At 62.9% G+C, this 108,699-nt stretch carries 118 protein-coding genes, 1 tRNA gene and 2 riboswitches (2 of these 121 only partly in view); of the genes, 42 read left to right on the top strand and 77 right to left on the bottom strand.

What is annotated here, in order from left to right:
• Positions 1-618, top strand: partial view of a transposase gene (locus tag ASD07_RS29665; protein WP_082507640.1) — the 3' portion only. The gene continues 156 nt to the left of window position 1, outside the view; 618 of the gene's 774 nt are visible here — the last part of the coding sequence; its start codon lies beyond the left edge, outside the window; it ends in the stop codon at positions 616-618.
• A gap of 56 nt (positions 619-674) precedes the next feature.
• Here the strand turns inward: ASD07_RS29665 and ASD07_RS29660 are convergent, their stop codons facing one another.
• A complete protein-coding gene (locus tag ASD07_RS29660; RefSeq protein WP_055939445.1) occupies positions 675-1,643 on the bottom strand; it encodes a LysR family transcriptional regulator in 969 nt (322 codons plus the stop codon).
• A gap of 102 nt (positions 1,644-1,745) precedes the next feature.
• Between ASD07_RS29660 and ASD07_RS29655 the strand changes: the two genes are divergently transcribed.
• Complete coding sequence (locus ASD07_RS29655; protein ID WP_229207329.1) at positions 1,746-2,009, top strand: hypothetical protein; 264 nt, start codon at positions 1,746-1,748, stop codon at positions 2,007-2,009.
• A gap of 19 nt (positions 2,010-2,028) precedes the next feature.
• On the opposite strand, the gene ASD07_RS29650 is transcribed toward ASD07_RS29655, so the two are convergent.
• Genes ASD07_RS29650 through ASD07_RS29630 form a run of 5 tightly spaced genes read right to left on the bottom strand, consistent with a single transcriptional unit; the run spans position 2,029 to position 4,993 of the window.
• A complete protein-coding gene (locus ASD07_RS29650) occupies positions 2,029-2,652 on the bottom strand; it encodes a chalcone isomerase family protein (RefSeq protein WP_229207328.1) in 624 nt (207 codons plus the stop codon).
• 58 nt (positions 2,653-2,710) lie between these two features.
• A complete protein-coding gene (locus ASD07_RS29645) occupies positions 2,711-2,965 on the bottom strand; it encodes a YfhL family 4Fe-4S dicluster ferredoxin (protein ID WP_055939436.1) in 255 nt (84 codons plus the stop codon).
• 12 nt (positions 2,966-2,977) lie between these two features.
• Positions 2,978-3,469: a pantetheine-phosphate adenylyltransferase gene (gene coaD / locus ASD07_RS29640; protein WP_028103399.1), complete on the bottom strand. Its 492-nt coding sequence runs from the start codon at positions 3,467-3,469 to the stop codon at positions 2,978-2,980.
• 36 nt (positions 3,470-3,505) lie between these two features.
• Positions 3,506-4,099: a 16S rRNA (guanine(966)-N(2))-methyltransferase RsmD gene (gene rsmD, locus ASD07_RS29635; RefSeq protein ID WP_156398226.1), complete on the bottom strand. Its 594-nt coding sequence runs from the start codon at positions 4,097-4,099 to the stop codon at positions 3,506-3,508.
• Positions 4,100-4,126: 27 nt separating this feature from the next.
• Positions 4,127-4,993 carry a DUF6279 family lipoprotein gene (locus ASD07_RS29630; RefSeq protein WP_055939433.1) on the bottom strand — a complete coding sequence of 289 codons (867 nt, stop codon included), beginning with the start codon at positions 4,991-4,993 and terminating at the stop codon, positions 4,127-4,129.
• Positions 4,994-5,024: 31 nt separating this feature from the next.
• On the opposite strand from ASD07_RS29630, the gene glmU reads away from it, so the two are divergent.
• On the top strand, positions 5,025-6,422 hold the full coding sequence (gene glmU, locus ASD07_RS29625; RefSeq protein ID WP_055939430.1) for a bifunctional UDP-N-acetylglucosamine diphosphorylase/glucosamine-1-phosphate N-acetyltransferase GlmU: 1,398 nt from the start codon (positions 5,025-5,027) through the stop codon (positions 6,420-6,422).
• On the opposite strand, the gene ASD07_RS29620 is transcribed toward glmU, so the two are convergent.
• Positions 6,385-6,981, bottom strand: coding sequence for an ACP phosphodiesterase (locus tag ASD07_RS29620; protein WP_055939428.1), 597 nt, complete (start codon positions 6,979-6,981; stop codon positions 6,385-6,387). The two genes, glmU and ASD07_RS29620, sit on opposite strands and share 38 nt — an antisense overlap.
• A 327-nt stretch (positions 6,982-7,308) precedes the next feature.
• Positions 7,309-7,767 (bottom strand): Lrp/AsnC family transcriptional regulator, encoded by a 459-nt coding sequence (locus tag ASD07_RS29615; protein ID WP_055939425.1) that lies wholly within the window; start codon positions 7,765-7,767, stop codon positions 7,309-7,311.
• Between the two features lie 129 nt (positions 7,768-7,896).
• Between ASD07_RS29615 and glmS the strand changes: the two genes are divergently transcribed.
• Positions 7,897-9,726, top strand: a complete 1,830-nt coding sequence (gene glmS, locus ASD07_RS29610) for a glutamine--fructose-6-phosphate transaminase (isomerizing) (protein WP_055939421.1) — start codon at positions 7,897-7,899, stop codon at positions 9,724-9,726.
• A gap of 517 nt (positions 9,727-10,243) precedes the next feature.
• On the opposite strand, the gene ASD07_RS32440 is transcribed toward glmS, so the two are convergent.
• Together ASD07_RS32440 and ASD07_RS29605 are read right to left on the bottom strand one after the other, a co-directional pair.
• Positions 10,244-10,387 carry an MbcA/ParS/Xre antitoxin family protein gene (locus tag ASD07_RS32440; RefSeq protein WP_373922110.1) on the bottom strand — a complete coding sequence of 48 codons (144 nt, stop codon included), beginning with the start codon at positions 10,385-10,387 and terminating at the stop codon, positions 10,244-10,246.
• A 138-nt stretch (positions 10,388-10,525) separates the two neighbouring features.
• Positions 10,526-11,191 (bottom strand): O-methyltransferase, encoded by a 666-nt coding sequence (locus ASD07_RS29605; protein ID WP_055939418.1) that lies wholly within the window; start codon positions 11,189-11,191, stop codon positions 10,526-10,528.
• A gap of 36 nt (positions 11,192-11,227) precedes the next feature.
• Here ASD07_RS29605 and ASD07_RS29600 point away from each other — a divergent pair, with 36 nt between their 5' ends.
• Positions 11,228-11,950 carry a TetR family transcriptional regulator gene (locus ASD07_RS29600; protein WP_307145654.1) on the top strand — a complete coding sequence of 241 codons (723 nt, stop codon included), beginning with the start codon at positions 11,228-11,230 and terminating at the stop codon, positions 11,948-11,950.
• Here the strand turns inward: ASD07_RS29600 and ASD07_RS29595 are convergent.
• The 16 genes from ASD07_RS29595 to ASD07_RS29520 form a co-directional block, all read right to left on the bottom strand.
• Positions 11,899-13,944 (bottom strand): TonB-dependent receptor, encoded by a 2,046-nt coding sequence (locus tag ASD07_RS29595; protein WP_156398224.1) that lies wholly within the window; start codon positions 13,942-13,944, stop codon positions 11,899-11,901. The two genes, ASD07_RS29600 and ASD07_RS29595, sit on opposite strands and share 52 nt — an antisense overlap.
• A 73-nt stretch (positions 13,945-14,017) precedes the next feature.
• Positions 14,018-14,246: riboswitch (cobalamin riboswitch) on the bottom strand.
• Between the two features lies 1 nt (position 14,247).
• Positions 14,248-14,901 (bottom strand): 5,6-dimethylbenzimidazole synthase, encoded by a 654-nt coding sequence (bluB, locus tag ASD07_RS29590; protein ID WP_055939409.1) that lies wholly within the window; start codon positions 14,899-14,901, stop codon positions 14,248-14,250.
• 8 nt (positions 14,902-14,909) lie between these two features.
• Positions 14,910-15,242 (bottom strand): ferredoxin, encoded by a 333-nt coding sequence (locus ASD07_RS29585; protein ID WP_055939406.1) that lies wholly within the window; start codon positions 15,240-15,242, stop codon positions 14,910-14,912.
• Entirely contained in the window at positions 15,239-16,240 is a 1,002-nt protein-coding gene (gene cobJ, locus ASD07_RS29580) for a precorrin-3B C(17)-methyltransferase (protein WP_082507638.1), read from the bottom strand. Before cobJ ends, ASD07_RS29585 begins: the two co-directional genes overlap by 4 nt.
• Complete coding sequence (locus ASD07_RS29575) at positions 16,237-16,635, bottom strand: cobalamin biosynthesis protein (protein WP_055939403.1); 399 nt, start codon at positions 16,633-16,635, stop codon at positions 16,237-16,239. Before ASD07_RS29575 ends, cobJ begins: the two co-directional genes overlap by 4 nt.
• A gap of 2 nt (positions 16,636-16,637) precedes the next feature.
• A complete protein-coding gene (locus ASD07_RS29570) occupies positions 16,638-17,402 on the bottom strand; it encodes a cobalamin biosynthesis central domain-containing protein (RefSeq protein ID WP_200953877.1) in 765 nt (254 codons plus the stop codon).
• Positions 17,399-18,190 carry a precorrin-2 C(20)-methyltransferase gene (cobI, locus tag ASD07_RS29565; RefSeq protein WP_055939400.1) on the bottom strand — a complete coding sequence of 264 codons (792 nt, stop codon included), beginning with the start codon at positions 18,188-18,190 and terminating at the stop codon, positions 17,399-17,401. The genes ASD07_RS29570 and cobI overlap by 4 nt, the downstream gene beginning before the upstream one ends.
• Positions 18,187-19,503: a bifunctional cobalt-precorrin-7 (C(5))-methyltransferase/cobalt-precorrin-6B (C(15))-methyltransferase gene (locus tag ASD07_RS29560; RefSeq protein WP_055939397.1), complete on the bottom strand. Its 1,317-nt coding sequence runs from the start codon at positions 19,501-19,503 to the stop codon at positions 18,187-18,189. The genes cobI and ASD07_RS29560 overlap by 4 nt, the downstream gene beginning before the upstream one ends.
• A 4-nt stretch (positions 19,504-19,507) precedes the next feature.
• Entirely contained in the window at positions 19,508-20,719 is a 1,212-nt protein-coding gene (locus ASD07_RS29555) for a cobalt-precorrin-5B (C(1))-methyltransferase (RefSeq protein ID WP_055939394.1), read from the bottom strand.
• Complete coding sequence (locus ASD07_RS29550; protein WP_055939391.1) at positions 20,716-21,396, bottom strand: precorrin-8X methylmutase; 681 nt, start codon at positions 21,394-21,396, stop codon at positions 20,716-20,718. The genes ASD07_RS29555 and ASD07_RS29550 overlap by 4 nt, the downstream gene beginning before the upstream one ends.
• Positions 21,393-22,295 (bottom strand): sirohydrochlorin chelatase, encoded by a 903-nt coding sequence (locus ASD07_RS29545; RefSeq protein ID WP_229207327.1) that lies wholly within the window; start codon positions 22,293-22,295, stop codon positions 21,393-21,395. The genes ASD07_RS29550 and ASD07_RS29545 overlap by 4 nt, the downstream gene beginning before the upstream one ends.
• Positions 22,292-23,083: a precorrin-4 C(11)-methyltransferase gene (gene cobM, locus ASD07_RS29540; protein ID WP_055939388.1), complete on the bottom strand. Its 792-nt coding sequence runs from the start codon at positions 23,081-23,083 to the stop codon at positions 22,292-22,294. The genes ASD07_RS29545 and cobM overlap by 4 nt, the downstream gene beginning before the upstream one ends.
• Positions 23,080-23,943: an energy-coupling factor ABC transporter ATP-binding protein gene (locus tag ASD07_RS29535; protein ID WP_055939386.1), complete on the bottom strand. Its 864-nt coding sequence runs from the start codon at positions 23,941-23,943 to the stop codon at positions 23,080-23,082. Before ASD07_RS29535 ends, cobM begins: the two co-directional genes overlap by 4 nt.
• On the bottom strand, positions 23,940-24,674 hold the full coding sequence (cbiQ, locus tag ASD07_RS29530) for a cobalt ECF transporter T component CbiQ (RefSeq protein WP_055939382.1): 735 nt from the start codon (positions 24,672-24,674) through the stop codon (positions 23,940-23,942). The genes ASD07_RS29535 and cbiQ overlap by 4 nt, the downstream gene beginning before the upstream one ends.
• Positions 24,664-25,017: an energy-coupling factor ABC transporter substrate-binding protein gene (locus ASD07_RS29525; protein ID WP_055939380.1), complete on the bottom strand. Its 354-nt coding sequence runs from the start codon at positions 25,015-25,017 to the stop codon at positions 24,664-24,666. The genes cbiQ and ASD07_RS29525 overlap by 11 nt, the downstream gene beginning before the upstream one ends.
• Positions 25,014-25,694: an energy-coupling factor ABC transporter permease gene (locus ASD07_RS29520; RefSeq protein WP_055939377.1), complete on the bottom strand. Its 681-nt coding sequence runs from the start codon at positions 25,692-25,694 to the stop codon at positions 25,014-25,016. The genes ASD07_RS29525 and ASD07_RS29520 overlap by 4 nt, the downstream gene beginning before the upstream one ends.
• A gap of 124 nt (positions 25,695-25,818) precedes the next feature.
• Positions 25,819-26,026, bottom strand: a riboswitch (cobalamin riboswitch).
• Positions 26,027-26,196: 170 nt separating this feature from the next.
• Here ASD07_RS29520 and ASD07_RS29515 point away from each other — a divergent pair.
• The 3 genes from ASD07_RS29515 to ASD07_RS29505 all read left to right on the top strand — a co-directional run bounded on the left by ASD07_RS29515 (position 26,197) and on the right by ASD07_RS29505 (position 29,769).
• Positions 26,197-27,849, top strand: coding sequence for a DUF1800 family protein (locus ASD07_RS29515; RefSeq protein WP_082507637.1), 1,653 nt, complete (start codon positions 26,197-26,199; stop codon positions 27,847-27,849).
• 10 nt (positions 27,850-27,859) lie between these two features.
• Positions 27,860-29,242 (top strand): DUF1501 domain-containing protein, encoded by a 1,383-nt coding sequence (locus ASD07_RS29510; RefSeq protein WP_055939374.1) that lies wholly within the window; start codon positions 27,860-27,862, stop codon positions 29,240-29,242.
• Between the two features lie 68 nt (positions 29,243-29,310).
• A complete protein-coding gene (locus ASD07_RS29505; RefSeq protein WP_055939371.1) occupies positions 29,311-29,769 on the top strand; it encodes a MarR family winged helix-turn-helix transcriptional regulator in 459 nt (152 codons plus the stop codon).
• Between the two features lie 6 nt (positions 29,770-29,775).
• Here ASD07_RS29505 and ASD07_RS29500 read toward each other — a convergent pair whose 3' ends face one another.
• Complete coding sequence (locus ASD07_RS29500; protein WP_055939368.1) at positions 29,776-30,141, bottom strand: agmatine deiminase family protein; 366 nt, start codon at positions 30,139-30,141, stop codon at positions 29,776-29,778.
• 128 nt (positions 30,142-30,269) lie between these two features.
• Between ASD07_RS29500 and ASD07_RS29495 the strand changes: the two genes are divergently transcribed.
• Both ASD07_RS29495 and ASD07_RS29490 read left to right on the top strand, forming a co-directional pair.
• The gene (locus tag ASD07_RS29495) at positions 30,270-30,725 is read left to right on the top strand and encodes an Ohr family peroxiredoxin (protein WP_055939364.1); all 456 of its coding nucleotides are present in this window, start codon (positions 30,270-30,272) and stop codon (positions 30,723-30,725) included.
• An 82-nt stretch (positions 30,726-30,807) separates the two neighbouring features.
• Positions 30,808-32,505 carry a von Willebrand factor type A domain-containing protein gene (locus tag ASD07_RS29490; protein WP_082507647.1) on the top strand — a complete coding sequence of 566 codons (1,698 nt, stop codon included), beginning with the start codon at positions 30,808-30,810 and terminating at the stop codon, positions 32,503-32,505.
• A 6-nt stretch (positions 32,506-32,511) separates the two neighbouring features.
• On the opposite strand, the gene ASD07_RS29485 is transcribed toward ASD07_RS29490, so the two are convergent.
• From ASD07_RS29485 to ASD07_RS29445, 9 genes are all read right to left on the bottom strand, one after another.
• Positions 32,512-33,921: a glycoside hydrolase family 19 protein gene (locus tag ASD07_RS29485; protein WP_055939359.1), complete on the bottom strand. Its 1,410-nt coding sequence runs from the start codon at positions 33,919-33,921 to the stop codon at positions 32,512-32,514.
• Positions 33,922-33,936: 15 nt separating this feature from the next.
• Positions 33,937-36,504, bottom strand: a complete 2,568-nt coding sequence (locus ASD07_RS29480; RefSeq protein WP_082507635.1) for a chitinase C-terminal domain-containing protein — start codon at positions 36,502-36,504, stop codon at positions 33,937-33,939.
• 14 nt (positions 36,505-36,518) lie between these two features.
• Positions 36,519-37,535: a cupin-like domain-containing protein gene (locus tag ASD07_RS29475; protein ID WP_055939356.1), complete on the bottom strand. Its 1,017-nt coding sequence runs from the start codon at positions 37,533-37,535 to the stop codon at positions 36,519-36,521.
• 61 nt (positions 37,536-37,596) lie between these two features.
• Positions 37,597-39,339 carry a glycosyl hydrolase family 18 protein gene (locus ASD07_RS29470; RefSeq protein WP_229207326.1) on the bottom strand — a complete coding sequence of 581 codons (1,743 nt, stop codon included), beginning with the start codon at positions 39,337-39,339 and terminating at the stop codon, positions 37,597-37,599.
• 354 nt (positions 39,340-39,693) lie between these two features.
• A complete protein-coding gene (locus ASD07_RS29465) occupies positions 39,694-40,401 on the bottom strand; it encodes an ABC transporter substrate-binding protein (protein WP_055939350.1) in 708 nt (235 codons plus the stop codon).
• 40 nt (positions 40,402-40,441) lie between these two features.
• The gene (locus ASD07_RS29460) at positions 40,442-40,795 is read right to left on the bottom strand and encodes a carboxymuconolactone decarboxylase family protein (RefSeq protein ID WP_055939347.1); all 354 of its coding nucleotides are present in this window, start codon (positions 40,793-40,795) and stop codon (positions 40,442-40,444) included.
• An 82-nt stretch (positions 40,796-40,877) separates the two neighbouring features.
• Positions 40,878-41,456 carry a hypothetical protein gene (locus tag ASD07_RS29455; RefSeq protein ID WP_156398223.1) on the bottom strand — a complete coding sequence of 193 codons (579 nt, stop codon included), beginning with the start codon at positions 41,454-41,456 and terminating at the stop codon, positions 40,878-40,880.
• Between the two features lie 18 nt (positions 41,457-41,474).
• The gene (locus ASD07_RS29450; RefSeq protein WP_055939341.1) at positions 41,475-42,080 is read right to left on the bottom strand and encodes a hypothetical protein; all 606 of its coding nucleotides are present in this window, start codon (positions 42,078-42,080) and stop codon (positions 41,475-41,477) included.
• 80 nt (positions 42,081-42,160) lie between these two features.
• Positions 42,161-42,694, bottom strand: coding sequence for a PadR family transcriptional regulator (locus ASD07_RS29445; RefSeq protein WP_055939337.1), 534 nt, complete (start codon positions 42,692-42,694; stop codon positions 42,161-42,163).
• Positions 42,695-42,832: 138 nt separating this feature from the next.
• Here ASD07_RS29445 and ASD07_RS29440 point away from each other — a divergent pair, with 138 nt between their 5' ends.
• On the top strand, positions 42,833-44,854 hold the full coding sequence (locus tag ASD07_RS29440; RefSeq protein ID WP_055939333.1) for an NADPH-dependent 2,4-dienoyl-CoA reductase: 2,022 nt from the start codon (positions 42,833-42,835) through the stop codon (positions 44,852-44,854).
• An 11-nt stretch (positions 44,855-44,865) separates the two neighbouring features.
• Positions 44,866-45,291: a nuclear transport factor 2 family protein gene (locus ASD07_RS29435; RefSeq protein ID WP_055939330.1), complete on the top strand. Its 426-nt coding sequence runs from the start codon at positions 44,866-44,868 to the stop codon at positions 45,289-45,291.
• Here the strand turns inward: ASD07_RS29435 and ASD07_RS29430 are convergent.
• The gene (locus tag ASD07_RS29430) at positions 45,275-45,730 is read right to left on the bottom strand and encodes a MarR family winged helix-turn-helix transcriptional regulator (protein WP_082507646.1); all 456 of its coding nucleotides are present in this window, start codon (positions 45,728-45,730) and stop codon (positions 45,275-45,277) included. The genes ASD07_RS29435 and ASD07_RS29430 overlap by 17 nt on opposite strands.
• Before the next feature lie 147 nt (positions 45,731-45,877).
• Between ASD07_RS29430 and ASD07_RS29425 the strand changes: the two genes are divergently transcribed.
• A complete protein-coding gene (locus ASD07_RS29425; RefSeq protein ID WP_055939324.1) occupies positions 45,878-46,741 on the top strand; it encodes an EamA family transporter in 864 nt (287 codons plus the stop codon).
• Positions 46,741-47,358, top strand: coding sequence for a nitroreductase family protein (locus ASD07_RS29420; protein WP_055939321.1), 618 nt, complete (start codon positions 46,741-46,743; stop codon positions 47,356-47,358). Before ASD07_RS29425 ends, ASD07_RS29420 begins: the two co-directional genes overlap by 1 nt.
• Here ASD07_RS29420 and ASD07_RS29415 read toward each other — a convergent pair whose 3' ends face one another.
• Positions 47,359-48,231 (bottom strand): DMT family transporter, encoded by an 873-nt coding sequence (locus ASD07_RS29415; protein WP_055939317.1) that lies wholly within the window; start codon positions 48,229-48,231, stop codon positions 47,359-47,361.
• A gap of 79 nt (positions 48,232-48,310) precedes the next feature.
• On the opposite strand from ASD07_RS29415, the gene ASD07_RS29410 reads away from it, so the two are divergent.
• Together ASD07_RS29410 and ASD07_RS29405 are read left to right on the top strand one after the other, a co-directional pair.
• Positions 48,311-49,189, top strand: coding sequence for a LysR family transcriptional regulator (locus ASD07_RS29410; RefSeq protein ID WP_055939314.1), 879 nt, complete (start codon positions 48,311-48,313; stop codon positions 49,187-49,189).
• The gene (locus ASD07_RS29405; protein WP_055939312.1) at positions 49,186-49,791 is read left to right on the top strand and encodes a YdeI family protein; all 606 of its coding nucleotides are present in this window, start codon (positions 49,186-49,188) and stop codon (positions 49,789-49,791) included. Before ASD07_RS29410 ends, ASD07_RS29405 begins: the two co-directional genes overlap by 4 nt.
• Here ASD07_RS29405 and ASD07_RS29400 read toward each other — a convergent pair.
• A complete protein-coding gene (locus ASD07_RS29400) occupies positions 49,758-50,228 on the bottom strand; it encodes a DUF2269 domain-containing protein (protein WP_055939309.1) in 471 nt (156 codons plus the stop codon). The two genes, ASD07_RS29405 and ASD07_RS29400, sit on opposite strands and share 34 nt — an antisense overlap.
• Complete coding sequence (locus ASD07_RS29395) at positions 50,216-51,535, bottom strand: SDR family oxidoreductase (RefSeq protein WP_055939306.1); 1,320 nt, start codon at positions 51,533-51,535, stop codon at positions 50,216-50,218. Before ASD07_RS29395 ends, ASD07_RS29400 begins: the two co-directional genes overlap by 13 nt.
• A gap of 48 nt (positions 51,536-51,583) precedes the next feature.
• On the opposite strand from ASD07_RS29395, the gene ASD07_RS29390 reads away from it, so the two are divergent.
• Positions 51,584-52,054, top strand: a complete 471-nt coding sequence (locus ASD07_RS29390) for a hypothetical protein (protein WP_055939303.1) — start codon at positions 51,584-51,586, stop codon at positions 52,052-52,054.
• On the opposite strand, the gene ASD07_RS29385 is transcribed toward ASD07_RS29390, so the two are convergent.
• A complete protein-coding gene (locus ASD07_RS29385; protein WP_055939300.1) occupies positions 52,051-55,167 on the bottom strand; it encodes a response regulator in 3,117 nt (1,038 codons plus the stop codon). The genes ASD07_RS29390 and ASD07_RS29385 overlap by 4 nt on opposite strands.
• 125 nt (positions 55,168-55,292) lie before the next feature.
• Between ASD07_RS29385 and ASD07_RS29380 the strand changes: the two genes are divergently transcribed.
• Together ASD07_RS29380 and ASD07_RS29375 are read left to right on the top strand one after the other, a co-directional pair.
• On the top strand, positions 55,293-55,502 hold the full coding sequence (locus ASD07_RS29380) for a DUF2892 domain-containing protein (protein WP_055939297.1): 210 nt from the start codon (positions 55,293-55,295) through the stop codon (positions 55,500-55,502).
• Complete coding sequence (locus tag ASD07_RS29375) at positions 55,503-56,021, top strand: RNA polymerase sigma factor (protein ID WP_055939293.1); 519 nt, start codon at positions 55,503-55,505, stop codon at positions 56,019-56,021. It begins immediately after the preceding gene.
• Here the strand turns inward: ASD07_RS29375 and ASD07_RS29370 are convergent.
• From ASD07_RS29370 to ASD07_RS29310, 13 genes are all read right to left on the bottom strand, one after another.
• Positions 56,018-56,545 (bottom strand): FixH family protein, encoded by a 528-nt coding sequence (locus ASD07_RS29370; protein ID WP_055939290.1) that lies wholly within the window; start codon positions 56,543-56,545, stop codon positions 56,018-56,020. The genes ASD07_RS29375 and ASD07_RS29370 overlap by 4 nt on opposite strands.
• Before the next feature lie 10 nt (positions 56,546-56,555).
• A complete protein-coding gene (gene ccoG, locus ASD07_RS29365; RefSeq protein ID WP_055939287.1) occupies positions 56,556-57,923 on the bottom strand; it encodes a cytochrome c oxidase accessory protein CcoG in 1,368 nt (455 codons plus the stop codon).
• A 7-nt stretch (positions 57,924-57,930) separates the two neighbouring features.
• Positions 57,931-58,863 (bottom strand): cytochrome-c oxidase, cbb3-type subunit III, encoded by a 933-nt coding sequence (gene ccoP / locus ASD07_RS29360; protein ID WP_055939284.1) that lies wholly within the window; start codon positions 58,861-58,863, stop codon positions 57,931-57,933.
• Positions 58,856-59,002 carry a cytochrome C oxidase Cbb3 gene (locus ASD07_RS29355; protein WP_055939281.1) on the bottom strand — a complete coding sequence of 49 codons (147 nt, stop codon included), beginning with the start codon at positions 59,000-59,002 and terminating at the stop codon, positions 58,856-58,858. Before ASD07_RS29355 ends, ccoP begins: the two co-directional genes overlap by 8 nt.
• A 1-nt stretch (position 59,003) precedes the next feature.
• Positions 59,004-59,618, bottom strand: a complete 615-nt coding sequence (ccoO, locus tag ASD07_RS29350; protein ID WP_055939604.1) for a cytochrome-c oxidase, cbb3-type subunit II — start codon at positions 59,616-59,618, stop codon at positions 59,004-59,006.
• Positions 59,619-59,639: 21 nt separating this feature from the next.
• A complete protein-coding gene (gene ccoN, locus ASD07_RS29345; protein WP_055939278.1) occupies positions 59,640-61,064 on the bottom strand; it encodes a cytochrome-c oxidase, cbb3-type subunit I in 1,425 nt (474 codons plus the stop codon).
• Positions 61,065-61,142: 78 nt separating this feature from the next.
• Positions 61,143-61,289, bottom strand: a complete 147-nt coding sequence (gene ccoS / locus ASD07_RS29340) for a cbb3-type cytochrome oxidase assembly protein CcoS (RefSeq protein WP_055939276.1) — start codon at positions 61,287-61,289, stop codon at positions 61,143-61,145.
• A 4-nt stretch (positions 61,290-61,293) separates the two neighbouring features.
• Positions 61,294-63,741 carry a heavy metal translocating P-type ATPase gene (locus ASD07_RS29335; RefSeq protein WP_055939273.1) on the bottom strand — a complete coding sequence of 816 codons (2,448 nt, stop codon included), beginning with the start codon at positions 63,739-63,741 and terminating at the stop codon, positions 61,294-61,296.
• Positions 63,738-64,523 carry a sulfite exporter TauE/SafE family protein gene (locus ASD07_RS29330; protein WP_055939268.1) on the bottom strand — a complete coding sequence of 262 codons (786 nt, stop codon included), beginning with the start codon at positions 64,521-64,523 and terminating at the stop codon, positions 63,738-63,740. The genes ASD07_RS29335 and ASD07_RS29330 overlap by 4 nt, the downstream gene beginning before the upstream one ends.
• 8 nt (positions 64,524-64,531) lie before the next feature.
• Positions 64,532-65,962, bottom strand: coding sequence for an oxygen-independent coproporphyrinogen III oxidase (hemN, locus tag ASD07_RS29325; protein ID WP_055939264.1), 1,431 nt, complete (start codon positions 65,960-65,962; stop codon positions 64,532-64,534).
• 17 nt (positions 65,963-65,979) lie between these two features.
• Positions 65,980-67,632, bottom strand: a complete 1,653-nt coding sequence (locus ASD07_RS29320; RefSeq protein ID WP_055939261.1) for a PAS domain-containing methyl-accepting chemotaxis protein — start codon at positions 67,630-67,632, stop codon at positions 65,980-65,982.
• A 110-nt stretch (positions 67,633-67,742) separates the two neighbouring features.
• Positions 67,743-68,150, bottom strand: a complete 408-nt coding sequence (gene yiaA / locus ASD07_RS29315; RefSeq protein ID WP_055939258.1) for an inner membrane protein YiaA — start codon at positions 68,148-68,150, stop codon at positions 67,743-67,745.
• 45 nt (positions 68,151-68,195) lie between these two features.
• The gene (locus tag ASD07_RS29310; protein WP_055939255.1) at positions 68,196-69,125 is read right to left on the bottom strand and encodes a DUF808 domain-containing protein; all 930 of its coding nucleotides are present in this window, start codon (positions 69,123-69,125) and stop codon (positions 68,196-68,198) included.
• Positions 69,126-69,233: 108 nt separating this feature from the next.
• Here ASD07_RS29310 and ASD07_RS29305 point away from each other — a divergent pair, with 108 nt between their 5' ends.
• The 3 genes from ASD07_RS29305 to ASD07_RS29295 all read left to right on the top strand — a co-directional run bounded on the left by ASD07_RS29305 (position 69,234) and on the right by ASD07_RS29295 (position 72,065).
• Positions 69,234-69,875 (top strand): LysE family transporter, encoded by a 642-nt coding sequence (locus ASD07_RS29305; RefSeq protein WP_055939251.1) that lies wholly within the window; start codon positions 69,234-69,236, stop codon positions 69,873-69,875.
• A complete protein-coding gene (locus ASD07_RS29300; RefSeq protein ID WP_055939249.1) occupies positions 69,872-70,063 on the top strand; it encodes a DUF1653 domain-containing protein in 192 nt (63 codons plus the stop codon). The genes ASD07_RS29305 and ASD07_RS29300 overlap by 4 nt, the downstream gene beginning before the upstream one ends.
• Positions 70,064-70,154: 91 nt before the next feature.
• The gene (locus ASD07_RS29295) at positions 70,155-72,065 is read left to right on the top strand and encodes a DUF6600 domain-containing protein (RefSeq protein WP_055939246.1); all 1,911 of its coding nucleotides are present in this window, start codon (positions 70,155-70,157) and stop codon (positions 72,063-72,065) included.
• A 44-nt stretch (positions 72,066-72,109) separates the two neighbouring features.
• On the opposite strand, the gene ASD07_RS29290 is transcribed toward ASD07_RS29295, so the two are convergent.
• Positions 72,110-72,598 carry a phage regulatory CII family protein gene (locus tag ASD07_RS29290; protein WP_055939243.1) on the bottom strand — a complete coding sequence of 163 codons (489 nt, stop codon included), beginning with the start codon at positions 72,596-72,598 and terminating at the stop codon, positions 72,110-72,112.
• Positions 72,599-72,693: 95 nt separating this feature from the next.
• Here ASD07_RS29290 and ASD07_RS29285 point away from each other — a divergent pair, with 95 nt between their 5' ends.
• The 4 genes from ASD07_RS29285 to ASD07_RS29270 all read left to right on the top strand — a co-directional run bounded on the left by ASD07_RS29285 (position 72,694) and on the right by ASD07_RS29270 (position 75,605).
• On the top strand, positions 72,694-73,596 hold the full coding sequence (locus ASD07_RS29285) for a hypothetical protein (protein WP_055939240.1): 903 nt from the start codon (positions 72,694-72,696) through the stop codon (positions 73,594-73,596).
• A gap of 3 nt (positions 73,597-73,599) precedes the next feature.
• The gene (locus tag ASD07_RS29280; RefSeq protein ID WP_055939237.1) at positions 73,600-74,391 is read left to right on the top strand and encodes a DUF2491 family protein; all 792 of its coding nucleotides are present in this window, start codon (positions 73,600-73,602) and stop codon (positions 74,389-74,391) included.
• A 46-nt stretch (positions 74,392-74,437) separates the two neighbouring features.
• Entirely contained in the window at positions 74,438-75,211 is a 774-nt protein-coding gene (locus ASD07_RS29275; protein WP_055939233.1) for a hypothetical protein, read from the top strand.
• Positions 75,212-75,329: 118 nt separating this feature from the next.
• Positions 75,330-75,605: a DUF493 family protein gene (locus tag ASD07_RS29270; RefSeq protein WP_028103457.1), complete on the top strand. Its 276-nt coding sequence runs from the start codon at positions 75,330-75,332 to the stop codon at positions 75,603-75,605.
• Here ASD07_RS29270 and ASD07_RS29265 read toward each other — a convergent pair.
• Entirely contained in the window at positions 75,589-76,482 is an 894-nt protein-coding gene (locus tag ASD07_RS29265; protein WP_055939230.1) for a transcriptional regulator GcvA, read from the bottom strand. The genes ASD07_RS29270 and ASD07_RS29265 overlap by 17 nt on opposite strands.
• A gap of 104 nt (positions 76,483-76,586) precedes the next feature.
• Here ASD07_RS29265 and yfcF point away from each other — a divergent pair, with 104 nt between their 5' ends.
• The 4 genes from yfcF to ASD07_RS29245 all read left to right on the top strand — a co-directional run bounded on the left by yfcF (position 76,587) and on the right by ASD07_RS29245 (position 79,548).
• The gene (yfcF, locus tag ASD07_RS29260; protein ID WP_055939227.1) at positions 76,587-77,216 is read left to right on the top strand and encodes a glutathione transferase; all 630 of its coding nucleotides are present in this window, start codon (positions 76,587-76,589) and stop codon (positions 77,214-77,216) included.
• 86 nt (positions 77,217-77,302) lie between these two features.
• Positions 77,303-77,971, top strand: coding sequence for a lipoyl(octanoyl) transferase LipB (gene lipB / locus ASD07_RS29255; RefSeq protein WP_055939224.1), 669 nt, complete (start codon positions 77,303-77,305; stop codon positions 77,969-77,971).
• Between the two features lie 10 nt (positions 77,972-77,981).
• Entirely contained in the window at positions 77,982-78,938 is a 957-nt protein-coding gene (gene lipA / locus ASD07_RS29250) for a lipoyl synthase (protein WP_055939221.1), read from the top strand.
• Positions 78,939-78,996: 58 nt separating this feature from the next.
• Positions 78,997-79,548, top strand: coding sequence for a YdeI family protein (locus ASD07_RS29245; protein WP_055939219.1), 552 nt, complete (start codon positions 78,997-78,999; stop codon positions 79,546-79,548).
• Here ASD07_RS29245 and ASD07_RS29240 read toward each other — a convergent pair.
• A complete protein-coding gene (locus ASD07_RS29240; RefSeq protein WP_055939216.1) occupies positions 79,545-80,357 on the bottom strand; it encodes a CHAD domain-containing protein in 813 nt (270 codons plus the stop codon). The genes ASD07_RS29245 and ASD07_RS29240 overlap by 4 nt on opposite strands.
• A 41-nt stretch (positions 80,358-80,398) precedes the next feature.
• Here ASD07_RS29240 and ASD07_RS29235 point away from each other — a divergent pair, with 41 nt between their 5' ends.
• On the top strand, positions 80,399-81,061 hold the full coding sequence (locus ASD07_RS29235; protein ID WP_055939213.1) for a uracil-DNA glycosylase: 663 nt from the start codon (positions 80,399-80,401) through the stop codon (positions 81,059-81,061).
• Here ASD07_RS29235 and ASD07_RS30550 read toward each other — a convergent pair.
• Both ASD07_RS30550 and ASD07_RS31315 read right to left on the bottom strand, forming a co-directional pair.
• On the bottom strand, positions 81,048-81,419 hold the full coding sequence (locus ASD07_RS30550; RefSeq protein ID WP_162246610.1) for an alpha/beta hydrolase: 372 nt from the start codon (positions 81,417-81,419) through the stop codon (positions 81,048-81,050). The two genes, ASD07_RS29235 and ASD07_RS30550, sit on opposite strands and share 14 nt — an antisense overlap.
• Positions 81,416-81,673 (bottom strand): hypothetical protein, encoded by a 258-nt coding sequence (locus ASD07_RS31315; RefSeq protein WP_055939209.1) that lies wholly within the window; start codon positions 81,671-81,673, stop codon positions 81,416-81,418. The genes ASD07_RS30550 and ASD07_RS31315 overlap by 4 nt, the downstream gene beginning before the upstream one ends.
• A gap of 152 nt (positions 81,674-81,825) precedes the next feature.
• Here ASD07_RS31315 and ASD07_RS29220 point away from each other — a divergent pair, with 152 nt between their 5' ends.
• Both ASD07_RS29220 and ASD07_RS29215 read left to right on the top strand, forming a co-directional pair.
• Complete coding sequence (locus ASD07_RS29220; RefSeq protein WP_055939206.1) at positions 81,826-82,242, top strand: PaaI family thioesterase; 417 nt, start codon at positions 81,826-81,828, stop codon at positions 82,240-82,242.
• A 1-nt stretch (position 82,243) separates the two neighbouring features.
• Positions 82,244-83,506, top strand: coding sequence for a DUF3034 family protein (locus ASD07_RS29215; protein WP_307145625.1), 1,263 nt, complete (start codon positions 82,244-82,246; stop codon positions 83,504-83,506).
• A gap of 4 nt (positions 83,507-83,510) precedes the next feature.
• Here ASD07_RS29215 and ASD07_RS29210 read toward each other — a convergent pair whose 3' ends face one another.
• Genes ASD07_RS29210 through ASD07_RS29190 form a run of 5 tightly spaced genes read right to left on the bottom strand, consistent with a single transcriptional unit; the run spans position 83,511 to position 86,865 of the window.
• The gene (locus ASD07_RS29210; RefSeq protein ID WP_055939202.1) at positions 83,511-84,023 is read right to left on the bottom strand and encodes a TlpA disulfide reductase family protein; all 513 of its coding nucleotides are present in this window, start codon (positions 84,021-84,023) and stop codon (positions 83,511-83,513) included.
• A 2-nt stretch (positions 84,024-84,025) separates the two neighbouring features.
• On the bottom strand, positions 84,026-84,658 hold the full coding sequence (locus tag ASD07_RS29205; RefSeq protein WP_055939199.1) for a BON domain-containing protein: 633 nt from the start codon (positions 84,656-84,658) through the stop codon (positions 84,026-84,028).
• Positions 84,651-85,247: a phosphoheptose isomerase gene (locus tag ASD07_RS29200; RefSeq protein WP_055939195.1), complete on the bottom strand. Its 597-nt coding sequence runs from the start codon at positions 85,245-85,247 to the stop codon at positions 84,651-84,653. Before ASD07_RS29200 ends, ASD07_RS29205 begins: the two co-directional genes overlap by 8 nt.
• Before the next feature lie 58 nt (positions 85,248-85,305).
• Complete coding sequence (locus tag ASD07_RS29195; RefSeq protein WP_055939190.1) at positions 85,306-85,662, bottom strand: YraN family protein; 357 nt, start codon at positions 85,660-85,662, stop codon at positions 85,306-85,308.
• Between the two features lie 9 nt (positions 85,663-85,671).
• On the bottom strand, positions 85,672-86,865 hold the full coding sequence (locus tag ASD07_RS29190) for a penicillin-binding protein activator (RefSeq protein WP_229207325.1): 1,194 nt from the start codon (positions 86,863-86,865) through the stop codon (positions 85,672-85,674).
• 124 nt (positions 86,866-86,989) lie between these two features.
• On the opposite strand from ASD07_RS29190, the gene rsmI reads away from it, so the two are divergent.
• Positions 86,990-87,892, top strand: a complete 903-nt coding sequence (gene rsmI, locus ASD07_RS29185) for a 16S rRNA (cytidine(1402)-2'-O)-methyltransferase (protein ID WP_055939187.1) — start codon at positions 86,990-86,992, stop codon at positions 87,890-87,892.
• Positions 87,893-87,927: 35 nt separating this feature from the next.
• On the opposite strand, the gene ASD07_RS29180 is transcribed toward rsmI, so the two are convergent.
• Positions 87,928-88,407: a hypothetical protein gene (locus ASD07_RS29180; protein ID WP_229207324.1), complete on the bottom strand. Its 480-nt coding sequence runs from the start codon at positions 88,405-88,407 to the stop codon at positions 87,928-87,930.
• Positions 88,408-88,555: 148 nt separating this feature from the next.
• On the opposite strand from ASD07_RS29180, the gene ASD07_RS29175 reads away from it, so the two are divergent.
• Together ASD07_RS29175 and ASD07_RS29170 are read left to right on the top strand one after the other, a co-directional pair.
• Positions 88,556-88,632: transfer RNA gene (locus tag ASD07_RS29175), tRNA-Pro, on the top strand.
• A gap of 62 nt (positions 88,633-88,694) precedes the next feature.
• Entirely contained in the window at positions 88,695-89,396 is a 702-nt protein-coding gene (locus ASD07_RS29170) for a CPCC family cysteine-rich protein (RefSeq protein WP_055939181.1), read from the top strand.
• On the opposite strand, the gene ASD07_RS29165 is transcribed toward ASD07_RS29170, so the two are convergent.
• From ASD07_RS29165 to ASD07_RS29120, 10 genes are read right to left on the bottom strand one after another with little or no spacing between them, the layout of a single operon-like run.
• On the bottom strand, positions 89,397-90,305 hold the full coding sequence (locus ASD07_RS29165; RefSeq protein WP_055939178.1) for a hydroxymethylglutaryl-CoA lyase: 909 nt from the start codon (positions 90,303-90,305) through the stop codon (positions 89,397-89,399).
• A gap of 1 nt (position 90,306) precedes the next feature.
• Positions 90,307-91,239, bottom strand: coding sequence for a glyoxylate/hydroxypyruvate reductase A (locus ASD07_RS29160; protein WP_055939176.1), 933 nt, complete (start codon positions 91,237-91,239; stop codon positions 90,307-90,309).
• Between the two features lie 11 nt (positions 91,240-91,250).
• Positions 91,251-93,293 carry an acetyl/propionyl/methylcrotonyl-CoA carboxylase subunit alpha gene (locus ASD07_RS29155; RefSeq protein ID WP_055939174.1) on the bottom strand — a complete coding sequence of 681 codons (2,043 nt, stop codon included), beginning with the start codon at positions 93,291-93,293 and terminating at the stop codon, positions 91,251-91,253.
• Between the two features lie 31 nt (positions 93,294-93,324).
• Complete coding sequence (gene bioB, locus ASD07_RS29150) at positions 93,325-94,365, bottom strand: biotin synthase BioB (RefSeq protein ID WP_055939170.1); 1,041 nt, start codon at positions 94,363-94,365, stop codon at positions 93,325-93,327.
• Positions 94,366-94,377: 12 nt separating this feature from the next.
• A complete protein-coding gene (gene bioD, locus ASD07_RS29145; RefSeq protein ID WP_055939165.1) occupies positions 94,378-95,145 on the bottom strand; it encodes a dethiobiotin synthase in 768 nt (255 codons plus the stop codon).
• A 1-nt stretch (position 95,146) separates the two neighbouring features.
• On the bottom strand, positions 95,147-96,331 hold the full coding sequence (gene bioF / locus ASD07_RS29140) for an 8-amino-7-oxononanoate synthase (RefSeq protein WP_055939162.1): 1,185 nt from the start codon (positions 96,329-96,331) through the stop codon (positions 95,147-95,149).
• Between the two features lie 2 nt (positions 96,332-96,333).
• On the bottom strand, positions 96,334-97,662 hold the full coding sequence (gene bioA / locus ASD07_RS29135) for an adenosylmethionine--8-amino-7-oxononanoate transaminase (protein ID WP_055939159.1): 1,329 nt from the start codon (positions 97,660-97,662) through the stop codon (positions 96,334-96,336).
• A 12-nt stretch (positions 97,663-97,674) separates the two neighbouring features.
• Positions 97,675-98,460: an enoyl-CoA hydratase/isomerase family protein gene (locus ASD07_RS29130; RefSeq protein ID WP_055939157.1), complete on the bottom strand. Its 786-nt coding sequence runs from the start codon at positions 98,458-98,460 to the stop codon at positions 97,675-97,677.
• 10 nt (positions 98,461-98,470) lie between these two features.
• Positions 98,471-100,078, bottom strand: a complete 1,608-nt coding sequence (locus ASD07_RS29125) for a carboxyl transferase domain-containing protein (RefSeq protein WP_055939154.1) — start codon at positions 100,076-100,078, stop codon at positions 98,471-98,473.
• A 17-nt stretch (positions 100,079-100,095) separates the two neighbouring features.
• Complete coding sequence (locus ASD07_RS29120) at positions 100,096-100,524, bottom strand: YchJ family protein (RefSeq protein ID WP_055939152.1); 429 nt, start codon at positions 100,522-100,524, stop codon at positions 100,096-100,098.
• A gap of 193 nt (positions 100,525-100,717) precedes the next feature.
• On the opposite strand from ASD07_RS29120, the gene ASD07_RS29115 reads away from it, so the two are divergent.
• Positions 100,718-101,131 carry a PEP-CTERM sorting domain-containing protein gene (locus ASD07_RS29115; RefSeq protein WP_055939149.1) on the top strand — a complete coding sequence of 138 codons (414 nt, stop codon included), beginning with the start codon at positions 100,718-100,720 and terminating at the stop codon, positions 101,129-101,131.
• Between the two features lie 9 nt (positions 101,132-101,140).
• Positions 101,141-101,680 (top strand): RNA 2'-phosphotransferase, encoded by a 540-nt coding sequence (locus ASD07_RS29110; protein ID WP_055939146.1) that lies wholly within the window; start codon positions 101,141-101,143, stop codon positions 101,678-101,680.
• Here the strand turns inward: ASD07_RS29110 and ASD07_RS29105 are convergent.
• Together ASD07_RS29105 and ASD07_RS29100 are read right to left on the bottom strand one after the other, a co-directional pair.
• Positions 101,668-102,921: a D-amino acid dehydrogenase gene (locus tag ASD07_RS29105; RefSeq protein ID WP_055939143.1), complete on the bottom strand. Its 1,254-nt coding sequence runs from the start codon at positions 102,919-102,921 to the stop codon at positions 101,668-101,670. The two genes, ASD07_RS29110 and ASD07_RS29105, sit on opposite strands and share 13 nt — an antisense overlap.
• 48 nt (positions 102,922-102,969) lie before the next feature.
• Entirely contained in the window at positions 102,970-104,265 is a 1,296-nt protein-coding gene (locus ASD07_RS29100) for a serine hydrolase (RefSeq protein ID WP_055939141.1), read from the bottom strand.
• 161 nt (positions 104,266-104,426) lie between these two features.
• On the opposite strand from ASD07_RS29100, the gene ASD07_RS29095 reads away from it, so the two are divergent.
• From ASD07_RS29095 to ASD07_RS29080, 4 genes are all read left to right on the top strand, one after another.
• Positions 104,427-105,167 (top strand): GntR family transcriptional regulator, encoded by a 741-nt coding sequence (locus ASD07_RS29095; protein WP_055939138.1) that lies wholly within the window; start codon positions 104,427-104,429, stop codon positions 105,165-105,167.
• An 81-nt stretch (positions 105,168-105,248) separates the two neighbouring features.
• Complete coding sequence (gene murQ / locus ASD07_RS29090) at positions 105,249-106,130, top strand: N-acetylmuramic acid 6-phosphate etherase (protein WP_055939136.1); 882 nt, start codon at positions 105,249-105,251, stop codon at positions 106,128-106,130.
• A 40-nt stretch (positions 106,131-106,170) separates the two neighbouring features.
• Positions 106,171-107,436 carry an MFS transporter gene (locus ASD07_RS29085; protein WP_055939133.1) on the top strand — a complete coding sequence of 422 codons (1,266 nt, stop codon included), beginning with the start codon at positions 106,171-106,173 and terminating at the stop codon, positions 107,434-107,436.
• Between the two features lie 36 nt (positions 107,437-107,472).
• A protein-coding gene (locus ASD07_RS29080) for a glycoside hydrolase family 10 protein (RefSeq protein ID WP_055939130.1) crosses the window boundary here: on the top strand, positions 107,473-108,699 show its 5' portion. It continues 456 nt past the right edge of the window; 1,227 of the gene's 1,683 nt are visible here — the first part of the coding sequence; its start codon is at positions 107,473-107,475; the stop codon falls past the right edge of the window.

Raw genomic sequence — 108,699 nt, 5'->3', positions numbered from 1 at the left:
GCTTTTTGCCTGATGCCGAACCACTACCATCTTTTGATGGAAACGGTTCGTGCTAACTTGTCGGAGGCGATGCATCAGCTAAATGCATCGTACTGCCAGCATTTCAACAATCGGCACCGTCTAACGGGTCACGTTATTCAAGGACGCTTCCACGCAGTGACTGTGGCAAGGAGCGAGCAGCTGCTCGCGGTAGCGCGCTATATCAGTCTCAATCCAGTACGGGCAAAGCTTGTAAATGACGCTGCGGATTGGCTCTGGGGCAGTCATCGGTACTATCTTTCTCCCGACGATGCGCCCGATTGGCTAGAGACGAAATGGATCCTTTCGCAATTCGGGCCAGGCGACCAGAGCCGAAGGATTGTCGCGTACAAAGAATTCGTTGCGAGTGGGGTCGACTTACCGAATCCCTTGAAATTTCACACTGAACGACCTAATCCGCGATCCGCAGCGGCGCATCCTTTGGCGACCTATGCCGCAAGTTACCTGAATCGCGACGAAGCGATGGCGCGCGCATTCCAAACTAGCGCCTATACTCGCCTGGAAATCGCACTTCACTTCGGCGTCTCCATCCGGACAGTAGCGCGTGCCATTAAGAGTTACGCACAGGACGACAGCTGAGGGCGTGTCACACTTGGGGTGTGGCCCCATGGTGTGACACGGGCCCAACAGTAAAATTAATAGGTATCGTTTTTAGGATTGGTACCCGGGGCGGTCTTCTGGGCGATGGCGTTCATGCTCTCGAGGTGGCCGCGCAGCCATTTGTGGGCTGGGCTGCGGGCGTCGCGTTCGTGCCAGAGCATGTCGAGGTGCACGGCTGGCAGCTGGAACGGCAGCTCTTTGTAGATCAGCGCGTCGGTCATGCCGGTCGAGGCGATCAGGTGCTTCGGCAGTACCGTGATCAGGTCGCTATTGGCTACTACGCGGCCGGCAGTGAAGAACTGGTTCACCGTCAGCAAAATCCGGCGTTCGCGCTGAATCTGCGCCAGCGCTTCGTCCACCAGGCCGTGCGCGCGGCCGGAGAAGCTGACCAGCAGGTGGTTGGCTCCGCAATAGTTGTCCAGCGTTAGGTCTTGCTTGGCCAGCGGATGTCCGCGCCGCATCACGGCCACGTAGATCCCCGAATACAGGCGTTCATGGCGGATAGGTGAGCTTGGTTCACTCATCAACTGCGCCGCCACGCCCGGGAAGAAGCCCACTGCCAGGTCAATATCGCCGCGCAGCAGCATCGGACGCGGTTCGCGTGTTGTCAAAGGAACCATGCGGATGTTGACGCCCGGTGCTTCGCGTTCGATCGAGCGCATCAGTGCGGGCAGCCAGAACGCCGCCGTTGCGTCGGCCATCGCCATGCGGAAGGTGGCATGGGTCTTGGAGACGTCAAACGTCCCCGGCGTTACCGCGGCTTCCAGGGAAGCCAGCGCGCTGCGCACCTGCGGCCACAGCGCTTCGGCCCGCGGCGTTGGTTTGACGCCGTAAGCCGTACGGATCAGCAAGTCGTCGCCCAGGCTTTCACGCAGGCGCTTGATGGCGTTCGACACCGCCGGCTGCGTCATGGCCAGGTGGCCGGCAGCGCGCGTCAGGTTCTGCTCAGTCATTACCGCGTCGAAAACGCGCAGCAGATTCAGGTCGAGGGTCAGAAAGCTCATCGGTCATTCACACCAATAATAATTGATATCGGGAAACGGAATTGGCGTTATATGTTGCGGCGCACTATAGTACCAGTAGATTCTAAAGGTACAGAAACGGCCATGTCTACTTACATTAACATCATCGAATTCGCGCAGTACCTGCCGCTGGTGATCCTGGCGCTGGCGCTGGCTGTCGTGTTCAAGCCGCTGCTGCGTGGTATCGCCCGCGCAGCCGTGCTTGTCGTTAAGCCAAAGTTGAGCAAAGAGGAACGCCTGCAGCGTCGCCTGATGCGCGACACCATGATGTTCAAGCGTATGCTGAATTCGATGGAAGGCTCGCCTAGCCACGTCGCAGAACTGCGAGCGATGGCCTGCCGCGCGTAAGCCTTCCGCAGCGCAGCAATCAGTTAGTTTCTGGCGCCGGGGCTGGTTTCTCAACGCCCGACAGCAGTTTCGGTTTCAGCGAAGAATCAACCGGCTTGTTACCGATCCAGATGCGCATGATGGCGTTGAAGAACGCCTGGTCCGGCAGCACTTCCCCTACTTTCTTACCGTTCAGGAACGGCTGGGAGCCCACGGCCGGGTTCCAGTCGACGATCAGCTCGTCACCCTTCTTCAGTCCAGGGAACTGGGCAAAAATCTCCCCGAAAGCCTTGGTCTGCGGCAGCAGCTTGGTGCGTTCCTCCGGGCTGACGTTGTCGTTCAGGCCCTTCATGAAGGCCATGCCGAAGTCGTCCGAGCTCAGGTCACGCATCGCGACGATGCGGATCCGGCGCGGGCCGCCTACGGCCAGCACATCCTGCACGGTGGTCTTCTTTTCCTGCAGGTAGAAGCCCACTGCGTAGACTTTGAACACCAGCTTGGTGCGCACCCCGGCGCCGTTCAGCTTGAGGTCATGGCCGGCTACAGAAACAGTTTCCGGGAATTTGACGCCTGCCACGTCAGCGGCAAAGGCGGGTATGCTGCTCGCGGCCAGGAAAGCGACGGCGGCTGCAGTTTGTAAAAGTTTACGGCGAGTAATACTCATTTTGTCTCCGTTTGTATCAGATAGCAATATACCGCAGAGCTACCCTTTTTGGGAGGCATCAGGTCTTATCTGCCTGCAATTTCACGAATTTTGCCAACAGTTGCTCCTTGCTTTCCCGCCAATCTGGATTAAAAGGAATGCAAGAGACCGGGCAGACTTGCTGGCACTGCGGTTCGTCGAAGTGACCGACGCACTCGGTACACTTGTTGGTGTCAATTTCGTAGATCTCCGGACCCATGTAGATTGCGTCGTTCGGGCACTCCGGCTCGCACACGTCGCAATTGATGCAGTCGTCGGTAATCATTAAGGCCATGGCAATACTCTCTTAATCGCCCTTGCGCGCTGCGATTTTTTTACGCAGCCAGCGGTCGACGGACGGGAAAACAAACTTGGATACATCACCGCCAAGCTCGGCAATCTCGCGCACGATGGTGCCCGAGATGAACTGGTACTGGTCGGACGGGGTCAGGAACAGCGTTTCCACATCCGGCAGCATGTAGCGGTTCATGCCCGCCATCTGGAATTCGAACTCGAAGTCCGACACGGCGCGCAGGCCGCGCACGATCACGCGTGCATCGTGCTCGCGCACGAAGTCCTTCAACAGCCCGGAAAAACTCTCAACTTTGACGTTGGGATAATGTCCCAGCACTTCGTTGGCAATTTCCAGCCGTTCTTCGAGGGTGAAGAACGGATGCTTGTTCTGGCTATCGGCCACGCCCACGATCAGCGTGTCAAACAGGCCCGATGCGCGGCGCACCAGGTCTTCGTGACCCCGGGTCAGCGGGTCGAAAGTACCCGGATAAACTGCTACAACCATTGCAACTCCATGCGATTGGCTTAGGACAAAGAAGGATTATGCCTCATTTTCAGGCAATGCCTGAAGCAGGTGGTAGAACACCATGCCCGCCTTATCGGCGCGAACCACCTGCCAGCCGTCGAAGGCCAGCGGTGCTTCCGCCTCGGCATATACCAGGCCGCCGTCCTTGAGCAGGGCACGGCACAGTGGCATCGAGCGCTCCAGCAAGCCTTGCTCATACGGCGGGTCGAGGAAAATCAGGTCGAATTTGGCGCCGCGGCCGGCCAGCGATTGCGCCGTTGCCAGTGCGTCGCCGCGCTGGATGGCGATATTCGTGGCCTTCAGCTTCTCGCGGTTGGATTCAAGCTGGCGCACAACGGCGCTGTTGGCGTCGATCATGGTGACCTTGGCCGCGCCGCGGCTGGCAGCCTCAAAACCGAGCGCGCCGCTGCCGGCGAACAGGTCCAGTACCTGGGTGTCGCTCCAGGCGGCATCGTGCAGGTGGTTGATCCAGTTGAAGACGGTTTCGCGCACACGGTCGGGCGTTGGGCGCAAGCCCAGTGCTTCCAGTACCGGCAATGGCGTGCGCTTCCAGTCGCCGCCGATAATGCGGACCTGGTTGGGGACTTTCTTCTTTTGCATGGGCGGCATTATCTCATGCCGCCCCTATGCCAAGGCCTAATGCACTTGCGCCGAAAGGGTATTCAAGTCCTTGATCCAGCCGTCCATGCGCTTTTGCGCGTGGGCTTTTTGCTCCGGCGTGGAGATGCGCACAACGGTGTGGACAAGGTCCAGCGTCGCCTGGGTGTAGTTGTCGAAGAAGGCCCTGCGCTCCGAGACGCCGAAGCGGTCAAAGCCCGAGCGTATCAACTCCTCTATCCATTGCGTGGCCACCTGCTTGCTCGGTTGCTCGGTCATGATCCTGCGCGCCAGGTTGATGATCTTGAGCTGGCGCCGCATGCGTTCATCCAGCCATAACCCGTTATCCAGCGGACGCGCATCGGATGCCTTGCGGATAATGGCCTCCTGCTCGTCGCTGAAGTCGCCGAACCACAGCTCGAACTGTTCCATCGATTTCTTGTAGCGGAACCTGTTCTGGTCCTGCGCGTCGCCCTTCATATTCTCTTTACGGAATTTGGCGTTGTTCTTGGCGAACTTCTTCTCCATGCTCTCCAGCTGGTCGGGCTTGAGCGACAGCGCCAGCTCCGCGATATCGGGTGCCGAGCGCAGCATCAACGCCTCGGTGCGGTCGCGGATATCCACATAATCGGCCATCAGGTCGGCCGGGGTCGGGTTGCCATGCAACTGGTGCTGGGCCTTCTGCAGGAACTGCACATAGTCCTGGAGCTGGGTCTTGCGGTGCCAGCGGAAGAACTCACCAATGTCCTGCTTGACCTCCCCTTTCTGCTCGTTGTCGAAATCGACATAGGCATCGAGCCACCAGTACAGCAAGGTGTCGCCGTTGTTATAAGCCAGGCGCAGGGAACTGCACGCTGCGAGCAGAATGGCAAAAGCCAGCACGATGCACGTGTTAAACTTTTTCATCTTTTTAACTCACACAAGAAAACTACGGTCTATGAACGTCGTCATCCTCGCCGCCGGCATGGGTAAGCGCATGCAGTCGGCGCTGCCAAAAGTTTTGCATCCCGTAGCTGGCAAGTCCCTGTTGTCTCACGTTATCGACACCGCGCGCAGCCTGTCTCCGGCTAAATTGTGCGTCATTTACGGTCACGGCGGCGCAGCGGTGCTGGCTTCGCTGGACAAGCACAAGGCCGTTCCCGGCACCGAAATCTCGGCCGCATTGCAGGAACCGCAACTGGGCACCGGCCACGCTGTCCAGCAGGGCCTGGAACACCTCGACGACGACCAGCCAACCCTGGTGCTGTACGGCGACGTTCCGCTGACTTCCTCCGCTTCCCTGAAACGCCTGGCCGACGCCGCAGGCAAGGACAAGCTGGGCATCCTGACCGTGGTGCAGGACAACCCCTTCGGCCTTGGCCGCATCGTCCGCGTGGGTGGCGCCATCCAGCGCATCGTTGAAGAGAAGGATGCCACAGAAGCCGAACGCATGATCAAGGAAATCAATTCCGGCATCATGGTGATCCCGACCGCCAAGCTGAAACAGTGGCTGGGCAAGCTGAAAAACGAAAACGCGCAAGGCGAGTACTACCTGACCGATATCGTCGCCATGGCGGTGGAAGAAGGCGTGCAAGTCGTTTCGGCCCACCCTGCCGCACCCTGGGAAGTGCTGGGCGTGAACAGCAAAGCGCAATTGGCCGAACTGGAACGCATCTACCAGCGCAATGTCGCCAACTGTCTGCTGGACAAAGGCGTGACCCTGGCCGACCCGGCACGCATCGACGTGCGCGGCGAGCTGACTTGCGGCCGCGACGTGACCATCGACGTTGGCTGCGTTTTCGAAGGCAAGGTGGAAATCGGCGAAGGCGCGACTATCGGCCCGAACTGCGTGCTGATTAACGCCCGCATCGGCGCTGGCGCCAATATCAAGGCCTTCACCCATATCGAAGAAGCGGTGGTGGGCGACAAGAGCCAGATTGGCCCATACGCCCGCCTGCGCCCGGGCACCGAATTGGGTGAGGACGTCCATGTGGGTAACTTCGTCGAGATCAAGAACAGCCAGGTTGCTGCGCATTCGAAGGCCAATCACCTGGCCTATGTAGGCGATGCCACCGTCGGATCACGCGTAAATATCGGCGCCGGCACCATCACCTGCAACTACGATGGTGCGAACAAGTTCCGCACCGTGATTGAAGACGACGCCTTTATCGGCAGCGACAGCCAGCTGGTGGCCCCGGTGATCGTGGGAGCAGGCGCGACCATCGGCGCCGGCACCACGCTGACCAAGGATGCGCCAGCCGGCAAGCTGACCATCTCGCGCCCTAAGCAATTGACGATTGAAGGCTGGAAGCGCCCAGTCAAGCAACCGAAAACTGGCGGCGGCGCTGGTAAGTAAATTTCACCAGCTCGGGGAAGAAGCGATCGAATCCGTCCGCGATCGCCTCGTAGTGCTGCTGCACTTCCCCGATGCCCTCGCGCAGCAGGTGGCCGTTGCGGCTTAACCTGTCCGACATGCGCGTCAGCGCCAGCTCGACCCCGCTGAATTCCCCATAAGCTCCCAGCCAGTCCTGCTTGATCAGCTTGGGCAGGATTTCGCGCAGCCGCTCCGGCAATTGCCCCTCATGGGAGGCCAGGGCGCCGTAAAAGCGCTCGATCAACTCCGCGCGCGGCTCTTCGCAGTATTCGTCCCAGCGCTGGCTCAGGATATGGTCGTAGAACACGTCCAGCACGATGCCCGCGTAACGCCGCCGGCCCTCCGTGAACAAGCTTTTGGCCTCGGTTACCACCGGGTGGCTATCCGTGAACGAGTCGATAAAGCGGTGCAGCGCGATCTCGTTCGCAATCTCCGGCGCATAGTGGTCCCCACCGTTCGCCTTGACGAAGTCGCCCAGCATGGCGCCAACCATCGCCGCCTCACTATGCCGTGCCAGGTAGATATGTGCGAGGTAGTTCATGCCCCATTCTAGCGCTGTGGATAAAGATGTGTAAAAGCCGGTGCAATTCCGACTGAAAACGGTGGGATAGGCATTGGATAAGCGACACCTGGCATACCTGCATTATCCACAAAGCGCGCCATGGTAACGGTTCTGTGGAAAAGCCTGGGGAATACAGGCTAACAACCATGCATAACTCAAAACTGTGGATAAATGTGTGGGAAACCCTGCGGAAAACGCGAGGATATGCGGTGTGGATCGCTGGATAACTGCGTTCGGGCAGCGCGTCCGTGTGGAGAAAGTTGTGTATAAGCTTGTGACTAGCCGGGTATAAGCCGGGATAACTGCTTAGACCGGGATGCTGGTTTCAAACTTGCTTCGGAAAGTGGAAAAGTAGGCTTTGACGTTACGTACATTGGCCTGGCCAGCGAACAAACGGTGGGCCAGCGCGTGGTAGGCCGGCATATCTGCCACCTGTACGATCAGCACGAAATCCGGCCCGGGCGAGACCCGGTAGCATTGCAACACCGCCGGCTCCGGGGCCACCAGCGCCTCGAATTCCGTCATGCGTTCAGCGGCTTGGATATCCAAGGAGATTTCCACAACCGCGGTCAGGTGCGAGCCAACCTTATCCGGCGCCACCAGGACAACTTCACGCTCAATCACCCCGGAGTCGCGCAAATGCTTGACCCGACGCAAACAAGTGGGCGCCGAAACGTGTACGGCAGCGGCCAACTCGGCGTTGGTTTGCGACGCATCCTTCTGCAAGGCATTCAGAATACGCCGATCAATTTCATCAAAGTCCATAATTTGAAAGAATATTTCTCACAATAAGTGGTGAGAAATATTCTTTCACACTATTGGAAAATGAGAAAGCAAATTTCGTCACACCTGCTCTAGCATGCACTCATTAACTTTTAACGAATGAGGTCGCGTATGTGCGGTATTGTCGGCGCTGTAGCCCAGCGCAATATCACCCCAATCCTGGTTGAAGGCCTGAAACGCCTGGAATACCGCGGCTACGACTCCTGCGGCGTTGCCTTGCACCTGGATGGCAAACTGCAGCGCTCCCGCAGCACCTCGCGCGTGGCCGACCTCGAAAAGCAGATCGATGAAGGCGGCCTGAACGGCTTCACCGGCATCGCCCACACCCGCTGGGCCACGCACGGCGCCCCAGCCTCGCATAACGCCCACCCACACTTCTCCCCAAGCGAAGCTGCTGCCCGCATCGCCCTGGTCCACAACGGCATCATCGAGAACCACGACGAACTGCGCGCCGAGCTGACCGCCCTGGGTTATGTCTTCACCAGCCAGACCGACACCGAAGTGATCGCCCACCTGGTCGACCACATGTACAACGGCGACCTGTTCGACACCGTGCAGCACGCTGTCAAGCGCCTGCATGGCGCCTACGCCATCGCCGTGTTCTGCCGCGAAGAGCCGCACCGCGTGGTGGCAGCGCGCCAAGGCTCGCCGCTGATCGTCGGCATCGGCCAGGGTGAAAACTTCGTCGCATCCGACGCCATGGCGCTGGCCGGCACCACCGACCAGATCATCTACCTGGAAGAAGGCGACGTAGTCGACCTGCAGCTGGGCCGCGTCTGGATCGTCGACGTCGACGGCAAGCAAGTGAACCGCGAAGTGAAGACCGTGCATGCCCACACCGGCGCCGCGGAACTGGGCCCATACCGCCACTTCATGCAGAAGGAAATCTTCGAGCAACCGCGCGTGGTCGGCGATACGCTGGAAGGCGTAACCGGCGTCATGCCGGAGCTGTTCGGCGACGGCGCCTACAAAGTATTCAAGGAGATCGACCGCGTGCTGATTCTCGCTTGCGGCACCAGCTACTACGCCGGCCTGACCGCCAAGTACTGGATCGAATCGATCGCCAAGGTACCGGTCAGCGTGGAAATCGCTTCCGAATACCGCTACCGCGACAGCGTACCGAATCCTAAGACCCTGGTGGTGACCATCTCCCAGTCCGGCGAAACCGCCGACACCATCGCCGCGCTGAAGCACGCGCGCAGCCTGGGCATGGAACACACCCTGACCATTTGCAACGTGTCGACCAGCGCCATGGTGCGCGAGTGCAAACTGGCCTACATCACCCGCGCCGGTGTGGAAGTGGGCGTGGCCTCGACCAAGGCCTTCACCACCCAATTGTCCGCCCTGTTCCTGCTGACCCTCAGCCTGGCGCAAGTAAACGACCTGCTGACCGAAGAACAGGAAGCCGCACACCTGAAAGCCATGCGCCACTTGCCGTCCGCCATTGCCGCCGTGCTGGCGCTGGAACCGCAGATCATCGCCTGGGCCGAAGAATTCGCACGCAAAGAGAACGCCCTGTTCCTGGGCCGCGGCCTGCACTACCCGATTGCCTTGGAAGGCGCGCTGAAGCTGAAAGAGATCTCCTACATTCACGCCGAAGCCTATCCAGCCGGTGAGTTGAAACACGGCCCGCTGGCGCTGGTGACCGACGAAATGCCGGTCGTGACCATCGCCCCGAACGACGCGCTGCTGGAGAAGCTGAAGTCGAACATGCAGGAAGTGCGCGCCCGCGGCGGCCAGCTCTACGTCTTCGCCGACGTCGACTCGCGCATCACCTCCGGCGACGGCCTGCACGTGATCCGCTTGCCGGAACACTACGGCCATCTGTCCCCGATCCTGCACGTGGTTGCGCTGCAGCTGCTGGCTTACCACACCGCCTTGGCCCGTGGTACGGACGTTGACAAGCCACGTAACTTGGCGAAGTCGGTCACGGTTGAGTGATCAATTTGCTTTGATTGACTTGAAACAATAAAGTCGGTCGGTAAACAATAAAGTTGGTCGGGCGGCTGGCGGTGCCATACCGGCAGTGCGCCTTCCAAAATTATGGGAATTCAGGGTGATCTTTTCATTTGCGCGGCAAGGCGAAAACGGAAATGTGGAGATTCACGCTTTTCCCGCAGAACTGGCCGAACGAGTCAGAAGTTCAGTCTCGACGCTCGCATATGGTCAGATGCACACACCATCGGACACCGTGATTTCAGTTCACTTGGACGGGGAGCTCCTGAGCATCCCTTATCGTGTGTATTACGACAAGGGGCAACTGGCTAATGGCATGAATCGCCCAGGCGAAGCGGCCTTAATTGCGCTTTGTCTGGGGACACGTCACTACGATGGTCATGTGCGCGAGCAATGCGTCCGCCGCCTCTTGGAAGTTGAAGAGCGGTGGGCTGCGCCGTATGTAGTACAGTTGAATCGTCTGCATCGCCTCACGCATAGGCCCTCGACTCGGCCATAGCAATCAGCTCGCCAGGAGTTCTTGGTCAGTCATCGTATCGAGATATGAGCCGGGCCGCACACCGCCGAGTGCCGGCAGCGGACTGTTAAGCCAGGCCTCCAGCCACTTTGTTGAATCGAAGCTTGTCGCTCCGCTCCTTGCGACCATTGCTTCCACCCGGCCAATCAAGGACATTAAGCCGATCACACGCTCACTCGGCGCAGTCCAATGCGTCCTAAGCTTACTTGAAACGCGGTTTCACGTGGACAGTGCCGGCTTAGAACCGCGCGTCTTATAACGTGAGTGTCAGCTGCGCTTCATGCTCAGTTCAACATCGCCCGGCAGCGACAGGGACAGATAGTCGCCCTCCGCGTCGCGCACCTTTGACATATACTCAGGGCAGTAATCGGCGTTGTCGGCGATGATCAGCGCACCGGGACGCAGGCGGTGCTCCACCAGGCGCAGGATGTCGAAGTACAGGCCTTTGGCGCCGTCCAGCAACAGCAGGTCGATTTGCTCCGGCAAGCCATTGCGCAGGGTTTCCAGTGCATCGCCTTCACGGATCTCGACGAGGTCGAGCAAACCGCCGGCCTCCAGGTTTTCGCGGGCCCGCTGTACCTTGGACGGTTCGAATTCCGTGGTGACCAGCAGGCCGCCGCCGTTGTCGCGCAGGGCTGCGGCAAGGTGCAGGGTCGAGATGCCGAACGAAGTTCCGAATTCGACGATCACGTTCGCCTTGGCGTTACGCGCCAACATGTACAGCAGCAGGCCGGTCTCGCGCGAAACCGGGATCGCGGCGTCTTTCAAGTCCGCATAGATGTCGCGATAGCCGGTCTTGCTGCTCATGATGCGCACGCGATCCTCTGCTGGGAGCGCGCCGAAGGCGGCGATGGCGGGCACCCTGGTGTTTTCGGATTCGTCGAACAGGCGGTTCAGCAGGGGCGCGACAGGTGCGGATGTCAGGGTAATCATGGGGCTCTTCCTTTCTTGTGTAAGAGCAGGAATAATATGAATAATCCTTCACGTTTCATATTCGCATTCCCGACTCCCCTCATGACTGATAACAAAAGCTCCCGTGTCTCCTCGAGAAGAAGGCCAAAACAGGCCCGCTCAAATGACCTGGTTGGCGCGATACTGCAGGCAGCTATTCAGGTTTTAGCAAAAGAAGGTGCTCGCCGCTTCACTACGACAAGGGTGGCGGAGCGCGCCGGCGTGAGCGTGGGGTCGATCTACCAGTACTTCCCCAACAAGGCGTCCATCCTGTTCCGCCTTCAGAGCGACGAGTGGCAGCAGACCTCGTCCATGCTGACCGAAATCCTGCAAGATCCAGCGAAACCGCCGCTGGACCGCATGCGCGAACTGGTACATGCCTTTGTACGTTCGGAATGCGAAGAGGCGGCGGTGCGGACTGCCCTTAATGATGCGGCGCCGCTGTACCGCGACGCGCCGGAGGCGATCGAGACCAAAGCTGCCGGCGACCAGATGTTCCGGCTCTTCATCGACGAGGCGCTGCCCAAGGCTACCGACGCGGAGCGCACATTGGCGAGCGACCTGGTGATGGATACGCTCAGCGCCGTCGGGCAGCAGTTTTCACAAGAGCCCCGCAGCGACGAAGAAATTACAGCCTATGCAGGCGCCCTGGCCGATATGCTGTGCGCATACCTGGCCGGGCTGGGCGCTCAGAACACCGCGCGCAAGGTCAAACGCACCGTACGTGGTTCGCCGGGGTGAAAGTGAATGTCGGATACGCCCTCTGCCGGCTCGCCGGCAAGTCGTGAGGGGTAGTAGTAATCGACATCGCTCGCCTTGCGGTCGAACAGGTTGAACACGTCGGCCGTCAATTGCCAACGGCGATCGAAGCGATAGGTAGTGCGCAGGTAGGCAAGCGCCGTGCTGGCTGAGCGAATGCTGTTATCTTCCACCAGCGGACGCGGACCGAAATAGCGCAGCTGGAACGCACCGGACCATGGGCCGATGTCGTTCAGTGTCGCACCAAATGACACCACCTTTTCCACAGCGCCCGGAACACGGTCGCCGGCCGCATCGAACTCCGTGTAGCGGGCGCGCGAATAGGCCAGGTCGAAGTCCAGCAGCAAATGGCTGGTGGCTGCATAGTGGTTGTTCCATTCGATGCCGGAACGTTTACTGGCGCGGCTAGGTGCGGTGTCGCCTGCATCGCCGGAGAACACCAGCTCGGAGCCAGAACGCAGGCGCCACAGCGCCATCGAGCTTTGCAAGCCAGGCACGAACTCGCTGCGTGCGCCGATTTCCGAGCCACGTGTCTTCACCAGCGGTGTGACGGGCTCGACGGGCTCGCGCTCGCGTGGCGACAGGCGGGCCGTGGCGCCGCGCGCGTCGTTGCTATGGAAGCCTTCTCCGTAGTTCACGAAAAACTCCGTCTTGCTCCAGGGCCCCAGGATCAATGAGAGCTTGGGCGATGCAATGTGATCGTTCACCTTCCCGGAGTTTTCCAGGATAGAGCTGGCGACATCAAAGCTGTAGCGGTCATAACGCAGGCCGGTGATGGAGCGCAGCCAAGGCGTCCACTGCACGGTGTTCTGGAACCACACCGCCACGCTGCCTTCTGTCACGCGCGACTCGGCGATCGGGTGCAGCACGCGCTGCTGCGTCGTTGCATACAGGCCGACCGGGGCAATGCGGTCGAAGCGGCCCTGCACGCCGATGCTGTTTTCCATCGAGCGGTCACCAAATTGCCCGAACCAGGTCTGGGTCAGGTCGAAGCCAGTCATCTTGCGGCGTTCGGTTTGCAGGACCTGGTCGCCGTTGACCGGATCATCCAGGAAGTAGGTGACGTCGTTGTACAGCGCCAGGTCATTGCGCACCACGTAGGCGTGGGCTTCCGTCAGCGAATCGCCAACACGCTTGCGCCATTCGCCGGAAAGGCTGTAGCGCGCCGTGCGGCCGCCATCGCTTGGATCGGCCGCGCCAAACTCGTCGAGGCGCCCGTCCTGCACTGCGCGCAACGGAATCTGGCTGGTAGCGTGCCAGCCTGCTTTGTAAGCCATGCCGGTAATGCTGAATCGTTCCGCGCTGGTCCCCGAGCTGTAGCGCAGCACGCCAGTCGACTTGTGGAATCTCTCCGGCATCTGCCATGGGCCGTCGTTGTGGCCCAGATCCAGTGCGTACAACAGGTTGCCGTTGCCAACCTCGGTGGAATTCGCCACGACGCCGCGGCGATAGGCATGCACACCGGCGGTAAGCGATGCGAAGCCTTCGTTCAGCTTATCGGCCAGACCCATGTGCGCAGCACCAGCCGAGGCGAAGTCGCCTTCGTCGGCGTAATAAGGGCCTTTGCGGTAGCGGATCTTGCTTACCAGCTCCGGGATCAGAAAGTTGAGGTCCGTGTAGCCCTGGCCGTGGCCGTGTGTACGCATATTGACTGGCATGCCGTCGACGAAGGTGGCGAAGTCGGTGCCGTGGTCCAGATTGAAGCCGCGCAGGTAGTATTGGTTCGCCTTGCCGTCGCCGCTATGCTGGGCGACGATCATGCCCGGCACGAATTCCAGGATTTCGCCGGGCCGCAAAGCGGGCCGGTTGGCAATCAATGCTGCGGTGATGGTTCCTTCGCTGGCTGCGTCGGAAGTGCGGATGCCATTGTCGTAGTGGTGGCCAACAACGTACACCCTTGCTGGTGCTTCCTGCTCTTGTGCGTGCGCGACAGCGCACAACGCCCCCGCGATCATGGGGATCAATGATTTTTTCATTATGGATGCTTGAATCGGCAATCCCGCCCACCTCCCCGTGAGCGCGACCGAACAGCGCACGCATCGTTGCCGACGTGTGCACCACCTGTCTGGCCGGTATCCGGGCTGGCAAGGCGGACCGTCTTGCCTTCCCATGCTTGCGCACAGTGGCTTGAGAGACGACCTGTCGTTGAAGAACGACGCTTGCTTACCGTTGCGGGGGCAGCACACCTTGGCTTGCTGGCTGAAGCAGCATGGCCATGTGTTTCCCGTTTAACTGCGCGCTTGAACGCGCGCGAGGCACCAAACGGCGGCGATTATACGCTATACACTGTTGTTATCCTGCCACCTGTCGGTATAAACCAGGTCGGCAAGTTTGCCGCGCTTTGCCCACCCTTCGAGTTCCAGCATCGGCTTGGGATAGAAGCCGGCAACGTGACCCAGGCAGATGATGGCGACCGGTTTGCCGCCCTCCGGTATGCCCAGCAAAGACGCCAGCCTGGCCGGGTCGAATAGCGACACCCAGCCCATACCCAGGCCTTCAGCGCGGGCGGCCAGCCACATGTTCTGGATGGCGCAGGCGACCGAGGCCAGGTCCATCTCGGGCAAAGTGCGGCGGCCGAAGATGTGCCTTTCGCGCTGGTCCATCAGGGCCGCCACCAGCACTTCGCCGCATTCGCGGATACCTTCGACCTTCAGCCGCATGAATTCCTCGTTGCGCTCGCCCAGGGCTGCGGCGGTAGCCTGGCGTTCTTCATCGACCAGCCGGTACATCTGCTCGCGCAAAGCGGGGTCCTGGATGCGGATGAAGCGCCACGGCTGCATCAGCCCAACGCTGGGCGCCTGGTGGGCTGCGGCCAGCAGGCGCATGAGCAGGTCTTCATCCACTGCACCGGGCACGAAGTGACGCACGTCGCGCCGTTCGGCAATCACACGATAAACGGCATCAATTCCTGCCTGGTCAAAACTACTCTGCACTTCTACTCTCACTGTTGATGGAACACGATTTCCTCGACGGCCTGTCCATTGCACAGGTGTTGGTCGATGATGCGGTCCATGTTCTCGGGAGTGACATTGTAGTACCAGGTGCCATCCGGCTGGACGCAGGCGATCGGGCCGCCCTTGCAGGCGGCGAAGCAGCTTACCCGGCTGCGCTTCACACGCAGCTCGCCTTCGTTCAGGCCCGCGGCCTTGAATTTATCTCCAAGACTATCGAACAAGGCCTGCGCTTGGCCGTCGGCGGTGCAGCGCGGGCCGGTACAGATCAGCAGATGGCGGTGGTAGCTGCTGATTTTTGGTTTGACTGGAGCGTCGCTCATGCCTCGCCCCCGTCCACTTCAGTGACTGTTTCGGCTTGCCACGGCTCGTCCAGCGTGGCCTGGATGTAGTCGGCCGGTAGGCGGTACTGCGCTGCCAGTGTTTCGATGCTGGCGCCGGCTTCGTGTTCGGCGCGCAGCGTATCCAGCCATCCCAGCAAGCCAGTCGACAGCGAGCGGCCTGCGCGTTCACCTTCGCGCGTCGTCCCGCCCTCTTGCATATCGTATTTGTTGGCGTAGCCGCGCGGGGTGACCATCAGGCCATTACGGATGAAGGTATTACTGTTGCCGATCAGGACGGTGCTAAGCATGCCGATGTCGGCGTCGCCCATGCAATCCAGGGTGGTGAAGACAATGTTTTCGCGGCGGCGGTAGGCGCTCTTGACGATGGCCACGGGGGTGTCGGGGCGGCGGTGGCGCAGGAACAGGCGTTGCGCTTCAACGATCTGGCGCGTGCGGCGGCCGCTTTTCGGGTTGTACAGCGCCACCACAAAGTCCGCCATTGCTACCGCATCCAGGCGGCGGGCGATGGTTGGCCAGGGCGTCAGCAGGTCGGACAGCGAGATCGCGCAGAAGTCGTGCGTCAGCGGTGCGCCGACCAGGGCGGCGCAGCTATTCAGTGCGGATGCGCCGGGGATGATCTCCACCTGCACCGGGTCCTCCGGCGTCCAGCCGGACTGGAACAGCACCTCGTAGGTCGGGCCGGCCATGCCGTAGACGCCGGCGTCGCCGGAAGAGATCAGCGCGACCTTCTTGCCGGCGCGTGCCGCCTCCAGGGCGCTGACTGCGCGGTCCAGTTCCTCCGTCATCGATTTGCGGATGATTTCCTTGCCTTCAATGAGGTCGGCCACCAGCTTGATGTAGGTGACATAGCCGATGACTACGTCGGCTTCGGCGATGGCATCACGGGCGCGCTGCGTCATGTGCTCTACGCTGCCGGGGCCGATCCCCACCAGCATGATCTTGCCCGCGGTAGCGGCTTGTTCGAGTTGTGCGTTCATGGGTTCTTCCTTGCGATGGAGACGGTGACATTGCGGTTGTCCACGCCTCGCAGTTTGAATTTTTCAACGACCAGTGCGGTCATTGGTGTGCCTGGGCCGGCTGCCAGCAGCGCGGCCGCCTCGCTGACCGATGGCGTTCCGGTGTAGCGGCGCACCGTTTCGGATGGATTGGGTACCGGCACCGCGGCCAGTTCTTCCGGGGCGTAGAAATGCAGCGGCCAGCCGGCTTCCTGCGCGAAGGCGAGCAGCGCCTCCTCATCGCGCTTCAGGGTGATGCTCGCGGCGGCGGCCACTTGGCCAGGCTGGGCGCCGGCTGCGCGCAGTGCTGCGTGTACAGCATCACGAACCGTTTGCAGCATGGCGCCACGGTCGCAACCCAGGCCGATAGTAAACATGCTCACGCTGTGCTTTCCTGCGGCGGGCGGTAGACCACCAGGCGCTCGTGCAGCGCATTCCAGCGTTCTTCCGGTACCTCGGCATGGGTTACCCACAGCAGCGCGGTGTAACGTTCCAGCAGCACATCGTCGAAGCGGGTGAAGAAGTGGATGTTTTCCGGCAGCGGCGTTGGGCGGGTCCACCAGTTTGGGCTGCCCGCTTCCTGCACGAAGGCGATCGGTTCGCCGTTCACGACGTGCGCCGAGACGCGCGTGATGTTGATCTTTGGCGCCTCGACGCGCCAGCCAAGGTGGCGCCCGAGGATATCCACAGGGATCGTGCGGCCGACGTCCGATGCGGTGGTCAGCACCGGTGCTGCACCCAGCAGGTCGGCTACGCGCTCGCTCCATTCGTTGGCGCCGCCGACGTGGCCGGACAGCACCGGGATGACGTACTGGCCGGCGTCGTCGACCACGATCACGCCCGGGTCTTCATCCTTGCTGCGCAGGTGCGGCGCGATCAGGCGCACTACGGCGCCCAGCGACACGAAGAATATGACCTGGTCGTAGCCTGCAAACAGTGGGCCGATTTCGTCGCGCAGTGCGCCGTCGTAAGCGCGGACCTTGTTCGGCAAGCCGGTAAACTGCGCCGCGAACTTGGCGGACGTGCAGATATCGGCGCCGGGCAGGTCGCCGGCCAGGCGTGCTGCCTGCGCTGCGCCGTGCTTGGTGATGGCGACCAGGCATAAGCGCGGGGTCGATGTGTCCACAATTGATAAGCTGCTCATGCAGTCTCCAGGGAGGTTGGTTGGGGGCTGGTCTTTTTAAGGCAGCCTTTGATTCGTTCGCCGCGAATGCGATGCGGGTGTTTGAGGATCAGCAGCGAGAGGTAGCTGACTTTGGTGCCGCGCAGTGCAAGGATTTCGTCGGCGCTGAAGCGGCGCTCGTCAGGTGCGCCAACGCGTTCGATGAAGTGCGCTCCGGACAGCAAGTCCTTGTGTTCCAGCCAGTCGATCAGTTCATCGAGCAATGGCTTGACCTTCATCAGCACCAGGGTGTCGAAGTCGGGCAGCAGCCGGTCGACAGCGCTCACGCCGTACGCTGCCGGGACGATAGCTACCGTGTCGTCCTGCTCCGCGAATGGCACAGCCACGTCGGCGCAGGCGGCAGTGAAGGAGTTGACGCCAGCGATGACCTGCACCGGCACCTGCTCGTCCAAAGCGCGCACCGTGCGGGCCAAGTGGCCGAAAGTGGCGTAGGTGCTGGCGTCGCCTTCGACCAGGAACAGTACGTCGCGGCCGGCGCGCAGCCAGGGCAGCACAATTTCGGCCGCCCTCAGCCAGGCGCGCGCGAGCTTCTCGCCGTCATGGGTCATGGGGAAAAGCAGCAGCTGATGCTCGGCCGGCGGCTCCAGTCCGGCGCGCAGCACGATATCCAGCGCATAGCTGGGCGTCTTGCCGCTGCGGGCGGGATAAACCCAGATCGCGTCGCGGCGCTGCAATGCGTCCCAGGCGGCGCGTGTGATCAGGCCCGGATCGCCGGGGCCAAGCGAAATTCCCCATAAGGTGCCGCTCATGCCGGTCCTCCCACGCGGCGCGCGCAGACGATCCACACTGGATTTTCGGCCGCCATGCGGTGCATGTGCAGGATCGGCTTGCTGCGTGCAGCCTGTAGCTGCAGGACGTCCCAGGATACGCCCTCACCCTCGAGCGCCTGCAGCGCGGCGGTGGCGGTGGCCAGGTTCTCCAGCGTGACGAAGTTCATCACCAGCGTGCCGTTCGGCCGCAGGCGGCTCAAGATCCCCGTGATCAGGCCTGCCAGCTCGCCGCCCGAACCGCCGATGAAGACCGCATCCGGATCGGGCCAGGCATCCAGGCCTTCGGGTGCTTTGGCATGGTAAAGGCTGTAGTTGGCAACGCCGAAGGCAGCGTGGTTGCGGCCGGCGATGGCGCAGTCTTCTTCGTTCTTCTCGATGGCGAAAACGTGGCCTTGTGGGCACAGGCGTGCTGCTTCCAGTCCCACCGAGCCGGAACCGGCACCGATATCCCACACCACGCTGTCGGCCCGCAGCTGCAGCCGCGCCAGGCTGACAGCGCGCACCTCCTGTTTGGTGATCAACCCTTTTTCCGGCTGCCGTTGTTCGAACTCGGCATCCGCCAGGCCAAAGCGCACAGGCTGCGGTATCGGTGTCACGCGCCACAGCAATACCACATTCAGGGCCGCGAAGCGCATGCCCGCCGCCTCCTGCGGACTGAGTTCGGCCAGCACGCGCTCTTCCGGCTGCAGCAGGTTTTCCGCTACCGCCATATGGAAGTCGTCGCCCAGGCCTTCAGCCAGAAGCAGGCGGGCGACGCGATCCGGACTGTTGTCCGGGCTGGTCAGTACCAGCAGGCGCGAATGCTGGCGCAGCGCCTGGGCCAGCGCGTACAGGCCATGTCCGGGCGGACTGCCGCGCGACCATTCGCCGGCATCGCGCGCGTGGACCGACACGATGCGCGCATCCTGCCAAGCCAGCCCGACGCGCGCGCAAGCCAGCTGCAGTGTCGAGAGATTGGGCAGGATCTCAAGCGCCTGTACGCACAGGTGCTGCGCCAGGTAAGGCGCTATGCCGTGGCACAGCGGATCGCCGGTTGCCAGCACCACGCAGCACAGGTTGTCGGCGCGTGCGGACCGCACCCAATCGGGTACCTCCCTCAGCCGCGCAGTCAGGTCGCGACTGATGGCGCCTGGCTTGAGTTCATTCTTCAGCAGCGCGAGCGTGCGGGTACCGCCAATTACCACGTCGGCATTGCGCAGCCAGGCCAGCGCTGTCGCATTCAGGCTGCCCGCGCCGTCATCCAGTACGCCGATCACGCGGCAGGGATTGGGATCAGTTAGACAAGTATTCATTGAATCACTCAGGAATTGGTTCGGGGTCGACATCGAGGATGTGGTCGATACCGATTCGCCTTGCATCGGCCGGTTGCCCCTGCGGCTGTGCGGCTGCCGACCAGACATCGGCTACCTGGTTGCCGCTGAAGTCGCACACCAGCACGCGCAGCTGGAATGCGCGGCCATAGCGCTCGGGCGCGGTCAGGGTATCGATAGCGGCTTGGGCCAACGCGTGGTGGAAAGCATCGCCCAGGCCGCGTTCGACCATCAGTTCGGCGCCAAAGCGCGCAGTTTCGGCCGCGGCGATGGCAGCGCAGTCTTCGGGGGCGGCGCCAATGCGGCGCGCGATCTCGGCCACCAGGTCGGTATCGACTTCGCTGCGGTTGGCGTGGGTGATTGTTTCGCCCTGCGCGATCTTGGTCAGCTTGCCGACCATGACCGCCAGTACAACGAGACCGATGCGCTGCGAAGCCGCTTCGTCCAGCGCATAGCGCAGGAAGTCGCCCATTTGCACGAAGCAGGCCGATGGCAGTTCGGGACGTTCGGCGCGCAGGGTAGCGATGGCGAAGGTCTCGGTGCGGCCGCCGGTGGTCAGGGCCACCACTTCGTGGCCGGTGGTCGCCGCCACCTGCACGCCCTGCACCACGCTGGCACGCCAGGCCGCCGTCGAATACGGTTTGACGATACCGGTGGTGCCGAGGATGCTGATGCCGCCCAGGATGCCCAGGCGCGCATTGGTGGTCTTCTTGGCCATCACTTGCCCGTCCGGCACGCTGATGGTGACTTCGATACCGTGCTCCTGGAGCAGGCCGGGTGCGGCTTCGCGCAGGTTGTCGGCGATGTTACGGCGCGGAACCGGATTGATGGCCGGCCCGCCGACTTCCAGCCCGAGTCCGGGCATGGTCACCGTGCCGACGCCGTCGCCGGCCACATACAGTACGTCGCCAGCCCGGCCGGGCAACAGGCGCAAGTCGACCGTCAGGTGGGCGCCGTCGGTGCAATCGGGATCGTCGCCGGCGAACTTGACCACCATGGCGTGCGCTGACTGCGCATCGCAGCCGCCGTCATGCACGGCGAAACGCACCCGGCTGCCATTCGGCAGCAGGCTTTCAATCTCGCCGGGCACCTGGCCCGTTGCCAGGCCAAGCACCGCAGCGCGCGCTGCCGCAGCAGCACAGGCGCCGGTCGTGAAACCGGTGCGTGTGCCGCGTTCGGCCGCTGCCTTTTCTTTCATGCCAGTCCTGCTTTCTGCTTTGCCTCGGCCAGTGCCAGCAGTGCATGCAGGGCCGCGACCACCAGCGTCGAGCCGCCTTTGCGGCCGCGAATGACGATCCACGGCACTTCGGCCACTTCCGCCATCAGGTCTTTTGATTCAGCGGCGGAGACGAATCCTACCGGCATGCCGACCACCAGGGCCGGGCGCAATCCTTCTTCGCGGATAAGTCGTACCAGCTCGATCAGCGCCGTTGGTGCATTGCCGATGCCGACGATGGCCCCCTCAAGCAGGCCAAGCCGGTGCGCCTTGCGCATTGCCTGCACGGCACGGGTGGTGTCTTCCGCCTTGGCTGCCTCAATGACGTCGGTGTCGCTGATGAACTGGTGCGTCTTCATGCCGAAATGCGCCAGGCGCGGTTGCGACAGCCCGGAACAGATCATCTCAACGTCGGCCACGATGGGCGTGCCGCCGGCCAGCATGGCGGCGATGCCGGCGCGCACTGCTGACGGATGGAAATCGGTCAGGCCGTTGAAGTCGAAATCCGCATTTGCATGGATCATGCGCCGCACGATCGGCCACTGCGATTCGGTGTACGTGTGCCCGCCGACTTCAGCGTCGATAATGGCGAAACTGTCATGCTCGATTACCTGGCCGGCGCGCGTCAGCTGCTCGGTAACCGTGTTGATGGTACTCATGCCGGCTGCGCCTCGGTGTGTTCGTGCGTGTGCGCATGGGAGTGACCGTGGCCGTGATCATGCGCAATCTCACGGTAGCTGCAACCGTCGCAAGGCAGGCGGCTATCCGGCACACCTGCTCGCAGGTCTTCCACGCGCTGGTCCATCAGTGCGAAGATCTCGGCTTCGAAGCCGAAATGCTCAGTGCAGGCGAAACGCACTTGCGGATATTGCGCGCGCAGGTGTTCGACCTGGCGATGGATGCGCTGTATCAGCGTGCCGGTGTACAGGTAATACGGCAACACCACAAGCTGGCGCATGCCCAGCGTTACCTGGCGCTGTACTACCTTCTCCAGGCGTGGCCAGGTGATACCGGTGAAGGCCAGGTCCACCAATTCGTGGTCGCCCTCTTCCAGCAGCCAGCGCGCCATCTTGGCCATTTCACCGTTGGCGCCACGGTCGGAAGAGCCCCGTCCCAGTATTACCACTCCGGTGGTGGTCGGATCGGGCATGTCGAGCGATCCCATGGCCTTGCGCAGGCGGCGCTTGAGGATGGCCAGCACCGGATCACAGGCGGTCAAATGGGGCGCCAGCAGGAATTCCGTGTGCGGGCAGGTGATGCGTGCGCCTTCGATGGCTTCCGGGATTTCCATCTTGACGTGGCCGGCGGCATTCAGGATCAGCGGCACCACCAGCACGCGGCGCGAATTGGCAGCCACCGCCTGCAGGCTGGCATTCAGCTCGGGAGGCGCGAACTCGATGAAACATAACTCAATGCGCCAGCCTGGCCGGCGCGCGCGCCACATGTCGACGAAGTCGCGGATTTCCTGGTTGCCGGACTCTTCGCGGGAGCCATGGCCGACGATGAGGATGGTATCGCTCGCTGCTGCAATCGCTGGCATCATGATGGGTTGGTTCATGCGCTGGCCTTTCTGAAACGGTGGGTAAAGGTTGGGTCATACAATTTGGACCGCACCAGGCTCTCCCAGTGCAGTGCGCCCAGCGTCGGGCTGGCAACGATCATGGCCTGGCTGGCGACACCGGCTTCGCGGCAGCGCTGCTTGATGTCGGCCAGGGTGCCGCGCAGGATCTTTTCCTCGCCAGGCCAGCTGGCTTTGTGCACAACCAGCATGGGGGCGTCTTCCGGCCAGCCGGCGGCACGCAGCGCTGCTTCGACCTTGTACATCAGGGTGATCGACAGGAAGATGCACAGCGTGGTGCGGTGCGCCGCCAGGCTGGCCAGGTCCTCACCTTCCGGCATTGGCGTGCGGCCTTCAACGCGGGTGAAGATCACGCTTTGCGTCACCTCGGGCAGGGTCATTGATTCGCCTGCTGCGGCCATCGAGGCCATGGCGGACGAAACGCCCGGCACGACGGCCCATTCAATGCCTTCCGCGCTGAGCGGACGCGCCATTTCGATCAGGGCGCCGTACAGGCCGGGGTCGCCGGTCTGCAGCCGCACTACGGTGGCGTGAGCGCGTGTTTGATCGATGAGCCATGCCGTCATTTCTTCCAGCGTCATGTCCTTCGAATCGCGGATCACGCAGCCGGGTGGCGCGTACAGCGTCGCGGCGCGGTCGACCAGTGAGCCGGCGAATAGAACGGCGCCGGCTTGCGCCAGTAGCTTCTGTCCTTTTACTGTGATCAGTTCGGGATCGCCGGGACCGGCGCCGACAAACCAGACCTTGCCTGTTTGGCCGGATGTCATGTCTGTAGTTCTCCTGTTGGTTCGTGGACTGGCTGCGAGTGCAATGCGGCCAGCACGGCATCAATGCTGCGCGCGGCGGGAGCGGCCGGAAGAAGGCCGCGCTTCGCCAGTTCGGTGTGCAATACCAGCGCCTGTGGCAAGCGCTGGCCGGCCGCGCGCAACGCCTCGCACTGGGAAGCCAGCTCCTGGGCGGGAGTGGACGCAATGCAGCGGCCCGCAGCCATCATGTGGATTTCGTCGGCCCAGCGATAGGCGAAGTCGACGTCGTGGGTGGACAGAATGATCGTGACGCCGCGCGCGGCCAGGCGGTCGAGCAGTGCTTCAAGTTCTGCCTGCATAGGGGTATCCAGGCCTGCCATCGGCTCGTCGAGCAGCAGGACCTCGGGTTCCATGGCCAGCACGCCAGCGATGCAGACACGCTTCTTCTGGCCAAAGCTCAGGTGGTGCACGGGACGGCGGCCAAAGCCGCCCAGCCCTACTGCATCGAGTGCTGCGGAAACGCGGCTGCGCACCGAGGCGTCATCGAGGCCCAGGTTCAGCGGCCCGAACGCCACGTCTTCTTCAACCAGCGCCGAGATGAGCTGGCGCTCCGGGTTCTGGAATACCAGGCCGACGCGGCTTCGCAGCGTGGTCAATCCGGCGCGGCTGTAGTCGTACTCGCTGCCGTGCCAGCGCAAACGGCCGGCGCTTGGGCGCAGCAATCCGTTCAGGTGCAGCAGCAGCGTGGTCTTGCCGGCGCCGTTCGCGCCAAGCAGCGCGTGGCGCCGTCCCTGCGCCAGCGACAGTGTGCAGCCGCGCAGCCCGCAACTTCCATCGGCAAATGCGTGCTCCACCGCTTCCAGTTGGATCAATGTCTTCATAGGCGATCCCGCAAGGAAATCGCCAGTAGCGCTGCGCTGGCCAGAAGCGAGAGTGCAAGCTGGCGCCGTGCTTTGAGGAACGACGCAGGCAGGAAGCGTAAGCTGCCCTGGCAGACGCGCGCATCGGCTGCCATCTGCATTGCCGAAGCGCGTTGCCACACCTGCACCGCCATTTGCCCGGCCAGCAGGCCCATTGAGCGCCATTGCTGGCGCAAACCGCGATGCCCGAGACGCGCGGCTTGCGCAGTACTGGCTTCGTCCCATGCCTGGCGCAGGACGAACAGCATGCGGTAGCACACTGCCATCAGGTCCAGCAGCAGCTCCGGTACGCGCAGGCGGCGCAGCAATGACAGCAGGTGTGGCAGCGGCGTCGTCAACACCAGGCCGAGCACCGCTGCCATCGTGGCGAATGAACGCAGCGCGATGTGCGCGACAGTTGGCAGCAGTTCCGGCGCCCATCGCCAGCCACCGCCGCCGGCCGGCGTGACCAGCATCGTCAGGCAGGACAGCAACACGAATCCGAGCGGCGCTGCCGCTACGGCAAAATAGCTGCGCATTGGTACGCGCGCCCCGGCCAGCGTAGCGAGCATCGACAGCAGCGCGACCACGCCCAGCGTGCCCGGGCTGCGAGCAAGCCACGCGGCTGCGATTCCCGCCAGCGCAAATACGCCCTTGGCAGCCGGGGAAACACCCCGCCAGCGGCAGGCATAGGCAGTGGCGTCAATCCGCATGGGTACCCTGTCCCGGTTCTGGCGCCGGCCGCACGCGCTTTTGCTCCCGCTCGCGTGCCATCGACATCCCGAGCCAGAAGCCGATCACGCCGGCGCCGGCCGCAGCCTGTAGCGCGAAGAGCAGCGACGCGATCTCGCCGCTAGGCGGCTCGAACAGCGGCACGAACCACGGCTTGTAGTTCGGTGCTATGGTGACGATTGCCTGCTGCGCGCGCGCATCAGCGCCACCGAATGCTGCTGGTGGCTCAGTGCCCGGCTCCGCAGGCGGCACGACAGCAAACCACAGCGGCAGAACGGTCAGCAGGACGATGGCGACCCAGGTCAAAGCAGTGCGTGCCTTCATGCAGCTTTCCCTTTCACCAGCGCCATCACCGGCAGCATGCGTAATTCATGCGCATTGAAGCGTGCCATCGCATTCACCACCAGCACGCTCAGCAAGCCCTCGCTGATGGCGATTGGCAGCTGCGTCAGCGCGAAAATACCGGCAAATTTAGCGAAGGATGCGCCAATGCCGCCGATCGGGTCAGGGAAGGCCCAGGCCAATTGCGCAGAGGTGGTCAGATAGGTCGCCAGGTCGCCGATGAAGGCCGCCATGAAAACCGCCACGCTGCGCGACAGGCCCAGTGCTGCCACTAAGCGAAACACGCCATAGGAAACGAAGGGACCGACGATTGCCATGGAAAACACATTGGCGCCAAGCGTGGTCACGCCGCCGTGCGCCAGCAGCAAGGCCTGGAACAGCAGCACGACGAAGCCGACCGGCACCATCGCCGCGGGACCAAACAGCAGCGCGCCCAGCCCGACCCCGGTAGGATGCGAACAGCTTCCGGTCACCGAGGGCAGCTTCAATGCCGACAGCAGGAAGGCAAAGGCCGCCGCAACGCCCAGCAGCATGCGCTGCCCGGGATGCGCATGCAAGCCGCGCGCCATGCTGCGCAGGCCCCAGGCCAGGAAAGGAATGGATACGGCTGCCCAGCCCAGCGCGTGCGCAGGCGGCAGGAAACCTTCCATGATGTGCATTCGAGTCCTCCCGTCGAATGGTCAATGGGAGCACCATCAGGGGAGAGTAAGAGGACGGTCGACAGGGGCCGGGCGGACAAGGCGCAGGAAGCCGGTCGACAGCGGCTTCCCTTCACCCCGGAGAATAGTGCTGGTTGTATCGGGCCGGTATTCTGGCTCGCCTTCATCCTTCCCCGGGCCTTCCCGCGCAATGCGCAGTGGCGTATTTCCGAAGTCGTCAGGCTTACAGCAGCGGGGGCTGCACCGGAATGGCCGCACTTGGCAGCGTCACCGGTTTCCCGTTTAACGCGCAACCCGAGCAGGAAGCGCGCACCCAATTGCCGAATAGTACATTAAAGAACTCAGGCGTGGCAAACGCTGCGGGATCAAACTTTCATTAAAAAAGTCACGCATGACTATCGTGCGCAGGGTTGAATTAAACAGACAATCGCCGCGCACAATAGGTTTAGCCCAGCAATTTCTGGCTATACTGCACCCTCAAGGAAATTTCCGAGGGGCAACAATGGACGACACAATCGAATATAAAGAGGGCTTGCCAAAGCTCCCCGCGACGCTGGCTGCGGCAACCCTGCTGACTGCCTGCGGTGGCGGCGGCAGCGCAAGCGACGGCAGTGGCGGCGGCGGCACCACTTCCCCTGTGCCACCTACCGCAGTCGAATCGATTGGCAATCCCCAGGCTGCACGCTTCCTCGCGCAGGCGTCAATGGGTGCAACCCGTGAACAAATGACGCGGCTGCAGGCCGTCGGCTACAGCAAGTGGCTGGACGAGCAAATGGCGATGCCGGCTTCGCAATCGCGCTGGGACTGGCTGATGGCGAAAGGCTTCAACGCCATCGACAACAAGAACAACCAGGCCGGCATCGATGCCGCGCTCTGGGTCAAGCTGCTCACCTCGCCCGATACCCTGCGCCAGCGCGTCACGCTGGCCCTGTCCGAAATTGTCGTCGCTTCGCTGGACGGCTTTACCGGTTCCTGGCGCGCTTTCACCGGCGCCGCCTACATGGATATCCTGGAAGCCAACGCTTTCGGCAACTACCGCACCCTGCTGCAGCAGGTCACCCTGTCGAGCTCGATGGGCGAGTACCTGACCTATCGCGGCAATGCCAAGGCCAATCCGAAAACCGGCTCCATGCCGGATGAGAATTACGCGCGCGAGATCCTGCAGCTGTTCACCATCGGCCTGCTGAAACTCAACCCGGACGGCACGGCGACCGAGCAGGAAACCTATACCCAAGCCGACATTTCCGGCCTGGCCCGTGTGTTCACCGGATGGGACTTGGACCTGGCCGGCGGCACCAGCGATACGCCGGACTTCCGCAAGCGCCCGATGGTCCAGACCGGAACCAAGTACGAACCCGGCGAGAAGACCTTCCTCGGCACCACGATCGCCAGCGGCGTCGACGCCGCAACGGCCCTGAACAAGGCGCTCGACACGATTTTCGCGCACCCGAACGTGGCGCCCTTCGTCTCGAAGCAACTGATCCAGCGCCTGGTCACCAGCAACCCTGCGCCGGCCTATGTGGCGCGCGTGGCAGCCGTCTTCGAAAACAATGGCGCCGGCATCAAAGGCGACCTGAAAGCGGTGGTCAAGGCGATCCTGCTGGACCAGGAAGCACGCTCCGCATCCAACCTGGGCTCCGCCAGCTTTGGCAAGGTGCGCGAACCTGTGCTGCGCTTCACCGCCTGGGCGCGCGCCTACAACGTCACCTCGCCAAGCGATGCCTGGGCTATCGGCAACACCAGCGAGCCCTCGTCCCGCCTGGGCCAAAGCCCGCTACGCTCGCCGAGCGTGTTCAACTTCTTCCGTCCCGGCTACGTGCCGCCGGCGCTGGGCGTGGTCGCACCGGAATTCCAGATCGTGAACGAAACGAGTGTGGTCGGCTACGCCAACTACATGCAAACCGCCATCAGCAAAGGCATTGGCGACGTCAAGGCCGACTATGCGACCCTGCTGCCGCTGGCCGACAACGTACCGGCCCTGGTCGACGAGATCAACCTGTTGCTGGCCGCCGGCCAGTTGAGTACCGATACCGTCACCCTGATCCGCAACGCTGTCGCCAGCATGGCGACCGGCACCGACGCCGCGCGCGCCAACCGCGTGTACGCGGCGCTCACGCTGGTAATGGCATCCCCTGAATTCATCGTGCAGAAATAAAGGCCACACCATGACTAATCAAGCTTCGCGCCGCGCCTTCCTCAAGCGCGCATCGGCACTCGGCGTGGCAGGCGTGGCGGCGCCTTGGGCAATCAACCTGATGTCGATCGCCGAGGCGGCGGCAGCCACTGCCGGCGACTACAAGGCGCTGGTTTGCGTCTTCCTGTACGGCGGCAATGACTACGCAAATACTGTAGTCCCCTACGACAGCACCAGCTACGCCCTGTACCAGCAACTGCGCCCGACCATCGCCTATGCGCGCGACGCACTGACGGCGACCGCATTGGCGCCATCGGTACCGGTGCTGGATTCGACCGGCGCCGCCCGCGAGTTTGCTCTCGCTCCTGCGCTGGCGCCGCTGGTCCCGATCTTCAACGCGGGCGCCCTGGGCGTCATGCTGAACGTCGGCCCGCTGATCCAGCCGACCACGAAAGCGCAATACCAGGCCAGGTCCGTGCCGCTGCCACCCAAGCTGTTCTCGCACAACGACCAGCAATCGATCTGGCAATCGTCCGCTCCGGAAGGATCGCGTTCGGGTTGGGGCGGTCGCCTGGGCGACCTGTTCGAGGCGGGCAATGGCAATGCCACCTTCACCTGCGTCAACGTGTCCGGCAACGCGGTCTATATGGCGGGCAAGACCGCGGTGCAGTACCAGGTATCGGCCAACGGCTCAATGCAGTTCAACGGCTTGAAGTCGCCGCTGTTCGGCTCCTCTACCGCCACCGAAGCCCTGCGCACCTTGATTACCCAGCCGCGCACCCACGCGCTGGAAAACGAATACAACCGCGTTGCACGCCGTTCGGTGGACGCCAACGCTGCGCTCACTTCGGCGCTGGTGACTGCGCCCGCGCTGCAGACGGTATTCCCGGCATCGAACTCACTGGGCGACCAGTTGAAAATGGTCGCGCGCATGATCTCCGCCAATGGCAGCCTGGGAGCCAAGCGCCAGGTGTTCTTCGTTTCGATGGGCGGTTTCGACACCCACGACAACCTGGCCACCGTCCATCCAGGCCTGATGGCCAAGCTGGGCGACGCCATGGCCGCCTTCTACCAGGCGACTGTGGAGCTGGGCGTAGCAGACAAGGTGACCACCTTCACCGCCTCCGACTTCGGCCGCACCCTGGTGGCCAATAACGACGGTTCCGACCACGGCTGGGGCAGCATGCACTTCATGATGGGCGGCGCGGTCAAGGGCAAGCGCTTCTACGGCACCGCACCGGTGGTCGCCAACAATGGCGCCGACGACGTTGGCCAGGGCCGCCTGCTGCCAGGCACTTCGGTCGACCAGTACGCGGCCACCATGGGCAAATGGCTGGGTGCCAGCGACGGCGACCTGCTGTCGCTGCTGCCGAACCTGTCCAACTACACCACCCGCGATCTCGGCTTCCTGTAATGCCGCTGGTCCGATTTAATCGGATCACATGGTAAAGTAGTGGCGTTGAACCAACGCCACTACCTACCATGAGCAACGCAAAGCCCGCGCCGGACCCGAAAGACCTGAAGCTTGCGGATTTCCTGTGCTTCGCCATCTATTCGGCCAACCTCACCTTCGGCAAGGCCTACAAGCCCATCCTGGATGAGCTGGGCCTGACCTATACCCAGTACATCACCGTCATCGCGCTGTACGAGGAAGGCGGCCAGATGGTGAGCGAACTGGGTGAAAAGCTGTTCCTTGAATCGAACACGCTGACGCCCATCCTGAAAAAACTGGAAGCCATGGGTTACGTCACGCGCCAGCGCAGCGCCGCCGATGAACGCCAGGTACTTGTCAGCCTGACCGATGAGGGGCGCGCACTGCGCGAGCGCGCCTTCGGCGCAAACCTGCGCAATGCTTGCGGTTTGACGGGCAACGAATTCGCTGAAACGCGCGCCGCCGTGCTCAAGCTGCGCAACAACCTGGCCAAGTCCCTGGCCAAATAGCCCGCCTTACAGTCGCGGCATCTGCTTTGTCAGGCAGTGGATGCCGCCGCCCCCGGCTGCGATCGGATCAATATCCAGCTGCACAACGTCGCGCCCCGGATAGAGCTTGGTGAGCAGCTCGCGGCAGTAGCCGTCGGCTTCCGCATCGCCGAATTGCGGTGCGATCACCGCGCCATTAATCGGCAGGTAGTTGATGTAGCCCGCAGCAAAATCCGGATTGCCTTCCGTAAAGCGGTTGCTGCGCGGGTTGGCCGGCGGCGGCAGAACATGGATTTCCAGTTTGCGGCCATCGGCGTCGGTGGCGTTCTTCAGGATGTCCAGGTGCTTGCGTGTGACCGCATAGTCTGTCCCGCCGCCATCGATTCCGCTCAAGTGAAATAAATATCGTGTCCGATGTAATCGAATCCGCTTGACATCGAAATACGTGCAGCTATACTCCTGTTAATCGAATGCGACTGCATCGTATGCGATTTAAAAAACCGACCATTATGGAGCAACACATGAGCAAGATCACCAAAGTCCTCGCCACTGGCAAAACCACCACCACCCCAGTCGATTCCGCAATCTTTTCCGGCAATCCTGAAGGTCTCCTGGATATCCACCTGACTACGCCGGGTAATCCTGCCGGACGCGTGATCGATATTCAGGCGACCCAGCCGCATCCGCTCGCCGAACAGCTGTTTGCCGGCGCATGGTCGGCTTGCTACTCGGGTGCAGTCGGCCTGGCCGCCAAGGAAAAGAAAGTCGTCCTGCCGGCTGATACCCATGTCGAAGTCGAGGTGGACCTTGGCCAGGGTACAGGTGGCTACTACCTGCAGGCGCGCCTGACCGTGTTCGCACCGGGCGCCGACCACGCAGCCGTCACCGAGGTAGCGCATTTCGCCGATGTGATCTGCCCATACTCGAAAGCTGTGCGCGGCAATATCGACGTTGTGATCAATGTGGTCACTGCATAAGGGATACAAGATGTAACCTTCGTTGCAACGGACGTGCCTCTGGATCATCTTAGCAAGACAATAATTCCAGAGGATGTCCGCCATGAAAAAGAACATAGGATTTGCCCCGGTCGCGGCGGTCGGCATACTCACGCTTGCCGCTTGCAGCACCCTCGCGCCTGTCCAGATCCAGAATTCAGAGCCGGTTGCAGCACCGGCCGCCCCGGTCCGCGCGGTCGCACCCGTCGCGCCGGCGCAAGCCGCCGAGCGGCGTGCCACGGTAATGCCAGCCCCGGTGTTGGCTTACTCGGCCGGCAAGCCAGCGCCGATGCCGCACTTCGCGCCCCTGCCTGAATCCGCAGACAAATTCCCCGACAAGGACGGCAACAAGTCCGCCCTGGTGAGCGAGCAGCCTGTTTCAACCTTCAGCGTGGACGTGGACACCGCCTCCTACGCCTTCGTGCGCCGTCTGTTGTCCGATGGCCGCATGCCGCCGCAGCAAGCCGTGCGCGTGGAGGAAATGGTCAACTATTTCCCTTACAACTACGCCACCCCGGCCAACGCCAGCCAGCCCTTCGCCGTGACGACCGAGGTGATGCCGAGCCCTTGGCAGCAAGGCAACCAGCTTGTCCACATCGCGCTCAAAGGCTATGACATCAAGACCGCGGCCCGCCCGCGCGCCAACGTCGTGCTGCTGGTGGACATTTCCGGCTCGATGGGTCCGCGCGACCGCCTGCCGCTGCTGCAACAAGGTTTCCGCCTGTTTGCCGAGCAGTTGCGCGATGATGATATGGTCTCCATCGTCACCTACGCCAACGGCACCGCCGTCGCACTCGAGCCTACCAGCGGCAAGGACAAGCAGAAGATCATCGACGTGATCAACAACCTGCACGCTGCGGGCGGCACCGCCGGTGGCGACGGCTTGCAGCGCGCCTATGCCCAGGCCGAGCGCAACTTCGACCCGAAAGCGGCGAACCGCGTGATCCTGGCTACCGACGGCGACTTCAATATCGGAATCACCGATCCCAAGCAGCTCGAGAACTTCATCGTCGACAAACGCAAGTCCGGCGTCTACCTGTCGGTATTTGGTGTCGGCATGGGCAACCTGAACGATGCCCTGATCCAGCGCCTGACCCAGTCCGGCAACGGCAACGCCGCCTACATCGACACCCTGCTGGAAGCCCGCAAGGCGCTGTCGCAGGAATTGGGTTCGACCATGTTCCCGATTGCGAACGACGTGAAGGTGCAGGTTGAATTCAACCCGGCGCAGGTCGCCGCCTACCGCCTGGTCGGCTACGAAACCCGGATGCTGAACCGCCAGGATTTCAAGGACGACAAAGTCGACGCGGGCGATATGGGGGCAGGCCACACTGTGACCGCCATCTACGAAATCACGCCGGCCGCCAACGCGGGCAAGCTGGTCGACCCGCTGCGTTATGAGCAGCCGGGCAAAAAGAAAGCCGACGCACCGGGCAAAAGCGATGAGTTGTGCTATGTGAAAGTACGCTACAAGCTGCCAGGCCAGTCGGCCAGCAAACAGGTCGATCACGCCGTGCGTGCCGACAGCGTTCGCCGCTCGCTCGACGCAGCGCCGGACGACCAGCGCTTTGCCGTTGCGGTTGCAGCTTTCGGGCAGCGCCTGCGCGGTGAGCAGCAGGTGGCAGACTTCAGCTATGGCGATATTGCCAAGCTGGCGGAAGGCGCACGCGGCGCCGATCGTGACGGTTATCGCGCTGAATTCGTGAAAATGGTACGAATGGCGGAGTCCCTTGGCACGGTCGGCGCAACTGCGCAGCGATGATGCAGCTTACTTGAGCGTGACGTTCCAGTTGCGCTCAACGCACTTCACGTAATTGCCGGCGATGAGCGCGTTGTACGGCGTCTGGTAGTTCACAAGCTGGCACTGGTAATCGCCGCCGCTGTTCCAGTTCTTCTCCCAATAGATGTTGTAGGCAGCAGAACTGGAAGGGCCGAAGCGCTGCATCGTGGCGCACGACAACTGTTCGCCCGTCACATTCCAGCCCAGATCCGCCGCGAACTGCTTGTAATAATCGATGCGGTTCTGCGCCGCCGGCTTTTCGCTGCCGGTGCCGCATTCAGCATTGATGATCATGATCGTAGTGGCGAAGTTGTTCCCCGCCCCAGCGGCAGTGTCGCTGGCGTTGGGAACCCAGCTGCCGTCGATCACATGCAGCATCGATGGCTTGGGCGGTTGCGGGTAGACGAAGAAGAACGTCGCCGATGCCAGATTCAGCCAGGTCGATGCCACCTGGTCCGGATTCTTCAGCAGCACCGACTGGTCGCCGTTGAACATCACCTGCGAGAATGGCCCGTAGTTGTAGTTATACGAGAGCTGCTTGGCGCCGCGCCCGAAGTACTTCTTGTAGCTGCCGTCGGCGTTTTTGCCGCAAGTCCAGACCGTGTTGAATACCGGGTCTGCACATTCGGTGTTATAGCCGCAGCCCGGTCCGTCTTCGTTGCAACCCAACTCGCGCAAGTACTTCAAGCCCTGCCGCCATTGCGGCAACGGCAGGCTCGCGTTGTGTTCGCCGGTTTCCTGCGCAAAGTGGGCGAACATGGTGGCCAGCGAGTGGCGGCAGATGTTGTCCGCATTGCGGCCGTCGGTGTAGTCGCCGCAGACGGCAGGGAATTTCGCTACCGCCTGCAGGAAGCGCCGATACTCATAGCTCGCCTCGCGCAGGGAGAAGTAGTAATCCCATTTCGCTGACGACAGCAGGCGTTCGACCCGCTTCACGTTGGCCGGGTTGCTTGCCGCGCCGGGCGCCACGGCTTCCACCGCCGCGTTGTCGAGGGTCCTTATCGACGCCTTGATGCTGCGGAAGAAGTCATTGCTGGTCAGCGCCTGTTCGCGCGCTTCGGCCTGCGCCTTGGTTGGGACTCCGCCGGGTTGCGTCGGCGGATCGCCCGGGTCGGCGGGCGGATCGGCCGCATCACCGATGTACTTCCACGGTCCCCAGGTATCGGCTTGGCTTGGCGCATTTCCCTGCGTCCACCATTTCGCCTCGTATTGCTTGCTTTGGTAGATGGCGCACATGCCGGCGGTGTACACCTGGCTCGCGCTCCACGCCGGGCACGATGCCGTGGCGCCGGCCACGACGCCCTGCGCCAGCGTGCGCGGAGGCGCTGTGCTTTCCGTGCCGCCGCCACCGCAGGCGGACAGCAGCAGTGCAAGTAAGGCATAAGTGAGGGTTTTCATGTCAGTTCTCCTCGCTTATTGGAGCGCCACCGGCAGGTCCGGATACTCTTCGCTCAGCGCATAGCGCACGCCGTTCACCGTGATCGTATAGGCGGAAGGCCCGCTGATCGGCAAGGTGTAGTTCAGCGTCAGCGAAACCGAGGCACCCGGCGCCAGCGACTGCCATGCCGGGATCGTAAATTTGGCGCGGTTGAAGTTGGCCTTGAAGCCGCCGATATTATTCGGCCCGGTGTAGCCGGCCTTGATGACGGTCAGGCCGTAACCCGACTGGTCGCTCATATTGGCCGGCGCCGATACCGGATAGTCGAACTCCACCGCCGAGCCGCCCGGAATCGTGGTGGCGGTATTGTTCGTCACCGTCATCACAGGGTTGATCGGGTAGTTGCTGTCGCCGAGCTTCCAGCCGCCGAGGGAGATACTGACCTTGGCGCTGCTGCCTGGCATGGCTGTTTCGGCGCGTGTTGCGCCATATGGTGCGGCGCTGCGGAAGGCTGCGGCAATGTTATTGGTCAGCGTGTAGCCCATGAAGTACTCGCCTGCCCCGCCGTTACGCGCTGCATTCCATGCGTAGTCGCCGGCCAGCTCCCAGATCATGATGCCGCCAATGCCGTTGTTCACGACGTAGCTGGTCTTGGCTGCGATGGACTGCGCCGTTTCTGTCGAGATGAAGACCTGGCGCGTTGCGTTCCACAGCCACGGCGCCGCCAGCGTTGCGCTGTACTGCGGGCTGTAGGTGCCGGTGATGGTCTTCTCGGTGACGCCGTAAGCATCGAGGTAGGACGGCACGATGGCGTTTTGCAGGTTGAGCGCGTGCCACAGCGGGTTGCCGCCGCCCGGCACCGGTTTGCCGTTGGTATCCAGGTCATACCAGACGTTGTCGATGCCGGTGGCGCCTTTGCCGCAGCTCTTCACACCGGCACAGGCGACAGGGTCGTTGACCACCGGGCTGGTGCCCCACAGTCCATTGTTGCCGCCGCTGACTTCCTTCCAGCCGCGCGTGTAGTACGGCACGCCGATGTTGATGCGGCCTGCCTGCAGCGCGCCGCGGTAGTAGCGGTAGGCCCAGTCGACGTTCAGGTAGCCGATGCCGCCGTACTGGTAGGCGTTGCCGGCCCTGAGTTCTCCGTCGTTGCCGTCGTCGAACAGGGGCGCGTTGGGGCCGACATACTGGTTCCATCCGCCGTGCAGGTCGTAGCTCATCAAGCTGGCGTAATCGAGGTACTTCAGGCCAGAGAGATTCTCTTCGCCGCGTAGCACCCAGCCGGATGCGGAGCCGGCAATTGTCAGCATGTAGTACTTCTTGTCTGCCGCGGCAGCCGCGTCGAGTTTTTCGCGCACGGTTTTCAGCAGCACGTTGTAGCTCTTCATCAGGCCCGCCAGGCGGGGTTTTGAGAGCGGGAAGTCGAGCGGGTTGCCTGCTTCGTTATTGGTGGTTGGATGTTCGTAGTCGATGTCCATTCCGTCGAAGAATGTGTACTGGCGCAGGAAGGTGACCATCGAGTCGGCCAGGGTGTTAATGCCTGCCGTGTTGATGCTGCCGTCCGCGTTGGTCGTGGCGGTATAGAAGCCGCCGCTGCCTGCCCAGCCTCCGACCGACAGCATGATCTTCACGCCGGGGTATTTCTTCTTGTATTGCGCCAGCAGGTTGAAGTGGCCTTTGTAAGGCAGGGATGGATCCATCGCTGCGGCCGGGATGCCTGGCCAGGTGATGCCGGTTTCGGGACTGTTGGCGACTGTGCCGATCAGCACCTTGTTGTCAGTGCCGACGCTGGCGAAGGCGTAGTTGATGTGGGTGACGTTCTGCCATGGGATGTCGTTGACCAGGTAGGACGGTTGGCCGTTGGCTCCTGTGCGCCAGCTGGTGAAGTAGCCGACGATGCGGCGGTTCAGGCCATTTGCCAGCTTTTCGCGGCCGTTGGCGTCGTACACGCCACAATACGGAACATTTGGCACCGGCGAAGCCAGGCCGTCAGGACGGCAGGCCACTGGAGTCGGCGTTGGCGTAGGTGTCGGGGTAGGTGTTGGAGTTGGAGTCGGAGTTGGAGTTGGAGTCGGAGTCGGAGTCGGAGTTGGCGTTGGCGTTGGCGTTGGCGTCGGCGTCGGCGTCGGCGTCGGCGTAGAAGTCTGCAGCTCCCACGGGCCGTTCACTTCAGTGCCTGGTACATTGTTCTGCGTCCACCACTTTGCCTTGTACACGGAACCGTTATACGTAACGCACATGCCGCCGGTATAGACCGCGCTGGCGCTCCATGCCGGACAATCCGGTGTTGGCGTCGGGGTAGGTGTTGGCGTCGGAGTTGGCGTCGGCGTGGTCGCTTGTGCTTCCCATGGCCCATACTGTTCGGCGCCGGGGACGTTATTCTGCGTCCACCACTTGGCCTTGTACACCGTGCCGTTATAGGTCACGCACATGCCTGCGGTGTAAGTCGCGCTGGCGCTCCATGCCGGGCAGGATTCAGAAGCCGCCGCAGTCGCGAGTGTGCGCGTGGCCTGCGGCGCCTGGCCGCTGTCGGTGCCGCCACTGCAACCTGCGATGGCGCTGCCGACCAGCGCCAGCATCAGGTAATTCGGTCGAAAATTCATTGCTGTCTCCGTTATTAGAAATCGTGGTTATTCGGATAACTGCTGAAGAAATCGTTATCCCAGCGGAAGTGCGTCGCCGAGATGGTGAGTGAGATGTCGAGCCCTTGGACGAAATGCCACCAGCCCACCGGCAGGAACAGGATCTCGCCAGGCGCCAGTTCAACGTCCAGCACCGGCACTCCGGCCATTGAAGGGAAGCGCTGCAAGTCGATGTCGCGCCCGTCGACGGGAGTGAAGCAATGGCGCTGGTTTTGCAGCCGAGGCGTTTCGCACGGTGCGATCAGCCGCACGCGTTTGCGCCCCATCACCTGGATCATGAAGTTGTTGGTGAGGTCGTGGTGGAAGGGCGTGATGGTGCCCGCCGGTCCAAGCCAGAAGAAGCCTTTGCGTTCGCCATCCAGGTATTCCGGCAGCAGCGGCATGTCCTGCCACAGCTCGTCCAGTGCCTGCCGGTTGCGGCCGTCGTTATTGGCCGTCATGTAGAAATCGTTGGTGCTGGCGCTGCTGCGCACCCGCTCCACATACTCGCCGAACGGCATATGGCGCTTGTGCGCGATGCTGTTCATCTCGTAATCGGCGTCGGCATTGCGTCCGAACTGAACTTCCACTTCGCGTTCGCCGAATTTCGCGGCGAGCCAGTCCAGTGTCCATTTACCGCGCGCTGGCCAGTCGTCCAGCATGCCGGTGATGATCACCGGGCGGTTGCACAGGTAATGCTCGTGCAGAAAGGCCTCCGTCGACAAACGTTCGCGGCGCAGTACTTCTGGTGGCGCCATGCGGTTCAGGCGCGCCTGGATGCCAAGCAGCCAGTCGCGCTTGGCCAGCCGGTTATGCAGGCGTTGTACACCGTGCAGGTATGGGCTGTTCATCGCAGCCGTGATTTCGGCTTGCGCAAGTTGGGGAGGGATGCCGGACTGGCCGAGGATGCCGGCCAGGGTGGCAGGCGAATGGCCCAGCATGAGGTTTTCGGCAATCCAGCGCCGCCATTCGTCGCTGATGCCAATGGAATGCACCGTCGCACGACGTTTCATATTCGTCTCCAAATGGGAAAAGCCGGCGGCGTGGGGAACGCCGCCGGCAGGGACTGGACGATTAACGCCCTTTCCAGACTTCGCTGGTCAGTGCACCGCTTGCATCGCCGTCCAGTTCCCACGAGAAGGCGCCGCGCAGGCCCTGGTCGCGGACGTACTGCATCTTGGTGCCGATCACGGTCGGATCGTCATAGCTCCACCACTCGCCGGTGCTGGTGTACAGGTACAGCTGCTTGGTCACCGGGTGGTACCAGCGCTGGCCGGTCTTGTTGCGCAGGACCTTGTAATCGTCGATCCCGCCTTCGTAGGTACCGCCGGCGCCGCCGGTGGCAGCCTGGTACAAGCCGTTGCCATTCGGACCGGCCGTAACTCCCTTCCAACCGCGCCCATAGAACGGAATCCCGAGCAGGATCTTGTTCTTCGGCATACCGGCCGCCGTCAGCGCAGCGATCGCGTCGTTGGCGTTGTACTTGACCAGATTGCCAGTCGCAGGATCGGCCGGGTCGCGGTACAGCGGCGAGTGGAAGTTGGTGCTCGATTCCCACGCGCCGTGGAAATCGTAGGTCATCACGTTCACCCAATCCATGTACTGCCCGTACAGGTTCGGCTCCGTGTTGGCGATCTTGTCGACGCCGGCGCCGATTGCTGCAGTCAATGCATAGCGCTTGCCGTCGGCGGCGCCTTGCGCGTCAAGCTGGGCCCGGAACTCCGCCATCAACAGCGTGAAGTTATGCTTGTCGTTGACCGCGTCGTAGGTGTTGTATGGCTGGCCGCCGCCGCCCGGGTATTCCCAGTCGATGTCGATACCGTCGAACACACCCTTGCCGGCACCCGGTCCGCCGCGCCCATCCTGGATTGGCAGGTCGCCGGCGATGAACATCTTCACGCAGGATTTGGCGAGCTGCTTGCGCAATGCGTCGGTCTTGGATGCGGCCGAGAAGAATTTCGACCACGACCAGCCGCCCAGCGAGATGAACACCTTCAGGTTCGGGTGCTGCTGCTTGAGCAGTTTCAGTTGCAGGAAGTTGCCGGACAGCGGAGCGTCCCACGGCACGGACTGGCCGTTGACGGTGCGGCGCGGCTGGCGCTGGTAGTCGGCATAAGAGTCGCCACCGGTGCCGGCATCTGGCGACGTCGGATTGTCGTTGCCGACTTCGGCCTTCGTCACCATGTCGCACTCGTAGCCGCCGTTCTTCTGGTACACGTTGCCGAAGGCGTAGTTGATGAAGGTGAGCTGGTCGGCGACGCTGGTCTGCACGCCATTCACTGGCGTTTTCGTGGTGTGGATATCCGCCACTTCGTAATCGCGGCCGTACACGCCCCACTGCGCGAAGTAGGATCCGATCTCGCGGCCATTTGGAGTCGGCGTCGGTGTCGGTGTCGGCGTTGGAGTAGGCGTCGGTGTAGGAGTTGGTGTGGGGGTCGGTGTAGGTGTTGGTGTGGGAGTCGGGGTTGGCGTGGGTGTCGGCGTAGTCGACTGTAGCTCCCACGGCCCGTTCGCTTCCGTGCCAGGGACATTGTTCTGCGTCCACCACTTCGCCTTGTACACGGAACCGTTATAGGTCACGCACATGCCGCCGGTGTAGACCGCACCGGCGCTCCATGCCGGACAATCAGGCGTTGGAGTTGGCGTTGGAGTCGGAGTCGGCGTAGTCGCCTGCGCCTCCCAAGGCCCATATTGCTCGGTGCCCGGCACATTGTTCTGCGTCCACCATTTGGCCTTATACACCGTGCCGTTATAAGTGACGCACATGCCCGCGGTGTAAACCGCGCTGCTGTTCCAGGCCGGACAAGACTCAGACACTGCAGATGTCGCCAATGTGCGCGGCTGTTGTGTGGGCTGGCCAGTGTCGCTGCTGCCACCGCAAGCAGCCAGCAGGCTGCTGGTCAAACCGGCGACCAGAAAACTTCTCGATACCCTGTGTTCCATGCTCCCCCTCCTTCGGTTGTGGTTGTCGGGCTAGGATGGGATTGGGACAATTGGTAGTCAAGTGGTTTTAATTAGTGTCACCAATATAAGACCAGTTGCAAAAATGCACGCGCGAAAAACGTGCGTCGAAATTGAAGGAACACGAATGGGAAAGGCGCTGTCTCAAATGAGACATTCTGTTAAACAGTAGATACCGGCAAAATGCAAGTTACTCACTGGTATTGCTGCTCAATTGCCGGGCAGGGACTTCTGGAAGCGTTCGATGGTGCGCTCGGCCTGCATTTGTTTCAGCACGCGGGTCAGTTCCGGCACCAGCGCCTCATGCTTCTTGTTCAGGTAGTGATAGACCGGGAAGGAGGACAGCGGCGGCTCCAGCACGGTAACGCCGTCCAGCTTCTGGCTGCGTACCACCGCCATGCCGGAGGCGCGATGTCCCAGCACCAGGTCGGTGCGCCCCATCATCAGTTTTTCAAAAGCCCGGTGCATGGTCGGCACCTGTTCAACCTTCATGCCCTTGGTGTTCTCCTGCGCGATCTTGTTCCCTCGCACAAAGCCCATGGTATAAGGACGCAGGCTTTCCCAGCCGTTGACGATGAAAGAAGTGCCGCGCGAGAAAATCACCAGTTCAAAGGTGAGCAAGGGGACGGGAACAATGACGAGGTTGGGATAATCGCGGTCCAGGCCAAGCTTGCGATACAGCTCGCCATCCATCTTGCCGTCGTTGGCGTACATCAGCGAGCGCTCGCCGGGCAGCTGGTGCACGACCAATGTGCGGCCGATGCGCCGGTAAGCTTCGCGCAGCACCAGTTCCGAAATGGTGGCGGCGGGATCGTCGCCCACCAGGGTGGAGACATTCATCACCGGCGAAGCCTGCGCAGCGACCCAGGCTGGCAGCAGGCCAGTCAGCGCGAACCCCAAAACGGCGCGACGACGCATTTCATCTCCCGGCAATTCCTTACCTGGAGCATAACACTGCCTACACTTTTTGTAGTTCCGAAAACTCCTGGTAAGCCGCGACGGCATTCGCGGCATACATGGCGACGGGTCCGCCGCCCATGTAAATCGCCACGCCCAGGGCATCGTGCACTTCCTGTACGGTGGCGCCGAGCCGGGCCAGCGCCTTGGTGTGGAAGCCGATGCAGCCGTCGCAGCGCGCGGCAACGCCCACCGCCAGCGCAATCAGTTCTTTGGTCTTGGGATCCAGCGCGCCACCCGCCATGGCGGCCTTGCCCATGTCGCTAAAGCCTTTCATCACGTCCGGCTGGGTCTTGCGCAGCTGCGCCAGGTTGGCGGAGATATCCTGGGTCAGGTCGTGGTATTGGGTATCCATGACCGGATGGTAGACCGCCCACCACCTCGGGGAAATGATCCAGGTCAGCTTTCCATTGCCTGGTCATCCCCCTTGGGAAGCCCTATTTCGCCAGCGCTTGACGGAAATCGGGATCGTCGAACAGCGTACCAACCAGCTTCTTGTAGAGGAAAGCGTAGTTTTGTGCTGCAGTTGGGATAGCAATCAGACCCACAAATGAGGATTCCCATTCCAGCTTCGTGCTCAACCGGCGGTCGTAAGCAACGCTGTCAGCCTTCTTGACCACAAATCGCGCGGTCAGGTGGCCGGTGCCTGTTCCAATCGCGGCGTCGACGTCGGAATCGACCAGGAAGCCGCTGATCTGGGTAGCGGAGTTTGCGTCCAGCAGGTTCGCTGCTTGCAACTCCTTGCGCAGCGTTTCCTCAAGATACTTCGAGAGCGAATCGCCCACCGGAGATACCAGGGCGTTGCCGCGCATGCTGACGGATTTGTCCTTTGCCGCAGGCGTGCCTTGTGCCAGCGCGAATTCGCCGATCGCGGCCGGCGCCAGCGCAGCGTTGCGCAATTTGACCGTGTTCTCGATCGACGAAGAAGGTGCTGCCATCGGTGTGGAACAAGCCACAAGCTGGGTCGCAGCAGCGAGTACAGTGGTAATCGAGAGTAAGCGCAGGAATCGTTTCATATGTGCCATTCCCTGCGATCAGTTAAAGCCAGGCGCGTTGGACAGGTCGCGCAGTGCAGTGCTGACCACTTCGCGGGCCATCTTGCGTACGGCGGATTCCATATCCGGCGACTTCTCGGCATTTGGCGGTGCGGAGCCCGCGCCAAGCCCGGTGTGGATCGCATGGCGTGCGCTGGCAGTGACAGCGGTGTTCGAACCAGCCGGCAGGTAGTTGATATTGCAAACATAGCCGTCGGTCACGGTGCTGCCCGCCAGGCCGAACGTCAGGCCGGTGACGAAGCCGGACATGGCCGGGTTCTGGCCGTCGACTGCCACATTGTTCAGGGTAACGTTGAGCAGGTCGGCGTTGGCGTCGACAGTCGCCTCAATGAACAGGCCGCTGCTCAGCAACTGTTCATTGACCTGTTTCTTCAGGAAGTCGGTAGCGCGGCTGTTCGGCACGCCCTTGGTCTGGAATTCGAAATTCACCTTAACAATTTTAGGCTGGTCCGGCTTTTTGAAGTCGGCAACCGGCACTTCGCGGGTGGCGGTGTCGACATAGGCGGTTGCGCAACCGGTGAGCAGGGTGGCGCCGGCCAGCATGGCGACGCAGGAGAGGCGTTGGAACAGGGAAGAAGAGCGCATTTGCTTTCACTTCAAAAGTTGGAAAGCAGCGATTCTAGTCATCAATTAGTGTTAAACATTCACCAATTGTCACGTATGGCTTATTTACAACTATTCAGGATTTCGATCGCTTCGCTTGCCATCTTGATCGCCAGTTCTTCCTGCGCAATACCGCCCTTCAGCAGCACATATTGCAGCTTGCGTTCGCGCGAGTCGGAATCGCTGGCGAAGTCGCGCTGTTCGAAACTCTTGTAGAGCGCCAGTTTCGCTTCATGCAAAGCCAGGTGGCGGCGCATTTCGTCCGCCAGCCCCGCCGGGCCGATCGCCGCCTCCGCGCGGATGCGCACCATCAGCGCATCGCGCTGGGGACGGGGATCTTCGCCCTCGGCGACCCAGCGCCGCAACTCTGCGGTACCGGCCGGCAGCACCCGGTAGGCGCGTTTGCGGCCGCGGCCCGTCTCGGCGGGCAAGGATTCGATCCAGCCGGCTTGCTCCAGGCGCGCCAGTTCACGGTAAATCTGCTGGTGGGTGGCGGCCCAGAAGAATCCGATCGATTTATCGAAGCGCCGGGCCAGCTCCGAGCCGGAACCGGCTCGCTCGGACAGTGACGTCAACAGCGCGTGGGGCAAAGACATGGCAGGAAACAATGAAAAAGATGCCACCATCTTGCCTGAGCAGCGCGAGGCGGACAAGCCACACCGTCTCTGCAACTAGTTGCAGAGACGAGCCAACCGGGCTATATTTGTGCAACTAGTTGCATAATGAGGACGCCAATGAACCGCTACCCACACCTGCTCGCCCCGCTCGACCTGGGCTTCACCACCCTGAAAAACCGCGTGATCATGGGTTCCATGCACGTCGGCCTGGAAGAAGAAGTCGACGGCTTTGAACGCATGGCCGCCTTCTACGCCGAGCGTGCGCGCGGCGAAGTGGGCCTGATCGTCACCGGCGGCATCGCCCCGAACGAGGCGGGTCGTCCCTGGAAGGCCGGCGCCAAGCTGACCACCACCGAAGAAGTGGCGCAGCACCGCAAGGTGACTGCCGCCGTGCATGCGGAAGGCGGCAAGATCGCCATGCAGATCCTGCACTTTGGCCGCTACGCCTATCACCCGAAACTGGTGGGCCCGAGCGCGATCAAGGCGCCGATCAACCAGTTCACCCCGCACGAGTTGAGCACCGAAGAGGTGGCGGCCACCATCGAGGACTACGCCCAGTGCGCCGTGCTGGCGCGCGAAGCGGGCTACGACGGCGTGGAAATCATGGGCTCCGAGGGTTACCTGATCAACGAATTCATCGCCGCCCGCACCAACCAGCGTAGCGACGAATGGGGCGGCAGCTACGAGAACCGCATGCGCTTCCCGGTCGAAATCGTACGCCGCGTGCGCGAGCGCGTAGGCAATGACTTCATCATCATCTACCGTCTGTCCATGCTGGACCTGGTGGAAGGCGGCTCCTCGCTGGAGGAAGTGGTGCAACTGGCACAGGCCGTCGAACAGGCTGGCGCCACCATCCTCAACACCGGCATCGGCTGGCACGAGGCGCGCATCCCGACCATCGCCACCAAGGTGCCGCGTGCCGGTTTCGCCTGGGTTACCAGGAATCTGATGGGCAAGGTCGGCATCCCGCTGGTGGCGACCAACCGTATCAATACGCCTGAAGTGGCCGAGGGCATCCTGGCCGATGGCGCGGCGAATATGGTCTCTATGGCGCGCCCCTTCCTGGCCGACGCCTTCTTCATGCAAAAAGCGCGCGAAGACCGCGGCGACGAAATCAATACCTGCATCGGCTGCAACCAGGCCTGCCTGGACCACACCTTCTCGGGCAAGATTACTTCCTGCCTGGTGAACCCGCGCGCCTGCCATGAGACCGAACTGGTGATCGCCCCTGCGCAGCAAACCAGGCGCATCGCCGTAGTCGGCGCCGGTCCAGCGGGCCTGAGCTTCGCCACCACCGCAGCCTCGCGCGGCCATGAGGTGACCCTGTTCGACGCCGGCAGCGAAATCGGCGGCCAGTTCAATGTGGCGAAAAAGGTGCCGGGTAAGGAAGAATTCAACGAAACCCTGCGCTACTTCGGCCGCCAGATTGAGCTGACCGGCGTCAAGCTGCACCTGAATACCCGCGTCGACGCGGCCGGCCTGGCTGCAGGCGGCTTCGACGACGTGGTGCTGGCCACCGGCGTCATTCCGCGCACCCCGGCCATTGACGGCATCGACCATCCGAAAGCCCTGGGCTACCTGCAGGTGCTGCGCGACGGCGCCCCTGTCGGCAAAAACGTGGCCGTGATCGGCGCCGGCGGCATCGGCTTCGACGTCTCCGAATACCTGACCCACGAAGGCAAGAGCGCCAGCCTGGTGCCGGAAAAGTTCTACGCCGAATGGGGCATCGACAACGGCTACAAGGACCGCGGCGGCTTGCGCGCACCCGAAGTGGAAGCATCGCCGCGCCAGGTCCACCTGCTGCAGCGTAAGACCAGCAAGGTTGGCGATGGCCTGGGCAAGACCACCGGCTGGATCCACCGCACCGGCCTGAAAGCCAAGCGCGTGAACATGCAGTCGGGCGTCAGCTACGACCGCATCGACGACGCCGGCCTGCATGTGACCGTGGAAGGCCAGCAGCACGTGCTGCCGGTGGATAATGTGATTGTTTGCGCCGGCCAGGAGCCGCTGCGCGAACTGCAGCAAGGCCTGCTCGACGCTGGCTGCAAAGTACACCTGATCGGCGGCGCCGACGTGGCTGCCGAACTGGATGCGAAACGCGCTATCAACCAAGGCACCCGACTGGCTGCCGCCATTTAAGGAGTAAGCCCATGCAGCTGCAACCGGCCGTTGCGGAATCGCTCGAACGCTGGCACGACATGATCGCCGGCGGTAATTTGTCGACCCTGCCCTCCATCGTCGATGCGGATGCGGTGTTCCGCTCGCCGATTGCGAACAAGCCTTACGCCAGCCGGCAGGCGGTGGTGCTGGTACTGAACACCGCTTACCAGGTGTTCGAGAACTTCGCCTATCACCGCCAGTTGGCGGCCGACGATGGCCTGAGCGTGGTGCTGGAATTCAGCGCCAATGTGGGCGACAAGCAGCTCAAGGGCATCGACTTCATCCGCTTCAATGAGGCGGGCAAGATCGTCGACTTTGAAGTGATGGTGCGCCCGCTGAGCGGCCTGCAGGCGCTGGGCGAGGCCATGGGCGCGCGCATCGGCGCCCAGGTAGGCGCCTTCAAGGTTCCTGCCTAGCCTCCAGCATCGCCAGCAGCTTGCGCAGCTGGGCATCCAGTTCGGCTGCGCCTTCCGCCCCTAGCGGGGCGATGATGTTCTTTTCATTTTCCACGTGCGCCACCACGGCGCGTTCGATCAGCGCCAGCCCAGCGGGGCTGAGCTGGACCAGCATGCTGCGCGCATCGGCCGGATTCGGGGCGCGCGTCACCCAGCCCTGGGCCTCCAGCCTTTGCAGGCGGTGGGTCATCGTCCCGGAAGTCACCATCAGCTGGGAAAACAGGGTAGTCGGCGCCAGCTGGTGAGGGGTGCCCGCGCGGCGCAGGGTCGCCAGCACATCGAATTCCCAGTTACTGAGTCCAAATTGCTCGAAAGTCGCGTCGAGCCGGCGCCGCATCAGTGCCGCGCAGCGGTTCAGGCGGCCGATCACGCCCATCGGTCCTACGTCCAGGGCGGGCATCTCGCGTGCCCATTGCTCCAGGATTAAGTCCACTTTATCCACAGCCGTCTCCAGGTTAGCTATCGGGACGATTATAACAATTTATCTCGATATCAAGATAATTTGCTATACTTCGATTTATCTCGACTTCAAGATAATTTTACCGCCATGAAAAAATTCCCCCTGGCCGATACCGCGATCACCGCGCTGGCCCCCGTCATCTGGGGATCGACCTATATCGTCGCCACTGAAATCCTGCCCGCCGGGCGCCCCTTCACCGCCGCTGCCGTGCGCGCCCTGCCGGCCGGCCTGCTCCTGGTGCTGTTCGCCGGCCGCATGCTGGCTCGCCATCTCTGGTGGCGTGTCGCGGTGTTGGCCGCGCTGAATATTGGCGCGTTCCAGGCCCTGCTGTTTGTCGCCGCTTACCGCCTGCCGGGCGGCCTGGCAGCCGTGCTGGGCGCCATCCAGCCGATCGTGATCATGGGCCTGGCCTGGGGCTGGGAAGGACGTCGTCCGCAATGGGCGGCACTCGGCGCTGCGGCGGTCGGCGTGGCCGGCATGGCCGCGCTGCTGCTGTCACCCACGGCCCGCTGGGATGCGCTGGGCGTCGGGGCAGCCCTGGCCGGTGCCTTGAGCATGGCCGTCGGCACCTGGCTGGCGCGCCGCTGGAAAACCGGCCTGCCGGTGGTCGAACTGGCCGGCTGGCAATTGCTGCTCGGTGGCCTGATGTTGGCGCCGCTGGCGCTGCTGGCCGACCCGCCGCTGCCTGCCTCGCTGGCCACCAGTGAAATCCTTGGCTACACCTACCTGACTTTCGTGGGTGCCCTGGTGGCCTACCTGCTGTGGTTCCGCGGCCTGAGCCGCCTGTCGCCGGTCGCCGTGTCCTCGCTCGGCTTGCTGAGCCCCGCCACCGCCGTGATCCTGGGCTGGGCCCTGCTTGGCCAAAAGCTGGGCGGCACCGCAATGCTTGGTCTGGCCGTGGTGCTGGGCAGCGTACTGGCACTTCAACTCAAACTGCAGGAGGCAAAATAATGAACAAGGCAATCAAGGACCTGATCGAATCCCGCGTTTCGGCCAACTATTTCGACCCGTCGCAGCCGGTCGGCGATGAACAGGTAGCGGAACTGGCGCGCTTGGCAACGCTGGCGCCTTCCGCCTACAACGTCCAGAACTGGCAGTTCGTCGCAGTGCGCTCGCAAGAGGCGCGTGAGAAATTGCGCGACTTGTCCTTCGGCCAGCAGAAAGTTGTGGATGCGCCGGTGACCTTCATTATCAGCGGCACCCTGAAAGCGCACGACCAGGTAGCTGCGGCGCTGAAACCTGCTGTGGATAAGGGCATACTTATCCAGCCCGTCGTGGATAGCTGGACCCGCATGGCGCAGGGTTCGATGAATGGCGACGAGCGCGCCCAGCGCGACGAAGCCTTGCGCTCCGCTTCCCTGGCCGGGATGACCATGATCCTGGCTGCCGAGGGCATGGGCCTTGCAAGCTGCGCCATGACCGGCTTCGATGCGCAAGCCGTGCATGCCGCCTTCGGGTTGGGCGCGGACGAAGTACCGGTAATGCTGGTCGCAGTCGGCCACGCCGCCCAGGGCAACTGGCCGCAAAAGCCACGCCGTCCGCTGGACGACGTGCTGCGCTACGCCTGATTACCGGTTCGTGATCGTCACGCCGGTGGCCACCAGCAGGCCGCCGGCGATCATCGAAGCCATCACCTGCTCGCCCAGCATCAGTGCGGCGAGCGACACGCCGAATACCGGCACCAGGTTGTTGAACACCGCCGTGCGTGCCGGGCCAAGCGCTTTCACGCCCTCATACCACCACACGAAGGCCACCACGGTGCCGAAGGCGCCCAGGTAGGTAACGGATACCCATACTTGCCAGCCCAGCGAAGCCCAGGCCACGTCCGGCAGTTCGCGCGAGGCGGTGATCAGCAGGAAGCCCAGGCCCCACAGCGAGGCGTAAGTGGTGGCGGCAATCGGCGACAGGCCTTTCAGTGCGGCGCGGCCGACCAGGGTGTAGGCGGCCCAGCACGAGGCGGCGCCCAGCATCATCAATTCACCGGCGCCGATCGACTGGCTGATGTCATGCAGGGCGGCCATTGGCTCGCCGCGGGTAATCAGCACGGTGACGCCGACGAAGGCAATCCCGATCCCCGCCCATTTTTGCCAGTTCAGGCGTTCGCGCAGCACAGCAGCCGCGGCCAGCGCCGTCACGATCGGGTTCATCGCGATGAACAGTGCCGAGCGGCTGGCTTCCATCTTGCCCAGCGCGGAAAAGAAGAAGAAGTTGTACAGGAAAATGCCGGTCAAACCCAGCGCCGCCGTGGCGCCCAATTGTTGCAGCGACAGTTTCGGCAGGCCGCCTTCGCGCTTCCAGGCCAGCACCAGCAGCAGCGCCGCCGCAATCGAGAAACGGATGGAGGCTGCCACCAGTGGCGGCAGTGCATTCGAGACAATATGGCCGGCGATGAAGGTGCCGCCCCAGATCAGGGTGCAGGCGATCAGTTTCAGGTAGATCATGGCAGTGGGCCTTGCGTGTCAGTGAAGGAGGTTATACATTAATGCTAATCCTTGCTCATAGAAAAATGAGGAAAAGCTCATGACGTTCACACAGTTGGAGATCTTTGCCCTGGTGGCTGAATTGCGCGGCTTTACCGCCGCAGCCATGCGCCTGGGGGTAAGCCAGTCCGCCGTTTCACATGCCATCAAGTCGCTGGAGCAGGAGTTGGGCGTGCAATTGATCGAGCGCCAGGGCGCCACGGCCGACGTGACGGAGCTGGGCAAGCGCCTGCTGGTGCGCGCCCGCGAAATCCTCGGACTGGCGGAATCGATGCGGCAGGAAGTGGCGGCGGCCAGCGGCTTGAACAAGGGCTTGCTGCGCATCGGCTCCTTCGGCCCCACCTCCTCGCTCAAGCTGATCCCCGCCATCCTCGACGTTTTCCAGAAGCGCTACCCGGGCATCGAGGTGCGCATCGACGAGGGCACCGACGACGACACCCTGCAATGGATCCTCGACCGCCGCGTCGATATCGGCTTTATCCAGCAGCCCGACGACCGCTTCGACACGGTGGACCTGGTGGAAGACCAGATGGTGGCGTTGCTGCCGGCCGGCCATCAACTGGCCGCCAAGAAGTCCGTCAGTGCGCACGACCTGGCGCACGAGCCCTTTATCATGCCCGATGCGGGCTGCTCGACCTTGATCGAGCCGCTGTTTGCCGCGCAGGGCCTGTGCCCGCAGGTGCGCTACCGCATGTCGCAGGTGCTGACCGTGCTGGGCATGGTGGGGCGCGGCGATGGCGTCTCCGGCATGGCGGAGCTGGCGCTGCCGGTCAATCTCGCCTCCAGCCACCCGAATATCGCAGTCCGGCCGTTTTCACCGCCAGTGCGGCGCCGTGTCGGGCTGGCCTTGCGTAACCTGGCGCAGGCGTCGCCAGCCGCCAAGGCATTTGTCGAAGTCGCACGAAAGGTCAAGCTATGAGCGTCAAACCGGAACTGGAACAGCGCTTGTTCGCCACCGGCAAGGCATGGTGGACCTGGCTGCAGAAGCAGCATGCCGCCTCGCCCGGGGTGTGGATGAAGATTGCCAAGAAGGGCGCGCCGGAGTCCTCGGTGCAGTATCCGGAGGCGCTGGATGCGGCGCTGTGCTTCGGCTGGATCGATGGGCAGAAGAAGAGCATCGACGAGCATTACTGGCTGCAAAAGTTCACGCCGCGCGCCAAGCGCAGCATCTGGTCCAAGATCAACCGGGACAAAGTGTCCGCGCTGGCCGGGAAGGGACTGATGCAGCCTGCCGGGCTGGCGGAGGTTGAACGCGCGAAGCAGGATGGCCGCTGGGAGGCCGCATACGGCTCGTGGAGCGCAGCCCAGGTGCCGGCCGACTTGCAGGCAGCGCTGGATGCCAGCGCCAAGGCCGCTGCGAAATTCGCCGCCCTCAGTTCGCAAAACCGCTACGCGATCCTGTTTCGCACGCACCAGGCCAAGCGGGCGGAGACGCGCGCGAAGCGGATCGGCGAATTCGTCGCCATGCTGGAACGTGGTGAGGTGATTCATCCCCAGGCCGGTTTTACCACCATCAAATAGAACACTGCGATGAAGGCGAAGAAAGCCGGAATCCCGAGCGCGATCCAGGCGCGGAAGTAGCTCCAGAACCGGACTGGCAGCGCCGACGCCTGCTGCATCGCCTCAGCGGCAACGTCGCGCATCTTCATCTGCAGCCAGACTACGGGCAGCCAGCAAAGCAAGGCAATCACAAACAGCACGATGGACCATTTGATCCAAGGCGTCTGCATGGGAAAGCCAGCGAGGTGGATCAGGTAGAAGCCGGTCGCAGGCTGGGCGATCATTGTGACGCCGGTGAACAGCCAGTCGGCAATGACGAGGATGCGCGTGACGACTGCGATTGCCTGCACGTTCCTGCTGATGACCGCGAACAGCAGGTACCACGCGGAGCCGATGCCGGTGCCGAACAGCAGTGTCGAGGAGAGGATGTGCAGCCATTTTACGATCAGGTATTCCATGAGGGTTTCTCCAGTTCGTAGAGCATCCACAGCGCAGCCAGCATGGGGAGGTTCTTGCTGATTGGACCGTAGGGGTGGAGCAGGAATTCGGGCAGGCGCCAGGCGATGACGATGCTGTAGAAGGCGATCAGGGCGATTTGCGCCAGCCACAACCAGCGACGGTTGCGGCGTGGCCATGCCAGCGTTGCTGCGCCGAAGGCCAGGTCGAGTGCAGATGCGCCGTATAGCATCAGCGGCGCAAGCATGGGTGGCACGCCGGTGCGGATCAATAGCGTGTGGCTGTCGGCGACGGGGTACAGGCCCGCAGATACGATGGCGGTCCAGATCCATACTGCGGCGATACTCAGGCGCAGCAAAGGCAGAAGCCAGTCGAGTTGCGCCTGGTGGCGCGTCGCCTCGGGCTGCACGATAAAGTCGCGCACCGCACGCGGTTGGCGGCCAAGCAGAGCGGCCAGCGGTGCGGCGTCTGCGGTGTTGCCGCGTGCCAGCATATCCAGCGCATCGCGGTCCAGCGGACTCCCCGGCAGCACTTCGCCCACCTGCGCCAACCCGCGCGCCAGCCAGTCCGGCAGCCGCAGCACCGGTAGCCGCCACGCTCCCAGTCCCATCGCTATCCGCAGCGCGCGCAGATAGGCTACAAACGGCATCGCGTCCGGTCCCACCAATGCAAGCCGCCGCACTTCATTACCCATGCCGCCGCGCGCGCCACGTTGGGCCATCGCGCCCTGCTCGACGAGTGTGACGATTGCTGCCGTGACGTCATCGATGTGCACCGGCTGCACCATTTGCTGTGCGCTGCCTAACTGCACCCCGACAGGCATAGCCGCCAGCATGCGAAACATGCGCGCACTGGCGCCGTCCGCCCCATAGACCAGCGACGGCTGGACAATGCAACCCGCGAGCGGCGAGGCCGCCAATGCATCATCCGCCGCCTTCTTGCTCGCATGAAAAGCGGTTCGCGCGCCGGCATCGGCACCCAGCGCCGACACCTGCACCACATAATGCACGCCCGCGCCTGCGCAAGCGGCAAACAAGGCACGCGGCGCCGCATCATGCACAGCCGCAAACGACGTATCGCCATGAGAGCGAAATATCCCCGCGGCATTCACTACAATATCCACGCCCTTGAGGCGCGCCACCCAGGCAGCTTTTTCAGTATCGTGGGCAAAGTCGGCAGGAACAAAGCCCATGCGAGGATCGCGGCTGGGATGCCGCCCGGCAGCAATAACCTCATGACCGCGCGCCAGCAAGGCCGCCGCAACATGCGACCCGATAAACCCTGTAGCGCCGGTCAGCAGCACCCGCATCGGCCCCTCCTCCCGTCTCCGGACATTACACGAAAAGGGAGAATCGCCATGGACACTTGGAGCAGAGCGCTCAAACAAAGCGTATTGCCTGGCGCGCTAGCCAGCCTCACCTCGACGCTGGTGCTGGCCGCTTGCGGCAAGCGCGAAACGGGCAGCATGTTTGCGGGCGTGAATGCAGTCAGCCACTGGCTCTGGGGCGACAAGGCCACACGTGCTGACCATCCTTCACTGAAGCACACGCTGGTCGGCTACCTGATCCACCATGGCGCATCGATGTTCTGGGCTGCGTTGTTCGAAAAGTCCTGCCGCAAGACGCTCGACAAGAAGGAAGCTGCGACCACGGCCACAGTGGCGGCGGCCGCCACCGCCGTCGCCTGCTTTACGGATTACCAGCTTACGCCGCGCCGCTTTCGCCCCGGTTTTGAGGAACGATTGTCCAGGCCTTCGCTATTGATGGTGTATGCTGCTTTCGGGGTGGGCCTGGCCGCCGGCGCCTACCTGAACCGGCAGGAATGCTAGCGGTCTTCCTGCTCCAGCCAGCGGCGCCCGTGCGCCAGTACTTGCTCCAGTTCGTAGCGCACGGCAGCCAGCATGCCGGGCAAGTTGTCGGGATTGCCGACCCTGATCGCCGACTCCGCATCCAGCGTTGCCTTCACCAGCCGCTTTGCCCCCAGTACGCCGACCGCGCCACGCAAGCCATGCAGGATGCGCGCTGCTTCGCCCGGCCGCCCGTCGCGCACGGCGGCATCGGCGTCGTCCATCGGCTGCAGGCCGCCTTCCAGCGCGCCCCGCACCATCTTGAACATGACAGCGCGGCCCTTCTGGTCCTTGCCCATCACGCGCATCAGGCTGTCCATGCTGAACACCTGTTCTGACGAACCCTGCCCGGCCTCCGCCGTGGAAGCATCGTTTGCGGCCTGGACCCGCGTTGACGAGCGGCGCAGGTTGCGCTCGATCACCGCCATCATCTCTTCGATCACCACCGGCTTGGCGATAAAGTCGGTGATGCCCGCTTCGGTGCAGCGATGGCGCTCGGATGCCAGCACGCCTGCGGTCATCGCGATCACGGGCATGTCCAGCTTCAATTCATCGCGGATCATGCGCGTGGCGCTGAATCCATCCAGCACCGGCATCTGCATATCCATCAGCACGATGTCGTAGCGGCTGGCGCTGGTCCGCAGGATATCCACAGCCTGCTGGCCGTCGCCCACCACGTCGAGCGTGGCCCCGGCCAGTTCCAGGATGCCGCGCGCCACCGCCTGGTTCAGCAGGTTGTCCTCCACCAGCAGGAAATGCACGCCGCGCAAGCGGTTGCCCAGCGCGGAAGCGGATGCCGAAGCATCTTCGCCGCCGCTGGTGGCCGCCAGCGCCTGGTGCATGGCATCGAACAGGCTGGATGCGGTGATTGGCTTGACCAGCACCACGTCCGCTTCCGGCGTGCCGGCGATGTCGTCGACCTGGGCGCGTGCGAAGGCATTGATGGTGACCACGATGGGCTGGCGACGGCCTTCCGCAGCGCGCCGGATTTCACGCGCCGAGGCATAGCCGTCCGAGCCCGGCATATGCCAGTCGGTCAGCACCACGTCGTAGGGGTGCGGCCCGTCGAGCTGTTCGCCGAAGCACTGCAGCGCCGCTTCGCCCGAATCCACTTCATCGGCGTCCCAGCCCCAGGCGCGCAGCAGTTGGGCGATCATGCTGCGGCTGGTGCTGTTGTCGTCCGCCACCAGTACGTTCAGCGGGCCGATGGAAGGCAGGCGCCGTGCCACGGTGCGTTCCGGCAGTACGCCGAACCACAGCTCGAAAGAGAAGGTGCTGCCATCGCCCGGAACGGTCTGCAGCTGCATCTGCCCGCCCATCAGTTCCACCAGTTTGCGCGTAATGGCGAGGCCCAGGCCGGTGCCGCCAAAGCGGCGCGTGATGCTTTCGTCGCCCTGCGAGAAGGCATTGAACAATTGCGTGGTCTGCTGCTCCGTCATGCCGATGCCGGTATCGCGCACTTCAAACCACAGCAGCACGCGGTCGGCCACCCGCACCGCAGCCTTCACCGAGACCACCACTTCGCCCTGCTCCGTGAATTTGATCGCATTGCTGGCCAGGTTGGTCAGGATCTGCTGCAGCCGCAGCGCATCGCCATGCAGCAGGGTTGGCACGTCGGGCGCCACCACGATCGCCAGTTCCAGCTCCTTGTCGCCGGCATTCATGGTCATGATGGTGGCCAGGGTGGCCATCGCCTCGTCCAGGTCGAAGTCGATCGGCGCCAGCTCCATGCGGCGCGCTTCGATCTTGGAAAAGTCCAGCACGTCGTTCAGGATACCCAGCAGGGACTGGCCGGAGGTGCGGATCATGGTCAGGTACTTGCGCTGCTGCGCACTGAGCGAGGTATTGCCCAGCAAATACACCATGCCCAGCACTGCATTCATCGGCGTACGGATCTCATGGCTCATATTGGCCACAAAGTCGCTCTTGGCGCGGTTGGCCGCTTCGGCGCGGTCGCGCTCCTGCTCCAGTTCCGCCGCGCGCAGGGCGGCCTCCGCCATCAGGGTTTGCGAATGGGTTTCGGCCGCCTGGCGTTCCTGCATCAGGCTATTGAAGGCGTCCGTCAGCTCCCCGATTTCATCCTTGCGGGTGACCGGGATTGGCCTGAAATCGCCGGGCGCCGCGCGCAAATCCTGGATCGCATTCCGCAGCCTGGCCACGGGCGCCAGCAGGTAGAGCGTAATCCAGCCGATCAGCAGGGCGGAAATCACCGACGCCGCCAGGCCCCAGGCCAGCAGGTGAAGCTGCACGCCTTCGAAAGGCTCGAACGCTTCATGCACCGGCAAGATGGAGGCCAGCAGCCAATCGGCGGACTTCAACCGCCGGTAGCTGCTCACGCCCGGCACGCCGGCGGCGCTGGTACTGAGGACCGTGCCTTCGACGCCCTCCCTCATGGCGCGCGTGGTCGCAGGATTGGAATTCGCGGCGCGCGGCTGCAGGATGCGTTTGGCGTCGGGATGCACCACATAGATCGACGGCTCGCCCAGCGTCACGGCGAAGTAGTAGCCGGTCTTGCCCACTTTGGCGGTGCGCAGGTGGCCCAGCATATTGTCCTTATACAGCCGCAGCACGCCGGCCAGCACGCCGACCACCTTGCCGCGGTCGTCCAGGATGGGCGCCACCATCTGCACAATGGGCTGGCCGCTGACGCGGCTCTTGACCGGGTCCGCAATCAGCGGCTTGCGGGTCTCGAGCACTTTTTTGAAGTACTCGCGATCGGCTACGGAAATCTTTTCCCGGCCCGTGATGTGCGGCACGTCGGCCACCACATTACCTGCGCCATCGATCACGATGATGTCGTCGAACATCGACAGCATGGCGCGCTCCTCGTACCAGCTGCGCAAGGCGGCGGGGTCGTTCATCAGGCTGCGCGGCTGCTTGCGTGCCGACTGGGCGATCACGTCCAGCAGGGTGGTCAGCTTGTCGTCCAGGTCCTCGGCCGTGCGGGTGATCAGGGCGTCCTGCTGCGCAAACAGCACCTTTGTGAAGTCCTCGCGCAGGCGTTGCGCCTGCAAGACGGTCACCACGGCGATCATCACGATGGACGTGATGCTGGTGGCAAGAGCGACCTTCACATTGATCCCGAGAGGCTTCATTGACGTCCTTTGTCGAGGGGGCTGCTGGCTAGTGTAATTTATTTTTGTAACCGCGAATCCAAATCCCGGATCGGCTCCTCTTGGCAGGTGAGGAATTTCCCTCCAATGGCGAAAAGGAGTGCAAAATGTTCTATGTTAAAAATGTACCAACTTGGGAACGCGCTTTGCGTGTGATTGCCGGACTGGCGGTGGTGGCGTGGAGCGTGCCGGCCCTGGGCGGCTTGTGGGGCACGGCAGTGGCGCTGTCGGCGGCGGGCATCGTGCTGTCAGGGCTCTTTGGCTTCTGCCCGGCCTGCGCCATGGTGGGCCGCAAACTGGATAAGGCGAAGCGGTAAATGGCACTTCTTGAACAGCACCAGCCGGTGCTGCTGGCCGCCCATGGCGGCGATCCACAGGCGCTGGCCAAACTGCTGGCGGTCTGCCAGCCGGATATCCGCCGCTATGCCAGGCGCAATTGCCTGGTCAGCGATGTGGATGATGCAGTGCAGGAAGCGCTGCTGGTGATGTCGCGCCGGCTGTCGTCGTTGAAAGTACTGGCGGCATTTTCCGGCTGGCTGTTCAAGGTGGTGCAGCGCGAGTGCCGCCGGCTGGGCCGGCGCGCCTTCAATTACGATCCCTATGACGAGGAGCGCGCGGAACAGTGGCTGGCATCGCGGGATGATGCGGGCCTGCGCATGGAATTGGTGCAGGCGCTGGAATCGCTGCCGCGCGACTACCTGCAGATTGTGCTGCTGCGCGACTTCGAGGAGTTGAGCATTGCGGAAATTGCACAGGAATTGGGCTTGACGACGGCGGCCACCAAGAGCCGCCTGCATCGGGCGCGCACGCTGGCACGCGAGTACCTGGTCGGTTAGCGCGCCGTGCCGGCGTCCGCGCGGATCGCTATTTCGCGTTCGTTCGGCCATTGCCATGCACCTTCCAGGCGCCAGTCGCGCTGCTTGCCTTCAACCAGCACCTGCCAGCGCGAGCGTTCCAGCATTGGCAGGGCGACGCTGAAGTTGCCTTCGGCGTCGGGCCGCGCCATCAGCACCATATCGCGGTTCGGCTGGGTGGCGTGCTGCAGGCGCACGGACAGCGTCTCGTCCGCAAGGGGGCCGGCGCTGCCGACGTGGCCGTGCAGCAGGCCTTCGGCGACGTCGTAGCGCAGCGCGATCGACAGGCCGAGGGCTGCGGCCGCGCGGTCGCGGCGCAAGTCCTGGTTGATCGCCTTGCCTTGCTTGTAGTAATCGCCCACCACCAGCGCATCCTGGCTGGTGAAAGCGACGTAGCTGGTGGCGATGCCCGCCACTGCCACGACAGCGGGGCCGAGCATCAACAGCCACGGCCAGCGATGGGTGTACCAAGGGGCGGCGTCGGGGTGGGCGACGGTAGCATTCAATTCAATCTCCTTAGCGCGGCACGATGAATACCGCTTTTTCCTTGACCGCCAGCGATGGATCGTCCAGCGCCGTCAGTTCAATCGCAATCTTGTTGGAACCGGTCTCGCCCTTGCCGTGATCGGCGCGCAGGCGGATCGGTACAGCGCGTGTTTCGGTCGGACCCACCTCGACGGTGTCCGGCACGGCAACCTGCAGCGTATCGATGCCGCTGGCGCGGATGCGGTAGGTATGGCCTTGCTCGGTGGTGTTCATGATCTGCAGGCGGTACACGTTCTCGATCATGCCGTTCTCCACTTCGCGGCCCATCGAGCCGCGGTCGCGGATCACATCCATCTTCAGCGGCGTGCGCAGGGCCAGCGTGGTGAACACGGCGACGATGAACAGCAGCAGGCCGCCGGTATACAGCAGCACGCGCGGGCGCGTCACGCGCTTGCGGATTTCTTTCGCGCTCAGGCCTTGCGCCATCGCGCGGTCGGTGCTGTAGCGGATCAGGCCGCGCGGCTGCTCGATCTTGTCCATCACGATGTCGCAGGCGTCGATGCAGGCGGCGCAGCCTATGCATTCGTACTGCAGGCCTTTGCGGATGTCGATGCCGGTCGGGCAAACCTGCACGCACAGCGAGCAGTCGATGCAGGAGCCGTCCGATTTGGGGCCGCGTGGTTCGCCGCGCTTTTCATCGTAGGTGATGATCAGGGTATCGCGGTCGAACATCGCGCTCTGGAAACGAGCGTAGGGGCACATGTACTTGCACACCTGCTCGCGCAGCCAGCCGGCATTGCCGTAAGTGGCAAGGCTGTAGAAGCCGACCCAGAACCATTCCCACGGACCGAAGTTGAACGTCAGCGCCTCGAACGCCAGGGTGCCGATCGGCGAGAAGTAGCCGACGAAGGTGAAGCCGGTCCACAGGGCCAGCAGCGCCCACGCGATATGCTTGCCGCCCTTGCGCCAGGCCTTGTTGAACGACATCGGCTCTTTTGCCAGGCGCATCTGCGCGCTGCGCGCACCTTCGAATTTGCGCTCGATCCACAGGAACATCTCCGTGTAGACCGTTTGCGGGCAAGAGAAGCCGCACCACACGCGGCCAGCGACCGCCGTCACCAGGAACAGCCCCCAGGCACAGGCGATCAGCATGGCCGCCAGGTAGATGAAGTCCTGCGGCCACAGGACCAGGCCGAAGATGTAAAACTTGCGCGTCATCAGGTCGAACAGGATGGCCTGGCGGCCATTCCACTGCAGCCAGGGCGCTCCGTAGAAGACCAGCTGCGTCAGGATCAGGCAGATCCAGCGCAGGTTCGTGTAACGGCCTTTCACCTCGCGCGGGAAAATATCCTCGCGCTTGGCGTACATCTTGATGACTTGTGGTGCGGGGGCGTTCATGATGCGTCTACTTCATGGCTTGGACAGGTGGGTTGGACAGGCCCCATACGTAGGCGGCCAGCACGTGCACTTTGCTTTCGCCGAGGAAGTCCTCGAAAGCAGGCATGGTGTTGTTGCGGCCCTTGCGGATGGTTTCCATGATGGTTTCGGCGCTGCCGCCGTACAGCCAGGTCTTGTCGCTCAGGTTAGGCGCGCCCAGCATCGGGTTGCCTTTGCCGCCGGCGCCGTGACAGGCCATGCAGGCGCTGAACTTCGACTTGCCCATGACCGATTTGATCGGGTCGCTGGTGCTGTCCGACAGGCTCAGGACGTACTGCGCAACGTTCTCGATATCCTTTTCCGAGCCCACAGCGGCGCCCATCGGCGGCATCACGCCGTGGCGGCCCTTCATGATGGTCAGCTTGATGGTGTCGGGATCGCCGCCATGCAGCCAGTCCTTGTCGGCCAGGTTCGGGAAGCCTTTGTTGCCGCGTGCATCGGAACCATGGCACTGGGCGCAGTAGGTCAGGAACAGGCGTTCGCCGATGGCGTGCGTCTGCGGGTCTGCCGCAACGGCTTTCAGGTCCTGGCCCTTGTATTTGTCGAACAGCGGACCGTAGTCCTTCTCGGCCTTGGCCAGTTCTTCCTTGTGCTCTTTGGCGGAAGTCCAGCCCAGCGAGCCTTTATAGTTGCCCAGGCCTGGATACAGCCACAGGTAGCCGATAGCGAAGGCGATGGTCAGGTAGAACAGCCACATCCACCAGCGCGGCATCGGGGTATTGAGTTCGGTCAGGTCTTCGTCCCAGATATGGCCGGTGGTGCCGACTTTGCCGTCCACCGACTTCAGGGCCGAACCTTTGACGGATGACTGGGACCACAGCAGCACGCCGCAGCCGACGATGCCGATGACGGTCAGGACGACGACGTACAGGTTCCAGAATTCGCTGGTGAAATCAGCCATGATCCTTCTCCTCGTCTGCGAAAGGCAGTTGGGCTGCTTCTTCCCAGTTGCCGCGCTGGGCCCACCACACGATGCCGAGGAAGGTGAGGAACGATATCACCGTCATCACATTGCTCGCATTGCCAAAAAAGTTTTCCATTTCAGTTCCTCGTCTTGATCAGGGTGCCCAGGCCTTGCAGGTAGGCCACCAGTGCATCCTCTTCCGTCTTGTTGGCCAGTTCGGCCGGTGCGGCGGCGATTTCTTCTTCCGTGTACGGGTCGCCCATGCGCTTCAGCGCGCGCATCTTCGGCACCACGTCTTCCGGCTTCAGCTTGTTCTGGGCCAGCCACGGATAGTTGGGCATATTCGATTCCGGCACCACGTCGCGCGGGTTGTTCAGGTGGGTGCGGTGCCATTCGTCGCTGTAGCGGCCGCCAACGCGCGCCAGGTCGGGACCGGTGCGCTTGGAACCCCACTGGAACGGGCGGTCATACACAAACTCGCCCGCCACCGAGTAGTGGCCGTAACGCTCGGTCTCGGCGCGGAACGGCCGGATCATCTGCGAGTGGCAGGTATAGCAGCCTTCACGCACATAAATATCGCGACCCGTCAGGCGCAATGCGGAGTAAGGCTTCAGTCCCGCGACCGGCTCCGTGGTCGACTTCTGGAAGAACAACGGAATGATCTCCACCGCGCCGCCTACCGACACCACCAAAGTGACCAGCGCGATCAGCAGCCAGGGGTTCTTCTCAATCCATTCATGGGAAAATTTCATCATTTGCTCCGATATGCTCCGTTACGCCGCGAGGCCCAGTTCAGGGATGCGTGCACGGGTGGTTTCGCGGCCCTTCAGGGTCATCCAGGTGTTGTAGGCCATGACGCACATGCCGGTTAGGTACAGCAGGCCGCCGAGGAAGCGCACCACGTAATACGGGTAGCTCGCTTTCACGCTTTCCACGAAGGTGTAGGTCAGGGTGCCGTCGGCATTCACTGCGCGCCACATCAGGCCTTGCATCACACCGGCGATCCACATCGCGGCGATATACAGGACGATGCCGATGGTCGCGACCCAGAAGTGCAGGTCGATCAGCTTGGTGCTGTACATCTTCGTCTGGCCGGCCATGCGCGGAATCAGGTAGTAGATCGAACCCATGGTGATGAAGCCCACCCAGCCCAGCGCGCCGCCGTGTACGTGGGCGATGCCCCAGTCGGTGTAGTGCGACAGCGCGTTGACGGTCTTGATCGACATCATCGGGCCTTCGAAGGTGGCCATGCCGTAGAAGGACAGGGACACGATCATCAGCTTCAGGATCGGGTCGGTGCGCAGCTTGTGCCATGCACCCGAGAGGGTCATCATGCCGTTGATCATGCCGCCCCAGCTTGGCGCCAGCAGGATCAGGGAGAACACCATGCCCAGCGATTGCGCCCAGTCAGGCAGCGCGGTGTAGTGCAGGTGGTGCGGACCGGCCCACATATAGGTGAAGATCAGCGCCCAGAAGTGCACGATCGACAGCTTGTAGGAGTACACAGGACGCTCGGCCTGTTTCGGGATGAAGTAATAGACCATGCCCAGGTAGCCGGCGGTCAGGATGAAGCCCACCGCATTGTGGCCGTACCACCACTGGATCATCGCGTCCTGTACCCCGGTGTACATGGAGTAGGACTTGAACAGGGAAGCCGGCATGCTCATGCCGTTCACAACGTGCAGGATGGTCACCGCCAGGATGTAGCCGCCGAAGAACCAGTTGGCGACGTAGATGTGCTTGACCTTGCGCTTGATGAGGGTGCCGAAGAACACGGTGGCGTAGGCGATCCACACCAGGGCGATCAGGATCGAGATCGGCCATTCCAGTTCCGCGTATTCCTTGCCGCGGGTGTAGCCCATTGGCAGGGTGACCACGGCGGCCAGGATCACGGCTTGCCAGCCCCAGAAGGTGAAGGCAGCCAGCTTGTCGGAGAACAGGCGCACCTGGCAGGTGCGCTGGACCACGTAATACGAAGTGGCGAACAGGCCGCTGATGCCGAAGGCGAAAATCACTGCGTTGGTGTGCAGGGGACGCAGGCGGCCGTAGGTCAGCCAGGGAATGTCCAGGTTGAGGGCGGGCCAGGCAAGTTGGGCGGCGATGATGACGCCGACCAGCATGCCCACAACGCCCCACAGTATGGTGGCGATCGCGAATTGCTTCACGACCTTGTAGTTGTAGTCCAGTGATTGATCCACTTTGAATTCTCCAGGCAGACACTTTGATGAGATATGTCAAAGGTTACCGAGGAGCACTTCAAAAAAACATGACGTGGATCAAATCCGGTCGTTGTCCTGCAAAACTCGGATTGCCGGACCTACAAGATCGTCGAATTGGCCGTCGTCCGAGGCCTTGAAAAACAGCCACAGCGCGCCGAAAACCAGGCCGACGCTGAGGGGGATAAGAAGGTATAGCGATTCCATTTTATTAACTCCTGCGCAGCCGAAGCGCATTCAGGACGACGATGGCGGAACTGGCCGCCATGCCAACGCCGGACAGCCACGGGTTCAATACGCCGAAGGCTGCTGCCGGAATGGCAACAATGTTGTACAGCGTGGCCCAGGCCAGGTTCTGGCGGATCACGCGCATGGTTTTGCCTGCGCTGCGGGCGGTATCGGCCAGCAGCGGCAGGCGGGCGTCGAGCAGCACGCAGTCGGCGTGCACTTGCGCCAGGATTGCACCGCTGCCCATAGCAAAGGAAACATCGGCGGCGCTCAACACCGCGGCGTCGTTGATGCCGTCGCCGACCATCGCCACTACGCCGCCGTGCGCTTGCAGCGCCTGCACATAGGCCAGTTTTTCGTCGGGCAGGCAGTCGCCGATTGCTTCCCGGATGCCGAGCTGTCCTGCCACGCTGTCAGCCAGCGCCTGCTGGTCGCCGCTCAGCAGCACCACTTCCTTGCCGAGGCGCTGGAAGAATTCCACCGTGCGCAGCGCATCGGGCCGCAGCGCATCCGAGATCAGGAAGCGCCCAAGCCAGCGGCCGTGCATGCCCAGCCAGACCGTCGTCATCGGTGCGGCGCCGGCCGCAGCCTGGACCGATGGCGCTAGCGGGCTGCCAGCGATACCGGCGACATAAGCCGCGGTGCCGAGGCGGTAGCGGACGCCGTTCACCATGCCTTCCATGCCCTGCCCGGCCAGTTCCTGCAAGCCGGTGGCGCCTGCCGCTCCGGCGCCATGGGCGTCGGCGGCGGCGGCGATGGCCCGCGCAATCGGGTGCGCGCTGCCGGCTTCAAGTCCTGCCGCCACGCGCAGGATGCCGATGATCCGCGCGCCGTCGATCGCATCGACGCTTTGCACGGCCGGCCGGCCTTCAGTCAGGGTGCCGGTCTTGTCGAATACGATATGGGTGGCGCGATGCAGGGTCTCAAGCACATGCGGCTGCACGACCAGCGCGCCTTTGCCAAGCAGGCGGTCGGTCGCCGCCGCCAGCGCCGACGGAGTTGCCAGCGACAAGGCGCAAGGGCAGGACACCACCAGCACCGCAATCGCCACCGGCCACGCGCGCGCGGCGTCATGCCAGGTCCAGAACCCAAAGCTGGCCGCCGCAAACAGCAGCAGCGCAGCGACGAACCAGGATCCAGTCCGGTCCGCCCACTGTGCGATCTGCGGTTTGGCGCTGCCGGCGCGTTCGATCAGCTTGAGCAAACCGGCCAGCGTGCTTTCGCGGGCCGGCTTCTCGACGCGCAGCACGACCGGGCTGCCTGCATTGACAGCGCCGCCGGGAATGGCATCGCCGACAACCTTGCGCTGCGGGGCGCTCTCGCCGGTCAGCAGCGACAGGTCCACGGCCGTGCTGCCTTCCACCACGACGCAATCGGCCGCCACCGCCTCGCCGCCTTTGACGACGATATGGTCGCCGGCGGCCAGTGTGCTGGCGGGCACGGTGGCGGCATCGCGCAGGTCGGGCCACGCGGCCAGGCGCTGCGCCATCTCGGGCACGCCATGGCGCAGGCGCGACAGGGCGCTGGCTGCCTTGCGGCGCGCCGCCATTTCCAGGTAGCGGCTGGCCAGCAGCAGGAAAATGAACATGGTGAGCGAGTCGTAATACACCTCGCCGTAACCGCGGAAAGTCGACACGGCGCTGCCGATGAAGGCCGCCATGATGCCCAGCGCAACCGGCACGTCCATGCCCGGCACGCGGGCTTTCAGGCTGGACCAGGCGCCCTTCAGGAACGGCTGGGCGGAGTAGGCGATGGCAGGCAGCGTCAGGAGCAGGCTGGCCCAGCGCATCAGGCTTGCCATGCCGGGGTCCAGGGTGCCGTCGTCGCCGGCCATGTATTCGGGCGCCACATACATCATCACCTGCATCATCGACAGGCCGGCCACGAAAAGCTGGCGGCCCAGCGTACGGCTGGCTTTCTGCAGCTGCGCGTCGTGGCGCGTGGTGTCGTAGGGCCAGGCGTTGTAGCCGATGCTGCGCACCGCTTCCAGCACTGCGGCGGCGGTGGTTTTGTCCTTGTGCCAGCGGATGAACAGTTTTTCGGTGGCGACGTTCAGGTTGGCCTGCTGCACGCCGTCGACCTGGTGCAGGCGGTGCTCGATCAGCCACACGCAGGCGGCACAGCGAATACCTTCCACCAGCAGGGTGGTTTCGCGGGCGTCGCCATCGCTGATGATGTTCGGGTCGTCCTCCGGCAGTGCGAGCGCGGCCGGCACCAGCGCGGCGACGGCGCCTGCGTCGCCCGGCGCGGCGAAGCCGTTGCGCTCGCGGTAATAGCTGGCCTGGCCAATATCGACAATGGTTTGCGCGACAGCCGCGCAGCCGGGGCAGCACATGGCGCGCTCGACGCCTTCGATGTTCACGGACCAGCCGGCGCTTGCCGCCACCGGTTGGCCGCAATGGAAGCAGGCTGCGATCTCCGTCATCATCATGGCTGCACCGTCAGGCAAAGTACGTCGAACCACGCATGCTGGCCGCCGCTCGCCGCGCGGGCCAGCCCCAGCACGCCAAAGCCCAGCACCAGCAGGCCGCAGGCCGCTCGCACGCCGCGCTGCTGCAGGTACTGGCGCAGCTTGGCGCCTGCCATGCCCATGGCCAGCAGCATCGGCAGCGTGCCCAGGCCGAAGGCGCCCATCACCAGCGCGCCATCAAGCGCGGAGCCGGAGAGCATGGCAGTCAGCAGCATGCTGTACACCATGCCGCAAGGCACCCAGCCCCATACGCCGCCGAGGGCCAGCGCCTTCAAAGGCGTGTCCATCGGCACCAGCGGTTTGATCAGCGGCTGCACCCGGCGCCACAGGATGCCGCCGGCGGCTTCCACGCGGGCCAGGCCGCGCCAGGCATCCATCAGGTACAGGCCCATTGCAACCAGCATCAGGTTGGCGACCCAGTAAGCGGCCAACTGCACCGATGCCATTTGCAGCAGCCTGGCAACGCTGCCGGCGATGCCACCGGCAATCGCCCCGGCCAGCATATAGCTGCCGATGCGGCCGGTGTTATAGGCCAGCACGTGAACGATCTCGCCGGCGTTGGCGCCGGCCCATGTCATGGCGGCGGCCCCGCCCGTATCCACCTGCGCGATCGTAATCACGCGGGCCCGCACCGGCGTGGCGGACGGCCCGCCGGCGCTGAAGGCGCCGACGATGCCGCCGCACATGCCGGCGCAATGCACACTGCCGGCCAGGCCGGCAATCAGGATGGGCAGCAGGTTCATCGCCTCCCTCAGATGGTGCGCGAGAAGCGCAGCGTATGCACTTGTCCCGGCGCCGTACCCGCAGCGCGGTCGGCAGCCAGGTGGCGGTCGAACACCATGCAGATATTGCGGATCAGCAGGCGGCCCTTCGGCGTGACGGAAATCCAGTCATCCTCGATCGCCAGCAAGCCGTCGCGCTCGAACTCGCGCATTTTTTCCATTTCCCTGGCAAAGTATTGCTTGAAGCGGATCGGGTAGCCCAGTTCCAGCGCCGAAATCGACAGCTCGAAATTGCACATCAGGTTCTGGATCACCATGCGGCGCATCAGGTCGTCGTTATCCATCGCGTAGCCGCGCGCGATCGGCAGGCGGCCTTCGTCCAGGCGCGCATAGTATTCGTCCAGCGTTTTCTCGTTCTGGCTGTAGGTGCCGTTCACCGAGCTGATGGCCGACACGCCGAGCGCCACCAGGTCGGTCTCGGCATGGGTCGAGTAGCCCTGGAAGTTGCGGTGCAGGCGGCCCTGGCGCTGTGCCACGGCCAGGTCGTCGTCCGGTTTGGCGAAGTGGTCCATGCCGATGTAGACATAGCCGGCTTGCGTCAGGCGTTCGATGCACAGGGCCAGCATGTCCAGCTTCACGGCCGGCGTCGGCAGCTCGTCCTCCGCGATGCGGCGCTGCGGCTTGAACAGGTGCGGCATATGCGCATAGTTGTACAGCGCGATGCGGTCGGGATTGGCCTCGATCACCTTGTCCATCGTCGCCTGCATGGTGGTCATGCTCTGCTTCGGCAGGCCGTAGATCAGGTCGACGCTGATGGAGCGGAAGCCGGCGTCGCGTGCAGCCTGGATCACAGCCAGGGTTTCCGCGGCGGGCTGGATGCGGTTGACGGCCTTCTGCACGTCGGGATCGAAGTCCTGCACGCCCATGCTGACGCGGTTGAAGCCCTGCTTGCGCAGCGTGTGGATGCGCGCCGCATCGACGGTGCGTGGATCGATCTCGATCGAGTACTCGCCCTCTTCATCCGGCGCGAATTCGAAATGCTTGCGCATATGCGCAAGCAGCTCGCCCATCTGGTCGTCGTCAAGGTAGGTCGGGGTGCCGCCGCCGAAGTGCAATTGCTCGACGCGGTTCATGCCGGCAAACAGCTTGCCCTGCATATCGATTTCCTGCTTCAGGTAGCCGAGGTAGGTTACCGCCTTGCTGCGGTCCTTGGTCACCACCTTGTTGCAGGCGCAGTAGTAGCAGACCACGTTGCAGAACGGGATATGCACATACAGCGACAGCGGGGCCCGGGCCCCGCGCATGCGCAAGTTGGCTTGCGCTTCGAGGAAGCTGGAGTAGCTGAAGTCAGGCTTGAAGCGGTCGGCCGTGGGATACGAGGTGTAGCGCGGACCGGAAGTGCTCATGCGGCTGATCAGCTCTGCGTCAAACTGTACGGTTGGTTCTGCGATATTGTTCATGATTTTCTCGTTCGGGATTAGGCGGCCAGGCGTTTCGGGGACGGGCGGGTTTGCTGCGCGCCACGTGCCGAATTGACAGCCGCCAGGCGCGCGTAGCGGGTGCGTTCAAACTTGAACAGGCTGAAGGCATCGCGCAGGTGGCCGGCTTCGTCGGCCAGGCTGATTGCGGCAGCGGCAGCTTCTTCCACCAGGCCGGCGTTCTGCTGCGTCACCTGGTCCATGTGGTTGACGGCCTGGTTGACCTGGTCCACGCCGATGCTCTGTTCGCGCGATGCAGTGGAAATTTCGTGCATGATGGTGGTGACCTGTTTCACCGAGTTCACCACCTGGCCCATGGTGGCGCCGGCGCGCTGTGCACGTTCCATGCCGGTGCTGACTTTTTCCACCGAGATTTCGATCAGCTGCTTGATGTCCTTGGCCGCCGCGGAAGAACGCTGCGCCAGGCTGCGCACTTCGCTCGCCACAACGGCGAAGCCGCGGCCCTGCTCGCCGGCACGCGCCGCTTCGACTGCGGCATTCAGCGCCAGGATATTGGTCTGGAAGGCTATACCCTCGATCAGGCCGATGATGTCGACCACGCGGCGGGACGAGGAGTTGATCTCGTCCATCGTTGCAATCACTTCGGACACGATCTTGCCGCCCTGCACCGCCACATCGGAAGCGCTGACCGCCAGTGCGTTCGCTTCCATTGAATTTTCGGCATTGGCCTTCACGGTGGAAGAGAATTCTTCAATGCTCGATGCGGTTTTTTCCAGGCTGGCGGCCTGCGATTCGGTACGGCCGGCCAGGTCGGCATTGCCGGCGGCGATCTGCTTGGTCGCCACGGCCATCGCATCGATATTGAAGCGCACGTCGCGGATGGTGGCGATCAGGTTGTTATTCATCTGCTGCAGGGCGCGCAGCAGCTGGCCCATTTCGTCGGTGCTGTCGGTATCGAAGGAGCCGGTCAGGTCGCCGGCTGCGATCAGGCGCGCACCGTCCAGGGCGCGGTCCAGCGGCTGCAGCATGCTGGTGCGCAGCGTGTACCACAGGAAGACGTTGATCAGGAAGCCGAAAGCGGTGGCGCCAAAGATGCCCCAGCGCGTCAGTTCACTGGTGCCGTCGGCAAACAGCGCGGCGACGCAGACTGCGATCTGCAGCACGTTGACCACGCTGGTGGCCAGCCAGATGCGCATGGCAAGCGACACATGGCTCAGGCGCGCTGCCACGTTCGACAGGCCGAGGCGCACGATCTGGCCATTCTTGATGCGGATATTGCGGGCACCGGCAATGATCTTTCGGTAAGCCTCGGCGGCGGCAGCCACCTGGGCGCGCTCGGCCTTGGTGCGCACCGACATATAGCCTGTGGTGCGGCCGTTTTCCTTGATCGGGGTGATGTTGGCTTTGACCCAGTAGAAATCGCCGTTCTTGCAGCGGTTTTTCACCAGGCCGGTCCATGGGATGCCGGCGCGGATGGTTTGCCACAGGTCGGCAAACGCTTCCGGCGGCATGTCAGGATGGCGGATGATGTTTTGCGGCTGGCCAACCAGCTCAGCAGCGCAGAAGCCGCTGATGTGCTCGAAGTAGGGATTGACGTAGACGATATTGCCTTCCAGGTCAGTCTTGGAGACGATCGCCTGGTCTTCGTCCAGCTCTACTTCCTGATTGCTTACCGGTAAATTCTTACGCATTGCGCGCCCCCTGTTGACGTTCTTGCCATAACGCAAGATCACAGGGATAAGTCTAGGGACTTAGGCGCGCTTTTTTAATGATGTAGATCAAATCTGGCAGGGTTGGCCTGTCAGGCCACTTCCGCCGGCCTTGCCGAACTGTCGCGAACATTCTTCTGTACCGCTACGGCGCCGAACAGGCTCAGGGCGAAAGCCATGCCATAAAAGCCCTTTTCGCTGAGTACCAGGGTGGCGTTCCACATGCCGATCCCCAGCAGCAGGATGGCTGCCGCGGTCGAAATCCAGCACAGGCCGAAGTACATATTCGACACGTGGATGCCTTCCACCTTGTCACGCACCGATTTTTGCAGCGATACGGCCGAGAACAGGCCGTAGAGCAGCAAGGTCAGGTAATAGCCTTTTTCGTTCAGCGGCATCTGGGCATTCCACAACCCGGCGAGGAAGGCGCCGGCGCCCAGCAGCAGGGCGCCCCACGAAGCGCCGACGAAGGCGCCGGAAGGTCGATGATGGGTCGACATAAGTTCTCCTTGTTAAAAAAGACATTATGCCAGCCGGCCCGCTACTTAACGTTTGAGCGCACTCAACAGTTTGCTGCCGATGGTGACGACCGCCAGCACCATGGCACCGGCGATCACGCCGCCAATGGTATCGAGCGCGGACGGGGTCACGGCAGCCAGCAGGGGGCCAACGCCGCCCACCGAACCGGCAGCTTCGGCCGCGTGGTGGATCACGTCATGCGCGCCCGGGATGCCGTGGGTCAGGATGCCGCCACCGACCATGAACATCGCTACGGTACCGGCCACCGACAGGAACTTCATCAGTTTAGGCGCTGCACTCAGCAGGAAACGGCCCAGGGCCTGCACACCGGCACCGGCGCGCTTGGTCAGGTAAAGGCCGGCGTCGTCCATCTTCACAATGGCGCCCACCAGGCCGTACACGCCGATGGTCATCACGACGGCGATACCGACCAGCACAGTCACCTGCTGCAGGAAAGTGGCGGTTGCCACGGTACCCAGGGCGATCACGATAATCTCGGCCGACAGGATGAAGTCGGTGCGCACCGCGCCCTTGACCTTCTCCTTTTCCATTGCGACCAAGTCAACACTCTGGTTCGCGTCGACCAGTTCCTTGTGGTGCTGGTCGTCTTCCGCCTGCGAATGCAGGAATTTGTGGGCAATCTTTTCGAAACCTTCAAAGCACAGGTAGGCACCGCCCAGCATCAGCAGCGGGGTAATCGCCCACGGTGCGAAATAGCTGATTGCCAGCGCAGCAGGCACCAGGATCGCCTTGTTGATCATCGAACCCTTCGCTACTGCCCAGACAACAGGCAGTTCACGGTCGGCTTGCACGCCTGCGACCTGCTGCGCATTCAGCGCCAGGTCGTCGCCCAGCACACCCGCGGTCTTTTTAGCTGCCACCTTGCTCATGGCAGCCACATCGTCCAGGATGGTGGCAATATCGTCGATCAGTGCAAGCAGGCTGGAACCGGCCATTTCGTATAACTCCACAGAAAAATTACAGGATCGACAATCTAACACGCCACTGCAGCAAGCGGGCGGCTTGAACGCTACAATGAACTCTTTATTCGTCGGTAATCGGTCATGGCTTTCACCACCTGGATCACCTTTGTCATCGCTGCCTGCATCATTGCCGTGTCGCCTGGTTCGGGCGCCGTGTTGTCGATGTCGCATGGTTTGTCGTATGGCGTGAAGCGTACTTCCGCCACCATCCTCGGCCTCCAACTTGGCTTGCTGCTGGTGCTGGCGATTGCCGGTGCGGGCGTCGGCTCCCTGCTGCTTGCCTCTGAAGTCGCCTTCAGCGTCGTGAAGACCATCGGCGCCCTGTACCTGATCTGGCTCGGGATCAGCCAATGGCGCGCCAAGGTTGCCGCCGGCCAGGGGATCCAGGCCGCGCAAGCAGCGCTGCCGTCGTTCCGCAAGCGCTTCATGACTGGCTTCCTGACCAATGCTACCAATCCGAAGGGCATCATCTTCATGGTCGCCGTGCTGCCGCAGTTCATCAACCAGCATGCGCCGGTGCTGCCGCAGCTGGCCATCCTGGCAGCGACGATGTTCGTGATCGACCTGGTGGTGATGCATGGCTATGCCTTCCTGGCATCGTCGATGCAGCGCTTCTTCCGCGAATCCTCTGCCATCAAGGCGCAAAATCGCGTATTCGGAGGTCTTCTGATGTTTATCGGCGGGGCGCTGTTCTTCGTCAAGCGCGGAGCGGCCGAGGCATGACGACCCGGTTCCGGCATTACAAAGGCGGGTTCTACGAGCTGGTGTGCGAGGCCACGCTGGAATCCGACCACAGCACGATGATCGTGTACAAGGCCGCCAACGGCTCCATCTGGTGCCGCCCGCGCGAAGTTTTCTTCGAGATCATCGAGGTCGATGGCAAGAAGGTGCAGCGCTTCACCCCCATTTGAAATTATTTGTAACTTGCGTCCTCGCCAAGGGGGTTCAGGCGTTATATAAAAAACGAAAACGCCTTAGAACGTTCCCTTGGAGAGATAGAAAATGAGCCGCAAGATTGCGCAATTCCTGATGCTGGCAGCTTTGGTCGCAGTGACCTCGGTCGCCATGGCCGATCCGCCCGCCCGGGTGGGGCGGGTAACCGTCACCGAAGGCAGGGTGACCATGCTGGTCAACGGCGAAGAAGAAGCCGGCAACTTGATGAACTGGCCGGTCACCAGCGAAAACCACCTGACGACCGCCAGTGGTGCTCGCGCGGAGTTCCGCGTCGGCTCCGCTGCCATTCGCCTGGACGGTGACAGCGACCTCGAGGTACAGGAGCTGGATGACGAGCGCCTGGTGCTGCGCCTGAATTACGGCACCGCTGCCGTGCGCTTGCGCGATCCGGCCATGCTCAATGAATTTGAATTCCTGACGCCGCAAGCGCGCGTCACGCTGGCCGAACCCGGCTCTTTCCGCGTTGATGCCGAACGCGCTCCCGACACCACCGTGATCAATGTCTTCGCCGGCAACGCCCGTGTCGAAGGTGCCGGCACCATGCTGACCGCCCGTACCGGCAAGCGCGTGGAAGTGCGCGGCGACGATATCTTTACCGCGCTGGCAAGGCGTGATGATTTCGACAACTGGGTCGCTGGCCGCGACCGCCGCGACGAGGGCATGGTCGCTTCGCGCTATGTGCCGGCCGACATGACCGGTTACGAGGACCTGGACAATTACGGCAACTGGGTCGAGGACCGCGAATATGGCACCGTCTGGTTCCCGCGCGCTGTCTCGGCCGGCTGGGCGCCTTACCGCGACGGCCGTTGGGTCTGGATTTCGCCTTGGGGCTGGACCTGGGTCGACAACTCGCCTTGGGGTTATGCACCGTTCCACTATGGCCGCTGGGTCGTCGTGGGCGGCCGCTGGTGCTGGACGCCGGGCCGCGTGGTTGGCCGCTCGGTGTGGTCGCCGGCGCTGGTGGGCTGGGTCGGCGGCAATAACTGGAGCGTAAGCTTCGGCTCCGGCCGCTCGGGACCGGCAGTCGGCTGGTATCCGCTGAGCCCGCGCGACCGCTATGTGCCGGCCTACCGCATGTCGTCGGACTTCGAGCGCCGCCTGGTATGGAACCACCGCACCAATGAGCGCTGGCATGAGCGCTACCAGGACCGCGACCATGACGGCCGCCGCGATGGCGTGACCGCCCTGCCGAGCGACCAATGGGGCCGCGGCCGCCATATTCCAGTGAACAACGGCGCCCGCGTTACGCCGCAGGATGTGCGCAATGTGCCGCTCATGACCGCGCCGCCAGTGCTGTCCTCCAGCCTGCAACGCCAGACTCAGGCCCAACCCCCGCGGCAGGACTGGCAGCATAACCGTGAGGACCGCTTCAACCGGGATCGCGACGAGCGCTTCAACCGCGACCGCGGCCAGGACCGCCACGCCGAGCGTGAGCGCGGACCCGACCTGCGCGTCCCCGATCGCCAGGATCAGCAACGCCAGCCAGTACTGCAGACACAGCCGCAGCCACAACAGCCACAGCAGCCGCGTCAAAACTGGACCCGTACCGACAATGACGAACGCGATGGCTGGCGCAACCGCATAATGCGAACCCAGCAACAGCAACAGCAACAGCAACAGCAACAGCCGCAGTTGCAGGCCGCGCCGCCCCAGGCGCAGCCACAACCGCAACCGCAGCGCATGGAGCAGCCGCGCCACGAGCCACGCTTCGGCGGAGGCGAGCGCGAAGAGCGCGGTCGCCGCGACGCCCCTCAAGTGCAGATGGCCCCGGCCCGTCCGGCGCAAATGTCGCCACCGCCGCAACCGGCCGCACCGCAACCGGCCGCACCGCAGCCGCAGCCGCAGCCGCAAATGCAGCCCCAGCAGTCCCAACCACAGCAGCAGCACCAGCAGCAACAGCGCCGTGAAGCGCGCGAGCGCCGCGAGGAACGTATGGAAAACGGCGAAAATCGCCGCTAAGCTGCTGCGCTACCTAAGCCAGCCACCCCAAGTGGCTGGCTTTCTTATTTGCTGATCTTGGCGCGCTGGCGAATCCGCTCACGCCACTCGCCCAGCGCCGACAGCGCGCCGTGGAATTCACGTTCGATCAGGTCCGCCTCCGCCTCCGTCACCTTGCCGTCGAGCAGGGCTTCCGACACTGCTTCCGCCACAGCGCCTACTTGGGCCATCACCTTGCACACCGTCTGCGACAAGTCATCGTTGCTCACGTCATTCGGGATCGGCACGATGAAGGCCGCCATGCCATGCCGTGTCAGCAGGGCATGCAGCGGCAGCATGGCTTCATTCACCCCCGCCTTATGGCACAGGTCGACGATGGTGGAAACCTCCTCGAACGAGGGGTAATGCGAGGCGATGGTCGGCGCCAGCTTGTTGCGCAGCACGTTGGACGAGATGCCCATTTGCTGGGCAAGTGCCTCGATACCGCCGGGGAAAGTGCGCGCTACCTTATAGAGCGCGTCGTGCTGGTTCATGTCCAGGTATTTCTTAGTCATGGTGAAGCGGGCCTTTTTTTACCGATGCAGTCGGATTGTTTGAAAGATATGCTGATTTTCATCGAAAGTTTAACTACCTGACAACGGTGAAATTCATGTTCAAGCGCACTCGCTTCGCGGCCATCATGGCAATCGTGGTGGCCATTGTAGCCGCCAACACGGCCGATGCCCGTCCTGGCGGCTCATACCGCAGCGGCTTTTCCTCGGGCCGGAGCACGGCGTCGCGCAGTGTCAGCACCCCGAAACAGCCAAGTTTCGGCACCTTCGGCCAGCGCCAGTCGCAGCCGCCGGCTGCAGCGCGCACGCCACAACGCGACTCGGCGATGTCGCGCGACCTCGACCGCCGTGCGGCACAGGACCAGGCCATGCGCACTTATGACACGCGCCGTGCCGGCACTGCCGGCCAGGCTGCTCCCGGCAGCTTTGGCAGCTCCACGGCCACGCGGACCGGCACCACGCCGCCACTGCCACCGCTCGATCCGGTAGTCCCCGGCGGCCGAGGCAGCGGTAGCGGCGGCTACAACAACGGTGCCTACGCCCAGCACGGCGCACCTGGCAACACCAGTGCACCTGCCCCGGTAATCGTCCGTGACAGCAGCAACGGCTGGCTGTGGGGTATTGGCGGCTTCATGCTGGGCCGCGCCGCCAGCGGCCACGCCGCTCCAGCCCCGGCCCCGGCCCCGGCCGTCCAGCCGGCACCGTCCACGCAGCAGCCAGTCGATGTCAGCGGCAACACCGGCGCCATGGCAGACGCAGCCGGCGCAAGCGATATCGCGACCTCGGGTGCCGCGGCAGGCGCCGTTGTCGAGCCCGTCCGCCAGCCGCCAGTGCAAGCGCCGGCAGCCAAGCCAGCCGCTCAAGAATCGAGCACCCTGGCCAAGCTGGCGGTAGCCCTGCTGGCCGGCTGCCTGGTGTGGCTGGCCTGGAAAGCCTTCCGCCTGATGGCTGGGGCACAGGAAGTGAAAAAGAACGCCAACTACTCGTTTGAAAGGAACTAAGGAATGGGCTGGAAAGACGCCATCGATTACCTGCGCAGCGGCGCCAAGCGCCGCGGTGTCGAAAGCGACGCGCCGCAGCCGGAAGACCGCAGCCTGCCGCTGGCAGCCAGGATTGGCAGCGTAGTGGACCTGCAAGCCTCGCCCCTGCTGCGCGCCAACGCCAACGGCTCCCTGGTCGCGCTGCCGGAAGCGGAAGACAGCCGGATCCTCGCCATTTCCCAGTTCAAGCTGACGATGGCCGGGCGCCTCTACCGCTACTACCTGGCCAAGGGCGACGAGGACGAGCGCGAAAAGTTCCTCCAGCTGTACGTGGATGAACACGGCGAGGTGAAGGAAGTCCTGTACTGCACGCAGCTGGTGCGCTTCATCCCCACCACTGCGGAAGACCAGGACGCCTTCACCGGCGCCGATGGCTGCGGCCTGGGCGAACTGCAATTCAGCCTGTGGCGCAGCCAGCTCGAGGAAAGCGGCGCCGACAGCACAGTGCTGGCCAGCGCCTTCGGCGAGCAGGAAGCGCTGGACTTCGAACGCGATGTTGGCGACCCGAATGCCGGTTTCATCCCGCCCTTCACGGGCACCGAAACCCGCATTGACGAGGCCAGCGGCATGCAGGGCCTGAAGCAAGAGCTGTACTTCATGCCCTACGCCCGGCAACTGGGCGACGGCAGCAAGGAATACCTGCTGGTCACGACGGAGATCCTCCAAAGCGTGAACGGCGATGCAGGGAAACGCGGGATTCACGTCGATTTCGTAGTGGGAATCCCGGTGGAGCAGGAACGGCTGGTCATCCAATAACGACCGCCGCATTGGTGAATTGAACTTAACTGAAAGGATGCAAAAAATGAGCAACTCGAATGGCTGGGCCCTGACTGCACGACTGATTTCCAAGCACTTTGGCGCCTTGGGCGACCGGGTCTCGGAAGCCATCGCCAGTTTTGACCCGGAAACGGCGACTGAGGCCGACCGCGACCGCCTGGCCGACACCCTGCGCAGCGCCGCCCAAAAGCTGGCCCAGGCCCGCGCCGCCTTCAACAAGGAACGGGACGACGTGGTCCGCCTGCGCAAACTGATCGAAACCGACGAGAAAGCCACCGGCACCCTGGCCGAACGCCTGGCCGCCGGCCAGATCTCGGAAGCAACGATCAACCTGTTCTGCGACGAGCTGGAAGCCAACAAAGGCCGCCTGCCGCAGGAAATCCAGGAAGAAGCCGATGCCCAGGCTTACATGGAAGAGCTGCAAAAGATCGTTGACGCCCTGTCGCAGCAACTGGCCGACTTCGACGCCGCCGCCAAGAAAGCGATGCAAGCCCTGTCCCAGGCCAAGGCCCAGCGCGAACTGCAGGAAGTGCGCGCCGATCGCCAGAGCCAGCTCGCCAGCCTGTCAGGCATGCGCGGCAACACCAGCGCCCTGAACGCGCTGACCAAGCGTGCCCAGCAGATCAGCAACGAAGCCGAAGGCATGAAGATCGTCTCTGACATCGGCCAGCGCCCGTACGACCAGGCCGCTGAAATCGATGCAATCCGCAAATCGGTCACCAACCCGGTGAACGGCAGCGAATCGGCCCTGGAACGCCTGCAGCGCCTGTCGAACAAGGTGCCAGCCGCTGCGGCATAAGCCCCTCGCTTGAAAAATGGCCCTCCGGGCCCATATGGGTAACGATGTAAAATGGAACCCGGCGCACTCGCACCGCGCCGGGTCTTTTTTTTGTTGCTACAAGATTGGAAAAATCATGATGAATCCCATCCCGCCTGAAGAGTCCCTCATCGAGTATCCGAGCGACTTCCCGATCAAGGTGATGGGCGCTACCCACGACGCCTTCGCCCCCACGATCATTGAAGTGGTGGTCGCGCACGACCCGACGTTCCATGAAGGCAAAATGGAATCGCGTCCTTCGGCCAAGGGTAACTACACCAGCCTGACCTGCACCGTGCGCGCTACCAGCCGTGAGCAGCTGGATAACATCTACCGCGCGCTGTCCGGCCACCCGATGGTCAAGATGGTGCTCTAAGAAGCTGGCTGCGGGCGATCTCCGCCTTCAGCCACTCACGGAACGCCCGCACCTGCGGTTTCTGCAGCGCGCCGGGCGGACTGACCAGGTAGTAGTCATCCGGGCAAGGCGAAGCAATATCGAATAGCCGCACCAGCTGGCCCGAAGCAATTTCCTGCATCGCCACCACATGGCGCACCAGCGCCACGCCGTCGCCATCGACGGCGGAGCGAATCAGCATCGATAAATCCTCGAACATCACGCCGCCGGAAGGCTCGGGCAAGTCCAGCCCGGCCGCCCGGAACCACGGCGCCCATGGTTCATTCGAGCGCAGCAAGGTAGCCTTTGCCAGGTCCTGTGGATAAGCAGGCAGTTGCCCACCGCGATAGTGAGGGCTCGCTACCGGATAGTAAATCTCGCCGATCAGGCGCTCCACGTCCAGCCCCGGATATTTGCCGCGCCCGAAGCGGATACCGACATCGATCCCCTCCCGCAGCAAGTCCTGTAAAGCCCCGCTGGCCTGCAGGATCACCTCGATGGTCGGATGCTGTTCGATGAATTGCCCCAGCCGGGGCGCCAGCCAGCGCGCCGCAAACGAAGGAATCGCAGTCACGCTCAGGCGCTGCACACCGTCCGGCGGCCGCAGCTCGGCCGCGCCGTCCGCCAGCTCCGCCAGGCAGCGCGCCACGGTGGCCGCGTAGCGCCGCGCTTCCGGCGTCGCCGTCACTTGCTTGCCGTTGCGGACGAACAGCTGCACGCCCAATTCCTCCTCCAGCCCGCGCACCTGGTGGCTGATGGCGCCATGCGTCAGGTACAGCTCCGCCGCCGCCCGCGAGAAATTCTCGTGACGGACCGCCGCCTCGAAGGCGCGCAGGGCAGATAAATTCGGCAATCGCATATCGTTGTGAAGAAAACTAACTAGGCAATAGAAAATATATCGTTTTGGCAAGCGTGAAGCAAGGCATACCATGTGAATAAACCTAACCAAGCCGGAGCCCCGCCATGAGCCTCAAACTGTATGTGGACAGCCAGTTCACCAGCCCCTACGCCATTTCCGCCTTCGTCGCCCTGCGCGAAAAAGGCCTCGATTTCGAACTCGAGACCGTGGACCTGGAGGCCGGCAAGAACAAGGAACTGTCCTATACCGGCAAGGCCCTGACTGGCCGCGTACCCTGCCTGGTGCACAACGACTTCATGCTGACCGAGTCCAGCGCCATCACCGAATACCTGGACGAGATGTTCCCAGCCCCCCAGCACCGTGCCCTGTACCCGGTGCTGCCCCAGAAACGCGCCGTCGCCCGCCAGATCCAGGCCTGGGTGCGCAGCGACCTGGGCGCGCTGAGGGAAGAGCGCAGCACCTACAAGGTGTTCTACCGCCGCGCCGAACAGCCGCTGTCCCCCGCCGCCCAGGCGGCGGCGGATAAGCTGGTACACCTGGCCGAACATGTGATCGACGGCCCCTACCTGTTCGGCCGCTGGTGCATCGCCGATACCGACCTGGCCATCATGCTGAGCCGCCTGGTGATGAACGGTGACCCGGTGCCGCAAAAGCTCAAGGATTACGTTGCGCACCAATGGCAGCGGGAGTCTTTGCAAGATTGGCTAAAGAACATCAACCTGATGCCAGCTTAAGGAAATCGGCATAAAACTGCTTAGTCATTAAGCAGTGAAAGGGCGAGGCCGGTATAATGGCGGGGCTTTTCCCGACCTGTAGCCCTATGCCTATCCAGCCGGCGGTGATCCGCCATCTCGGCCAAGCCGAATACGAGCCAACTTTCGCAGCGATGCGCGCCTTCACCGACGCGCGCCAGGAAGATACGCCCGACGAACTGTGGATCGTCGAGCATCCGCCCGTCTATACGCTGGGCCTGGGCGCCGACCGCGGCCACCTGCTGGCCGGCGCCACCGCCATCCCGACCGTGCAAACGGATCGCGGCGGCGAAGTGACTTTCCATGGTCCCGGCCAGGTCGTGATCTACCTGATGATGGACCTGCGTCGCAACAAGAAAGGCGGCAAGCTGTACGCCCGCCAGTTCGTCAACAAGATCGAAGAAGCGATCATCCATGTGCTGGCCGCGTATAATCTCGCCGGTGAGCGCATCGAAGGTGCGCCCGGCATCTACATCGCCAACGGCCCGAAAAAAGGCGCCAAGATCGCCGCCCTCGGCTTGAAGGTGCGCGGCAATGGCTGCACCTACCACGGCGTATCGCTGAACGTGGGCATGGACCTGGCCCCCTTCACCTGGATCAATCCCTGCGGTTACGCAGGCCTGGAAACCATCGACATGCGCTCGATGGGCGTGGATGTCCCGCTGGCCGATGTCCAGCAGGCCCTGGCCAACGAGCTGGTCAACCAGCTGCAGGTGGCCGAACCTGAATTAACTTGAAAGCAAGCAGATGACTTACAACCCAAGCGACAAGCAAAAAGGCGCCGACAAGACCTCCCGCATCCCGATCAAGATCATCCCGATCGAACAGGCCGAACGCCTGAAGAAGCCGGACTGGATCCGCGTCAAAGCCGCATCGGCATCGACCCGCTTCTACGAGATCAAGGACATCCTGCGCGAGAACAAGCTGGTGACCGTCTGCGAAGAAGCGAGCTGCCCGAATATCGGCGAATGCTTCGGCAAGGGTACTGCTACCTTCATGATCATGGGTGACAAGTGCACCCGCCGCTGCCCGTTCTGCGACGTGGGCCACGGCCGTCCCGACCCGCTGGACGTGAACGAACCGCAAAATCTGGCAAACACCATTGCCAAGCTGCGCCTGTCCTACGTGGTGATCACCTCGGTGGACCGCGACGACCTGCGCGACGGCGGTGCCGGCCATTTCGTAGAGTGCATCACCAAGACCAAGGAACTGTCGCCCAAGACCCAGGTTGAAGTGCTGGTGCCCGATTTCCGCGGCCGCCTGGAAAAGGCGCTGGACATCTTCGCCGACGGCCTGCCGGACGTGATGAACCACAACCTGGAAACCGTGCCTCGCCTGTACAAGGAAGCCCGCCCAGGCGCCGACTACCAGCACTCGCTGACCCTGCTGAAAGACTTCAAGGCACGCTACCCGCACGTCAAGACCAAGTCCGGCCTGATGGTCGGCCTGGGCGAGACCGACGAAGAGATCCTGGAAGTGATGCGCGACATGCGTGCGCATGACATCGACATGCTGACCATCGGCCAGTACCTGGCGCCGTCCAACAGCCACCTGCCGGTGCGCCGTTACGTGCACCCGGACGTGTTCAAGATGTTCGAAGAAGAGGCATACAAAATGGGCTTCGCCCACGCCGCAGTTGGCGCCATGGTGCGTTCCTCGTACCACGCCGACGTGCAGGCGCATAACGTACTGGAACAGGCCTGAGCTGATTCAGCCATTCTGAAGTAGTATATTGCCGACCTGATAATAATAGGAGGCAGGAATGGCTGAGCATAAATGGCATGAGGAATTCGAAGCACTGCGCAAGATCGTTCTTTCCACGCATCTGAACGAGGAGACCAAATGGGGTTGCGCATGCTTTACCTACAATGACCAGAACGTGGTCCTGATCCATGGCTTCAAGGAATACTGCGCGCTCCTGTTCTTCAAGGGCTCGCTGATGCAGGACCCGGAAAACATCCTGGTGCAGCAGACCGCGAACGTGCAGGCCGGGCGCCAACTGCGCTTCACCGGACTCGCCGAAATCAAGAAGCAGGCGAAGATCATCAAAGCCTATGTCGAAGAGGCGATCCGCGTCGAAAAATCCGGCGCCAAGGTTGAATTCAAAGACACCAGTGATTTCCCAATGGCCGACGAATTCCTGCAAAAGCTTGATGATCATCCGGCTTTGGCGGAAGCCTTTTACGCGTTGACCCCGGGCCGCCAGCGCGGCTACCTGCTGCACTTCTCCTCCGCCAAACAGGCCAAGACACGCGAATCGCGCGTCGAGAAATGCGTGCCGCAGATCCTGGCCGGCAAGGGCCTCGACGACTAAAGCCTGCGGCGGGCGAAGCGGATCGCCTCCGGCAGGGCATGCTCCTGCCGCCCAGCAAGCAAGCCTTTCATAAACGATAGTTCCGCCGCATTGGCGGGCAGTTGGTCCTGCAAGGATTGCAGCAGGTCGCGCGCGATGCGGCCGTCATTCAGCTTGCCCAGTAAATCCTGCGCACGGGACAGCACTTCCGAACGTGCCGCCACGCCGAAGAATTCACGCATATAGCGCTCCTTCTTCACCGCGATCCGCAGCCGGTGCAGGCTCGCGGGGCGTCGCACGTCCAGTTGGCGAACACGCTTCGCAACCGCGACGCGCGCCCGCCGCACCAGCGCCCGCGCCACTTTGCGCGCATCCTTGTCCCATGGTTGGATGCGTGCCGGGTCACGCCACAGGCGATCGCCGCGCCACAAGGCCAGTTCGTCCATCAACGAGCGATAGCGTGGCCCTTCGAGGAGTTGGCGTACGTGTTTATGCTGCTGCGCCGCCTGTTCGCGCGCGACCGACAGCACTGGTTGCGACGCGCCGCCCAAAGCGGGCAAGGTCGACGCCACGAATACATCCCAGTTGCGCGCTCGGCCAAACTCCTGCCCGAGCCAGCGCAGTTTGCCCGCAGTCCCGTCAGGCATGGCGTCCCAGGATTGGACGCCCGATAACAGTGCGCGCAAGCGCCGCACCCCGACGCGCATCTGGTGCAGGCTCTCGACGTCGCTTGCCAGGACGCCGGCAACGTTATCGCGCACCTGCGTCAGGCAATCGAATACGATCGCCTCGAATGCCTCGCCAAACCTGGCTTTGCGACGGATGTTCATTGGCCCAGTATAGGCCTGCGGTGGAATGATAAGATTTCGATATGACAGTTCGCATCGAACCAAGCTGGAAAACCCAACTGGAAGACGAGTTCACGCAGCCGTACTGGCAAGCGCTGACTGGCTTCGTGCGCGCGGAATACGCCGAACGCCAATGCTTCCCAGCCGGGCGCAACATCTTCCGCGCCTTCGACCTGACGCCGTTCGATGACGTGAAAGTCGTGATCCTCGGACAGGACCCTTACCACACCCCGGGTGCTGCGATGGGCTTCTGCTTCTCGGTCCCCGACGGCAACCGTCCGCAACCGAGCCTGCAGAACATCTTCCAGGAACTGCAATCCGACCTTGGCGTAGCGCGCCAGCGCACCGACCTGTCCGACTGGGCCGGGCAAGGCGTATTCCTGTTGAACAGCGTGCTGACGGTGCGCGCCCGCGAAGCCGGCTCGCATGCAGGCAAGGGCTGGGAGAACTTTACCGACAGCGCCATCAAGCGCCTGTCCGCCGGGCGCGAAGGCCTGGTATTCATCCTGTGGGGCAGCTACGCCATCGCCAAGCGCGCCCTGATCGATGCGCGCAAGCACATGGTCATCACCTCGCCCCACCCGTCTCCGTTCTCGGCGCACAAAGGCTTCTTCGGCAGCCGCCCCTTTTCGCGCGCCAACACCTATCTGGCGCAGCAGGGCAAAACGACGATCAACTGGGCTTGAGTGCCGCGAGCAAGGCTTGCGTGACGACAGCCTGCTGCGCTTCACGGCTGACAGCCGGATTGCCATCCAACGGCTGGTGCCCGTAGTGGCCGAACTGCGAATGGTTACCGCCCTTGATTTCCATCCAGCGTGTGTGCGGCGGCGGCAAAGCCGTGTTGCGCCTCACATCGGCGATGCGTGCCACGCCATCGTTATTTGCGAACACCTTGGTCACGGGGATGCGCAGGCCGGAAAGATCCTGCTGCTTGCGATGGGTAGTGCCAGCCAATACCAGCGCCGCCGGCAAAGCCGGCGCGTCATGGGCCAGCCGCGCCGCCAAGCGAATGGCCGGCGACCACCCAGCGCTGCAGGGCTTCAATGCGTAGTGCGCTTGCCGTAGCAGAGGGTGTAGAGCTGGGTGCGCAGGGCGCTGAATTCTTCGTCGAGCTGAAGATCGCTGATGGAGCCGGCGCCGCCGAAATAGTGCAGGATCTCGCCCTTGGCAGCCGAGCAATCGAAGGCGCTCAGCGTGCGTGCGCGGTGCAGCAGGCGGGCCCAGTCATCCTGGTGGCCCTGCGCCAGCTTCACTTCCATGCGCTGCACGATGGCAGACAGTTGCTCTCGTTCGTTCATAGGAAATTCTCCGTAAGTTAATCGGTTGAATCCACCTTGTGAGCTTCTGGTCTTGCCTGCAGACCGGGCCCTTGTGGGGCGGGTCGCGCATGCGTAAGCATACCCTGTTTCGCGCTGTTATGATTCTTCATCTGTAAACGGAGACTAGCCCGATGAAATTCGACCTCGAAAAACTCAACCAGCTCACTCACAACAACCTGACCGGCCACCTTGGCGTACGCGTTACCGGCGCCGCCGAAGGCGAATTGCAGGCCGAAATCGACATCGTCCAGCACCACCTGGCGCCCAACGGCTACCTGCACGCCGGTACGGTCGTTACCCTGGCCGACACGGCCTGCGGTTTCGGTTGTATTGCCAACCTGCCGGAAGGGGCCCAGAATTTCACCACGATCGAGTTGAAGTCGAACCACCTTGGGACCGCCCGCGAAGGTACGATCGCCGTTGCTGCCCGCATGGTGCATGGCGGCCGCACCACCCAGGTGTGGGACGCGACAGTCACCAACAAGGCGACCGGCAAAGCCATTGCCCTGTTTCGCTGCACACAGATGATCCTTTACCCCAAAGGCTAATATGCGAAAACTCCTTGGTGCAGGTTTGCTGGTGGCCGCTTCGGCTGCGCAGGCGCAGGATGGCAGCCTCTATCGCGGGCTTGGCGGCGATGCGGGGATCAAACGCATCGTCGACACAATGTTCGACATTGTGCTGGCCGATGAACGCATCAAGGAAACCTTCGAAGGCTTCGATATCCCGCAAACCAAGGCGCGGCTGGCCGACCAGGTCTGCGAGTTGTCCGGCGGTCCATGCAAGTTCACGGGGCATGGCAAGAACCGCGACATGAAGGCGGCGCACGAAGATTTGAAGCTCAACGACAAGCATTTCAACGCGCTGACGGAAGACCTGCAAATTGCCATGGAACGCAACAATGTCCCGGCCAGCGTGTCGAACCGGCTGGTCGCAAAGCTGGCGCCCATGCACCGCGATATCGTGACTGCCGGCGGCGGCGCGCCGCAAGCAAAGCCGGATCAGGGCAAATTCATCGCCACCGGCGGCGCCAGTATGGTGGAAGGCAGCGCCGGTGGCGGCGTCGTACCGTGGGCGATGATTACCGGCTACGGCACGCGTGATAGCTGGGGCGCCAGCGCTTTCGCCACGCACCTTTCCACACAAGACTACAAGCTGCTCAGCTATGGCTTGGCCGCCGGCATTGGCGACCGTGTCGAAATCTCGCTCGCCCGCCAGGATTTCGAAGGCGACCTTGCGCCGCTCGACCAGCTGCGCATCAAGCAGGACATCGTCGGGGTCAAGCTGCGCGTGGCAGGCGACGCTGTCTATGAGCAGGATAGCTGGCTGCCGCAAATCGCCATCGGGCTGCAATACAAGAAAAACAAGGGTGTTGCCGGCCTCGCTGCACTCGGTGTCAGCAGCGTCAAGCAGCTCGGCGCCAGGTCCGAACGCGGCACGGACTTCTACGTCACCGCCACGAAGATCATGTTTGAACAGAGCCTGCTGGTGAACGCCACCCTGCGCAGCACGCGCGCCAACCAGATGGGGCTATTGGGATTTGGCGGCGACAAGGAAAGCAGCCGCAAGCTCATGCCCGAGCTGTCTATCGGCTACCTGCTGACGCGCAAGCTGGTGCTTGGCGCGGAGTACCGCCGCAAACCGCACAATCTCAGCGTAGATAACGAGAAAGCCTACAAGGATATTTTCCTGGCATGGCTGCCGAGCCGCCAGTTCTCGCTGACGGCGGCGTATGCGGACCTGGGAACGATTACGGTCTTCAACCCGAAAACCCAGCGCGGCGCTTACCTGTCCGCGCAAGTCGCTTTTTAGGCGATCAGCCCTTCAGGGCTTTTTCGAGCAGCGCGTGGAGGGCCGGGAATTCCGGCTTGCCCACGTAGCGCTTGATGATGTTGCCGTCCTTGTCGATGACGAAGGTAGTCGGCGTCATTGAAACGTCGCCATAGGCTTTGGCGGCATCGCCGGTCACGTCCAGCGCCACTTTGAAAGGCAGTTGGCGGGTTTCGGTGAAATTGACTACGTAATTGGGCGCGTCGTACTTCATCGCCACGGCGACGAATTCCAGGCCCTGGCCCTTGTACTTGTTGTACGTTTCGACCATTTCCGGCATCTCGGCCACGCAGGTGGTGCACGAGGTGGCCCAGAAATTGACCATCACGACTTTGCCCTTCAGGCTCTCAGGTGTGATCTTTTCCCCTTTGATGCCGAGGAAGGTGACGGCAGGCGCGGATTGGTGCCTGTTCAGCGACTGGTAAGCCGTGAAGCCGATACCGGCGATAACGGCAAGCGCAATCGCCGGTTTGAGCCACACCTTGGAGCCGGACGACATGATCAGCCCTGCGAAGCTTGCTGGGATGGCTGGTATTGCTTCACGTCGTCCTCGGAGATGTACTCGAACACCTTGACGACCTTGGTCACGCCGGCAACGCCGCGCGCGATATCGGCCGCCTGAGCGCCTTCACGCTGGGTGACGCGGCCCATCAGGAACACGGCGCCTTTTTCGGTGATTACCTTGAAGGAGTTGGCCGAGATATCCTTGGCGTCCGCCAGGCTCAGTTTGACCTTGGAGGTGATCAGCGCGTCGCTGGAACGGGAGGTGTAGCTGGACGAGAAGCCAACTTCCAGTTCATTGGTGATGTTCATGACGCCTTCGATAGCGCGCACTTCGCGCTCCACCTTGGCCTTGGTTTCATCGTCCGGCACTTCGCCGGTCAGCAGCACGCGGCGGTTGAAGCTGTTCACGTTGACGTGGGAGCTCTTGCCGGCGATGTTAGGCATCTTCACTTCGGCCTTTACAACGATCGACTTGTCTTCCGTCTGGGCGCCAAGCGTGCGGCGGTCGGATGCCGCCAGGGTACCTGCAACTGCGCCGCCGGCAACAACGACCGGAACGCAAGCGGACAGGGTGGTGCTCGCCAGGACCGCGGCCACGATGGCCAGCGAAAGTGGACGGGCTTTATTCATTTACATCTCCTCCGAACAGGGCGACGTCGATGCCGTCGCAAATGCAATGGATGGTTACCAGGTGGACTTCCTGGATACGGGCGGTACGGTCTGCCGGCACGCAGATATGCACGTCGGCGTCGGTCAGCATCTTGCCGATTGCGCCGCCGCCTTTGCCGGTCAGTGCCACTACGCGCATCTCGCGTTCCAGCGCCGCTTCGATCGCCGCCATCACGTTGGCCGAATTGCCCGAAGTGGAAATCGCCAGCAGGATGTCGCCAGCCTGGCCGAACGCCTGCACCTGCTTGGAGAAGATCTCGCGGTAGCTGTAGTCGTTGGCCACAGCGGTCAGGATGGAAGTGTCGGTTGCCAGCGAAATGGCCGGCAGCGGGAAGCGCTCACGCTCGAAACGGCCGACCAGCTCCGCGGCGAAGTGCTGGGCGTCAGCCGCCGAGCCACCATTACCGCAAGCCAGGATCTTGTTGCCGTTCGAGAGGGCGGAGAACATCAGGTCCACAGCTTGCGCGATAGGCTGCGCCAGGACGGTTGCGGACTGGATCTTGATTTCGGCACTTTCGTGGAAGTGCGAGAGGATGCGTTGATTGGTCATAGTGTGCGTAATTATAGTGCAGTGGCTTGGCCGGCCTCACAAGCGCTGTTAAAAATGCTTACATTTGATCAATGATAGCGTTGCGCAGCCAACTTATGTGCTCGCCGTCGATGGCCACCACGTCGATCCGGCATGGTGGCATTTTGACAAAACGCAGCAGGTAAAACTTCGCGGCCCGCAGGACGCGGCGCTGCTTGGCGGGGGAAATGCTGGCGGCAGCACCGCCGAAATGGGGATTGTTGCGCTCCCGGACCTCAATGAACACCAGGTGCTCGCCATCGCGCATGACCAGGTCCAGCTCCCCGGTCTTGCAGAGGAAATTGCGCTCGACCAGCTTGAGCCCCTGCTGCTGGAGGTAAGCCAGGGCCCGGTCTTCGCCGCCCCGGCCGATCTCCTGGAGTTCGGTGCGGGGCATGGTTTCTCCCTATTGGCCGACCGGGACCGGCACGCCGTTGTGATACTCGGCCGGCACTTCGGCCCGCTCGAACCACGACGGCCCGGTGCCGAAGTCGATGGTCAACTGGCCGGTCACGCCATCGAGCTGGAAGCGGCGCTGCGGCTGGATGGCGATTTCACGGGCGATGCGGAAGGCGTCGATGCCCAGCGCATAGACGCGCTCCATGTCGGCGCTGATGCGCGCTTCATCGCGCGGAATCGGCTGCGGATAGGTCATCACTGCCGGATGGTCGCGCTGCACCAGCCATGGCAGGTCGAGCAGGCGCACGCCGTCCAGCTCGGGCCCGGCGCGGTACATGCTGCGGCCAGGATTCAGGGACGATGTGCCGTATACCGGGATATCGCCCAGCGGCGGCGCCGACAGCGCGATCTTGAGCTGGCGCACCTGGTCCGGGTCCAGCGCGGCGAACAGCACGCCGGCCGGCTCGCTTTGCAGGCGGCCGCGCAGGGCCACCAGTTCGGAATCCTGCAGGTAGCCGTTGAGCGGCGTCAGGTCTACGTTGCGCGGACGCAGGCCGAGGCGCTGCAATTGCGCCGACATGGCGCCGGCGATGCGCTTCTGCCAGGACGAATTACCCGAAATAACCAGCGCCCTGGCCGAAGGATTTTCGCGGGCGCCCCACTCGGCCACCTGGCGTGCCTCATCTTCGATCGACAGTCCGACCACCAGCATCTGGGGTGGGATCTGCGGATCGCCGCGCAGTTCCGGGTGGTTCAGCGCGATGGTCGGCTTCTCCACCAGCGGGCTGGAGGCAATTGCCGTAACAGCGGAGCGGGCCAGGGGACCGACCACCATATCGTTCTTTTCCTGGGCCGTTACGTAGGCGGACAGCACGTCTTGCGGCGAGTCGCCGGTTTCCACCACATTGATCTCAAAGCCATGGCTGTCGCGCTCCAGCGCCGCCATGAAGCCGGCGCGCAAGGCATCGGCGGCACGGCCCAGCGCCTCCGAACGCAGCGGCAGCAGCAGCGCAATGCGGTAAGCCCGCTGGCCGTCAGCCTTTTCCGCAGGCTGCGGGACGACCTGCATGATGCTTGGCGGGCGCGCCACCTCGTCCGGCGAAGGCACGGAGAAGGTCTCGACCACCGCCTCCGGCTCAGGCGGCGGCGCCGGCGGTTTCGGCCGCGGCGCCTTGGCAACGGCAGGCGGTGCACTTGTCACCGAAGTGATTGGCGCGCACAATCCCCCGGGCGCGTCGCACGGAGTGCTACAAGCGCTGGCCAGCATGGCCGTGGCAACGCCAAGTATCAGATTTTTGATATTTTTAAACAGCATCCTTCCCCCAATGACAGCACAAGATTCCACTCCTCTCGCCAGTTTAGCAATCCTCGGCGAGACCGCCCACCAAAATTATCCCACGGCAACTCTATACGTGGTGGCCACGCCAATCGGCAATGTGACTGACATTAGCCTGCGCGCCTTGCATGTGTTGTCGCTGGTTGACGCGGTCGCCTGCGAAGATACGCGCAACACCGCGCAACTGATGAACCGCTTCGGCCTGCACAAGCCCCTGATCGCCGCCCATATGCACAATGAACGCGAAGCGGCCGCAGGCCTGATCGTGCGCCTGCAGGCCGGCGAGCGTATTGCCCTGGTGTCGGATGCCGGCACCCCGGCAGTCTCCGACCCTGGCGCCCGCATTGTGGACGCGGTGCGCACCGCCGGCTTGCGGGTGATTCCCCTGCCTGGCGCCTCGGCAGCCGTGGCAGCGCTGTCGGCCAGCGGCCTGGTAAATGACCAGTTCCACTTTGTGGGTTTTTTGCCATCGAAGTCCAAGCAGCGCGAAGGCGTGTTGCAGGGATTGGCCGCCGCGCCGGCCACGCTGGTGTTCTACGAAGCCCCGCACCGTATTGTCGAGTGCGCCCAAGCCTTGGCCGACGCCTTCGGCGCCCAGCGCCAGGTGGTATTCGCCCGCGAGGTGACCAAGTTGTTCGAGCAAATCCACCGCTGCCCGCTGGGCGAAGCCGTCGCGTGGCTGAAATCCGACACCAACCATGAAAAAGGCGAGTTCGTGGTACTGGTCGAAGGCGCCCCGCCAGCCGAAGCAGGCCACGACGGCGAAACCGACCGCATCCTGCAAATCCTGCTCGCCGAGTTGCCCGTAAAACAAGCCGCCGCCCTCGCCGCCCAGATCACCGGCAAGAAAAAGAACGCCCTCTACGACCGCGCCCTCGAGCTCAAGCAGTAAATGTCCACCTCGGGGTCAGGAACGAAAGTGGACATTTACCATTTGCAGCCGCTGTCTTTCTTGTCCATCATCAGGTAGAGCGGGGCCAGCAGGCCGCCGGGGATGCCGTCCTTGCAGTTGGGGCGGGCGGCGTCCTGGATTCGGCGGGCCAGCTTTTCGTCTCGCGTTTCACGCATTTTGAGTGGGGCCGATTCCAGCTCGCCTGCAATGTCGCGGGCGGCGGCCTTGGCGGCTTCGCGGTCGAAATGCGTCGTTGCCCCCGGTTCGGCGGGACGCAAAACCAGCGTGGATTCGCGGGCCGGCTCGACAGCCATCGTTGCCTCCTCTTTCGATGCATTCTTGTGCGGCTCGGCCCGACGCGGCTGGCGGCGCGGTTCGGCGAGCGCAATGCGCTCTGGCTTGCGCTCGATCTCCGGTGCGGGCTCAGGCGGCGGCGTTGGCGCCACGATCCTCACTTCTACCTTCGTCAGCCAGGAACGCGAATCGGCCACATTGCGCGGTTCGGGCGGCCGCACGAAAACCACTACTGCCAAGTGCAGTAACAAAGAAATAACGATACCGGCTGCAATCCGCCACCTCGGCGTTCGGTAAGGCATCAAAATTCTCCAACTTTTAAATTGGGGGTTGACGACCCCCCGCCCAGCTTGTATTATCTTGCTTCTTCGGAGTGTAGCGCAGCCCGGTAGCGCATCTGCTTTGGGAGCAGAGGGTCCAAGGTTCGAATCCTTGTACTCCGACCAAGTTTCAGAAAAAAGACCTGCATTCGTGCAGGTCTTTTTTTTTCTGCATTAGGATCAGCGCCATGTACACCTGCCCTTGCTGCGGATATGCCGCCTTCGCCGGCGCCCCCGGCTCACTTGCAGCGTGCCCTGTCTGCGACTGGCACGACGACCTGCCGCAACTCTACTCCCCCTTCCTCGCCAGTGGCGCCAACGTACACAGCCTGGCGGAAGCCCAAGTGCGATACGTACAGTTCGGCCATTCGGCGACCGGCGCCGAACACGTGCGCGACCCGCACTGGTTCCCGCTCTGGCAGCAAAAAGCTGATATCCCGGACGGTCCCCCGCTCGAAAGCGCCACCACCTACGATCTGTATTACTGGCTGCGCACCCCGCGTACATCCGTGCCCGAGCAACCGGTCGGCCTGCGCCGCGTGCGCAACCGCATCATGGAATACCTGGAGCTGGCCAGTTCCTTCGACGCACAGCGGCAATTGCAAGCCGCCGCGCCAGCCATGTCAGCTGCGGATGAAGTCTTGAATCAATGGGAAGACTGGGTAACGCCAGACTGGAAACAGCATTTCACTGAACCAGTTTTCTCGGCGGAAGAACGCAACGGGATCGCGCAGTTTGCGCGCGTGTGGAGCGAGATCGCGGAAGGTGCGCCGCATCCCCTGCCGCGCCTTGAAGCGCTGTTCGCAACGCCCAACTGGCAATCGTTGCAGCGCGCAGCGGCCAGGCTGCTGGCAATATTCCTGCAGCGCGGCCGCTCGGACGAAAGCTAATCAGCCGGCGCGTTTGGCGGCAATCGCATTGCCGGCGCGGCTGGCGCCTTTGCGACCCAGGAAGCTGGAGATGAACTGGCCCGCGTCGACCACCTTGTCCAGGTCCACACCGGTCTCGATGCCGAGGCCATTCATCATGTAAATCACGTCTTCGGTCGCGACGTTGCCGGTAGCGCCCTTGGCATAAGGGCAGCCGCCCAGGCCCGATACCGAGGAGTGGAAAATCTCAATACCCGCTTCCATCGAGGCGTAAATATTCGCCAGCGCCTGGCCGTAAGTGTCGTGGAAGTGGCCCGCCAGCCCGTTGGCGCGGAACTCCTTGATCGCGCGTTCCATTACCGCCCTGGTCTTGAGCGGGGTCGATACGCCGATGGTGTCGGCAATATCGATCTCGTCGCAACCCAGGTCGCGCATGCGGCCCACCACATAGGCCACCGAATCCAGCGGCACTTCGCCCTGGTAAGGACAGCCGAACGCCGTGCTGACCGAAGCGCGCAGGCGCAGGCCCGCATCCTTGGCCGCTTTCGCAACCGGCACGAAGCGCTCGATCGATTCCGCGATCGAGCAGTTGATGTTCTTTTGCGAGAACGCCTCCGACGCTGCGCCAAAGATCACCACTTCATTGGCACCCGCCGCCAGCGCGGCTTCGAAGCCCTGCATATTCGGCGTCAGGGCGGAATAGATCACCCCCGGCTTGCGGGTAATGCCGGCCATGACTTCCTTTGAAGTCGCCATTTGCGGCACCCACTTCGGCGACACGAACGACGCCGCTTCGATGTTCGGGAAGCCCGCTTCCGTCAGGCGGTTCACCAGCTCGATCTTCACGTCGGCAGGAACGTCGCCCTTTTCATTCTGCAGGCCGTCGCGCGGGCCCACTTCAACAATCTTGACCTTCTTTGGCAAACTCATTTCAGTACCCTTTTGTGCGATTGATTACATCGGCGACTTCTTCGCCGCGTGCATGCTGGCGCATCTTGGCGGCCATTTGTTCCACGCTTTCACGGCGCAGCGTCAACGCTGAAATGTGCGGCGTGATCGTGATGCGCGGCTCCATCCAGAATGGATGCTGCGCCGGTAGCGGTTCGTTGCGGAACACGTCGAGCGTGGCGCCTGCAATGTGGCCGGACTTGATCAGCGGCAGCAGGTCCGGTTCGGAAATGTGCGCACCGCGTCCCACGTTGATGATGTAAGAGCCTTGCGGCATCTTCATCATGTTGGGGCGGTTGAGGATGTGGGTGGTTTCTTCTGTCAACGGCAGCATGCACACGACAACGCGCGAAGAACCGAGGAAACCATCCAGCCCCGCCTCGCCATGGAAGGAATCAACGCCGTCCAGTGACTTCGGCGAACGGCTCCAGGCGCGCAGGGGGAAGCCGAAGGGCCTGAGCGCTTCGATTACGTGCGAGCCAAGTGCGCCCACGCCCATCACGCCCACGGAGAAGTCGGCCTTTTCGCGCGCTTCCAGTTGCAGCCAGGCGCCCGAGCGAGCCTGCGTCTCGTACTCGTCGAGGCGGCGGAAATAACGCAGCACGGCATGCGTGACGTATTCCGCCATCTGGATGCCCATGCCGGCGTCATTCAGGCGCACGATGGGAATATGCGGCGGAATCGCGTGCGAATATTTCATGATCGCATCGGCGCCGGCACCGGTCAGGAAGATCGCCTTCACGCGTGCCAGCTCGGCCAGCATGGCTTGCGGCGGCGTCCACAGCACGGCGTAATCACAAGTCGGCAAGTGGGCGCCTTCGCGCCAAACCACCACTTCCGCCTCCGGCATCAAGTCGGCGAAATCCTTGACCCACGGCGCGGTGTTGCCATCCGCGCGATACAGCAGGATGCGCATTGCGCCTCTCCTTAAGCGGCAGTTTTGAAGGCCAGCAGCGGCGCGCCATCCGCCACCTGGTCGCCCACCGCGTACAGGATCTCCTCGACCACGCCGTCATGCGGGGCGGAGATGGTGTGCTCCATCTTCATCGCTTCCATGATCACCAGCGCGTCGCCTTTCTTCACTTCCTTGCCCTTTTCGGCCAGGACTGCGACTACCTTGCCCGGCATCGGCGCGGTCAGGCGGCCGCCTTCCGCTTCGGATTCGCCGGCATGCGCCATGGGGTCGTTATAGTCCAGCACATAGTGGCCGCCGCCGGTGAAGACGTGGAAGGCCACCCCGTCACGGGTCGTCTCGCGGCGCACCGTTCCATGCACCGAGGTCTCGCCCAGCTTGATGCTCAGGTCCGAGCCGTCCTGCTTGAACAGCGACAGCTCGACTTCCAGGCCCTTGATCTCGAACTGCCAGCCGTGCGGCAGGTAGGTCAGCATCGGCGCGTACTGCTTGCCGTGCTCGTCGCTGAAGGACAGCTTGCGCGCATAGTTGAAGTTCATGCGCCAGCCCAGCGCCTGGCCCCACGGATCACCTTTGTTGGCGCCGGATTGGGCGGCCGACTTGTCCTTCTCTTCCTCGATCAGCGACACCGCGGCCAGCGCTACTGCAGCCACCGGGATCGAGCGCGCAGGCGGGAACAGCGCGTCGTGATTCCGTTCAATCAGGCCGGTATCCAGGTCGGCATTGGCGAAGGCATCGCCTTCCACCAGGCGCTTCAGGAAGGCGATATTGGTCGCCAGGCCGACGATCTGGTATTGCGACAGCGCCTGCGCCATGCGGGCCAGGGCCTGCTTGCGGTCGGCGCCCCACACGATCAGCTTGGCGATCATCGGGTCGTAGAACGGCGAAATCGCATCGTTCTCGCGCACGCCGGAATCGATACGCACGGCAGCCGGATGGCCAGGCACGCCGCCCAATTCGAAGTTGGCGGCGCCAGGCGTTTCCAAGTGGCGCAGCGTGCCGATCGACGGCAGGAAGCCCTTCTCCGGATTCTCGGCATAGATACGCGCCTCGATCGAGTGGCCGTTGATGGTCAGTTCTTCCTGCTTTTTCGGCAGGGTTTCGCCGGCGGCGACACGGATCTGCCATTCCACCAGGTCGGTGCCGGTGATCATTTCGGTCACCGGGTGTTCAACCTGCAGGCGGGTATTCATTTCCATGAAGTAGAAGCTGCCGTCCTGGTTGGCGATGAATTCCACCGTACCGGCGCCGACATAGCCCACGGCGCGCGCCGCAGCGACGGCGGCTTCGCCCATCGCGGCGCGGCGTTCGGCGTTCATGCCCGGCGCCGGCGCTTCCTCCAGTACTTTCTGGTGGCGGCGCTGCACGGAGCAGTCACGCTCGAACAGGTAGATGCAATTGCCGTGCGTATCGGCGAACACCTGGATCTCGATATGGCGCGGGCGCTGCAGGTATTTCTCGGCCAGCACCTTGTCGTCGCCGAATGAGCTGGTGGCTTCGCGTTTGCAGGACGCCAGCGCATCCTTGAATGCTTCCGACGACTCGACCACGCGCATGCCCTTGCCGCCGCCGCCGGCCGAAGCCTTCAGCAGCACCGGGTAGCCGATGCGGTCTGCCTGTTCCTGCAGGAAGCCTGCATCCTGGTTGTCGCCGTGGTAGCCCGGCACCAGCGGCACATTGGCCTTCTCCATCAGCTGTTTGGCAGCCGACTTCGAGCCCATGGCGCGCATGGCGGACGCCGGCGGGCCGATGAAGGCCAGGCCCACTTCGGCGCAGGCATCCGCAAACTCGGCGTTCTCGGACAGGAAACCATAGCCCGGGTGGATCGCTTCCGCACCGGTGGCCAGCGCCACGGCGATCAGCTTGTCGCCGCACAGGTAGGATTCCTTGGCGGCGGCCGGGCCGATGTTCACCGCTTCGTCGCACACGGCAACGTGCTTGGCATTCGCGTCCGCATCCGAATATACGGCCACGGTCTTGATGCCCAGGCGCCGCGCGGTTGCAGCGACGCGGCAAGCGATCTCGCCACGGTTGGCAATCAGGATTTTTTTGAACATGTCTCTCTCTACTCTTTTTTTGGATTTTTTCTTAGCAGCCGCAGGCTTCTTTTTGTACCGAGTCCAGCACGGCGCCGCGGGTCGGCAGGCCCAGTTTGGCCAGCAGGGCGCGGTCGTCGTTGGCTTCCGGGTTGTCGGTGGTCAGTAGCTTGTCGCCGTAGAAGATCGAGTTGGCGCCGGCCATGAAGCACATCGCCTGCACGGCTTCGCCCAGTTCGCGGCGGCCAGCGGACAGGCGCACGCGCGCCTTCGGCATGGTGATGCGGGCGATGGCGATGGTGCGCACGAACTCCAGCGGGTCCAGCTTGTCCAGGCCGTGCAGCGGGGTACCTTCCACTTGCACCAGGTGGTTGACCGGTACCGACTCAGGGTACGGATTCAGGTTGGCCAGCTGGGCGATCAGGCCGGCGCGCTGTTCGCGCGTCTCGCCCATGCCCACGATGCCGCCGCAGCAGACCTTCAGGCCGGCGCTGCGCACGTGGCCCAGGGTGTCCAGGCGGTCCTGGTACTGGCGGGTGGAGATCACGTTGTCGTAGAAGTCCGGCGAGGTGTCCAGGTTGTGGTTGTAGTAGTCCAGGCCCGCGTCCTTCAGGCGCTGTGCCTGGTCGGCTTCCAGCATGCCCAGGGTGGCGCAGGTCTCCAGGCCCATGGCCTTCACTTCACGCACCATGGTTTCGACTTTCTCCATGTCGCGCTCTTTCGGGCTGCGCCAGGCAGCGCCCATGCAGAAACGGGTGGCGCCGTTGTCTTTCGCCTGCCTGGCGGCGTCCAGCACGGTGTCCAGGTCCAGGATCTTCTTGGCTTCCACGCCGGTGTCGTAGCGCGCGGCTTGCGGGCAGTAGCCGCAATCCTCTTCGCAGCCGCCGGTCTTGATCGAGAGCAGGGTCGCCAGTTCGACGTCGCCGTCCGGCCAGTTGGCGCGATGGGCTTCCTGTGCGCGGAACATCAAATCGTTGAATGGCAGCTCGTACAGCGCCATGACGTCTTCCAGGGGCCAGGTAGCGGCCTCCGGCAACTTGATGGCGGCGGTTGGACGGTGCAGTTGGACGGCTTTAGGTTCTTGCAGGGACATGTTCTTCCTCTCTTACGTGGTGCGGCGGCCCGGCCAGTTCGGCAGGGACGTGAAGTTCAGGTATTCGGCAGCGGCGGCGGCAGTCGGTTTTGCCAGTCGCGGGATGCGGCCGAGCAGCGGCGCGGGAATGCGCGCTGACAGTGCGGCGATATTTTCGTCCGCGAAGTTCATTTCAAATTCCAGGGTGTTGGCGACCCAGCCCACGAGCTTCAGGCCGCGCGACTCGATCGCTTCCACGGTCAGCAGCGCATGGTTGATGCAGCCCAGGCGCAGGCCCACCACCAGCACCACCGGCAGCGCAAGCTGCTCGGCCAGGTCGGCGGTGTCGAGATCGTCGGTCAGCGGAACGCAGAAACCGCCTACGCCTTCCACCACGATGGCGTCGGTAGCGGCGGCGATTTCAACGTAGGCGGCCAGGATCGGCACCGGGTCGATCTCAATGCCTTCCAGCGCGGCGGCGATATGCGGTGCAGCCGGCTCTTTCAGCATGAATGGGGTGGTCAGCGACTGCGGCAAGTGTACGTTGCTTGCTTCGATCAGCTGGTCGGCGTCGTCGTTGTGCAACTGGCCGTTCCTCATAACCGCGCCGGCGGCGACGGGTTTCATGCCGCAGGCGCGGGCGCCATTTTTCACCAGCGAGTACAGCATCGCGGACGACGTGAGCGTCTTGCCGATTTCGGTGTCGGTGCCCGCCACAAAGCAGGCGAAGCGCGGCGGCAGGCCATCGACGGCCACTGCGGCTTGTGGCTCAGGAGCGATGACAGGGTCTTCAAGCGCCATATCAGGTCCTTTCAAGTTTGTTGATAGCGTCTGCCAGGCGGCGCACGTCGTCGGCCGAGTGGCCGGCGGACAAGGTGATGCGCAGGCGCGCGGTTCCGGCCGGCACGGTCGGCGGCCGGATGCCGCCTACCCAGATGCCCTGCTCGTACAGCGCGGCGGACAGCCGCATGGTTTCATCGTTCTCGCCAATGATGATTGGCTGGATCGCCGTCCTTGACGGCAGCAGCTGCCAGCGCTTCAGGCGCAGGCTGTCCTGCAATTGTGCCACCAGAGACTGCAGGTGGGCGCGGCGCTCGCGGCCTTCTTCGCCGCAGATGATATCCAGGCTCGCTTGCAGTGCGTGCGCCAGCGCCGGCGGAGCGGCGGTGGTGAAGATGTAGGGGCGGGCGCGCTGGATCAGGGTTTCCACCACGGTGCGGTGCGCCGCGACGAAGGCGCCGCCGACACCGGCCGCCTTGCCCAGCGTGCCGACATAGACCAGGTAGGGCGAGCGCATGGCGAAGTGCTCCAATGCGCCGCGGCCGTTCTCGCCCAGCGTGCCGAAGCCGTGGGCGTCGTCCACCACCAGCCAGGCATTGTGCTGCTCGCACAGGGCCAGCAGCGCAGGCAGCTCGGCCAGGTCGCCATCCATGCTGAACACGGAATCGGTGACCACGATCTTGTTGCTGGCGGTGCTGGTGGCCAGCAGTTCACCCAGCGCCGCTACGTCGGCGTGCGGGTAGACGGACAGCCTGGTGCGCGCCAGGCGGGCACCGTCGATCAGCGAGGCGTGGTTCAGTGCTTCGCTGAAGATTTCAGTGTCCTTTTCGCCCACCGAGAGTCCGGTCAGCACGGCAAGGTTGGCCATATAGCCGGTGCAGAAATACAGCGCCTGCGCGTGCACCAGGTGCGGCGACAGGAATTCTGCCAGGCGCTGCTCCAGCAGCGTGTGCGCGCGGCTATGGCCGCTGATCAGGTGGGAGGCGCCGCTGCCGGTGCCGTACAGCTCAACGCCCTGCTGCATCGCTTCAGCCAGGCGCGGATGCGCGGCCAGGCCAAGGTAATCATTGCTGCAGAAGGCCAGAAGTTCGCGGCCATCCACCATCACGCGCGGGCCGCAGGCGGTTTCCACCGAACGCCGTTTGCGGATCAGGTTTTTGTCATCCAGCGCCTGCAACTGCTGGTCGAGTTTTGCGAGAAGTTCCATGATCAGCCCACCCGCGTTTTCTCGAACACCGACAGCGTACGCGCGGCCAGGCCGTCGATTTCCTCGTCGCTGAGGATGTACGGCGGCATCAGGTACACGGTATTGCCGATCGGGCGCAGCAAAAGTTCCTGCCTGGTACCCTCGGTGAAGAAGCGGCGCGAGAAGCCCGGCGTGGCGCCGACTGCATCGAAGGCCCAGATCATGCCCCGGTTGCGGAAGTTCCCGGTGTGCTCGTGCTTGGCCAGCGGCGCCAGGGCCTCGGTCAGTTTGCGCGAGCGCGCCTTGTTCGCTTCCAGCACGTGGTCTTCGGCGAAAATGTCCAGCGTAGCAAGCGCGGCGCGGCAGGCCAGCGGATTGCCGGTGTACGAGTGCGAGTGCAGGAAGCCGCGCGTGACGTCGGCATCATAGAAGGCCTGGTAGATTTCGTCGCGCGACAGCACGATGGACAACGGCAGGTAGCCGCCGCTGATGCCCTTCGACAGGCAAAGGAAGTCCGGCCAGATGCCGGCCTGCTCGCAGGCGAAGAAGGTGCCGGTGCGGCCGCAGCCGACCGCGATTTCGTCCAGGATCAGGTGCACGCCGTGCCGGTCGCACAGCTCGCGCACCAGTTTCAGGTAGAGCGGATCGTGCATCGCCATGCCGGTCGCGCATTGCACCAGCGGCTCGATGATGATGGCCGCGATCTTGCCGGCGCGTTCGGTGAACATGCGCTCGACGTCGGCGGCGGCGCGGCGCGCCACATCGGCCGCCGTTTCCCCTTCGGCAGCCTGGCGCGCATCCGGCGACATCACGGTCTGCGTGGCGCGCAGCAGCGGACCGTAGGCGTCCTTGAACAGCGCCACGTCGGTTACCGCCAGCGCGCCGATGGTCTCGCCGTGGTAGCTGCCTTTCAGGCAAACGAATTCCTGTTTGCCGCCCTGGCCCATATTGCGCCAGGAATGGAAGCTCATTTTCAGGGCGATTTCGACCGCCGAGGCGCCATCCGAGGCATAGAAGGCGTGGCCCAGATTGTGCTGGGTCAGCGTCGCCAGGCGTTCGCTGAGCTGGATCACCGGCTCGTGGGTGAAGCCGGCCAGCATCGCATGCTCCAGCATGTCGAGCTGCTCGCGCAATGCCGCGTTGATGCGCGGGTTGGCGTGGCCGAACAGGTTCACCCACCAGGAACTGATCGCATCCAGGTAGCGGTTGCCTTGGTGGTCGTACAGCCACACGCCGCGGCCATGGCTGACGGGAATCAGCGGCACGCTTTCATGGTGCTGCATCTGGGTGCACGGGTGCCAGACAGACTTCAGGCTACGTGCTACCCAATCGCTTTGTTGGTTTGCTTCCAAAAACTGCTCCGTTCAATTCAGCCAGCCCGGCTTGCGCTTCTCCAGGAAGGAAGTCACGCCTTCGCGGCCCTGCTCGGAAGCGCGGATGTGGGCGATGCGTTCGGCCGTATCGGCCAGCAGCGCATCGTTCACCGGCTTGCCGACGATGTCGCGCACCAGCACTTTGGCTTCCTTCACTGCGTTCGGGCTGTTGGTCACCAGCGCCTTCAGCACTTCCGCCATCTTGGCGTCCAGCGCGTCGGCGGCGACCAGTTCGTGCACCATGCCGATGCGGTGTGCTTCGGCGGCGCTGAAACGTTCGGCGGTGAGGAAATAGCGGCGCGAAGCCTGCTCACCCATCGCCTTGATCACATACGGCGAAATGGTCGCGGGGATCAGGCCCAGTTTCACTTCGCTCAGGCAGAAATTCGCCTCCGGCACCGCGACGATGATGTCGCAGGCGGAAACGAGACCCATGCCGCCCGCATAGCAATCGCCATGCACGCGCGCCACGGTCGGTTTCGGGCACAGGTAGATCGTGCGCAGCATTTGCGCCAGCTGCATGGCGTCGGCCTCATTCTCCTCGTGGGTGTAATGGGCCATCTTTTTCATCCAGTTCAGGTCACCGCCGGCGCAGAAGGCCGGACCGTTCCCGGCCAGCACGATGGCGCGCACGTTTTCGTTGCGGCCCAGTTCCGAGAAGGCGCGCGCCAGCTCGTTGATCGAATGCTCGTTGAAGGCATTGCGTACGTCCGGGCGATTCAGGGTGACGGTGGCGATCCTGTCGCTGATGCCGATGGTCAGGGTTACATAGGTCATCGTCATCTCCTTACATGCGGAACACGCCGAACCTGGTGTCCGGGATTGGCGCGTTGAGCGCGGCGGACAGGCCCAGGCCCAGCACCATGCGCGTGTCGGCCGGATCGATCACGCCGTCGTCCCACAGGCGCGCGGAGGCGTAATAAGGGTGGCCCTGCACTTCGTACTGTTCCTTGATCGGCTGCTTGAAGGCCGCTTCCTCCTCGGCGCTCCAGGTGCCGCCCTTGGCTTCGATGCCGTCGCGCTTCACGGTGGCCAGCACGCCTGCCGCCTGCTCGCCGCCCATCACGGAAATGCGCGCATTCGGCCACATCCACAACATGCGCGGCGAGTAGGCGCGGCCGCACATGCCGTAGTTGCCGGCGCCGAAAGAGCCGCCGATGATCACGGTGAACTTGGGCACGGATGCGGTAGCGACCGCAGTCACCATCTTGGCGCCGTTACGGGCGATGCCCTCGTTTTCGTACTTGCGGCCGACCATGAAGCCGGTGATGTTCTGCAGGAAGACCAGCGGGATCTTGCGCTGGCAGCACAGTTCGATGAAGTGGGTGCCTTTCAGCGCCGACTCGGAGAACAGGATGCCGTTGTTGGCGATGATGCCGACTTTCATGCCGTAGATGTGGGCGAAACCGCACACCAGGGTGGCGCCGTAGCGTGCCTTGAATTCATCGAATTCGGAACCGTCGACGATGCGCGCGATCACTTCGCGGATATCGAATGGCTTGCGGGTGTCGACCGGGATCACGCCGTACAGTTCTTCCGGCGCGTACTTCGGCTCCACCGCTTCGCGCAGCACGCCCTGTTGCGGCTTCTGGCGGTTCAGGTTGGAGACGATGCTGCGGGCCATCGACAGCGCGTGCATATCGTCCTGCGCCAGGTGGTCGGCCACGCCCGACAGGCGGGTGTGGACGTCGCCGCCGCCCAGGTCTTCGGCGGAAACCACTTCGCCGGTCGCCGCCTTCACCAGCGGAGGACCGCCGAGGAAGATGGTGCCCTGTTCTTTCACGATGATCGATTCGTCCGACATGGCAGGCACGTAAGCGCCGCCGGCCGTGCAGGAACCCATCACCACCGCGATCTGCGGGATGCCCTTGGACGACATATTGGCCTGGTTGAAGAAGATGCGGCCGAAATGGTCGCGGTCGGGGAATACGTCGTCTTGGTTCGGCAGGTTGGCGCCGCCCGAGTCGACCAGGTAGATGCAGGGCAGGTTGTTCTGCTCGGCGATTTCCTGCGCGCGCAGGTGCTTCTTCACCGTCATCGGGTAATAGGTGCCGCCCTTGACGGTGGCGTCGTTACAGACGATCACGCATTCCTGGCCATTGACGCGGCCGATGCCGGTGATCACGCCCGCAGCAGGCGCGGCGTTGTCGTACATGTCGAAAGCCGCCAGTTGCGAGAACTCGAGGAAGGGCGTGCCGGGGTCGAGCAGCATCTGTACGCGGTCGCGTGGCAGCAGCTTGCCGCGCGCCACGTGCTTGGCGCTGGCCGCCTCGCCGCCGCCTTGCGCCGCCTTCGCGACCTTGGCGCGCAGGTCGTCGACCAGGGCTTGCATGGCGTCGGCGTTGGCTTTGAAGTCCTCGCTGCGCGGATTAAGTTTGCTCTCGATATGCGGCATTGTCTCGTCCTCTTCTTTTATTCTGGAAATTCGCCGTCGACGTAAAACCAGCGCAGGCCACCTTCACCCGGTTCGCGCAGGAAGCGGCTCAGCTCATGCAGGCGCTGGCCGCGGCCATTCACCCGCAGGCGGGCGACGAACTCGACAAAATCCTCGTTCGGCTGGGCTTCTGCTTTACGTTGACGTAAACGTAAAGCAGATTTTACCTCAAGTCCCAACCACTGGAGCTTTTCGTCCTGCTTAATAATTGGCTCGGCGGGACGGGTGCTTTGGTGCCAAGTCGACAACAAATACGACTCGTTCTGGAGTGTATAGGCGGAATAGCGGGAGCGCATCAGCTGCTCAGCCGTTTCCGGCAGGGCTTTCCCTTCAATAAAGGGGCCGCAGCAAGCCTCAAAAGAAGGACCGCCGCATGGGCAGCCGACAGGGGTCTTGGATTTGGACATCCCGCCATTATCCGCCATATCGCACGCTGGCGTGACTTCCCAAGGCCAAGCGGCGACTCCAAGCGCGTCGCAGATCTTTACGCCAGGCGCGGTTGAAACAGGAGGCGACTGGATAATCAGGCACTTAGGGGCAGGTACAGTTGATGCATCTGCAAGCTTGAAGTTTTCGCCAACCCGACCCGGAGCGCAAAAAATGAAAGCTGATGCCTTGCTCAAAACTTGTCTGCTGGCCTGCTTTGTCCTGGCCCGGGATCAAGCACTTGCGGATCCAATCGTATCGACACAGTCGCCCTATACCGTCAACAGTATCCAGTTCAGCTATATGAACTACAGCCAGCCGCCGGCATCGTATTTCAATCGCAGGCCTCCGCCTTTCAGGGGGCTGCCGCCGCCCCTGCCTGTGCCGGATCCGCCTGCCAGCGTGCCTGGCCCGGCATTGCCTTCGACTTACCCGGGGCAAACCGGCACGCCGCCGCTCTTCGAGACGCCGATCCAGTCGCCCGTGCTGGTGGCAGTGCCCGAGCCGGGGACTTTCGCATTGCTAAGCCTGGGCCTTGCCCTGCTCATCGGCTGTACGGTAAAGAAAGCCGACAGTGCCAGGTGCTAACATATCGAGATGAACGAAGTCAGTAAAAGCAAGTTCCTGAGCCTGGTCTTGCGTCACAAACCGGAAGAAATCGGGCTCGTACTGGACCAGAATGGGTGGGCGTCGATCGACGAATTGATTGCCCGTGCGAACCTGCGGGGGACCGATTTGAGCCGGTCCCAGATCCAATCCATCGTCAAGAACAGCGACAAGAAGCGTTTTGCGATCAGCGAGGACGGGACGAAGATCCGGGCCAACCAGGGCCATTCCGTCGACATCGCACTGGGATTGGCGCCGCAGGCGCCGCCGGAGCAGTTGTACCACGGCACCGCAACGCGTTTTCTCGACTCGATCCGCGAAAGCGGCCTGCATCCTGCCGCGCGCCAGCACGTCCACTTGTCGACCGACCTGGCAACTGCGGAAAAAGTCGGCAGCCGGCACGGCAAGCCAGTGATACTGAGCGTGGAATCCGGCCAGATGGCCCGCGACGGCCACCTCTTCTACATTTCAGAAAACGGGGTTTGGCTGACCGCAGCCGTTCCTGCGAAATACCTGAATCAGACCTTGTAAGCCAGGCAGTCGAGTTCGAACGGCGGCTCTTTGCCGCGCATCAGGGTGGCCAGCAGGTTGGCGCTGCCGCAGGCAAAGGTGAAGCCCAGCGGGCCGTGGCCGACGTTGAGCCACAGGTTGGGATAAGGCGTGGCGCCGATGATCGGAGCGCTGTTGGGCGTCGCCGGGCGCAGGCCGGCCCAGGCTTCCGCCTTGTCGTAGTCGGCGGCATTCGGCATCGATGCGCGGGCCAGTCGCGACAGGCTGGCAATGCGCCGCCGGTCAATGCGGGTACTTTCGCCCACCATATCGACCATGGCGGCGATGCGCAATTGCTTGCCGATGCGGGCGTACAGCGTCTTGCGCTCAAAGTCGGTCACGCTGATATTGGGCGCCACATGCTCGCTGCGGATCGGCGCCGTCAGGCTGTAGCCCTTCAACGGATACATCGGCAAGTCGAGGTTGGCGGTAGCAGCCAGGTCGCGGCTCTGGATGCCCGCCGCCAGTACGTAATGATCGGCTGAAAGCCAGCCCGCGTCGGTCTCGATCGCAGTCACCTTTCCGTTTTCGACGAAGATGGTGCGTGCCGCCGTGTGCATGCAGCGCTCGAAACGCGGGTGGGCGTAGATGCGCTTTTCCAGCGCCAGGCAGAAGGCATAGCAATCCGCCACCGCTTCGCCGGGATTGAAGATGCCGCCCGCCAGGTTTGGCGCCATCTGCGCCAGGGCCGGCTCGATGCGGGCGGTATCCCGGCCCCACAACACGGCGCGGTTCTCGTCGTTATCCGGCTTGTCCAGCGCCGCCTTGAAGGCTTCTTCGCTACGATAGACCACCAGCTTGCCGGCATTGCGCCAGTTGAATTCCGACAGCGGCAGTTTCAGTTCGAGTATGGACAGTGAGAGGCGGCTCAACTCGCCGAGCTGGAGCAGCTTGGCGGTGGTACGGGCATTGGCCTCGGCATTGCAGTTGGCGACGAATTGCGCCATCCAGCGCCACTGGCGGTAATCGGCTTCGGGACGGAAGCGGAATGGGCCGTCGCGCTCGAACAGCCATTGCATGGCCTTTTTCGGCACTCCCTCATCTGCCAGCGGGGAGACGTAGCGATAGCTTAGCTGGCCGCCATTGCGATAGCTGGCGGCGCTGGCGACCGTCGGAAAGCGTTCGAGCAGGGTCACGCGGAAACCTGCTTCCAGCAGCCACCACGCTGACGCCAGGCCGACCACGCCTCCGCCAATCACCACCACTTGCCTTCCTCCCGCCATCCCGTCTCCGAATCCTGTTGCCCTGTGGAAAATCAAAGCTATTGTAGTTCAGTCCCCGCGACCGAGGATGGCGCGTTGGTAAATAGCCTCAAGGATCCTCTCTTCCGCCCGCGTGTGCGCCGAATGCAGGCCCGGATCGGTATCCGGATCGCTGCCAAAGCCCCCGATCAGGGATACGATGCCTTGTTTCTTCTTTAAGTCTACGGCGAAGGTGGCGACTAAGCCATAAGCTTCGCCCAGGTGGCAGATGGCAGTGAAGCGGCCATCCTGCGGCATGCCGCCCATATTGCCCCGCACGTCGGCGAAGCGCTGGATGCCCAGGCCCCAGCTATGGTAGAGCCCTTTCAGCGTGTTGCCATTGTTGCCGTTGAAGCGCCATTGTTCGCCGAACATCAGGGCCAGCGATGCCGGTTTGAGAATCTGCCTGCCCGCATGGCGGCCATTGTTGATCAGCATGAGCATGATCCTGCCCATATCGCTGGCTGACATGCGCATGCCGCCGGTCGGGCTGAAGGGCGTGGCATTGGTGCCGATGACATATTTATCGAGGCCAGCCGGCTCCTGCGGCGCGGCGACGCCAAAGTCATCCACCTGCGCAATCCACGCGCCCTTGCTGTCCCATATTTCGCTCTCGCGCGTGCGGCGGCGGTACAGCGTCGCGGTATCCGCCACCTCCTGCTGGCTGAATGCGGCAGGGTTATAGCCGCCACGCAGTCCCATCGGTGCCAGCAGCAAATGCTGCATCAGGCGGTCGAAGCGTTCGCCCGTCACGTGCTCCATGGCGGTGCCGATCACAGCCCAGTTCAGGTTGGAGTAGGTGAAGTATTGGCCGGGCTCGCCATCGCGCGCCCACATCCTGCCGTCCGGGACCAGTACCTCGCGCAAAGCCGTGCCGGCACGCCAGAAGTAGCCGGCGTCGTCACGCAGCGTGGAAGTGTGGCTCAGCAAATGCCGCAGCGTGATCGCTTGAGCAGGGTAATTCGGATTGCGCAGCGCAAAGCCAAGGTATTCGCCAACGTCGGTATCGAGCTTGAGCCGGCCTTCTTCGACCAGCTTCATCACGCCGAAGCTGGTCATCATTTTAGAAATGGAAGCAATGCGGAACATGGTCTGCGGCGTCACTGGCGCGGCGGCGGCGCTGCCTGTCGTATCAAGCCGGCGCAGGCCGAACTGTTGTTGATAAGCCACCTTGCCATCGCGCACCGCCAGCACGGACAAGCTCGACAGCGGCCGCTGCGCATCGTTGACGATAGCCGCCAGTTCCCGATCCAGTGCGCCGGCCGAAGCAGGGCCGAGACAGCCCAACAGTACGGCGCCGAACCAGGCGCGCATCGCCTTTCGCATGCATTCTCCTTTTGCGTACAGCATACGGCGCGGCCCTTTCGGCCAGCTAATGAAAACTGATTATCTGCCTATAACCCTGGTGTATCGGGCGTTAAAGCTAAATGAAAAGAGCAGCGTGATTTCTCTTTCGCTATTACACTAGCAGCTATAGGAGAAATGTAATGAGCCTCACCAGCGTTGAATTCAAACCAGATCAACAAGACAATTCGCCGCTGTACATGCAGATTGCCCGCAAGTTGAGCGACGATGTTCGAAACGGACGTTACCAGGTCGACCAGGCGCTTCCTTCCGAACGAACCCTCTCTGAATTGCTGAACGTTTCGCGCGTAACCGCCCGCAAAGCCATCGACCAATTGGTGGACCAGGGCCTGGTGGTGCGCCGCCGCGGCTCGGGCAATTACATCGCGCCGCGCATTGAACAACCGCTGTCGAACCTGACCAGCTTTTCGGAACAGCTCTCGCAGCGCGGCTATAAACCGGGCTCGCGCTGGCTCAAGCGCGCGCTGGTCGCCGCCAGTGCCGACGAACAGTTGAGCCTTGGCCTGTCGCCCAACACGCGCGTGGCGCGCCTTGAACGCTTGCGCCTGGCCGATGATGTGGTGATGGCGTATGAAGTTTCGGTGCTGCCGCAAACCATCGTCCCCAACCCCGAGCTGATCGGCGATTCGCTCTACCAATACCTGGATTCGGTCGGCAAGGGACCGGCGCGCGCGCTGCAGCACATCCGCGCCATGAATGCTTCGGCCGAGCTGGCGCGCCAGCTGGAAGTACCGGAAGGCCAGGCTGTATTGTTCATTACCCGTATCGCCTATCTTGAGTCGGGCCAGGCGATAGAGCTCACGCATTCCTACTGCCGCAGCGATCATTACGACTTCGTGGCGGAAATGCGCCGGGCCGCGTAGGCAGGGCGGCATAACCTGCGGACATGAGCTCCGCAAGTCCTGTCATGGGCGGTCCCGGCAATTTGGCATTACACTCGTTTTATGCTGAAGACCGAAACGCCCAGCTCCCAACATCGCGAGCTGGACCAATATTCCACAGAGAAGCTGGTCGCCGCCTTTGCCGATGACCAGCTGAGTGCGCTGCAAGCCGTGTGCGCCGCTGTCCCCGCTATTGCCCAGGCTGTTGAAGCAGCCGTGCCCCGCATCGATGCGGGCGGGCGCTTGCTCTACGTCGGCGCCGGGACTTCCGGCCGGCTTGGCGTGCTTGACAGCGTTGAGCTGTACCCTACCTTCTCCTGGCCGCATGACCGCGCGGTCGCCATCCTTGCTGGCGGCATGGACGCCATGTTCAAGGCGGTGGAAGGGGCGGAGGACGACCGTGGGCAGGGCGCGCGCGACCTGCTGGCGCTGAACCCCGGCCCGGACGACGTGGTGCTGGCGCTGGCGGCATCCGGCACCACGCCCTATGTTCTGGGTGCGGTGCAAGCTGCGCGCAGCGCCGGCGCGCTGACCGTCGGCATCGCCAACAACCCCGGTTCGCCGCTGACGCAGGAGGCCGAAATCGGCATCACCCTCGACACCGGCCACGAGATCATTTCCGGCAGCACGCGCCTGAAAGCCGGCACCTCGCAGAAGATCGTGCTGAACACGATTTCCAGCGCGATCATGGTGCGCTTGAACAAGGTTTATGGAAACTTGATGGTAGACTTGAAGCCGACCAATGCGAAGCTGTTTGCACGCACGGTGCGGCTTACCATGCACGCCACCGGTGCCGACGAAGCGACAGCCCGCACAGCGCTGGAACAGTGCGGCTTCCACGTCAAAGTGGCGGTGGTCGCCCTGTTAAAGAAAACCACGGTGCAGCAGGCGGGAGACTTGCTGGACCAGGCCAGGGGCAGCGTGCGCGGCGCACTCACCATTTGATTCGCCCCTGCGCTCGTCCCGGCCGATAAGAAAGGACGTAATGGATCGAGCGCAGCAACGCAGCCCATGGGGCTGGGTCCCGACACTGTATTTCAACCAGGGCATCCCCTACTTTGCGGTCATGGCGCTGACCACCGCAATGTATAAAGACCTTGGCATCTCCAACGCCGACATGGCGTATTACACGGCCTGGCTATACCTGCCATGGGTAATCAAGCCGCTCTGGTCGCCCTTGATCGAGATGTTCGGCACCAAGCGCGCCTGGACCACGATCCTGCAGATGGTGCTGGGCGTATCGCTGGCGTCGGTCGCCTTCACGCTACCGCTATCGAACTTCTTCCAGCTCAGCCTCGGCGTCATGTGGCTGATGGCGTTCAGCTCCGCCACGCACGACATTGCCGCGGACGGCTACTACATGCTCGCCCTGCGGCAAAAACAGCAGGCGGAATTCGTCGGCGTGCGCAGTACCTTCTATCGCGCCGCGACCGTGGCCTGCCAGGGCGGCGTGCTGTTCCTCGCCGGGAACGTCATCAAGCACACCGGTAATCCGCAAATGGCGTGGTCGGTCGCCTTCGCTGTCCTGGGTGCTGTATTTCTGGCGTTGGCGCTCTACCATCTCTTCGCGCTGCCGAAACCTGCCGATGATGCGCGTGCTGTGCGTTCGTCGGCGCCGATGAAGGAGTTCTTTGCCACCTTCGCAGCCTTCTTCCGCAAGGATGGCATCATTGTCATCCTGCTGTTCCTGCTGCTGTTCCGTCTTGGCGAGTCGCAGCTGCTGAAAATGGTGGTGCCGTTCCTGAAAGACCCGCTGGCGAATGGCGGACTCGGCCTGAGCACCGAAGCGGTGGGCATCGCCTACGGCACCGTGGGTATCATCGGCTTGATTCTTGGCGGCCTGGCGGGCGGTTGGCTGATCGCGCGCTTCGGCCTCAAGCGCTGCTTGTGGCCGTTCGCGATTGCGATCCATATCCCGGACCTGATTTTTGTCTACCTGTCGCAGGCACAGCCGCAAAACTTTGCCTGGATCTCGGCCTGCCTGGCGGTGGAGCAGTTTGGCTACGGCCTGGGATTTACCTCCTTCATGATGTACATGATCATGGTCAGCCAGGGGGAGCACAAGACGGCACACTATTCGATCTGCACCGGGTTCATGGCGCTTGGGATGATGATTCCGCAGATGGCCAGCGGCAAGCTCCAGGAGCTTCTCGGCTACCAGCATTTCTTCATTTTCGCCTGCATGGCGACTATTCCGGCCTTCATCATGACGGCGCTGATCAAGATAGACCCGGACTTTGGCCGGGAATAGGTAGAATACGGCTCCTGCTGATGTGAGGATTAGGTTTTGGCTTTTAATGCGAAAAGGCGGCTGACCATAGCCGCCGCCGCGGCCGGCGTGGCCGCATTAATGGGGGCGTGTTCGTCGACGCCGACCGTGCCAGCCCCCGGCGAAGCCGCGGCGCCACCCACCGGTGGCGGAAGCGGCAATGTGCCGGCTCCAGTCTCGAGCGCGGCCCCGGCCCCGGCCCCGGCCCCGGCACCGGTGCCGCAACGCATCACCGGCGAGCAGCCGCCTGCCGCGCCGCGTGAATTCCGTGCCGCCTGGGTGTCGACCGTCGCCAATATCGACTGGCCAAGCCGCGGCAGCCTGCCGCCGGCACGCCAGCAAGCCGAAGCCCTGGCCATCCTCGACCGCGCCAAGTCGCTGCACCTGAACGCCATCGTGCTGCAGGTGCGCCCCAGTGCCGACGCCATCTACCCGTCCAAGCTCGAACCCTGGTCCGAATTCCTGACCGGCCAGCAGGGCAAAGCCCCCGAGCCGGCCTGGGACCCGCTGGCGTTCTGGATCACCCAGGCCCATGCCCGCGGGCTGGAACTGCATGCATGGTTCAACCCTTACCGCGCCCGCCATTCCGCCGCCCGCACGCCGAATGCGCGTGAGCATGTCGCCAATACCAAGCCGCAAGTGGTGCGCCAGTACGGCAAGTTCCTGTGGATGGATCCTGGTGAGGAGAGCGCCGCCCAGCAAACGCTGGACGTGATCCTGGACGTTGTGCGCCGCTACGACATCGACGGCGTTCACATCGACGACTATTTCTACCCTTATCCGATCGAAGCTCCCGGCGCCAACGGCGGCGAGGCGGCGCTGGATGCACCATCCAACGGCAGCAAGGCCGAACTGGACTTCCCCGACAACGCGCCCTACCAGCGCTACCTGCAAGGCGGCGGCACCCTGGAGCGCGCGAACTGGCGCCGGCAGAACGTCAACCAGCTGATCGAATCGATCTACACCGGCATCCACAAGGAAAAATCGTGGGTGCGCTTCGGCATCAGCCCCTTCGGCATTGGCCGCCCCGACCGCCGCCCGCCCGGCATCCAGGGCTTCAGCCAGTACGACAAGCTGTATGCCGATGCCGAATTGTGGCTGCAGAACGGCTGGCTCGATTACCTGGCGCCGCAGCTTTACTGGCCGATCGCCCAGCAGCCGCAAGCCTTCCCTGTGCTGCTCGATTATTGGCTGGGGCAGAACAAGCGTGGCCGCCATATCTGGCCAGGCCTGTACACCAGCCGC

This window comes from Duganella sp. Root336D2 (assembly GCF_001425005.1).
Taxonomy (GTDB): Bacteria; Pseudomonadota; Gammaproteobacteria; order Burkholderiales; family Burkholderiaceae_D; genus Rugamonas.
The sequence above is the reverse complement of the archived record's forward strand: the minus strand, read 5'-3'. Positions and strand labels throughout refer to the sequence as shown.

What these genes read in the sequence shown, in the direction of transcription:
- ASD07_RS29660 (WP_055939445.1), bottom strand. Translation starts at nt 1,643, where the DNA reads ATGAGCTTTCTGACCCTCGACCTGAATCTGCTGCGCGTTTTCGACGCG.
- ASD07_RS29655 (WP_229207329.1), top strand. Translation starts at nt 1,746, where the DNA reads ATGTCTACTTACATTAACATCATCGAATTCGCGCAGTACCTGCCGCTG.
- ASD07_RS29650 (WP_229207328.1), bottom strand. Translation starts at nt 2,652, where the DNA reads ATGAGTATTACTCGCCGTAAACTTTTACAAACTGCAGCCGCCGTCGCT.
- ASD07_RS29645 (WP_055939436.1), bottom strand. Translation starts at nt 2,965, where the DNA reads ATGGCCTTAATGATTACCGACGACTGCATCAATTGCGACGTGTGCGAG.
- coaD (WP_028103399.1), bottom strand. Translation starts at nt 3,469, where the DNA reads ATGGTTGTAGCAGTTTATCCGGGTACTTTCGACCCGCTGACCCGGGGT.
- rsmD (WP_156398226.1), bottom strand. Translation starts at nt 4,099, where the DNA reads ATGCCGCCCATGCAAAAGAAGAAAGTCCCCAACCAGGTCCGCATTATC.
- ASD07_RS29630 (WP_055939433.1), bottom strand. Translation starts at nt 4,993, where the DNA reads ATGAAAAAGTTTAACACGTGCATCGTGCTGGCTTTTGCCATTCTGCTC.
- glmU (WP_055939430.1), top strand. Translation starts at nt 5,025, where the DNA reads ATGAACGTCGTCATCCTCGCCGCCGGCATGGGTAAGCGCATGCAGTCG.
- ASD07_RS29620 (WP_055939428.1), bottom strand. Translation starts at nt 6,981, where the DNA reads ATGAACTACCTCGCACATATCTACCTGGCACGGCATAGTGAGGCGGCG.
- ASD07_RS29615 (WP_055939425.1), bottom strand. Translation starts at nt 7,767, where the DNA reads ATGGACTTTGATGAAATTGATCGGCGTATTCTGAATGCCTTGCAGAAG.
- glmS (WP_055939421.1), top strand. Translation starts at nt 7,897, where the DNA reads ATGTGCGGTATTGTCGGCGCTGTAGCCCAGCGCAATATCACCCCAATC.
- ASD07_RS32440 (WP_373922110.1), bottom strand. Translation starts at nt 10,387, where the DNA reads ATGGTCGCAAGGAGCGGAGCGACAAGCTTCGATTCAACAAAGTGGCTG.
- ASD07_RS29605 (WP_055939418.1), bottom strand. Translation starts at nt 11,191, where the DNA reads ATGATTACCCTGACATCCGCACCTGTCGCGCCCCTGCTGAACCGCCTG.
- ASD07_RS29600 (WP_307145654.1), top strand. Translation starts at nt 11,228, where the DNA reads ATGAATAATCCTTCACGTTTCATATTCGCATTCCCGACTCCCCTCATG.
- ASD07_RS29595 (WP_156398224.1), bottom strand. Translation starts at nt 13,944, where the DNA reads ATGAAAAAATCATTGATCCCCATGATCGCGGGGGCGTTGTGCGCTGTC.
- ASD07_RS29585 (WP_055939406.1), bottom strand. Translation starts at nt 15,242, where the DNA reads ATGAGCGACGCTCCAGTCAAACCAAAAATCAGCAGCTACCACCGCCAT.
- cobJ (WP_082507638.1), bottom strand. Translation starts at nt 16,240, where the DNA reads ATGAACGCACAACTCGAACAAGCCGCTACCGCGGGCAAGATCATGCTG.
- ASD07_RS29575 (WP_055939403.1), bottom strand. Translation starts at nt 16,635, where the DNA reads ATGTTTACTATCGGCCTGGGTTGCGACCGTGGCGCCATGCTGCAAACG.
- ASD07_RS29570 (WP_200953877.1), bottom strand. Translation starts at nt 17,402, where the DNA reads ATGAGCAGCTTATCAATTGTGGACACATCGACCCCGCGCTTATGCCTG.
- cobI (WP_055939400.1), bottom strand. Translation starts at nt 18,190, where the DNA reads ATGAGCGGCACCTTATGGGGAATTTCGCTTGGCCCCGGCGATCCGGGC.
- ASD07_RS29560 (WP_055939397.1), bottom strand. Translation starts at nt 19,503, where the DNA reads ATGAATACTTGTCTAACTGATCCCAATCCCTGCCGCGTGATCGGCGTA.
- ASD07_RS29555 (WP_055939394.1), bottom strand. Translation starts at nt 20,719, where the DNA reads ATGAAAGAAAAGGCAGCGGCCGAACGCGGCACACGCACCGGTTTCACG.
- ASD07_RS29550 (WP_055939391.1), bottom strand. Translation starts at nt 21,396, where the DNA reads ATGAGTACCATCAACACGGTTACCGAGCAGCTGACGCGCGCCGGCCAG.
- ASD07_RS29545 (WP_229207327.1), bottom strand. Translation starts at nt 22,295, where the DNA reads ATGAACCAACCCATCATGATGCCAGCGATTGCAGCAGCGAGCGATACC.
- cobM (WP_055939388.1), bottom strand. Translation starts at nt 23,083, where the DNA reads ATGACATCCGGCCAAACAGGCAAGGTCTGGTTTGTCGGCGCCGGTCCC.
- ASD07_RS29535 (WP_055939386.1), bottom strand. Translation starts at nt 23,943, where the DNA reads ATGAAGACATTGATCCAACTGGAAGCGGTGGAGCACGCATTTGCCGAT.
- cbiQ (WP_055939382.1), bottom strand. Translation starts at nt 24,674, where the DNA reads ATGCGGATTGACGCCACTGCCTATGCCTGCCGCTGGCGGGGTGTTTCC.
- ASD07_RS29525 (WP_055939380.1), bottom strand. Translation starts at nt 25,017, where the DNA reads ATGAAGGCACGCACTGCTTTGACCTGGGTCGCCATCGTCCTGCTGACC.
- ASD07_RS29520 (WP_055939377.1), bottom strand. Translation starts at nt 25,694, where the DNA reads ATGCACATCATGGAAGGTTTCCTGCCGCCTGCGCACGCGCTGGGCTGG.
- ASD07_RS29515 (WP_082507637.1), top strand. Translation starts at nt 26,197, where the DNA reads ATGGACGACACAATCGAATATAAAGAGGGCTTGCCAAAGCTCCCCGCG.
- ASD07_RS29510 (WP_055939374.1), top strand. Translation starts at nt 27,860, where the DNA reads ATGACTAATCAAGCTTCGCGCCGCGCCTTCCTCAAGCGCGCATCGGCA.
- ASD07_RS29505 (WP_055939371.1), top strand. Translation starts at nt 29,311, where the DNA reads ATGAGCAACGCAAAGCCCGCGCCGGACCCGAAAGACCTGAAGCTTGCG.
- ASD07_RS29495 (WP_055939364.1), top strand. Translation starts at nt 30,270, where the DNA reads ATGAGCAAGATCACCAAAGTCCTCGCCACTGGCAAAACCACCACCACC.
- ASD07_RS29490 (WP_082507647.1), top strand. Translation starts at nt 30,808, where the DNA reads ATGAAAAAGAACATAGGATTTGCCCCGGTCGCGGCGGTCGGCATACTC.
- ASD07_RS29485 (WP_055939359.1), bottom strand. Translation starts at nt 33,921, where the DNA reads ATGAAAACCCTCACTTATGCCTTACTTGCACTGCTGCTGTCCGCCTGC.
- ASD07_RS29480 (WP_082507635.1), bottom strand. Translation starts at nt 36,504, where the DNA reads ATGAATTTTCGACCGAATTACCTGATGCTGGCGCTGGTCGGCAGCGCC.
- ASD07_RS29475 (WP_055939356.1), bottom strand. Translation starts at nt 37,535, where the DNA reads ATGAAACGTCGTGCGACGGTGCATTCCATTGGCATCAGCGACGAATGG.
- ASD07_RS29465 (WP_055939350.1), bottom strand. Translation starts at nt 40,401, where the DNA reads ATGCGTCGTCGCGCCGTTTTGGGGTTCGCGCTGACTGGCCTGCTGCCA.
- ASD07_RS29460 (WP_055939347.1), bottom strand. Translation starts at nt 40,795, where the DNA reads ATGGATACCCAATACCACGACCTGACCCAGGATATCTCCGCCAACCTG.
- ASD07_RS29455 (WP_156398223.1), bottom strand. Translation starts at nt 41,456, where the DNA reads ATGAAACGATTCCTGCGCTTACTCTCGATTACCACTGTACTCGCTGCT.
- ASD07_RS29450 (WP_055939341.1), bottom strand. Translation starts at nt 42,080, where the DNA reads ATGCGCTCTTCTTCCCTGTTCCAACGCCTCTCCTGCGTCGCCATGCTG.
- ASD07_RS29445 (WP_055939337.1), bottom strand. Translation starts at nt 42,694, where the DNA reads ATGTCTTTGCCCCACGCGCTGTTGACGTCACTGTCCGAGCGAGCCGGT.
- ASD07_RS29440 (WP_055939333.1), top strand. Translation starts at nt 42,833, where the DNA reads ATGAACCGCTACCCACACCTGCTCGCCCCGCTCGACCTGGGCTTCACC.
- ASD07_RS29435 (WP_055939330.1), top strand. Translation starts at nt 44,866, where the DNA reads ATGCAGCTGCAACCGGCCGTTGCGGAATCGCTCGAACGCTGGCACGAC.
- ASD07_RS29430 (WP_082507646.1), bottom strand. Translation starts at nt 45,730, where the DNA reads ATGCCCGCCCTGGACGTAGGACCGATGGGCGTGATCGGCCGCCTGAAC.
- ASD07_RS29425 (WP_055939324.1), top strand. Translation starts at nt 45,878, where the DNA reads ATGAAAAAATTCCCCCTGGCCGATACCGCGATCACCGCGCTGGCCCCC.
- ASD07_RS29420 (WP_055939321.1), top strand. Translation starts at nt 46,741, where the DNA reads ATGAACAAGGCAATCAAGGACCTGATCGAATCCCGCGTTTCGGCCAAC.
- ASD07_RS29415 (WP_055939317.1), bottom strand. Translation starts at nt 48,231, where the DNA reads ATGATCTACCTGAAACTGATCGCCTGCACCCTGATCTGGGGCGGCACC.
- ASD07_RS29410 (WP_055939314.1), top strand. Translation starts at nt 48,311, where the DNA reads ATGACGTTCACACAGTTGGAGATCTTTGCCCTGGTGGCTGAATTGCGC.
- ASD07_RS29405 (WP_055939312.1), top strand. Translation starts at nt 49,186, where the DNA reads ATGAGCGTCAAACCGGAACTGGAACAGCGCTTGTTCGCCACCGGCAAG.
- ASD07_RS29400 (WP_055939309.1), bottom strand. Translation starts at nt 50,228, where the DNA reads ATGGAATACCTGATCGTAAAATGGCTGCACATCCTCTCCTCGACACTG.
- ASD07_RS29395 (WP_055939306.1), bottom strand. Translation starts at nt 51,535, where the DNA reads ATGCGGGTGCTGCTGACCGGCGCTACAGGGTTTATCGGGTCGCATGTT.
- ASD07_RS29390 (WP_055939303.1), top strand. Translation starts at nt 51,584, where the DNA reads ATGGACACTTGGAGCAGAGCGCTCAAACAAAGCGTATTGCCTGGCGCG.
- ASD07_RS29385 (WP_055939300.1), bottom strand. Translation starts at nt 55,167, where the DNA reads ATGAAGCCTCTCGGGATCAATGTGAAGGTCGCTCTTGCCACCAGCATC.
- ASD07_RS29380 (WP_055939297.1), top strand. Translation starts at nt 55,293, where the DNA reads ATGTTCTATGTTAAAAATGTACCAACTTGGGAACGCGCTTTGCGTGTG.
- ASD07_RS29375 (WP_055939293.1), top strand. Translation starts at nt 55,503, where the DNA reads ATGGCACTTCTTGAACAGCACCAGCCGGTGCTGCTGGCCGCCCATGGC.
- ccoG (WP_055939287.1), bottom strand. Translation starts at nt 57,923, where the DNA reads ATGAACGCCCCCGCACCACAAGTCATCAAGATGTACGCCAAGCGCGAG.
- ccoP (WP_055939284.1), bottom strand. Translation starts at nt 58,863, where the DNA reads ATGGCTGATTTCACCAGCGAATTCTGGAACCTGTACGTCGTCGTCCTG.
- ASD07_RS29355 (WP_055939281.1), bottom strand. Translation starts at nt 59,002, where the DNA reads ATGGAAAACTTTTTTGGCAATGCGAGCAATGTGATGACGGTGATATCG.
- ccoO (WP_055939604.1), bottom strand. Translation starts at nt 59,618, where the DNA reads ATGAAATTTTCCCATGAATGGATTGAGAAGAACCCCTGGCTGCTGATC.
- ccoS (WP_055939276.1), bottom strand. Translation starts at nt 61,289, where the DNA reads ATGGAATCGCTATACCTTCTTATCCCCCTCAGCGTCGGCCTGGTTTTC.
- ASD07_RS29335 (WP_055939273.1), bottom strand. Translation starts at nt 63,741, where the DNA reads ATGATGATGACGGAGATCGCAGCCTGCTTCCATTGCGGCCAACCGGTG.
- ASD07_RS29330 (WP_055939268.1), bottom strand. Translation starts at nt 64,523, where the DNA reads ATGAACCTGCTGCCCATCCTGATTGCCGGCCTGGCCGGCAGTGTGCAT.
- hemN (WP_055939264.1), bottom strand. Translation starts at nt 65,962, where the DNA reads ATGAACAATATCGCAGAACCAACCGTACAGTTTGACGCAGAGCTGATC.
- ASD07_RS29320 (WP_055939261.1), bottom strand. Translation starts at nt 67,632, where the DNA reads ATGCGTAAGAATTTACCGGTAAGCAATCAGGAAGTAGAGCTGGACGAA.
- yiaA (WP_055939258.1), bottom strand. Translation starts at nt 68,150, where the DNA reads ATGTCGACCCATCATCGACCTTCCGGCGCCTTCGTCGGCGCTTCGTGG.
- ASD07_RS29310 (WP_055939255.1), bottom strand. Translation starts at nt 69,125, where the DNA reads ATGGCCGGTTCCAGCCTGCTTGCACTGATCGACGATATTGCCACCATC.
- ASD07_RS29305 (WP_055939251.1), top strand. Translation starts at nt 69,234, where the DNA reads ATGGCTTTCACCACCTGGATCACCTTTGTCATCGCTGCCTGCATCATT.
- ASD07_RS29300 (WP_055939249.1), top strand. Translation starts at nt 69,872, where the DNA reads ATGACGACCCGGTTCCGGCATTACAAAGGCGGGTTCTACGAGCTGGTG.
- ASD07_RS29295 (WP_055939246.1), top strand. Translation starts at nt 70,155, where the DNA reads ATGAGCCGCAAGATTGCGCAATTCCTGATGCTGGCAGCTTTGGTCGCA.
- ASD07_RS29290 (WP_055939243.1), bottom strand. Translation starts at nt 72,598, where the DNA reads ATGACTAAGAAATACCTGGACATGAACCAGCACGACGCGCTCTATAAG.
- ASD07_RS29285 (WP_055939240.1), top strand. Translation starts at nt 72,694, where the DNA reads ATGTTCAAGCGCACTCGCTTCGCGGCCATCATGGCAATCGTGGTGGCC.
- ASD07_RS29280 (WP_055939237.1), top strand. Translation starts at nt 73,600, where the DNA reads ATGGGCTGGAAAGACGCCATCGATTACCTGCGCAGCGGCGCCAAGCGC.
- ASD07_RS29275 (WP_055939233.1), top strand. Translation starts at nt 74,438, where the DNA reads ATGAGCAACTCGAATGGCTGGGCCCTGACTGCACGACTGATTTCCAAG.
- ASD07_RS29270 (WP_028103457.1), top strand. Translation starts at nt 75,330, where the DNA reads ATGAATCCCATCCCGCCTGAAGAGTCCCTCATCGAGTATCCGAGCGAC.
- ASD07_RS29265 (WP_055939230.1), bottom strand. Translation starts at nt 76,482, where the DNA reads ATGCGATTGCCGAATTTATCTGCCCTGCGCGCCTTCGAGGCGGCGGTC.
- yfcF (WP_055939227.1), top strand. Translation starts at nt 76,587, where the DNA reads ATGAGCCTCAAACTGTATGTGGACAGCCAGTTCACCAGCCCCTACGCC.
- lipB (WP_055939224.1), top strand. Translation starts at nt 77,303, where the DNA reads ATGCCTATCCAGCCGGCGGTGATCCGCCATCTCGGCCAAGCCGAATAC.
- lipA (WP_055939221.1), top strand. Translation starts at nt 77,982, where the DNA reads ATGACTTACAACCCAAGCGACAAGCAAAAAGGCGCCGACAAGACCTCC.
- ASD07_RS29245 (WP_055939219.1), top strand. Translation starts at nt 78,997, where the DNA reads ATGGCTGAGCATAAATGGCATGAGGAATTCGAAGCACTGCGCAAGATC.
- ASD07_RS29240 (WP_055939216.1), bottom strand. Translation starts at nt 80,357, where the DNA reads ATGAACATCCGTCGCAAAGCCAGGTTTGGCGAGGCATTCGAGGCGATC.
- ASD07_RS29235 (WP_055939213.1), top strand. Translation starts at nt 80,399, where the DNA reads ATGACAGTTCGCATCGAACCAAGCTGGAAAACCCAACTGGAAGACGAG.
- ASD07_RS31315 (WP_055939209.1), bottom strand. Translation starts at nt 81,673, where the DNA reads ATGAACGAACGAGAGCAACTGTCTGCCATCGTGCAGCGCATGGAAGTG.
- ASD07_RS29220 (WP_055939206.1), top strand. Translation starts at nt 81,826, where the DNA reads ATGAAATTCGACCTCGAAAAACTCAACCAGCTCACTCACAACAACCTG.
- ASD07_RS29215 (WP_307145625.1), top strand. Translation starts at nt 82,244, where the DNA reads ATGCGAAAACTCCTTGGTGCAGGTTTGCTGGTGGCCGCTTCGGCTGCG.
- ASD07_RS29210 (WP_055939202.1), bottom strand. Translation starts at nt 84,023, where the DNA reads ATGTCGTCCGGCTCCAAGGTGTGGCTCAAACCGGCGATTGCGCTTGCC.
- ASD07_RS29205 (WP_055939199.1), bottom strand. Translation starts at nt 84,658, where the DNA reads ATGAATAAAGCCCGTCCACTTTCGCTGGCCATCGTGGCCGCGGTCCTG.
- ASD07_RS29200 (WP_055939195.1), bottom strand. Translation starts at nt 85,247, where the DNA reads ATGACCAATCAACGCATCCTCTCGCACTTCCACGAAAGTGCCGAAATC.
- ASD07_RS29195 (WP_055939190.1), bottom strand. Translation starts at nt 85,662, where the DNA reads ATGCCCCGCACCGAACTCCAGGAGATCGGCCGGGGCGGCGAAGACCGG.
- rsmI (WP_055939187.1), top strand. Translation starts at nt 86,990, where the DNA reads ATGACAGCACAAGATTCCACTCCTCTCGCCAGTTTAGCAATCCTCGGC.
- ASD07_RS29170 (WP_055939181.1), top strand. Translation starts at nt 88,695, where the DNA reads ATGTACACCTGCCCTTGCTGCGGATATGCCGCCTTCGCCGGCGCCCCC.
- ASD07_RS29165 (WP_055939178.1), bottom strand. Translation starts at nt 90,305, where the DNA reads ATGAGTTTGCCAAAGAAGGTCAAGATTGTTGAAGTGGGCCCGCGCGAC.
- ASD07_RS29160 (WP_055939176.1), bottom strand. Translation starts at nt 91,239, where the DNA reads ATGCGCATCCTGCTGTATCGCGCGGATGGCAACACCGCGCCGTGGGTC.
- ASD07_RS29155 (WP_055939174.1), bottom strand. Translation starts at nt 93,293, where the DNA reads ATGTTCAAAAAAATCCTGATTGCCAACCGTGGCGAGATCGCTTGCCGC.
- bioB (WP_055939170.1), bottom strand. Translation starts at nt 94,365, where the DNA reads ATGTCCCTGCAAGAACCTAAAGCCGTCCAACTGCACCGTCCAACCGCC.
- bioD (WP_055939165.1), bottom strand. Translation starts at nt 95,145, where the DNA reads ATGGCGCTTGAAGACCCTGTCATCGCTCCTGAGCCACAAGCCGCAGTG.
- bioF (WP_055939162.1), bottom strand. Translation starts at nt 96,331, where the DNA reads ATGGAACTTCTCGCAAAACTCGACCAGCAGTTGCAGGCGCTGGATGAC.
- ASD07_RS29130 (WP_055939157.1), bottom strand. Translation starts at nt 98,460, where the DNA reads ATGACCTATGTAACCCTGACCATCGGCATCAGCGACAGGATCGCCACC.
- ASD07_RS29125 (WP_055939154.1), bottom strand. Translation starts at nt 100,078, where the DNA reads ATGCCGCATATCGAGAGCAAACTTAATCCGCGCAGCGAGGACTTCAAA.
- ASD07_RS29120 (WP_055939152.1), bottom strand. Translation starts at nt 100,524, where the DNA reads ATGTCCAAATCCAAGACCCCTGTCGGCTGCCCATGCGGCGGTCCTTCT.
- ASD07_RS29115 (WP_055939149.1), top strand. Translation starts at nt 100,718, where the DNA reads ATGAAAGCTGATGCCTTGCTCAAAACTTGTCTGCTGGCCTGCTTTGTC.
- ASD07_RS29110 (WP_055939146.1), top strand. Translation starts at nt 101,141, where the DNA reads ATGAACGAAGTCAGTAAAAGCAAGTTCCTGAGCCTGGTCTTGCGTCAC.
- ASD07_RS29105 (WP_055939143.1), bottom strand. Translation starts at nt 102,921, where the DNA reads ATGGCGGGAGGAAGGCAAGTGGTGGTGATTGGCGGAGGCGTGGTCGGC.
- ASD07_RS29100 (WP_055939141.1), bottom strand. Translation starts at nt 104,265, where the DNA reads ATGCGAAAGGCGATGCGCGCCTGGTTCGGCGCCGTACTGTTGGGCTGT.
- ASD07_RS29095 (WP_055939138.1), top strand. Translation starts at nt 104,427, where the DNA reads ATGAGCCTCACCAGCGTTGAATTCAAACCAGATCAACAAGACAATTCG.
- murQ (WP_055939136.1), top strand. Translation starts at nt 105,249, where the DNA reads ATGCTGAAGACCGAAACGCCCAGCTCCCAACATCGCGAGCTGGACCAA.
- ASD07_RS29085 (WP_055939133.1), top strand. Translation starts at nt 106,171, where the DNA reads ATGGATCGAGCGCAGCAACGCAGCCCATGGGGCTGGGTCCCGACACTG.